The sequence below is a fragment of the Pseudomonas sp. LB3P14 genome (assembly GCF_054898045.1).
The window spans coordinates 7,086,559-7,201,374 of the sequence record NZ_CM142714.1 but is presented as its reverse complement, the minus strand read 5'-3'; the positions used below and the strand labels follow the sequence as shown (position 1 = coordinate 7,201,374).

Here is a 114,816-nt window from a genome sequence, read left to right as displayed (position 1 = left end):
TCAGGCGGTTGACCAGGTTGAACTGCTGGAAGATGTAACCGATGTCGGCGCGCAAGCGACGAACCTTACCGTTCAGCCGCCCGGACGCCTGCACCTCCCGCCCCAGCACCTTGACGCTGCCGCCGTTGTTGCGATCGCAACAGGCCAGGCCCGCGAGGTGCCGCAGCAAGGTGGATTTGCCGGAGCCGGAAGCGCCAATCAGCGCGACCATCTCACCGGTTGCGATGGTGAGTTCGAGGTCGACCAGCGCGGTTTTGCGCGCAAAGGTCTTGTTCAGATGATCGACATGGATAGCTGCGTTCATGGGCTTCTCTGTCTGGTTGAACAGCCGTCCCTGGCCGCTTTGAAGTTCAACCGACTTTAGGCACTGGCTGTGTCAGCCCTATGACTTGCACAAGTCGCTGGAATAACTATTTGATGAAGGTTTTGTGAAAGGTTGAGCAGGTGGGGTTACCGCTGAACCTGTGGGAGCGAGCCTGCTCGCGAAAGCGGTGTGTCGGGCAACATAGGTTTTGATGGGGGACATATCCGTTTCTGCGGTAACGGCGGCTGACGGTTTCGCTTTTACAGCGAGTCACTTTCGAAAAGCGCGAAAGTAACCAAAGCGCTTCTACCCCTTTCGTTCGGCCCTTCGCCTAGGCTCAGGGTGCCCTCGCTCCGGTCCTGCTCCGTGGGCCCGCCGCCATCGGCCATCCATGGCCGGGGGCGGCTAACCCGGCATCCATGCCGGGTTGCCCACTGCGCAGAACCTCCACTCGGCCTCTCGATGGGGCGGTGCGTCAAGATCAAAAGCTGCAGGCGAGCTAACGCTCGGCCTGTTGAGTGGTGAGAAGCAAAAGATGTACGCCGATCCACTGTGGGAGCGAGCCTGCTCGCGAAGCTGTTGATCTCGCTGTTGCTGTTGCTGTTGCCGTAGCCGTTGCTTTGCTTTTGATCTTGATCTGCCCCGTCGGGAGGCCGAGTGGAGGTTCTGCGTAGTGGGCACCGCGGCAAGGATGCCGCGGTAGCCGCCCCCGGCCATGGATGGCCGATGGCGGCGGGCCCACGGAGCAGGACCGGAGCGAGGGCATGCCGAGCCTAGGCAAGGCACCGTACGTCAGGGGCAAGAGCGTTTGGTTACTTGGCGCTTTTCCAAGTGACCCGCTGTAAAAGCGGAACCAATAGCAGCCGTAACAGCAGCAACGGATATGTACACCATCAAAAAACTCGCCACCTGACCCACAGCCTTCGCGAGCAGGCTCGCTCCCACAAGGTTCAGTGGTGGTCCCGTCTCTTTTTCTGCGCCCAAAAAAAAGGCGACCCCGAAAGTCGCCTTTTGCGTTACTGCCCGAATTGCCGTCCCAACCCACCCGGCACGCCATGGATGTCCGTGTCTTCCCATGGCCCGTTCGGACTGATCGACCGGCTCCAGCCGTTATCCCAGCGATAGTAAGTACGCTGGCGATAAAAGGTGTTGGTCTGGTCATCCAGCACATAAACACCGAGCTTCGGGTCCCAATGGCTGTTGCCACCTGGTGGCGGCGCGAAGCTGGCGGAGGTACGTGGCAGCGGTTTGGCGGGCTTGGCCGGAATGCTCGGTTTGCCCGGCGTGGGTGCCGTAGACGGCGTGGGTCTGGGCTGCGAGGGTGGGATCGGCGGCAGCGACGTCGGCTCGGGTCGCTGGACCGCACAAGCGCTTAACCCCAAAACCAGACTGAGCAGGGTGATGCGAGCGATGACGGTCATGGTGGCGTGTCCTATTTATCCGGGCTGTCGATGGTCAATTGTTGCGGCGCGGTGGTGCTGCTGGCCAGAGGCTGGCTGCGACCGATCCATTCGCCGGCAGTCGGTTGGCCGGCGCGGGAGATGCGCGCAACCAGTTGGACTTCAGGGAAGTTCGACAGTTTCAACTGCGGCATCATTGCATCGGCGTCGCCCAGCTCGACGGTCGCTGGCAAGTCGGCCACGGTCAGGCGCTTGGCGGCCAGTGGTGCCGGTGGGCCTGAGGTGGCGCGGGCGAAGATGAATACGCTGTCGCCTGGCTGGACCTTGGCTTTCAGCTCTGGCGCCAGATCCACACGCACCTTGAGCAGCGCCGCAACCTTGGCGGCTGGCGGCTGTGCAACTTTGCCGCCGTTGGCTTCGAGTTTTTCGGTAGCCCGAGTGATGCCACCTTGCAGCGCGGCGCGGGAATTGTCTTCTGGCGGCAGTTGCACCAGCAGGCGATTCCAGTAGTCGATGGCGTCCTGATAACGCTGGCTTTCAAAGGCAGCAATACCGAGCAAGCCAAGGCTGGTGACTTCTTTCGGATCAACTTTCAGGGCTTCATCGGTCAGGGCCTGAACCTTGTCCGACCACTTCTTGCCGTCGGCGAAGTACTGGGCCTGAGCCCATTGGCCCAACAGTTCCGGCTGACGACCGGCCAGGTTCACCGTGCGCTCGAAGATCTTCGCCGCATCGCCAGCACGGTCCTGGGCCATGTAAGTACGACCCAGGAAGTACAAGCCCTCGGCCGAATCCGGTTGAGCGGCGACCGCGCGCTCCAGGCGTCGGGTCATCTCTTCCATCGACTGTGGCGCCTGGGCGAATTCGCGGGTCAGTTCGACCTTGTCGCTGGCGCCAAAATGCAGGTACAGGCCAAGACCCAGCACCGGTACCAGAATCGCCGCCAGCAAGGGCAACGGTTTGCCCAGACGGGACACGCGCGGCGCCTCGACGCCTTCGGTGTCGGCGAGCAATTCACGGGCCGCTTCGGCGCGGCCGGTGTCCATTTGCGCGGCATCGAGAACGCCCTCTTCCTGCTGAGTCTGCAACTCGGCCACGCGCTCCTGATAAAGCGCGACGTTCAGGGCAGTACGATCCTCTTCAAGCTGGGCGCGACGGCCACGCAGAACGGGGATCAGCAGAAAACTCAGGGCAACCAGAAGTAGCAGACCTGCAGCGAGCCAGAAATCAATCATTCTTGGTTTTTATCCAACAGGTGGTCGAGGCGCTCGCGCTCCTCGGCAGAAAGCTCATCCTTGGTGTCAGTGCGTTGCACGCGACGACGGCGGACGATCACGGCGATGATCACAAAACCGCCCAGCAGCAGGCCGGCAGGGCCGAACCAGAGCACAGCAGTCTTGGCGTTCAGAGCAGGTTTGTAGCGGACGAAATCACCGTAGCGGTCGACCATGAAGTCGATGATCTGTTGATTGTCCTTGCCCTCGCCGAGCATGCGAAAAATCTCTTTGCGCAGGTCGGCGGCGATCGGTGCGTTGGAATCGGCGATGTCCTGATTCTGACACTTGGGGCAACGCAGCTCTTTGGTCAGCTCGCGAAAACGCTCACGGTCACTTTCTTTGGCGAACTCGTAGGTGTCGATGGCCGCGTGTGCCACGCCGGCCATGCTCAAACCCAATACCGCGGCGGCTATCCAGCGCTTCATGGCTTGGCCTCATCGACCAGCGCCTGATACTTGGCCGCCAGTTTTTCGCGCCAGACCTGTTCGTCGATCACGCCAACGAACTTGTCGCGGATGATGCCCTTGGCATCAATAAAGAAGGTTTCCGGAGCACCATAAACGCCAAGGTTCAGGCCCAGAGTGCCCTCATCGTCACGGATGTCCAACTGGTACGGATTGTGGAATTCCACCAGCCACTTCAAGGCGTCAGCGTTAACGTCCTTGTAATTGATGCCGTAGATCACCACGCCCTTCTCGGCCAGCTTGTTCAACACCGGGTGCTCGACCCGGCAGGAAATGCACCAGGTGCCCCAGACATTGACCAGCGCTGGCTTACCCAGAATGTCGGCCTTGGTCAGGGTCTTGTCGCCCTGCACGGCCGGCAGGGAAAACTCCGGGAATGGCTTGTCGATCATCGCCGAGGGCAACTCGGCCGGGTCCAGGTACAGACCGCGGTAAAGGAAAACAGCCACCACCAGAAAAATCACCAGAGGCAACAGCATCAACCAACGTCTCATGCCGTGGCTCCCGTCATGCCCAGTGCTTCACGCACACGGCTTTTCACCTTGACCCGGTAACGGCGATCCAGCGCCGCCAGCAACCCGCCCAAACCAGTGAGCAGACCACCGAACCAGATCCAGCGCACGAACGGTTTGACGTGGACGCGAACGGCCCAGGCGCCATCGCCCAACGGTTCGCCAAGTGCGACGTAGAGGTCACGGGTGAAACCGGCGTCGATCCCGGCTTCGGTCATCACCGAGTTCTGCACGGTGTAGAGGCGTTTTTCCGGGTGCAGCACGCTGACTTCCTTGCCGTCGCGGATCACCCGTACGGTGCCCTTGTCGGAGGTGAAGTTCGGGCCTTCGAAGTGCTTGGCGCCTTCGAATACGAAGTGATAACCGGCCAGGTCCATGGACTCGCCCGGCGCCAGGCGCAAGTCGCGCTCGGCACTGTTCTGGCTCGACAACACGACACCGAGGGCACACACGGCGATGCCGAGGTGAGCGACCTGCATGCCCCAATAACTGCGGGTCAGGGTCGGCAGGCCTTTGATCAGGCCTTTGTGGCGAGTCTTGTCGAAGATGTCACGCACGCCGGCCAGCAACACCCAGGCCGCGAGCATGAAGGTCGCGATCACCGCCCAGTTGAAATCGCCGTAAGCGACGCCAGCCACCACCGCCAGCGCGGCGCTGCCGAGCAACACCGGGGTCAGCATGTTGAACAGCCATTTGACCGGGGTGTCCTTCCAGCGCACCAGCATTCCGACCGCCATCACCACCATCAGCAATGCCATCAACGGAATGAACAGCGCGTTGAAGTACGGCGGGCCGACCGACAGCTTGGCGCCGGTCATCGCATCGAGAATCAGCGGATACAACGTTCCCAGCAGGATCATCGAAGCCGCCACCACCAGCACCAGGTTGTTACCCAGCAGCAGGGTTTCCCGGGACCAGAGGCTGAAGCCGACGTGGCTCTTCACCACTGGCGCGCGCAGGGCGAACAGCGTCAGCGAACCACCGACCACAAACAGCAGGAAGATCAGGATGAACACGCCGCGCTCAGGGTCGGACGCAAACGCGTGAACCGACGTCAGCACGCCGGAACGCACGAGGAAGGTCCCCAGCAAGCTTAACGAGAACGCTGCGATGGCCAGCAACACGGTCCAGCTCTTGAACACGCCACGTTTTTCCGTGACCGCCAACGAGTGAATCAGCGCCGTGCCCACCAGCCATGGCATGAAGGAGGCGTTTTCCACCGGATCCCAGAACCACCAGCCACCCCAGCCGAGTTCGTAGTAGGCCCACCACGAACCGAGGGTGATACCGATGCCGAGGAAGGCCCAGGCGACGATGGTCCACGGACGGGACCAGCGCGCCCAAGCGGCATCAAGACGACCGCCCAGCAGTGCCGCAATGGCGAAGGCGAATGCCACCGAGAAACCGACGTAACCCATGTAAAGCATCGGCGGGTGAACGATCAGACCGATGTCTTGTAGCAACGGATTAAGGTCGGCGCCATCGCTGGGCACTTGCGGCAGGATGCGCTTGAACGGGTTGGACGTGAGGATCAGGAACAGCAGGAAACCGGTGCTGATCATGCCCATCACCGCCAGCACGCGAGCGAGCATCACTTGCGGCAATTGTCGGGAGAACACCGATACCGCGAAGGTCCAGCCGCCGAGGATCAACGCCCAGAGCAGCAACGACCCTTCGTGAGCGCCCCACACCGCGCTGAACTTGTAGTACCACGGCAAGGCGCTGTTGGAGTTACTGGCGACGTAGGCGACGGAGAAATCGTCGGCCATGAAGGCGTAAGTCAGGCAACCGAAGGCGAACAGCAGAAACGCGAACTGCCCCCAGGCGGCCGGTTGGGCCAGGCTCATCCACAAGCGGTCACCGCGCCAGGCGCCGAGCAACGGCACGATGGCCTGAACCAGCGCGAAACACAGCGCCAGAATCATGGCCAGATGGCCGAGTTCAGGAATATAGAGTCCGGACGTCATCGATCAACCCTCCTTCGCGGGCGTTGGGGCAGATTGACCGCTGTCTTTCAAAGCCTTGGTCACTTCCGGCGGCATGTACTTTTCATCGTGCTTGGCCAGCACTTCGTCGGCCACCACCACGCCCTCGGTGTTGAGCTTGCCCAGGGCAACAATGCCCTGCCCTTCGCGGAACAGGTCCGGAAGGATGCCGCGGTAGCTGATGGTCACGGATTTGTTGAAGTCGGTGACGATGAATTTCACGTCCAGCGAATCGCCGGAACGTTGCAGCGAACCTTTTTCGACCATGCCGCCCGCGCGGATACGTGTGTCTTGCGGGGCTTCGCCGTTGGCGATCTGGGTCGGGGTGTAAAACAGATTGATGTTCTGCTGCAGGGCGCTCAGGGCCAGGCCGACAGCAGCGCCGACACCGACCAGGATCGCGAGAATGATGGTAAGACGCTTTTTGCGCAGCGGATTCACTTGCCGTTCTCCCGGCGCAGACGACGCGCCTCTTGTTGCAGATACCGCTTGCGGGCCAGGATCGGCGCCGCCACGTTGAGGGCCAGCACCGCCAGGCAGATGCCATAGGCTGACCAGACATACAGGGCATGATGGCCCATGGCGAGGAAGTCGCCAAATGAAGCAAAACTCATCGCGCGGCCTCCAGACTGTTCTGCACTTCGGCCTTGACCCAACTGGCGCGGGCTTCGCGCTTGAGCACTTCAAGGCGCATGCGCAGAAGCAGCACCGCGCCAAAGAAACAGTAGAAACCCAGCACCGTCAGCAGCAGTGGCAGCCACATTTCGGCCGGCATCGCCGGTTTTTCGGTGAGGGTGAACGTCGCGCCCTGGTGCAGGGTGTTCCACCACTCCACCGAGTATTTGATGATCGGGATATTGATCACGCCGACAATCGCCAATACCGCACAGGCCTTGGCGGCACTGTCACGATTGCTGATGGCGTTGCCCAGCGCAATGAGACCGAAGTACAGAAACAGCAGAATAAGCATGGACGTTAGTCGTGCATCCCAGACCCACCACGAACCCCAGGTCGGTTTGCCCCAGATCGCCCCGGTGACCAGCGCCACGGCGGTCATCCAGGCACCGATGGGCGCCGCGCATTGCAGGGCGACGTCGGCCAGCTTCATCTTCCACACCAGCCCGACGATGCCGCACACGGCCAGCATCACGTAGCAGGACTGCGCCAGCATGGCAGCTGGAACGTGGATATAGATGATGCGAAAGCTGTTGCCTTGCTGGTAGTCCGGCGGCGCGAAGGCCAGGCCCCACACTACGCCAACGCCAATCAGCAGCAACGCCGCGACGCTCAGCCACGGCAGCAGTTTGCCACTGATGCCGTAAAACCATTTGGGCGAGCCGAGCTTATGAAACCAAGTCCAGTTCATTACTGTTTCCATCACGGTTGCTGCTCGTGTCACGAGCAGTCAGGGTCTGCTTTTCTTTAAAAGAAGTGGTTAAAAAACAACCAGACCTCATTATTATTCGCCGACGCTGATCTTCAGGCCAGCAGCTATTGCAAAAGGTGTCAGGGTTATCGCAAGGGCGGTCAGGCTACCAAGCCACAGGAGATAACCGGTCGCCGGCATGCCTTGCAATGCCGCCTGCAAGGCGCCACTGCCGAGAATCAACACCGGGATGTACAACGGCAGAATCAGCAGCGCCAGCAACAGGCCGCCGCGCTTCAATCCCACCGTCAGGGCCGCGCCCACCGCACCGAGCAGGCTCAGCACCGGTGTACCCAGCAATAAAGAAAGCAGCAACACCGGCAGACAGGCGGTTGGTAAACCGAGCATCAATGCCAACAGTGGAGCGAGCAAAACCAGTGCCAAGCCAGAGAAGGCCCAGTGTGCCAGTACCTTGGCCAAAACCAGAAGAGGCAGGGGGTGCGACGAAAGGACCCACTGTTCAAGCGATCCGTCTTCGAAATCACTGCGGAAAAGCCCGTCCAGCGAGAGCAAAACCGATAAAAGCGCTGCCACCCAGACCAGTCCCGGAGACAAGGTTTGCAACAATTGAGACTCGGGGCCGACCGCCAACGGGAACAGGGAAACGACGATCGCGAAGAATACAAGCGGATTGGCCAGTTCCGCAGGACGGCGGAACAGCAAACGGGCCTCACGGGCGACCAACAGGCCGAAAACACTCATACGGCCCAGTTCCCCAGATCAATGTCGCGATAGCCTGCCGGCATCCGGGTCAGCGTGTGATGGGTGGTCAGAATGACCATACCGCCGCGCTCGCAGTGCGCAGCCAGGTGTTCTTCAAGTTGCGCCACGCCTTGTTTATCGAGCGCGGTGAACGGCTCATCGAGGATCCACAGCGGCGGGCTTTCCAGGTACAACCGCGCCAACGCTACCCGGCGTTGCTGCCCGGCAGACAGCGTGTGGCAGGGAACATCCTCGAAACCGCGCAATCCGACGGCAGTCAGCGCTTGCCAGATCGCCTCATGGGAGGCCGGTTGATGCAGGGCGCAAAGCCAGCTCAGATTCTCTTCCGGCGTCAGCAGATCCTTGATCCCGGCGGCATGGCCAATCCACAGCAGGTTGCGCGCCAGTTCAAAGCGTTGCTCGTTCAGTGGCCGGCCATTGAGCAACACTTGACCGGCGGTCGGCTGCATCAGGCCGCAAAGCAGACGTAAAAGGCTGGTCTTGCCGCTGCCGTTGGGGCCGCTGATTTGCAACATTTCGCCACTGGCCAGTCTCAATTCGAGATTTTCGAAGAGCAGCCGAAGGTCTCGCTCACAAGCAAGGGCAACGGTTTGCAGGACTGGACTGGTCAAGAGATAACGGGCCTTTACGGTTCAAGTCGGCAGCGGAGCGGCCGCTAAAGAGATGCAGGATAAATGCATTGACGGCCCGTTCTAAGGAGCCAGATCAAGCTTTTGCAAATGTTTTCAGCGCTCTGGTTGCAACGGGGCCGCATTATACATGCCATGCCTTCCTCTCAAGAGGGCAATTTCCTCAGGTTGTGACCGCGTATGACAGGCGAAATGAACATCCTCCCGCTTCCGCAGACCACTTCCGCGACTTCGCGGCCGCTGGTGGTGAGCGGCGATTTACTCAAGCTGCTGACGCCAATGGAGGGCCTGATCACTGCCGGTCAGACCGCCAAGGCCGAAGTGCTGTCGCTCAAGCAGGCGGATCAGACCTTTCAACTGTTGCTCAAGGTCACTCTCGACAGCGGCCGTCAGACCACGGTCCAGGCCACCAGCACCCAACCGCTGCCTCAGGGCACCAGCCTGGCGATCACCCAGCCGTCGGCGGGTAATCTGGCCGTCACCGTGCAACAGGCCATCGCCTCCAGCGTTGCCACCCTCACCCGTATCGACACCGCGCAACTGCCCGTTGGCACCCTGCTGCAAGGCAAAGTGCTGACCTCCCAGGTGTTGCCACAGGTGCCGGGGCAGCCGACGGTGTTTCGCTCGATGGTGAGCTTGCTCAACACTGCGTTGAGCGGCAGCACCCTGAGTATCGACAGCCCGACGCCGCTGCGCATCGGCACCTTGCTCAGCGCGTTGGTGCAGGACACTCAGACGCTGAAGTTCGTGCCGTTGAGCAGTCGCCAGGAGCAATTGGCGGTGAGCCATCAACTGGCCAGCCAACAGAGCCGCCAGGGTTCGCTGGATGGCCTGCTCAAACTCCTGCAAAACCTGCCGTCTTCGAATCAGACGTCCAGTGATCTGCGCGCGGCCGTCGACACGTTGTTCGCCGGCCTGCCCGATGTTCAACAACTCAGCACGCCAAAGGGGCTGGCCCAGGCACTGGCCAATAGCGGGCTGTTCCTTGAAGCCAAACTGCTCAGCGGTCAGAACCCGACGCTGGCCCCGGACATGAAAGGCGATCTGCTCAAGCTGATCGCACAATTGACGCCAGGCCTGCCGGCCAACACCAATCTCAACGCGATCATTGCCGCCAACACACTGGCCCAAGCCATGCCGAACTTCGTGCGCAGTGCCCTCGGCATGCTCGGTCAGGTCAGCGCCAAACCGCAGCCCACCAGCTTCCCGCTGCCCGAGCGCCTGCTACAAAGCATGGACGGCGAAGGCGATCTCGAGCACTTGCTGCGTTTGGCCGCAGCGGCAGTTTCGCGCCTGCAAAGCCATCAACTGTCGAGCCTGGAACAGACCGGCCTCACTGACGACGGTCGGCTGATGAGCACCTGGCAGCTGGAAATCCCGATGCGCAATCTGCAGGACATCGTGCCGTTGCAAGTCAAGTTCCAGCGCGAAGAAGCCCCCGAGAAAGAACAACCAAAAGAACGCAATGAAGAACGTCCCCCGAAACAACAACTCTGGCGGGTCGAGTTAGCGTTTGATATGGAGCCTTTAGGCCCGCTGCAGATTCAGGCGCAACTGATCAAAGGCAGCTTGTCCAGCCAGCTCTGGGCCGAACGGCCTTACACCGCCAGCCTGATCGAAAGCAATCTGGCCGGACTGCGCGAACGCTTGCTGGCGTCCGGCCTGAATGTCGGCGATCTGGATTGCCATCTCGGCACACCCCCCCAAGGCCCTCAAACCCGTCTCGAACAACGCTGGGTCGACGAAACCGCATGAATAACCCCAACACCCCGCGCCAGGCCATTGCCCTCAAATACGACGGCAGCCACGCCCCTACCCTCACGGCCAAAGGTGACGAAGCACTGGCCGAAGCCATTCTGAAGATTGCCCGCGATTATGAAGTACCCATCTACGAAAACGCCGAGCTGGTGAGACTGCTGGCGCGGATGGAATTGGGGGAGAGTATTCCGGAGGAGTTGTATCGCACGATTGCCGAGATTATTGCGTTTGCGTGGAATTTGAAGGGTAGGTTTCCTGAGGGGCAGGATCCGGATGCGCCGATGGTAGAGAAAGACATCACCGATCGCGGCGACGACTACTGATCATTCCCACGCTCTGCGTGGGAATGCAGCCCGTGACGCTCCGCGTCACATTCAACAGCGGAACGCGGAGCGTCCCAAGAGGCATTCCCACGCAGACGGTTCGACGCCTCGACGTGGGAACGATCTTTGGTAGGCGTCAGTCCTTGTCCAACTTGCTCATCAACTCCGCCGCCGTCACGCTATCGGACTTGAAAAAGCACAAAAGCCTTAGACTGCGACCCACAATCAAACCATTGATAAGGCCAGCCCCCAGTGCTGACCATGCCACTACCGATACTTCATTGGCCAGTTCCGGGTGCATGGCCGCTTGGTAACCGCTGTAGTAACGCCAGGCAAAAAAACACCAATAAACAACTAGTACTTTGACCGAGCCACCCAGCACCAAATGATCGCCATCGCGTTCGACGTCTTGGTACGAATAGAAACGCAGTGCCACAAGCCACCCGGCAAATAATCCCAACGCGTAAACTGAAAACGGAATTGCAATGCCCTGCGAGAACTTTAAGGACGCCAGCGAAATGGCGACGAATATCATCGGCGTTATCTGCAACGACCTTTTCGATTCATGATTTTTAAAGCACGCAATGGCGCCGTAATACGTCACTACAAAAAAAACTGCATAAACCCATAGTGGTGTTCCGAGCAAAATATCGAGCATAAAAAGCCTTGGAATAAGAATTTGCTTTCGACTGCGGACGGGCAAATCCAATCGATGATGAGTGGTTACACAGTTCAAGTTAGCGACGAGGGACAACTCTCGCAAGTCGGCGGAATCCGGAAAAGTTGTAGGCAGCGGACTAAGACAGGATTTGAGGGGATGAAGGATGGGGCGAACGCAGGGATGACTACTGGGGGTTTGAGGACGCAATCGCGAGCAGGGTACTGATCGTTCCCACGCTCTGCGTGGGAACGATCTCAGTTCTTATGCAACTTACGCATCAACTCCGCCTCAGCCTGGGTCAACCCGCAGGACTGAGTCAGTTCATCAACACTCGCGCCCATCCCGACCAGTCGCGCCGCCTGGGCAAACGACAAGCTCGACGGATCGCGCTGTTCCAGCTGAGCCAGTTTGTCCGGTAACGGACCGACCACCGCGCGCAGTTCGTGCAGGTCTTCACCCATTCGCACGTTGCCGCTCTGGTAGTCCTCGACACGCCGGGCCAGGTCCTTGATGCGCTGATCGCGTAGCGCATCGCCCTGGGCCTGTTGCGCAGCGATCAGTCGTTGGCCTCGTATGTACGCCAGAAACATCGCCAGCGTGCCTGCCCAAAAGAGGAACAGGACAATGACCGCCACCTCAAGAATCAATCAGATGTTCTCCAGGTCCGACCATTCTTCTTCGCTCATCATCTTGTCCAGCTCGACCAGAATCAGCAGTTCGTTGTTCTTGTTGCACACGCCTTGAATGAACTTGGCGGATTCTTCGTTACCGACGTTCGGCGCGGTTTCGATTTCCGACTGACGCAGGTAAACCACTTCGGCCACGCTGTCGACCATGATCCCGACCACTTGCTTGTCGGCTTCGATGATGACGATACGGGTGTTGTCGCTGATCTCGGCATTCATCAGGCCGAAGCGCTGACGGGTGTCGATGACGGTGACCACGTTACCGCGCAGGTTGATGATGCCCAGCACGTAGCTCGGGGCACCCGGGACCGGGGCGATTTCGGTGTAGCGCAGGACTTCCTGAACGCGCATCACGTTGATGCCGTAAGTTTCATTGTCCAGCTTGAAGGTCACCCATTGCAGGATCGGATCTTCGGAACCCTTTGCAGACGACGCCTTATCATTCATACCCTGACCCCTCGAAAAACCGCCCTAGCGGTGTATGTTCTGTGCGACGGCAGTCACTGCCGTCACGTGTTTTTATGTCGGTTTGTGCGCTGGTTTAACGCTACCCATGTGCTTTGCCCCGCCGCTGGCGATCAACTCGGCCAGTGCGGAAACATCGAGCAACGCACACATGTGTTCAATCACAGTGCCCGCCAGCCATGGCCGTTGACCACGGTGGCTGCGCCATTTGATTTCGTTCGGGTCCAGGCGCAACGAACGGCTGACCTGATGCACCGCCAGCCCCCACTCGTAGCCCTGAACCGAAATAACGTATTGCAGGCCCTGACGGAAATCGTCGCGGTAGCGGTCAGGCATGACCCAACGCGCGGTGTCCAATACCTTCAGGTTGCCGGCCTGGCTCGGCAGAATCCCGAGGAACCATTCCGGCTGACCGAACAGCGGCGTCAGCTCGTGACCGGCCAACGAATAAATCGAGCCCAGGCACACCAGCGGTACCGCCAGGGTCAGCCCGGCGACGTCGAACAACAGGCATTCGAACGGTTCGGCGGCCCAGGACGGGCGACCATCGGTTTCCACCGGTGGCGGCGTGTTGCTCGGCGGCAAGTGGACTTCGACCACCGGCGGCACCAGGGCTTGCAGCAGCGGTGCGATAGTCGATACAGGCGCCAGAACCGGTGCCGGTGCTTCTTCGATCACAACAGGTGCTTTCATCACCGGTGCTACCACTGGCGCTACTGTCGGCGCGGCGACCACGGCGGGTTTCTGCGCATCACGAGCCTGCTCTTCAAGCACCGCCGCCTGGAATTCGTCCAGAGCAGCTTCAACCTCCACAACCTCGGGCAACGCCTCGATTTGCGGCGGCAACTCTTCGGTCGCCTCCATCAGCAAGCTGTCCAGATAAGACTGGAGCGCGAGTTGCGGGCGCGAGGTGATTTTTACCGGGCGGTTCATCTCACGCCACCTGCGGGACAAGTTGTGCTGCCAGCAAATGCTTGAGCAGTGCGCGGTAGGCGAGAACCCCACGGCTTTTGCCGTCGAATTGCGAAGGCGTCACGCCGGCCCGGCTCGCATCACGCAAGCGGGTGTCGACGGGGATGTAGCCCTGCCAGATTTCTTCCGGGTACTTGTCGCGCAACACCCGCAGAGTGCCGAGGGAAGCCTGCGTGCGGCGGTCGAACAGGGTCGGCACGATGCTGAAGGGCAACGCCTGTTTGCGTGAACGATTGATCATCGCCAGGGTGTTGACCATGCGCTCCAGGCCTTTGACCGCCAAGTGCTCGGTCTGCACCGGAATCACCAATTGCTGGCTCGCCGCCAAGGCATTGACCATCAGCAAACCGAGCAACGGCGGGCTGTCGATCACGGCGTAATCGAAGTCCTGCCAAAGTTGCGCCAGGCTCTTGGCAATCACCAGGCCCAAGCCACTCTGACCCGGCGACTGGCGCTCGAGGGTCGCGAGTGCGGTGCTCGATGGCAGGAGGGAAATACGCTCGTGGCTGGTGGGCAATAACAACTGACCGGGCAAGCCTTGCGGCACACTGCCCTTGTGCAGGAACAGGTCGTAGCTGCTGTGTTCCAGGCTGTCGGGGTCGTAACCGAAGTAGCTGGTCATGGAGCCGTGAGGATCGAGATCGACCACGACCACGCGCTTGCCCGCCTCGGCCAGTAAACCGGCTAAAGCGATAGAGGAAGTGGTTTTACCGACACCACCCTTTTGATTGGCGACTGCCCAGACTCTCATTCGGATTGTTCCTCCCGGTCGAAATGGTCGACCGAGAAATAGCTCAACGTATTAATGCGGGTGACGGAGAATTGACGGCGCTCTCTCGTCCCGGCGACTTGACCGGGGTCGGTGCAGTTTGTGTGCCAGCACGCTTCAACGCGGCATCCGGATGCGCATTGGCCGTTCCGGTACCGGTGAGACTGCGGCGTACATCGAGATTTCGTGACACCACCAGCACGACCCGACGGTTACGCGCCCGACCCTCGGCAGTCGCGTTGTTGGCCACTGGCTGGAACTCGCCGTAACCCACCGACGCCAGACGACCAGGGTTCACCCCCTGCATCGCCAGCATGCGCACGATGCTCGCCGAACGGGCCGAGGACAGCTCCCAGTTGGTCGGGTATTGCGCGGTGCGGATCGGTTGATCGTCAGTGAAGCCTTCAACATGAATCGGGTTGTCGAACGGCTTCAGAATCGCGGCGACCTTGTCGATGATGTTGAACGCGATGTCACTGGGCATGGCGTCGCCACTGCCGAACAACAGGCTGGAGTTGAGTTCGATCTCGACCCACAGCTCATTGCCGCGCACGGTCATCTGATTGGAGCTGATCAGGTCGCCGAACGCGGCGCTGATATCGTCGGCGATGCTTTTGAGCGGATCGTTGGCCGCTTGGGCGATGCCGGCGTCGATCTGCTCGCTGTCTTTTACCAGCGGCTTGGCCGGGGTGACGGTCTTCGGTCGCTCGTCGCCGATCGGGATTGGCTTGAGGGCTCGGTCGGAGTCGGTAAAGACCCCGATCAACGCTTCGGAAATGACCTTGTACTTGCCTTCGTTGATCGAAGAGATCGAGTACATCACCACGAAGAAAGCGAACAGCAAGGTGATGAAGTCGGCGTACGAAACCAGCCAACGCTCATGGTTTACATGTTCTTCAGGTTGGCGACGACGTGCCATAGTCCATTACCCCCATCAGTCCATGAAGCCCTGAAGCTTCAACTCAATAGAGCGAGGGTTTTCACCTTCGGCGATCGACAGAATGCCTTCCAACAACATTTCGCGATAACGCGACTGCCGCAAAGCGACGGACTTGAGTTTGGCGGCAATCGGCAGCAGCACCAGGTTGGCACTGGCCACGCCGTAGATGGTTGCGACGAAGGCCACGGCAATGCCGCTACCCAGTTGCGATGGATCGGCCAGGTTGCCCATCACGTGGATCAAGCCCATCACCGCACCGATGATGCCGATGGTCGGCGCGTAGCCGCCCATGCTTTCGAAGACTTTGGCGGCTTCGATGTCGCGGCTTTCCTGGGTGTAGAAATCCACTTCCAGGATGCTGCGAATCGCTTCCGGCTCCGCGCCGTCCACCAGCAGTTGCAGGCCTTTGCGGGAGTAGTTGTCGGGTTCGGCGTCGGCCACCCCTTCCAGGCCGAGCAGGCCTTCCTTGCGTGCGATCAGGCTCCAGTTGACGACGCGATCGACGCCACCGGCCAGATCCACGCGAGGTGGAAACAGGATCCAGGCCAGAATCTGCATGGCGCGTTTGAAAGCGCTCATCGGCGCCTGCAGCAGCGCCGCACCGATGGTCCCACCGAGTACGATCAACGCCGCCGGGCCGTTGGCCAGCGCGCCGAGGTGACCGCCTTCAAGGTAGTTGCCGCCAATGATGGCGACAAACGCCATGATGATCCCGATAAGGCTTAAAACATCCATCAGATACAAGCCTCGACCAGATGCTTGCCAATATCGTCCAGGCCGTACACCGCGTCGGCGAGTTCGGCTTTGACGATGGCCATTGGCATGCCGTAGATCACGCAGCTGGCTTCATCCTGAGCCCAGATCGAGCTGCCGCCCTGCTTGAGCAGACGCGCGCCTTCACGACCATCGGCACCCATGCCGGTCAGCACGACCGCCAGAACTTTGTCACCGTAAGACTTGGCCGCGGAACCGAAGGTGATGTCCACGCACGGCTTGTAGTTCAGACGTTCGTCGCCCGGGAGGATTTTCACCGCGCCACGGCCGTCGATCATCATTTGCTTGCCACCCGGCGCCAGCAACGCCAGGCCCGGACGCAGGATGTCGCCATCCTCGGCTTCCTTGACGCTGATGCGGCAGAGCTTGTCCAGACGTTCGGCGAAGGCCTTGGTGAAGGCGGCCGGCATGTGCTGGATCAATACGATGGGTGCGGGGAAGTTGGCCGGCAATTGGGTCAGAACCCGCTGCAAGGCAACCGGGCCGCCAGTGGACGTACCGATGGCGACCAGTTTGTAGGCTTTGCGTTTCGGCGTTGGCGACGACGAGGCTGGCGCGTGGGTACGCGTCGGAATCGGAGCCGGTGCCGGACGCGCAGGCGCGCTGCTGCCGTAGCTGCTGACGCTGGCAGGTGCAGGCGTCGGGGCGGGTGCGGCGACAGGTGCCGGAGCGCTGTAGGTGTTGGCGCGACGGTTACTGCGCGAGATGCTGAGAATCTTCTCGCACAGCAGTTGCTTGACCTTCTCCGGGTTACGGGAGATGTCTTCGAAATTCTTCGGCAGGAAATCCACCGCGCCGGCGTCCAGCGCGTCGAGAGTTACCCGAGCGCCTTCGTGGGTCAGCGAGGAGAACATCAACACCGGGGTCGGGCAGCGCTGCATGATGTGCCGCACCGCCGTGATGCCATCCATCATCGGCATCTCGTAGTCCATGGTGATCACGTCTGGCTTGAGGGCCAGCGCCTGATCAATCGCCTCTTTTCCGTTGGTCGCCGTGCCGACGACCTGGATATTGGGATCCGTTGAAAGAATTTCCGAGACGCGGCGGCGGAAAAACCCCGAATCGTCCACCACCAGGACTTTAACTGCCATAAACACTCCGTTAGACGGAGCGAGGCTCAGTCGCCCCGCCCCACCAGAATCAAATACGCCGTGCGGCGTAACGCTTGAGCATGCTGGGTACATCGAGAATCAGCGCAATGCGGCCGTCACCGGTGATGGTGGCGCCGGACATGCCCGGGGTTCCCTGAAGCATTTTGCCCAATGGCTTGATGACCACCTCTTCCTGGCCCACCAGTTGATCGACGACAAAGCCGATCCGCTGCGTGCCCACCGAAAGGATCACCACATGGCCCTCGCGCTGCTCTTCGTGAGCGGCGGAGCTGACCAGCCAGCGTTTGAGGTAGAACAATGGCAGTGCCTTGTCCCGCACGATCACCACTTCCTGGCCGTCCACCACGTTGGTGCGCGACAGGTCGAGGTGGAAAATCTCGTTGACGTTCACCAGCGGGAACGCAAACGCCTGGTTGCCGAGCATGACCATCAGCGTCGGCATGATCGCCAGGGTCAACGGGACCTTGATGACGATCTTCGAGCCCTGGCCCTTGGTCGAGTAGATGTTGATCGAACCGTTGAGCTGGGAAATCTTGGTTTTCACCACGTCCATGCCCACGCCACGACCCGATACGTCAGAGATCTCGGTTTTGGTCGAGAACCCTGGCGCAAAAATCAGGTTGTAGCACTCGGTGTCGCTCAAGCGATCCGCCGCGTCCTTGTCCATCACACCGCGTTTTACCGCGATGGAGCGCAGGACGTTCGGGTCCATGCCTTTGCCGTCATCGGAGATCGACAGCAGGATGTGGTCGCCTTCCTGTTCCGCCGCGAGGATGACCTTGCCGCCGCGGGACTTGCCCGACGCTTCGCGTTCTTCCGGCGACTCGATGCCGTGGTCGACCGCGTTGCGTACCAAGTGGACCAGCGGGTCGGCCAGGGCCTCGACGAGGTTCTTGTCGAGATCGGTTTCTTCGCCGACCAACTCCAGGTTGATTTCTTTCTTGAGCTGGCGAGCCAGGTCGCGAACCAGACGCGGGAAGCGCCCGAAGACTTTCTTGATCGGTTGCATCCGGGTCTTCATGACCGCGGTTTGCAGGTCGGCCGTGACCACGTCGAGGTTCGACACGGCTTTGGACATGGCTTCGTCGCCGCTGTTGAGGCCCAGACGGACCAAGCGGTTACGCACCAGTACCAACTCGCCGACCATGTTCATGATTTCGTCGAGACGCGCGGTATCGACCCGCACGGTGGTCTCGGCTTCGCTGGCCGGTTTTTCCGCCGGTGGCGCGGCCGGGGCACGAGCCGGAGCCGGTGCAGCAGCAACAGGCTTCGGCGCTTCGGCTTTAGGCTCGGGCGCTTTGGCGACGGGTTTCAGTGCAACAGCCTTGGCAACTGGCGCCGCAACCGAAGCGCTGGCACCCGACGCGGTGCCGACTTCAGTGAACTTGCCTTTGCCGTGCAATTCGTCGAGCAGCGATTCGAACTCATGATCGGAGATCAGATCGCTGCCAGCCGCTTTAGCGATTGGCGCAGCCGGGACAGGAGCCGCAGCAATGGCCGATTCCAGCGCATCAACGGCAAAGTTGCCCTTGCCGTGCAACTGATCGAGCAGTGCTTCGAACTCGTCGTCGGTGATATCGGAGCTGTCGCCTGCCGCTTTCGGGGCAGCCGGTGCGGCTGGCGCCGGGGCTACCGCATCGACGGCGAACTGGCCTTTGCCGTGCAACTGATCGAGCAACGACTCGAACTCGGCATCGGTGATTTCGTCGCTGGCAGCGGCATTACTCGCTGGCAACGGAGCAGCCGCCGGGGCCTCGGCCTGCGCCTTGACGGCGTTCAGCGAGTCCAGCAATTGCTCGAATTCGTTATCGGTGATGTCGCCCGTCTCGCTGTCAGCAGCCGGTGTTTGGACCACGTCGGCAACCGGTGCGGCTTCTTCAGTTTGCGGCTCGGCCAGACGGGCCAGAGCTGCCAGCAATTCAGGCGTGGCAGCCGTGATCGGGCTGCGCTCGCGGACTTCGGTGAACATGCTGTTCACCGCATCCAGCGCTTCAAGAACCACGTCCATCAATTCCGAGTCGACGCGACGTTCACCCTTGCGCAGGATGTCGAACACGTTCTCGGCGATGTGACAGCACTCCACCAGCTCGTTGAGCTGGAGGAAGCCGGCGCCCCCTTTTACAGTGTGAAAACCGCGAAAAATTGCATTGAGCAAGTCCGCATCATCGGGTCGGCTTTCAAGCTCGACCAGCTGTTCGGACAGTTGCTCTAGAATCTCGCCGGCCTCAACCAGGAAATCCTGAAGGATCTCTTCATCGGCGCCGAAGCTCATTAAGGGGGTGCTCCTGAGGTCTAAAAACCTAAAAAACCTAAAATGCTAAAACTCTAAAATCCTAGGCTGGATAACAAATCGTCCACATCGTCCTGACCGGACACAACGTCTTCTCTTTTATCGGCATGAATCTGCGGACCTTCACCCTGAGAGAGATGTTTTTGCGGATCTTTTTCAGCCAGCATCGCTTCACGGTCATGTTCGATGCCCGCAAAGCGGTCCACCTGACTGGCCATAAGCACGAGCTTGAGCAGGTTGCTTTCAACTTCGGTGACCAATTGGGTCACACGCTTGATCACCTGACCGGTGAGGTCCTGGTAATCCTGAGCGAGCAGAATGTCGTTGAGGTTGCTCGACACCACGCGATTGTCTTCGCTGCTGCGTGTCAGGAAACCGTCGACTCGCCGGGCCAGTTCGCGGAACTCTTCAGCCCCGACTTCGCGACGCATGAACCGTCCCCAGTCGGTGCTCAAGGCCTGGGCTTCATTGCTCAGGCCGTTGACCAGCGGCGTGGCGTTTTCCACCAGGTCCATGGTGCGGTTGGCCGCGGCCTCGGTCAGCTTGACCACATAGCCCAGACGCTCGGTGGCGTCCGTGATCTGTGACACCTCCTCGGCTTGCGGCATGTTCGGGTCAATCTGGAAATTGACGATCGCACTGTGCAGCTCGCGAGTGAGCTTGCCCACTTCCTGATACAGGCCGCGGTCACGGGTCTGGTTGAGCTCATGGATCAGTTGCACGGCGTCGCCGAACTTGCCCTTTTCAAGGCTTTCGACCAGTTCGACAGCGTGTTTTTTCAGGGTCGACTCGAAATCGCCCTGTGAAGATTCGATATGCTCCATAGCTTCCCCGTGGCGCAGTTTCTCAACCGATGCGTTCGAAAATCTTTTCGATTTTTTCTTTCAACGCCTGGGCCGTGAAGGGTTTGACCACATAGCCGTTAACACCGGCCTGGGCCGCTTCGATGATCTGCTCGCGCTTGGCTTCAGCGGTCACCATCAGCACCGGCAGGTGCTTGAGCTTTTCATCGGCGCGCACGTGGCGCAGCAGATCGATACCGGTCATGCCAGGCATGTTCCAGTCCGTTACCAGAAAGTCGATGCTCCCGCTGTTGAGCACCGGAATGGCAGTAGTGCCATCATCGGCCTCGACCGTGTTGGTGAACCCAAGGTCACGCAACAGGTTTTTTATGATCCGCCGCATCGTTGAGAAGTCATCAACGATGAGGATTTTCATGTTCTTGTCCAATTCGACCTCCAAGCAGTCTTAAACGCGCCCAGCACCTGGACACGCCATTTCAATCAATCCGGCAAAGCACTCAATGACTGTCTGGAGCACAACAGATCGGGACTCGTGCGGTTCAACACCCCACCAGCCGCGTTCGCAGTGTCCCCACACTGCCTTCAGCGCGCTCGCCACTCCCCCAAACGCCCCCGCAAACGGGCCGCGCACTGGCTGTGTAACTGGCTGACCCGAGATTCGCTGACCCCCAGGACTTCACCGATTTCCTTGAGATTCAACTCTTCGTCGTAGTACAGCGCCAACACCAGTCGCTCACGCTCCGGCAAATTGGCAATCGCGTCCGCCAGCGCCCTCTGGAAGCGTTCATCTTCCAGATCGCGCGACGGCTCGAGATGAGCACTGGCGCCATCCTCGTGCAGCCCTTCGTGTTCGCCGTCCTGCAACAGATCGTCGAAACTGAATAACCGGCTGCCCAGGGTGTCGTTCAAAATCCCGTAATAATCGTCGAGACTCAATTGGAGTTCGGCCGCAACCTCGTGATCTTTAGCGTCACGGCCGGTTTTAGCTTCAATCGAGCGAATGGCGTCGCTGACCATCCGGGTATTGCGGTGGACCGAACGTGGCGCCCAGTCCCCCTTGCGTACTTCATCGAGCATCGCGCCGCGGATTCGAATGCCCGCGTACGTCTCGAAACTCGCGCCTTTGCTGGCGTCGTATTTGGTCGACACTTCAAGCAGGCCGATCATCCCGGCCTGAATCAGGTCTTCGACCTGGACACTGGCCGGCAGACGCGCCAGCAAGTGGTAGGCAATGCGTTTAACCAGTGGCGCGTAACGCTCGATCAGCTCGTACTGCGCGTCACGTGCCGACTTCTTGTAGAGGTTGTAGCCGCTGGCTGTCATAACACCGGTCCTGCGGTCTGTTGCACGAGGCGCTCGACGAAAAACTCCAGGTGCCCACGCGGGTTGGCAGGCAGCGGCCAGGTATCGACCTTCTGTGCAATGGCCTTGAACGCCAGGGAGCACTTGGAACGCGGGAAGGCTTCATAAACGGCGCGCTGCTTCTGCACGGCCTTACGCACGCTTTCGTCGTAAGGCACCGCGCCGACGTATTGTAAGGCGACGTCGAGGAAGCGGTCCGTGACCTTGGTCAACTTGGCGAACAGGTTGCGACCTTCTTGCGGGCTCTGGGCCATGTTGGCCAGGACGCGGAAGCGGTTCATGCCGTAATCGCGGTTGAGTAGTTTGATCAGTGCGTAGGCATCAGTGATCGAGGTCGGTTCATCACAGACCACCAGCAAGACTTCTTGCGCTGCGCGAACGAAACTGACGACCGACTCACCAATGCCCGCAGCGGTGTCGATCACCAATACGTCGAGGTTATCGCCAATATCGCTGAACGCCTGGATCAGGCCGGCGTGTTGGGCCGGGCTCAGATGAACCATGCTTTGAGTGCCGGACGCGGCCGGGACGATGCGAATGCCGCCTGGGCCCTGCAACAGTACGTCGCGCAGCTCACAGCGGCCTTCGATCACGTCGGCCAACGTACGTTTGGGTGTCAGTCCCAGCAGGACGTCGACGTTCGCCAGCCCCAGATCGGCGTCCAGCAGCATGACGCGCCGGCCGAGCTCTGCTAGAGCCAGGGACAAGTTCACTGACACGTTAGTCTTCCCGACGCCACCTTTGCCGCCGGTCACCGCGATCACCTGTACGGGATGCATGCTGCCCATGAATTTTCTTTACCTTGTCTTACTTGACGGAGGCCACATTACTGGCTGCGCGTTCACAAAATGAACAATGCATGGCAGACCATCGATGTAGGTACAAAAACTGTTCATTAATACCTCAGCCGACCTGCTTGGTCGGGCTGTGGTAAATATCAGCGAACATGTCAGCCATGGCTTCTTCGCTGGGTTCTTCTTGCATTTGCACGCTTACGGCGCGACTGACCAACTGATGACGACGCGGCAGATGTAAATCATCCGGAATCCGCGGGCCATCGGTGAGGTAGGCCACCGGCAATTCGTGACTGATGGCCAGGCTCAACACCTCGCCCAGACTTGCCGTTTCATCCAGTTTAGTCAGGATGCAGCCAGCGAGGCCGCAGCGTTTGTAACTGTGATAAGCGGCAGTTAGAACCTGTTTCTGGCTGGTGGTTGCCAACACCAGATAATTCTTCGATTTGATCCCACGACCGGCCAGGCTTTCGAGCTGCATGCGCAGTGCCGGATCGCTGGCCTGAAGGCCCGCGGTATCGATCAGCACCACGCGTTTGCGCAGCAAAGGTTCCAGCGCCTGCACCAGTGACTGACCCGGGTCGACGTGAGTCACCGACACATTGAGGATCCGGCCAAGGGTCTTGAGCTGCTCCTGAGCACCAATACGGTAGCTGTCCATGCTCACCAACGCGATATTTTGCGCACCGTATTTGAGCACGTAGCGGGCGGCGAGCTTGGCCAGCGTGGTGGTCTTGCCCATGCCGGCAGGGCCGACCATGGCAATCACACCGCCCTCTTCCAGCGGCTCGATTTCCGGTGTGGCGATCATCCGCGCCAGGTGCGCCAGCAACATACGCCAGGCCTGACGAGGCTCTTCAATATCGGTAATCAGCGCCAGCAAATCGCGCGACAACGGGCCAGACAGGCCGATGCGTTGCAGGCGGCGCCAAAGATTGGCCTGGGCCGGACGGCTGCCTTGCAGCTGATTCCAGGCCAGGGAACCAAGTTGCACTTCCATCAGTTCGCGCAAACTGTTGAGTTCGAAACGCATCGAGTCGAACGCCCGCGGGTCCACACCACCGGAGGCTGGCGCAGCAGCCGGTGCAGGACGACGGGGTTCAGCGTAGGTCGGTTCGATCAGCGGCTCGGCGGCGGTCAGTGGCAGGCCGGCGAACAACTGGCGATTGGTGCTCTTGTCGCTCTCGCCTTCGCCGCGCAGGCTCAGTTCGGCCTGGGCGGTAACGATCCGCGACTGGGTCTTGCGCAGCTCGTCTTCGAGTTCCATGTTCGGAACGCGCGGGGCCAGCGCCGACAACTTGTAATCCAGGGCAGCTGTCAATTCGACACCACCGGCGATCCGGCGGTTGCCAATGATGGCGGCATCAGCGCCCAGCTCATCACGAACCAGTTTCATGGCCTGACGCATATCGGCGGCGAAAAAACGCTTAACTTGCATAAACCACTACCTCAGCCGTTGGGCCCTACTGTCGCAACGATGGTCACTTGCTTGTTGTCAGGAATTTCCTGATACGCCAACACGTGCAAACCCGGGACTGCCAATCGGCCGAATCGCGACAGCATCGCGCGAACCGGACCGGCTACCAGCAGAATCACCGGTTGACCTTGCATTTCTTGACGCTGCGCCGCATCGATCAACGAGCGTTGCAGCTTCTCAGCCATGCTTGGCTCCAGCAGAACGCCCTCTTCCGAGCCTTGTCCTGCCTTCTGAAGACTATTGAGCAATATTTGTTCCAACCTTGGCTCCAGGGTGATCACTGGTAGCTCGGAGTCAGTGCCTACAATGCTTTGGACGATTGCGCGGGATACGCCGACGCGCACGGCGGCCACCAGCGCGGCAGTATCTTGACTCTTGGCGGCATTGTTGGCGATGGCCTCGGCAATGCTGCGAATGTCCCGTACTGGCACCTGTTCGGCCAGCAAAGCCTGCAAGACTTTGAGCAGCTGCGACAGAGAGACCACACCAGGGACCAGCTCCTCAGCCAGTTTTGGCGAGCTTTTGGCCAGCAATTGCATGAGTTGCTGCACTTCTTCGTGACCGATCAACTCGCTCGAGTGCTTGTACAAAATCTGGTTCAAGTGGGTTGCCACTACTGTACTGGCATCGACCACGGTGTAACCGAGGGATTGCGCCTGGGCACGCTGGCTGATTTCAATCCAGACCGCCTCCAGACCGAAAGCCGGATCTCTGGCGGTAATACCATTGAGCGTCCCATAGACCTGCCCTGGGTTAATCGCCAGCTCGCGGTCCGGGTAAATCTCCGCTTCGGCCAGGATCACCCCCATCAAGGTCAGGCGATAGGCACTCGGCGCCAGGTCAAGGTTGTCACGGATATGCACGGTCGGCATCAGGAAGCCCAGATCCTGCGACAGCTTCTTGCGCACACCTTTGATACGCGCCAGCAACTGACCACCCTGGTTGCGGTCCACCAGCGGAATCAGCCGGTACCCGACTTCCAGGCCGATCATGTCGATCGGGGTCACGTCGTCCCAGCCCAGTTCCTTGGTTTCCTGGGCGCGGGCCGGGGATGGCAGCAGCTCTTGCTGACGCTTGACCTCTTGCAGGGCCTGCACCTTGACCACGCTCTGCTTCTTCCAGAACAGGTAAGCACCGCCGGCCGCCAGGGCTGCCATGCTGAGAAAGGAGAAGTGCGGCATGCCGGGCACCAGGCCCATCACCGCCATCAGGCCTGCCGCGACGGCCAACGCTTTTGGCGAGGCGAACATCTGGCGGCCGATCTGCTTGCCCATGTCTTCCGAGCCGGACGCACGGGTCACCATGATCGCTGCAGCGGTGGACAACAGCAGTGATGGCAATTGCGCCACCAAACCGTCACCGATGGTCAACAGCGCGTAAACCTTGCCGGCGTCGCCGAAGCTCATGCCGTGCTGGAAAATGCCGACGGCCATGCCACCGATCAGGTTGATGAACAGAATCAGCAGGCCGGCAATGGCGTCACCGCGAACGAACTTGCTGGCACCGTCCATGGAACCGTAGAACTCGGCTTCCTGGGCCACTTCCATCCGGCGCAATTTCGCCTGGTTTTGATCGATCAGGCCGGCGTTCAGGTCGGCGTCGATCGCCATTTGTTTACCGGGCATAGCATCGAGGGTGAAGCGCGCGCTCACCTCGGAAATCCGCCCGGCACCCTTGGTCACCACGACGAAGTTGATGATCATCAAAATCGCGAAAACCACGATACCGACCACGTAGTTACCGCCGATCACCACCTCACCGAAGGCCTGGATCACCTTGCCGGCGGCGGCATGGCCTTCCTGACCGTGGAGCATCACCACCCGCGTGGACGCCACGTTCAGCGCCAGCCGCATCAGCGTTGCCACCAGCAGAATCGTCGGGAACACCGCGAAATCCAGCGGCCGCAAAGCGTAGACGCACACCAGCAGCACGACGATGGACAAGGCAATGTTGAAGGTGAAAAACACGTCCAGCAGGAACGGCGGCACCGGCAACATCATCATCGCCAGCATGACCAGCAGCAACAGCGGCACACCCAGATTGCCCCGACTTAAGTCGGCAACGTTTGTGCGAGCACTGTTGAGTAACTGAGAGCGATCCACCGGTTTTCCCCGTTCCTTTAAAGCAAACTTTTGACGCCTGAAGCAGGCGCAAAGCGGCTACTGCAAGAAGCCTTCCAACTTTTGCCGGGGATTGAAATAGAGGTTGTGGTGGATGCTCAAGTGTCGAGTACGACGAAGACTCGCCTCCTGCAGGAGAACTCCCGAGAGGCGAGGTCTTTGCAATCACATTGCAATCAGAATTTGCTTCGAGGTGATAGGGCCGAAAGTGAGGGCGCTGTTATCCAGGTAGGGCGTCCTCTTGAACACGCTGCCACCTCCCACATCGACCAAGGCTTCCTCAGCCTGCATGACCACCACTTTGGTTTCAGGCGAAACGGTGGTGTTTTTCAGCTCGCCTTGCATCAGATTCAACGCCCACTCGAACCAGATGAACGGCAGATCACTGATCCCAATCGGAGGATCCCCCGGCCCCAATCGAAAGTATTGCCTGACAGTCATTTGCAAGTCGTTGTTGACCAAATTAAAAGAGGGCTTTCCATAACGCCGCTCCAACGACCCACCACCGCTCGACCATTGATCCATGTAAAAAATGGGATCGGTGAACACATCGAATAACGATGGGTTATCGCCGATATTGCCTGCGGCCCCAAAGAAATAATTGTAGGAATAGTGATACGCAGACCCGTTGAACTCGGGCCGGACCGCGTTGGTCGGACCTTGCAGATAATTCGGGATAAAGAGATTGGCCATCACCACGAAGTTGACAAAGTCCAGCTTTAGCTCCCAGGTCGCCTCATAGAAGATGGCCCGCTGGGCAACATCCCGTTCCAGTTTTCCTGAAACAAACTTCATCTCCATACCCGGCAGATGTTTGTAAACGCGCGTCGTCATGATTATCCCTCTAGCCTGAGTGAATGGCTCATCTCCCACTGCGCCCGCGGTACGCGAACATTCAACGGCATGAGCTCCGGACCTATGGGGCGCTAGAGGACAACGGTTGTCTACTGTCAGAACTAACAGGTAGGGAGCGCTTTCGGTCGGAGGGTGTCACTCCACTTCCAGGTGACGAATCAGGAATCGCGCCGCAAATCCTTCGAATTCTTGTCTCATTCGCAGGTTGGCCGACCCCGGCAAAGCTTTGTGCGATATATCGAATCACTATACCCACTATAAGCAAAATATCTAAAGGACTGTCATATGTGACAGGTGACAGGCATGCACTTCAGTAGAAAGATCCAAGCCAAGATTGGATATTTCAGCTGGAGTCAAACAAATGAAAACCTGGACAAGTTCAACGCACACTGTCTACTCCTTACAACCGCCCACTTGGTTAACGAACGCCGGCCTGTCAAAAGGAATAAATCACGATAAACAGTCCCTAGGCGTTATCGTTGAAGCAGGAACCGATATCCGAATAAAGCATGGCGGCACATCAAGCGATTCTCCAGCGGCCCTTGTGCTACTGAATAACGACAGAGAGACAGAAGCCATTCAAAGCATCACTGAGAAATTTACCGAGCTCACCGTCGCACACACATCAGTTCCATTTATAAACACACCGTATAAAGAAGACCCTTTAAACATCGAGATTACAGTGGAATACAGCCGTTCTCCGTTATCACTACCCACCTATCAAACAAACACAGACACCGCCACTTTTTTTAAACTTTGGGACGACGAGAAATCTGCGTTCGCCTTGATCACATCACAGTATGTCGACATATTAGTCCCTCAAAAAGACAAGGCACACCTTAAAGAACTCCACCAAAGCACAGGATTGGCCTCCCTAATAAATTACTATAAGAACATTTTCGAGATTTTCAACACACTGGCTGGATTATCATTTTCAGCCGACCAACCAACAGATCAGAACATACCTAACCGATTTTTCATGAAAGCCGATAAAAACGGACCCGGATCCGCCTATTACAGGTCATCCCATATTGGAATAACAGCAGACTCAGTAGCCTACTTTCTAGCCCCGTTCCCTCAGAGATGGGGAACCATTCATGAAATAGGCCATGGTCACGAAGGACTATTTATGCTCAATAGCGAGATCCCGCTATTTGAGAGCTGGAACAACGTCTATGCACATCTCTATCAGGTAGAGGCGCTAGGCGATGACATTTTAAATGGCTCGCTATACCAGGGCAAACCGGAAGCTCTTTTTGACCTTACCGAGAAAACTTTTGAAGAAAACCAGCCAATCATTTACTGGGGCGCAGGCCTGATCTTTTATTATCTCATCCTGATTATGAATAAATCTGGGCCTGAGGCCCTCACCGAATTCAACAAAGCCTACAGAATACTCTGCAACAAACTTGACTCCACACCTGAAGATATTTCATTCATCGACTTATTAGCAGAAGCCTGTGAGAACACATCCCACATAGACATTGCAGCCTTCCTGAGATTCGGACACGTAAAATTTTCAAGGATCAAAAACGTTCTAAGCAGGTACAGCAACCGAAAACCTGTTTACCCTCTATACAAACTGATCCCAAAAGAGAAAATTGACGACATACAAAAACAATTGAACCTCATTAGTCGACTCGACCTTGTAGACACCCGTGCATTAAAAATAACGGGACTCACGGGAACAATTGAACTGATCTTGGATAAAATTTTGTTTCAAGCCTTTTCCAACCAAGACTTCCTGCTCAAGCACGGCAGCAACCTATCTACAATTATGAACATCACTTCAGAAAGAGTTTTAATAACAGATATCCCAATTGGAATCTACTCACTACAAGCCCCTTCAGCCAACAATGGCAAACCACACATTTTGACTCACTACATAGAAGTAAAGCCCGACACAACCAACACCATCAAAATCGAATATGAGTACTTATCCGGCATCAAACTGGCCTCCCAAAAAATCCATTTACATGGAATGCTCGGACAATTCGCGACCATTGACCTCGAATGCGGAAACTATAATATAACTGTCAACATTGGCACCACTATGCCTCACCGTTGGCTAACAGAGCTTTACGCCTCAATTATTATCAAAGACAGTCAGCAACAAATCATATTTCAGAAAGATATCCGTGGCGACAACACCACACCGTCCACTGATAAAATACCGGTCAACCCAGACTACACAATGGAGCTTTATCACCGCGAAACCATGCGCCCCAATAAAATAGTCCCAAAAAGCGACTTGGTACTACACTGGGAGAATACCAGCTACCTCACCATAACCCCACAAGGGCTTTACAATAAGGACCTCGATACACCCGTAGGCGAAAATCTCAAAAGCACAATCGAATACGTGGCGAATATCCTGAGGTCTGAACCCCACTCTCTCTTACATAGAAACCACTCATTAAAGGATGAGATCTACGCTGCCATCGACTCTTTCGACGACACGGAACGGGATCTCCTCCAGAAAAAATACAAAGACATTTACTTGACTCACCAAAACACCGAACCAACAATTGTCACAGCCTCTTCATTTACCTGGCACCAAGGCGCGCGAAACGGTGATATCGCAAAGATTGACATCAATCTAAAAACGGAAACCATCGACATCGAAGTTTTTGAAACCATTCCTGATAGCGATTTCACAGGCATCTATCTTGCGATTTGGATATACAATGAAACGGGCAACGTACTGTTCTGCCAAGAACTTTACGGAAACATTACCGCCGAACACACCTTAGTTCGCCTTCCTTTCAAAAAGAACTATGAAGTCAGTGTTTTTCATTGGGAACCGAAGAGATCTCCAATAATAAACATGGAAACAAGCGAGCAATATGAAGTCATGCAACGACATTGCGTACGCGCATTGACAGCAAACAGCTTACAAATATAGGCGAGCACTTATCAGGAATCGCGCCGCAAATCCGGCGGAATCGGCAGATCGCCCTTGAGCGGATCCGGGCGCTTGCCCTTGCCAGCGCGGTGTTGGCGGATCTGGTAGACGTAAGCGAGCACCTGGGCGACGGCAAGGTACAGCCCGCCAGGGATTTCCTGATCAAGTTCGGTGGAGTAGTAGATCGAACGTGCCAGCGCCGGCGACTCAAGCAGCAGCACTTCGTTGGCCACAGCGATTTCACGGATCTTCAAGGCCAGGAAATCGCTGCCCTTGGCGATCAGCATCGGCGCCCCGCCCTTGTCCGGATCGTACTTGAGCGCTACGGCGTAGTGGGTCGGGTTGGTGATGACCACATCGGCCTCGGGGATCGCCGCCATCATCCGGCGCTGGGACATGTCGCGCTGCAGCTGGCGAATCCGTTGTTTGACCTCCGGCCGCCCTTCCTGATCTTTATGCTCGTCGCGCACTTCCTGCTTGGTCATCAGCAGCTTCTTGTGGCTCTCCCAAAGCTGCACCGGCACGTCCACCGCGGCGATGATGATTAGCCCGCAGGCCATCCACAAGGTGCTCCAGCCGACCACTTGCACGCTGTGAATGATCGCCTGCTCCAGCGGTTCGTGTGCAATGCGCAACAGGTCGTCGATGTCGGCGGACAACACTGCCAGGGCCACGAACAACACGATCAGGAATTTCGCAAAGGCCTTGAGCAGTTCCACCAGGGCCTTGGTAGAGAACATCCGCTTGAGGCCGCTGAGGGGATTCATGCGGCTGAATTTAGGCGCCATGGCGCTGGCCGAGAACAGCCAGCCCCCCAGAGAAATCGGGCCTATTAACGCCGCCAGCACCAGGGAAATCATGATGGGCTGAATTGCCCACAAGGCAATCTGCCCGGAGTGCAACAGGTAGGTCGCCATCGAGCGCTGATCCAGAATCACTTCCCGTGACAGCGAGAAGTTCATGCGCATCAGCTCCATCAGGTCCTGAGCCAGGGCACCGCCGAAAATCAGCAGCGCGCTGGCACCGATGAGCATGATCGCCAGCGTATTGAGTTCCTTGGAGCGGGCAATCTCGCCCTTATCACGGGCGTCCTTCTTCTTTTTCTCCGTGGGGTCTTCTGTTTTGTCCTGACCGCTTTCGCTCTCGGCCATGGCTCAGCTCGCCCGTGCCAGTTCGCGTAAAAACTGCAGGGCCTCGGAGGCCAGCGGTTGATACTGATTGAGAATGTCCGCCATCCCGACCCAGACGATGAACAGCCCGAGCACCAGCGTCAGCGGGAAGCCGATGGAAAAGATGTTGAGTTGCGGCGCCGCCCGGGTCATCACCCCAAACGCAATGTTGACCACCAGCAACGCGGTGATCGCCGGCAGCACCAGCAGCAGTGCAGCGCCAAGCACCCAGCCGAGCTTGCCGGCCAGCTCCCAGAAATGATTGACCATTAACCCGCTACCGACCGGCAATGTGGTGAAGCTTTCGGTGAGGACTTCGAAGACCACCAGGTGGCCGTTCATGGACAGAAACAACAGCGTCACCAGCATGGTGAAGAACTGCCCGATCACCGCCACAGACACACCGTTGGTAGGGTCGACCATAGACGCGAAGGCCATCCCCATCTGGACGGCGACAATTTGTCCCGCCACCACAAAAGCCTGAAAGAACAGCTGCAAGGAGAATCCCAGCACCGCGCCCACGAGAATCTGCTCGGCAATCAGCAGCAGGCCGCTCAAGTCCAATGCACTGACCGGTGGCATGGGGGGCAGACCGGGAGCGATGACCACGGTAATGGCCACCGCGAAATAGAGGCGGACCCGCCGGGGCACCAGCGTCGTACCGAACACCGGCATGACCATCAGCAACGACCCGACGCGGAACAGCGGCAACATGAACGTCGCCACCCAGGTACTGATCTGGGTATCGGTCAGCTGGAGCAGTGACATGGTTTAGCCGATGACCTGAGGAATGCTGCCGTACAACTGCAGGATGTATTCCATGAAGGTCTGCACCAACCAGGGGCCAGCGACGATCAGCGTCACCAGCATCACCAGCAGGCGCGGCAGGAAGCTCAGGGTCTGTTCGTTGATCTGGGTGGCGGCCTGGAACATCGCCACCAGCAGGCCCACGATCAAGCTCGGGATCACCAGCACAGCGACCATCATGGTGGTCAGCCAGAGCGCTTCCCGAAAGATGTCTACCGCCACTTCCGGCGTCATGGCGATACACCGCCGAAGCTGCTCGCCAGTGTGCCGATGATCAACGCCCAGCCATCCACCAACACGAACAGCATGATCTTGAACGGCAGAGAAATGATCAGCGGCGACAGCATCATCATCCCCATGGCCATCAGCACGCTCGCCACAACCATATCGATGATCAGGAACGGGATGAAGATCATGAAGCCAATCTGGAACGCGGTTTTCAGCTCGGACGTGACGAACGCCGGAACCAGAATGGTCAGCGGCGCCTGATCCGGCGACGCAATATCAGTGCGTTTGGACAAGCGCATGAACAACTCCAGATCGCTGCTGCGAGTCTGGGCGAGCATGAAATCCTTGATCGGCACCTGAGCCTTGGCCACGGCGTCTTGAGCGGTGAGTTTCTCCGCCAGATACGGCTGCAAGGCATCCTGATTCACCCGGTCAAACACGGGCGCCATGATGAACAGCGTCAGAAACAGCGCCATGCCGGTAAGGATCTGGTTAGACGGTGTCTGCTGCAGGCCCAGGGCCTGACGCAGGATCGAAAAGACGATGATGATCCGGGTGAAACTGGTCATCAGCATGACGAACGCCGGGATAAAACTCAGCGCGGTCATGATCAGCAGGATTTGCAGGCTGACCGAATATTCCTGAGCGCCGTTGGCATTGGTGCCCAGGGTGATCGCCGGGATCGATAACGGATCGGCGGCGAACGCCAGCGGCGCGACCAGCATCAGGGCCAGCGTCAAGACGATGCGCAACGCACCCATTACTTCTTATCCTTCTGATCCTTGCCCATCAGCTCCATCAGGCGCTGGGCAAACTCGGGGGTCGCTTTTTCAGTACCGCTGGGCACTTGCACCGGCTCTTTGAGCACATGCAACGCAGTGATGGTGCCGGGGCTCAAGCCAAGCAGAATCTGCTCGTTGCCGACCTGCACCAGCATCAGCCGGTCGCGAGGGCCAAGCGCGCGGGAACCGATCAGCTCGATCACCTGCCCTTTGCCGGCCGGCCCGGCCTGTTGCACCCGACGCAGCAACCAGGCGAGGAAGAAGATCAACCCCAGCACCAGCAGCAAACCGAACACCAACTGCGTCAATTGCCCGGCCACACCACTGCTGACCGCGGGCGCGGCGGCGGTGGCAGCCGTCGCCACCGGCTCGGCAGCCAGAACGCTGAACGGCAAGGCCAGCGCTAACCCCGGCAAGAATCCCAGAACCTTTTTCACTTAGCGCAGCTTCTTGATGCGTTCGCTTGGGCTGATCACGTCGGTCAGGCGGATGCCGAACTTCTCGTTGACCACCACCACCTCACCGTGAGCGATGAGCGTGCCGTTGACCAGCACGTCCAGCGGTTCACCGGCCAGACGATCGAGCTCGATGACCGAACCCTGGTTAAGTTGCAGCAGGTTACGGATGTTGATGTCGGTGCTGCCGACTTCCATGGAAATCGATACCGGGATATCGAGGATCACGTCCAGGTTCGGACCGTCCAGGGTGACTGGATTGTTGTTTTTCGGCACGCTGCCGAATTCTTCCATCGGCAGACGGTTGGACGGCGAACTGGCGGCGTCGGCGGCCAGCAAGGCGTCGATGTCGTCCTGCCCGGCATCGCCGGTTTCTTCCAGGGCAGCAGCCCATTCATCAGCCAGCGCCTGGTCGTCCAGGGTATTCATATTGTCAGCCATCAATTTGTCCTCGGCGGGCAACCATTCAATGAGAAGCCGTCAGTTAAAAGCGAATGTGTACGAGCGCCAATCAACGGCGCTCGATCGGCTCGATCACTTGCAACGCTAGGTTGCCTTTGTGCGAGCCCATCTTGACCTTGAACGCAGGCACGCCGTTGGCGCGCATGATCATCTCTTCCGGCATCTCGACCGGGATTATGTCCCCCGGCTGCATGTGCAAAATGTCCCGCAGGCGCAACTGACGACGGGCAACCGTGGCACCGATCGGTACGTCAACGTCCAGCACGTCCTGGCGCAAGGCATTGACCCAGCGCTCGTCCTGATCGTCGAGGTCCGACTGGAAGCCGGCGTCGAGCATTTCGCGTACTGGTTCGATCATCGAGTACGGCATGGTCACGTGCAGGTCGCCGCCGCCGCCATCGAGTTCGATGTGGAACGTCGACACCACAACGGCTTCGCTCGGACCGACGATGTTGGCCATGGCCGGGTTCACTTCCGAGTTGATGTACTCGAAGTTCACTTCCATGATCGCCTGCCAGGCTTCCTTCAAATCGACGAAGGCCTGCTCCAGCACCATGCGCACCACTCGCAGTTCGGTCGGAGTGAATTCACGCCCTTCGATCTTTGCGTGGCGGCCATCGCCGCCGAAGAAGTTGTCCACCAGCTTGAACACCAGTTTGGCGTCGAGGATGAACAACGCGGTGCCGCGCAACGGTTTGATCTTGACCAGGTTGAGGCTGGTCGGCACGTACAGCGAATGCACGTATTCGCCGAACTTCATCACCTGCACGCCACCGACGGCAACGTCCGCCGAGCGGCGCAGCATGTTGAACATGCTGATGCGGGTGTAGCGGGCGAAACGCTCGTTGATCATTTCCAGGGTCGGCATGCGTCCACGGACGATGCGATCCTGGCTGGTCAGGTCGTAGCTTTTGACGCTGCCGGGTTCGGCAGCGGTATCGGTCTGCACCAGACCATCGTCGACGCCATGCAACAGCGCATCGATCTCATCCTGGGACAGCAGGTCCTGCACGGCCATGTCGTGTTCCTACTGCAGTACGAAATTAGTGAAAAGCAACTGTTCGATGACCACTTTGCCGAGTTCTTTCTGCGCCACTTCCTGGACGCTGGCCGTGGCTTTCTGACGCAACATTTCCTGGCCGACCGGCGACGCCAGGGTGGCGAAGTCCTGGCCGGAGAACAGCATGACCAGGTTATTGCGGATGACGGGCATGTGGACTTTAAGCGCTTCCAGATCGGCCTGATTGCGACCCTGCATGGTGATGCTCACCTGCATGTAGCGCTGACGACCGTTCTGGTTGTAGTTGGCCACAAAGGCCGGAGCCATAGGCTCGAAAATCGCTGGCTGCTTGCCGACCGGGGTGGTTTCGACCGCTGCGGCAGGCTTGCTCTGGGCGCTGTGCATGAAGAACCAGGTCGCCCCCACAGACAAACCAATCGCCAGCAGCAGGGCCACCACAATCACAATGATCAGCTTGAGTTTGCCTTTGGTTGCGGGGTCTTTTACTGCTGCTTCGCTCTTCGCCATGCCAATAATCCGTCACTATTCGGGTTTTCACAGTCGCACGGCAAGGCAAGAGCAAGTGTTATGCCAGAAGTGTCGGGAGGCAGGGGGCGGCGGATTGATCGTTCCCACGCTCTGCGTGGGAATGCAGCCCGTGACGCTCCGCGTCACATGCAAGAGCGGACGCGGAGCGTCCATTGAGGCATTCCCACGCAGACGGTTCGACGCCTCGACGTGGGAACGATCGGAGAGAAATCAGGCGTAGTAGTCGACTGCGCTGGAGCCAATCACGCTGGTGGTGCTGGCCGCAACTTCGGCAACGCTAACCGGAAGCTCTTCGTCCACGGAATCGAGACGACCACCGCTGGCGTTGGTGCGCCCGCCCTGGCCTTGGCCCTGTTGTGCCTGATCCTGTCCCTGACCCTGCCAACCACGGGACTGGTCGGACACGTTGACGTCGACCTGGCCCATACCCTGCTGCGCAAACATGTCACGCAAGCGATGCATTTGCCCATCCAGCGCTTCGCGAACGCCTGGATGGGCGCTCATGAAAGTCACTTGAGTCTGCTGATCCGGAACCATGTTCACCCGAATGTCCAGGCGCCCCAGTTCGGCCGGTTGCAACTGGATGTCGGCCGCCTTGAGATTGGCACTGGACAGGTACATGACCCGGTTCACCACTTCTTCGGTCCAGCCGTTCTGGTGCATGGCGATCGGCTGGTTCACCGGCACGGCATTGGCGGTTTTCGGTGTGGCCGCCTGGGTCAGCGCTGCCAGACGGTTGGCAAAGTCGTCGACCCGGGTATCGCTGCTCGCGGACTTCAGGTCCTTGAGACCGTCATCGATAAGACCGCTGAAGGCCTTGTCGCCGCCCTGGCCGGTGCTGTCCTTGTCGGCTTGCACGTCGAGCATGCTCGCCATGCCCGCGGCAAAGTTCTGCGCCGAGGTCGACTCGCCGTCGGCCTGAGCCTGGGCCGAGGTCGGTGCCGCTTTGGGCTGAGCCTGACTGGAAGCGGAAACGTGCCCGCTCTGCTCCATGGCCATGCGCACGGCTGGCAGCGCGTCGAGGGGATCGGCTTCGGGGTCGAAATCGGTGTCAGTGGTTGCGGCGCTAAGGGTCGCCGCTGTAACGGCCGCAGCGATCGGCGCTTCGACCTGCGCGGCGGCTACCACTGGCGGAGTCGTCGGCACTGGCGCTGTCGGCTGGACTGCCTGCATCAATGCAGGATCGAGAGCCGGGTCAACAGGCGCGGCATCGGCGACCGCCGTTTCAGCAGGATCCGGGGCTTCATCGCTGGCAGCCTTGTCGTCAGCCGGCGCCGGTTTATCGGCGGGCAAGGATTTGCCGCTATCGGCAACCGCCGGTTCCGGGGCGGCAGACTTGTCGCTGTCGACGTCCTTTTTGCCGGGGCTGTCCGGCGTTTTATCGCGTATTGGCTTGGCCGATCCATCACCCACCGCAGAGGGTTTGTTCCGGGCTTGATTGGCGTAGACCTGAGCGAAGCTGGACGCCTTGTCCCCAGGCACAGCGGCCAGCGCCGGTGTATTGGCGCAAGCGACTTGAGTCTTGGCCTGCGCGGCGGCCTGAAGCAGCATAGTGGGGGTAACGGGCATGGAACGGTCTCCGCTGCACTGGGATCGTAGGTACAGTTGACGGAGATTAATGCAAGGGTCGCGCCAGTTTTGAGTGACAGGCGCTAAATGCGCCGGACGGTTGTCTCAGTCCGCAAGAGAACGCTGGCGCTCGGCTTCATAGAGCGGTCGAACAATGGCGAATTCGCCAGCAATTTCGCCCACCAGTTTTTCAATTCCGGCGAGGCTTTTTTGCTTGGCAAGTTGTTCCAGCTCATTGCACAACTCAGCTAGGCGAATGGCGCCCATATTGCTGCTACTGCCTTTGAAACTATGGGCAGCATTCATGAGGAGCGCGGCATCTTCGGCGTTTCGCAAGGTGCACAAACGCTCTTCGGAATCGGCGATGAACGTATCCAGCAACATCGGATACTCATCCTCCATGACCTCTTGCAACGCGTTCAGCACGTCGCGGTCCAGGTGTGTGTCAGCCACTTGCTCACTCCTTGATCAAGAATGCGTGGATTATGCCAGAGCCTCCCAGAAAAATTCCACGCGGGCACTTCGACCATTGTCGGACCAACTCGCATTGTGGCCCAGTTGACGGATCAGACTGACGCCACGTCCCGACAGACGGACACCATCGACGGGCCGCTCCATCACCCGCGCGACATCGAAACCCTTGCCACTGTCTTCGACCCGAACCGTCAGGCAGCCGCCCTCGCCCCTCGGGACAACCTGCAAATGCACCCGCACGAAGCCGTCCTGCAAATCGTCCAGGCGCGTTTTGCGCTGTTGATAATAACGGGTAAAACCCGAGGCATCGCGTTTGAGCGCCGAATCCAGCCCCAGCACGCCATGCTCCAGGGCATTGGAATACAGTTCGGCCAAAACACTGTAGAGCGCCCCGCTCTGAGCCCGCAGACCGTGGACCTCAAGCAGCAATTGCAGAAGATACGGCAATGGATTGAAACGTCTGAGCGTGGCGGCGCGAAACTCGAAACTCACTGACCAGTCCAGCGGGCAGGACTGGCCGCTGTCGGAATACACCAGCGCCGGCGGGTTCAGTTGCGCGGCGTCCAGCAGACTGACTTCGACCATGCTCACGTCATCGCGGGCCTCGCCGCGAAAGTCCCGCAACGCCTGCTCGATCTCTTCGAACAACTCATCAGGCTGACGATTGGCCGCAAACACCTGCTGCAATCGCTCCACACCAAACAACTGTTCGTTGGCATCGCAGGTATCGATCACCCCATCGGACAACAGGAAAACCCGATCCCCGACCGCCATCGGAAACACCTCGGTGCGGTCATTAAACGATTGCGGGCTCAGTACGCCGAGCGGCAAATGCCGAGCCGTCAGCGCCGTGCGCTCACCACTGGCGATGCTGTGCAGGTAGCCGTCCGGCATCCCGCCGTTCCAGACCTCCACCGAGCGCCGCTGAAAACTCAGGCACAGCAGGGTTGCACAACAGAACATGTCCACCGGCAGGATGCGCTTGAGCTTGGCATTCATCTCGCGCAAGGTTTCGGACAGGCCGTAACCCTTGGCAGTCATGCCGTAAAAGACTTCGGCCAGGGGCATCGCACCGACCGCGGCCGGCAAACCATGGCCGGTGAAATCGCCGAGTAGCACGTGCATGTCGCCGGTCGGGGTAAACGCGGCCAGCAGCAGGTCGCCGTTGAACAGCGCATAAGGCGATTGCAGGTAGCGGATATTGGGTGCATTCAGGCAGCCGGAGTGGGCCACCTTATCGAACACGGCCTTGGCCACCCGCTGCTCGTTGAGCAGGTAGTCGTGGTGTCTGGCGATCTGATCGCGCTGCTGCAACACCGTGGCCTGCAACCGCCGCAAGCGATCCATCGCCTTGATCTTGGCGGCGAGGATCACTTGGTTGTAGGGCTTTGCCAGAAAGTCGTCGCCCCCAGCCTCCAGACAGCGGGCCAGCGCTTCGCTTTCGGTCAGCGAGGTGAGGAAGATGATCGGCACCAGGGTTTCCCCGGCCAATACCTTGATCTGTCGCGCAGCCTCGAAACCGTCCATCACTGGCATCATGGCGTCCATGAGTACCAGTTGCGGTCGCTGTTGGCGAAACGCTTCAACGGCTTCGGCACCATTGGCGGCCGTCTGCACCTCATGGCCCTGGCGACGGACGATGGTCGACAGCAGCATGCGATCGGCCGCGCTGTCTTCGGCGATCAGGATCGTCAGCGGTTCGAACAAGGACTGCATGGCGGTCACGCCACGTCGAAGATTTGTTCGAAGTTGGAGATGGCGAGGATCTTGCGCACATCTGCATTAGCGTTGGTCAACGTAATCTCGGCACTCTCGCCACCGGCGTGATCACGCAATAGCAACAACATGCCGAGCGCTGAGCTGTCGAGGTAGGTGGCCTCTTTCAGGTTCACTTCGAAGGATTCGGGTTTTGGCTGAAGATTTTCGTAGGACTCGCGAAATTCCTGATGCTTGGCGAAATCGAATCGTCCCCTGATCGATATCGTCAGTTTTTGCCCATCTTGAGATACTTCTGTAACAACTGACATTGAACGGCTTCCTTGTCATTGGTGAACGTACGTGTAGAAGGTTTAGCACTTGGCGGGGGCCGGAGCAAGGCTGGAAAATTGTTGAGCACCGCTGATCAGTAAGGATCCTGACGAGGTAACCGCTGGGACAACTCATCCAGCAGCTTTTGCTCGCGCCGGTCTTCCAGCCGCTGCGCCTCATCCCTGTAGCGCAACACCAGTTTGCGCAAGCCTTCGACCCGAGCATAAGCCTGTTGCCAGGTTTCGCGCGCCTTGTTCAGATTGTTTTGATGCCATACGAGGCTTTGTCGCTGCTGGTCGATGGCAGTACCCAGTTGCGCAAGGAAGCCTTGATAACCCAGCAGCCATTGGCCCGACACGCCGCTGCTGCCGCGCACGATCCATTGCTCCTGATAATCGAGGCGAAAGGCTTCGAGGTCGGCGAGTTTGCTTTCTGCCAGACGGACCTGCCCCTGGAAGTGCCCCAGGCGCTGGACCGCGGTTTTCTCGACTTTTTCAGCCATTTCGACCACGGGGGCCAGGCGCGATGCTCGGCTCTGGACCATGGTCGGTTAGCCGCCAGCCGCGGGCGCGAAGATCGAGCCGAGATAGGCTTCGCTTTCGCCCAGACTGATGCTGTCGTTCAAACCCTGGCGCAGATATTTGACCAGCTGCGGTTGCAGGGCGATCGCCAGGTCGGTTTCCCGATCACCACCCGCGACGTAGGCGCCGACGCTGATCAAATCCCGACTCTGTTGAAAACGCGACCACAGCTGCTTGAAGTACTGGGCGCGAGTCATGTGCTCCGGCGATACCACCGACGGCATGACCCGGCTGATGGACGCTTCGATATCGATGGCCGGGTAATGACCTTCCTCGGCCAGGCGCCGGGACAGCACGATGTGTCCATCGAGCACGCCTCGCGCGGCGTCGGCAATCGGATCTTGCTGGTCATCGCCTTCGGACAATACGGTGTAGAACGCGGTGATCGAACCGCCGCCCTTCTCGGCATTACCGGCCCGCTCAACCAGTTTCGGCAGCTTGGCAAACACCGATGGCGGATAACCCTTGGTCGCCGGCGGCTCGCCGATGGCCAGGGCGATTTCTCGCTGGGCCTGGGCGAATCGGGTCAGGGAGTCCATGAGCAACAGGACGTTTTTGCCCTTGTCGCGGAAATACTCGGCGATTCGCGTGCAGTACATGGCAGCGCGCAGACGCATCAGCGGCGCATCGTCCGCCGGGGACGCCACGACGACAGAACGCTTGAGCCCTTCTTCACCGAGAATGTGCTCGATGAACTCTTTAACTTCACGACCCCGTTCACCGATCAGCCCGACGACGATGATGTCGGCCTCGGTAAAGCGAGTCATCATGCCCAGCAGCACACTCTTACCCACGCCAGTACCGGCGAACAGGCCCAGACGCTGGCCGCGACCAACCGTCAGCAAACCGTTGATGCTGCGAATACCCACGTCCAGCGGCTCGCTGATGGGTTCGCGCTTGAGCGGGTTGATGGTTGGGCCGTCCATCGGCACCCAATCTTCGGCTTTCATCCCGCCCTTGCCGTCCAGCGCGCGACCGGCGCCATCGAGCACCCGCCCGAGCATGCTCATGCCCATCGGCAAGCGACCGGTGTCCGCCAGCGGAACCACGCGGGCACCGGGAGCGATGCCGGCAACGCTGCCGACCGGCATCAGAAACACCTTGCTGCCGGAGAAGCCCATGACTTCGGCTTCGACCTGCACCGGGTGATAACTGTCGTCATTGATGACCATGCAGCGGCTGCCCATGGCGGCGCGCAAACCTTCGGCTTCGAGGGTCAGGCCGACCATGCGCAGCAAGCGGCCTTCAAGGATCGGTGCGCCGGCAAGCTCCGTGGCCTCGGCGTAACTGCCGAGGCGCTTGGCGAAGCTGGTGCGATCAAGGCGCATCGGGATCGTCCAGTTCGGGTTCGACCGGCGCGACTGCTGGCTTGTCGTTGATTGGCAGTTCCAGGCTCAGATCCGGCGCAGCCGGGTGCAAGGCCTGTTCGTGTAACTGATCGAACAGCTTGTCCATGACCCGCGCAACGCGGGTTTCGACCGTGGCGTCGATACGGCTGTGTTCAGTCTCGACCCGGCAACCGCCGGGCAACAACGCCTCGTCCTCGACGATGCGCCAGGTTTCTTCATGGCGCTCGCGCAGGGCTTTGACCTGTTCGAAATCTTGCGGATTGATGTACAGCCGCACATTGCCCACGCCCAGCGGCAAGAGCTTGAGGGCCTCGCGCATGACGTGTTCGATCTGCGTCGAGTCAATGGCCAGTTCGCGTTGAATCACCTGTTTGGTGATGTGCTGCACAAGGTCGACCAGGGACTTTTCGATCAGGGTGTCCTGTTCGGCAATGGGCTCGAACAGATGCCCCATCAGTTGCTCCAGCCCGGTAATCTTAGCGGCCAACGCGACTTCGGCTTCCTGACGGACCTTGAGCGTAGTGCTGTGAAAACCTTCTTTCTCGCCCGTGGCGAAGCCTTCGTTGTAGGCCTCCTGGCGAATGCTTTCGAGCTCTTCGAGGGTCAGTGGCTGGACTTCTTCCAGCGGCACTTCTTCCATTTCCGGCGGCTCGGGCTCAGGTTCAGGCTCGGGCTCCGGCACAAAAGGGTCGAAACTGGGCAGCGACCAGACGTCGAAGCCACCGACGTCCTTGGCACGGATCAGGTCGGTGTTGGACTCATCATGTTTGGACGACATAGTGACCTTAGATCATCTCTTCGCCGCCCTTCCCGCCGAGAACGATTTCTCCGGCTTCGGCCATACGGCGGGCAATGGTGAGGATTTCTTTCTGCGCGGTTTCCACGTCGCTGACGCGCACCGGGCCTTTGGCCTCGAGGTCGTCGCGCAACAGTTCGGCCGCCCGTTTGGACATGTTCTTGAAGATCTTCTCTTTGACGCCTTCGTCCGAACCTTTGAGGGCCAGCACCAGCACGTCGGAGGACACTTCGCGCAGCAGCGCCTGAATCCCGCGATCGTCGACATCGGACAGGTTGTTGAACACGAACATGAGGTCTTCGATCTGACCGGACAGGTCTTCGTCGACTTCGCGGATCGAGTCCATCAGCTGGCCTTCGATCGAGCTGTCGAGGAAGTTCATGATGTCTGCCGCACGCTTGATGCCACCCAGGGTGGTGCGCGAGGCATTCGAGTTGCCGGAGAACTGCTTCTCGAGAATCTGGTTGAGTTCTTTCAGGGCCGCCGGCTGCACAGTGTTCAGCGAGGAAACCCGCAGAATGATGTCCAGACGCACCTTATGGTCGAAGTTGCCGAGTACTTCACCGGCCTGGTCCGGATCGAGGTACGCCACGACGATCGCCTGGATCTGCGGGTGCTCGTAACGGATCACGTCGGCGACGGCGCGCGGTTCCATCCACTTCAGGCTGTCGAGGCCGCTGGTGTTGCCGCCCAGCAGAATGCGGTCGATCAGGCCGTTGGCCTTGTCTTCGCCCAGTGCCTGCGTGAGCATTTTGCGCACGTAGTCGTCGGAACCGACGCCGAGGCCAGTCTGGTCGCCGACGATGTCGACGAACTCGCTCATCACCTGCTCGACCTGCTCGCGGTGCACGTTACCCATCTGCGCCATGGCCACACCCACACGCTGGACCTCTTTGGGCCCCATGTGGCGCAGCACCTGGGCGGCGTCGGTTGAACCCAGGGACAGCAGCAGAATCGCGGCTTTGTCGACCTTGCTCAGTTTGGCGGCAACGGCTCGGTTATCACTCATCTGCGTTAATCCACTCTTTCACGACCTGGGCCACGCGACCCGGATCTTCTGCCACCAGACTCTTGATTGCGTTCAACTGTGCGTCATAGCCTTCGCTCGGGCTCGGCAGCAGGATGCTGGTCGGGCCACCGAGGCTGACGCGGTCGTTGGCCAGTTCGCCGTCCAGGCCGCCCATGCCACCGAGTTCTACGTCGCTGCCGAGGCCCAGTTGTTTGCCTTTGCCGCCATTGGTGATGTTGTTGAGCACCGGACGCAGCACACCGAACACCAGCACCAGGATGAACAAGACACCCAGCACTTGTTTGACGATGTCCCAGAACCATGGCTGGGAGTAGAACGCAATATCGGCAATCACTTCACCGCGCTCGGCGGAGAACGGCATGTTGATCACGCTGACGCTGTCGCCACGGCTGGCGTCGAAACCGACCGCGTCCTGTACCAGGCGAGTGAAACGCGCCAATTCGTCGGCACTCCACGGTGCACGGGTGGTTTCACCGTTGGCCGCGTTGATCTTGACCTGGTCATCCACCACCACAGACACCGACAGGCGATTCAAACGGCCCTGTTGTTGCTTGGTGTGGCTGATGGAGCGATCAAGCTCGAAGTTCTTGGTGGATTGTTGACGCTTGTCCGCCGGGTACGGTGCGAGCATGGGCTGGCCGGTGGCCGGGTCCATGATTTGCTGACCGTTGGCATCAATCAATGGCTGGCCTGGCTGCACCATGCCGGCCGACGCGGTAGCGCCACCGGTGGTTTGCGGCGCGGAGGCTGGCGCTGGTGGCTGGTTGCTCAAAGCACCCGGCACACCTTGCGGGCCATTGCTGGCGGTGCGTTGCTCATTGACCGACTGCTCGCTGCGCAAGGCCGGTTGATCCGGGTTGAACTGCTCGGAGGTCGACTCGACAGCACTGAAATCCACGTCGGCCGAGACTTCGGCTTTATAGCGATCGTTGCCCAGCACCGGCTGCAGAATGTTGTGCACGCGCTGAGTGAGCATGCTTTCCATGCGACGGCTGTAATCGAATTGTTTGCCGGCCATGGTCAGTTCGGAGTTTTCCGCCTGATCTGACAGCAGGTTGCCCTTCTGGTCGACGACAGTGATCTGGGATTTGCTGAGTTCGGGAACGCTGGTGGCCACCAGGTTAATGATCGCCAGCACCTGGCCAGGCTCCAGCGAGCGGCCGGAGTACAGTTCCACCAGAATCGAAGCGCTTGGCTTGCGCTCGTCGCGCACGAATACCGAGCTTTTCGGAATCGCCAGGTGCACGCGGGCACCCTTGACGTTGTTCAGGCTGGAGATGGTGCGGGCCAGTTCGCCTTCGAGACCGCGACGATAACGCGTCGCTTCCATGAACTGGCTGGTACCCAGGCCCTGGTCCTTGTCGAGGATTTCAAAACCGATGTTGCCGTCGCTGGGAGTGACACCAGCGCCCGCGAGTTTGATTCGCGCACGGGACAGGTCATCGGCCTTGACCAGCAAGGCACCGGAGTTTGGTTCAACGGTATAGGGAATATCGGCTGCAGCCAGCGTATCCATGACCTGCTTGGCGTCCATACCGGCAAGGCTGCCGTACAAAGGCCGGTAGTCCGGTTGCTGGGACCACAACACCACGGCGAAGCCAATCGCCACGCTCGCGGCCAGGCCGACCAACAGGCCCACCTGACGCAACATGGTCATCTCGGAGAGGTTTTCCAGGAAGGACAACCCGAACAGCGGCGGCTTGCCGTCTATTGGAGTGGCCTTGGCCGGAACATTATCGGCGACTGCTTCTGCCATGACTCAATTCGTCCTTAAACCGGCATCTGCATGATGTCTTGGTAAGCCTGAACCAGCTTGTTGCGTACTTGGGTCAACGCCTGAAAAGACACGCTGGCCTTCTGCGAGGAAATCATCACGTCCGTCAGGTCGACGCCGCTCTTGCCGATCTCGAAGGCACTGGCCAACTGATTGGACGCCTGCTGGGTGTCGTTCACTTTATTGACGGCCTGACCGAGCATGTCGGAAAAACTGCTGCCACCCAGTTCAGGGACGGCGGCAGTCGATTTCGGCGCGGACATGGCATCCATTTGCATGGAGCGCATGTCCAGCATCAATCGATTGAATTCAATACCTTGGCTCATGGTTTCTCTCTTTGACGAGCTACGTCTTTGGCGACGGCGACCCGCAATTTTTTGACACTCACTCGGCGGGTAGTGAGGTGTTAGCAACAAGGGTGCCAGCTCCGTGGCCGCTCTGAACAAAAGCCGTCACCGGCTTTGCATTGCTGACGAATCAGGTGGCGAACAAATAAGCTTCCACGTCCATTCCGGCATCACGCATCTGCGCCAGCTTGTAACGCAGGGTGCGCGGACTGATGCCCAAACGCTCGGCGGCCTCTTTGCGACGGCCGCGCTCGGAGCGCAAGGTGTCGATGATCATCTGGAATTCACGGCGACGCAGGTCATCACCCAGTGCCCCGGCCGACTCGGATTCGACCTCCACCGCTCGCACGGACGTCGGCGCCAAGGCTGGCAACGGCGCACAGGCGACCGGCCCGGCCAGACAGAAATCCTCAGGCTGTATCAAACCGCCCTGCTGCAGGATCAGCGCCCGCTGAATCGCGTTATCCAGCTCCCGCACATTACCCGGCCACGGATAACCGATCAGGCACGCCTGTGCCTCAGGCGACAGCCTTGCCGCGGCATGCTTCATTTTATTGACGTACTTGGCCAGCAGACGCTCTGCCAGCGGCAGGATGTCGGCGGTGCGCTCGCGCAGCGGACGCCAAGCCAGCGGAAACACCGACAGGCGATAGTAAAGGTCTTCACGGAAACGCCCCGCCGCCACTTCCCCTGCCAAGTCACGGTTGGTGGTCGCGACGACTCGAATGTCCAGCGTGATCGGCTTGCGCGCGCCGACCCGCTCGACTTCGCGCTCTTGCAACACGCGCAGCAACTTGGCCTGCAGGCCCAGGGGCATTTCGGAAATTTCGTCGAGCAAGATGGTCCCGCCATCAGCCTGTTCGAACTTGCCGGCCTGAGCCGCAATGGCGCCGGTGAACGAGCCCTTCTCATGACCGAACAGCGTGGCTTCAAGCATGTTGTCGGGGATGGCTGCGCAGTTGATCGCAATGAACGGCTGACTGGCACGATGGGAGTGCTGATGAATGTAACGCGCCAGCACTTCTTTACCGGTCCCGGACTCACCGGAGATCAACACTGTGGAATCACTGCGCGCCACTCGCGCAGCCAATTCCAGCAATTGCGCACTGGCCGGCTCGAACGCTACAGGCCCCTCGCCCTCGGTCGCGCCGAGGCTGCCCAGCGCATGACGCGCCACCAGATCGAGCAACGCCTTGGGTTCGAACGGTTTGACCAGGTAATCCGCCGCGCCCTGACGCATCGCATCGACTGCCCGCTCCACGGCGCCGTGAGCCGTCATCAGCAATACCGGCAGCTGCGGCTGACGAGCGCGCAACAATCCGAGCAGTTGATGGCCGTCCATGCCCGGCATGTTGACGTCACTCAGCACCAGGTTGAACGCCTCGGCAACGACCGCGGCCAGCGCTTCTTCCGCCGAGCCTACCGCCGTGTAATCGTGCCCCGCGAGCAGCAGCGTATCCGCCAGTGCTTCGCGTAGCGCGCGGTCGTCCTCGACCAGTAAAACCTTGATTGCCATGTCCTTCACTCCGCTCCCTGAGCGCTGTGCTTTTCACCAGAAAAAAGCGGCAGGACCACCTGCGCACACGTGCCGCGACCGAGCCTCGAGCGCAGTTGCAATTCTCCCTGATGGGCACGCGCCACTGCCTTGACCACGGTCAGGCCGAGGCCGGTACCGGTGGTTTTTGTGGTAAAGAAGGGTTCACCCAGGCGCGCCAGTACTTTCGGATCGATGCCGCTGCCGCTGTCGCTGACCGATACACGCAGGTTGTTGTCACGGGCATAGAGATGGACTTTCAAACGAACGTCGCCAGCACTGGCCTGGATGGCGTTCTCGATCAAGTTCAGGATCGCCCCGACCAGCGTGTCGCGATTGCACAGCAACTCGCCGCAATGACTGTCACATTGCCAGCGAATCGGCAGGTCCTGCACATGGGTCAGTGCGGCCGCCTGCAGCGACTGCATCAGCACCTTGGGCGTGACGCGATCGGTCAGCGGCAGCTCGCCACGAGCAAACACCAGCATGTCGCGAACCTGATGCTCCAGCTCATGCAAACGCTCTTTCAGGCGCCCGGCAAAACGTTGCTGGATCTCGACCGGCAATACCTGCTCAGTCAAATGACTGGCGTAGAGTAAGGCGGCGGATAAAGGTGTACGAATCTGATGAGCCAGCGAGGCGACCATTCGGCCGAGGGACGAGAGTCGTTCGTGGCGGGCCAGCTGATCTTGCAGATGACGGGTTTCAGTCAGGTCGTTGAGCAACACCAACTGGCCGGGCTCGGCATCCAGCGAGCGAGTGGAGATCGACAAGCGCCGACCGTCCTTGAGAGAGATTTCATGGCCGTCGTCTTCACGGGGCGCAAAGCAGCGGGCAATGACATGACGCCACAATTCGCCCTCGAGAGGCAGACCGAGCAGTTCGCAGGCAGCGGGGTTGGCTTCGCGCACGATGCCTTGTACGTCGATGACGATAACGCCGCCGGGCAACAGATCAAGAAGGTTTTGCAGCCGGTTGGCCAGGCGTTCTTTTTCCGCCAGCTCCTGCATGCGCTGAGCGCTGACGACCGCCAGCTCACCCTTGAGCTCGGTGACCCGAGCCTCAAGCATGCTGTAAGAGTCGGTCAATTGGCTCGACATCTGGTTGAACAGTGCAAACGCCTGCTCAAGGCCAAGCCGGCTCGCCTGCTCTACGGACGACGGTTGCCCCGAAGCGTCAGGGACAGGAGACATCTGGGCGGCTTGGGGCATCGTGCTCTCTCGCTTGGCTGACCGTCAGTTAAACGGAACGTTGCGAGGGATGTAGCAATACCCGTGCCTAAAAAAAACCGCCTATAAATGAAGGACTTGAAAAACAGGCGTCAATCATCTGCCTGTTCATCACCGTCACGACGGCTCATGCCGTACTTGCGCATCTTCTCCACCAGTGTGGTGCGACGAATTCGCAGCCGCTCTGCCGCACGCGCGACGATGCCATTGGCATCATCCAGCGCTTGCTGAATCAGCCCTTGTTCCAAACCACCGAGGTAGTCTTTCAGGTCCAGGCCTTCCGGCGGCAGCAGGGCGCCGGCAGAGAAATCCGGGGTATGACCGTTGATGGCCACCCGCTCTTCGAGATCGCTGCGCAGGCTGTCGACCAACTGCTCGTCTTCATCGTCGACGTAGCGGAATTTCTTCGGCAATTCGACCACGCCGATCACTCCGTACGGATGCATGATCGCCATGCGCTCCACCAGGTTGGCGAGTTCGCGAACGTTGCCCGGCCAACCGTGACGGCACAGCGACATGATCGCCGCGGAATTGAAACGGATCGAGCCACGCTTCTCGTGCTCCATGCGCGAGATCAACTCGTTCATCAGCAGTGGAATGTCTTCGACACGTTCGCGCAGTGGCGCCATCTCGATCGGGAACACGTTCAGGCGGTAGTACAAGTCTTCGCGGAAGGTGCCGATCTCGATCATGCTTTCGAGATTCTTGTGGGTCGCGGCGATGATGCGAACGTCGACGCTCTGGGTCTTGTTGCTGCCCACGCGCTCGAAGGTGCGCTCCTGCAACACGCGCAGCAACTTGACCTGCATTGGCAACGGCATGTCGCCGATTTCGTCGAGGAACAGGGTGCCGCCGTTGGCCAGTTCGAAACGTCCGGCACGGCTGGTGATTGCACCGGTGAACGCGCCCTTTTCGTGGCCGAACAGTTCGCTTTCCAGCAACTCGGCCGGGATCGCCCCGCAGTTGACCGGAACGAACGGCGCGTCACGACGCTTGGAGTGATAGTGCAGGTTGCGCGCGACCACTTCCTTACCGGTCCCGGACTCGCCGAGGATCAGTACGCTGGCGTCGGTGTCGGCGACTTGCTGCATCATCTGACGGACGTGTTGAATCGCCCGGCTGGTGCCGACAAGACTGCGGAAAAGATTGGGTTCGCGATGACGACCGCGCTCGCGGGCCTGGTCGTACATCTCGCGATAGACCTGGGCACGGTGCAGGGAGTCGAGCAATTTGCTGTAGCTGGGTGGCATTTCGAGGGTCGAAAGCACTCGGCGACGCTGGTCTTCTGGCAAGTCAACGGAAGAATTATCGCCCATTAACAAAACCGGAAGGAACTCATCCCAAGTTGAGAGTGTCTTTAACAAGCCCACAAGTGCACCAGGAGCATTGACCGTCCCGATGAGGACACAGATCACTTCACGACTTGATGACAATGAGCCGACAGCCTGCTGCCAGTCATGGCTCCCGCAGGGTAAATTTTCTTCGCCAAGAAAATTTAAAATCACCGCCAGGTCGCGGCGGCGGACGCTATCGTCATCAATCAGCAGAATTTTGGTTTCACGCCACATGCAATAGCAACTTCCCTAGTCAACTCAATGCCCAAAATGTTGGGGCAAGCTAAACGCTTGCAGGCAAGGTCATGCCTGAAGACGACTGAAATATGGAACCAGCCACTAGTTAAGTCAAAAAACCGTGCACAGTCAAATTTATGGCGCACTATGTTTGGATTAACCGGGGATTAACCAAACAGATGGTAAACCTTTGCCGCGTTCTGTGCTTGATGGATCTGCGACATCTCGTCAACTATCGCTTGCCTCTCCCCTGTCGCCGCCTCCAGAAGCTGTTTATACACCCCCAGCAACTCCTCAAGGTTGTCGCGCAATGCGGCCTCGTCCACCGAAGCTTCACTCAAGACGTCTTCCATGCAGGAACGGCAAGCCAGGTCCAATTCACCAATGGCTTCCCAGTTACGCTCAGCCAAAGCACCGATCAGGCCATCACGGGTTTGTTCGATTCGCTGCAATACAAGACTCATGGTGATCTCCTTAAAATTGCGGACCCGGCGCGGCGATAGCATCCCAACCGTCTTTGACGGTGCGAAGCAAATCAGCGACTTCGTCGAGAATCTTTGGATCTGTTTTGATGTTGGCCTCGGCCAGACGCTTCATCATGTAGGTGTAGAGATTGTCCAGCTCGCCCACCGATTCAGCCTGATTTTCCAGATCCAGACCTTCACGCAGACCGCCAATGATGCCGATGGCCTTGCCGATCAGAACGCCTTTATTGGCAATGTCCTTGCGTTCCATCGCGCCTTTGGCCTGCGCGATGCGATCCAGGCCACCTTCCATCAGCATCTGTACCAGACGATGAGGGCTGGCTTCGGAAGTTTGCGCCTGAGCGCCAATCCTCTGGTATTGGCGAAGGGCTAACATTGGATTCATGTTGTACCTCATCAAAATTCTGTAGTTCGTATAACCAGTGTATCGACGACGCGTCAAAAAACTTTAACCTGTTGGCGCCAACCCTCCCCTGTTGACCATGCGCTTGCCACCTAATCCCCCGCCTCAGAAGGAAAGTGGACCGCAGCACGCAGGAATAATCCATACGATACTACACAGCACATTAACGCCAGGCCAAAAAAGGCACCCCACATGAACGCCCTGTTACTGACAAACAGTATTGCCGGCACTGCACTGAACCATTGGCTCAGCGAACGCGAAAATGTCACGAAACTCGAACGCCCGATCAACGTCGACCGGTAGCTGTCTAAAAATAAACGCTATCAATCGCTTAACACAGCCCTCAACGAAAAAGCCCGGCAGCACTTTCAAGTGCTGCCGGGCTTTTTTTACGATGAACTCTTAAGAGTTTTTCTGTTGCGCCGTGATTGCCTCAAACATCGAGGTAATGTTGCTTGCAGTGGCTTTGAGCTTGCCCACCAGCGCATCCATGTCGTTATACTTTTTGGTCAGCACCGCGGTCAGAGTTTCAATCCGCCGATCGAGCGCAGCCTGTTGTTCGACCAAATTGGTTTTGGTCTTGTTCAGGTTTGTAATGCGCGTATCGAGAATTTCACCTGTCTGAGTGTAAGGGACAATGACCTTATCCATCCGCTCCAGCAAGCCATCGGTCCCGGTAAAGAGCGCCTGAACCTCACCGCCAAGACTCTTGTCATTCATCGCAGCAGTGAACTTGGTGCTATCGAAGTCCAATGCACCAGTCTTTTGGTTAGTGGTGATACCCAACTGCGAAAGTACTGTGAGCTTATCCCCTGCCCCGGCCTCAGTCAGCGGACCACGGATCGCCGCCAGGACGGAGCGAGGCAATGCATCCCCGGTCAACGCAGCGGCGACCGTATTTCCGTCACCATCGAGGGAGGTCTTTGTCAACGAGGTAATGCTGGTGACCACCGAGTTGTAGGCATCGACAAACTTCTGGATCGAGGCTTTCAAACCATCAGTGTTTGTCGCCACCGTTACCGTCGACGTGCCTTCCGCCAAAAGATTGAAGCTCAACCCCGAGACCGCATTGTCAATTGAGTTGCTCTTGCTGGTCATGCTCAGGCCGTCGACCGAGAATTTCGCATCGACTGCAGCGGCACCGATGCGCCCTGCGCCGGGAGGATCACCGGCCATTGCCTGCGCGCCGTCGATGGTCATAACCCCGGAAACGGAAATTTCAGACCCGCTCCCCGTCGCCGACGAGCCCAATACCAGTCGCGACCCATCTTCGTCAGTAATGACGTTGGCATTGATGCCATTGGCCTGGAGCTTGGTGTTGATCAGGTCACGAACCGACTGCAAGGTCGATCCATCCGGCACATCGATCTCGTAGTCAGTGCCATCTTGATTGATGGTCAGCTTACCAGCCGTAATCGCACTGGTCGTGCCGGAAAAAGCCTCACTGGCCACTTTCGCAGAAGTAGCAAGGTTCTCCACGTCAACGGCATAGCTACCCTTGACAGCGGAGTTATTGGAAGTTGCGGAAATGATCTTGGCATCAGAGGTCGTTGCCGCAAAACCCGAGAACTGCGGCGTTGTAGTACTGCCGAGGTTCTTCATTGCGGTCTGAAATGCGGCCAACACCGACTTCAAGCTGCCGACACCGGAAAGGCTCGATGTGGTGACTTTTGTCTGCCGGTCGATCTGGCCTTGCTTGGCGGACTTGTCAGCTTCGACCAAGGCCTTGACGATAGCACCGGTGTCCAGTCCTGAACCCAGCCCCGTGCCCGGTAGAATTATACTTGCCATGTGCATCTCCCTTCAGTTTGTCGCCAGCCGTTTGACATTTACCGCGTCGAAAAGAACGGCACAACACTTTTCATGCCAGCTATCAGGCCTCGGCGCTGAACAACAGGCTGCTCGCATCATTCAAGCTATTGGCCAACTTCAGGACTTCCTCGTTAGGGATCTGGCGTACCACTTCTCCGGAGTCACTGGCAATGACTTTAACAACGACTTTGCCGGAAGCCTCGTCAATAGAGAACTCCAGATTACGTTTGATCGACTGCACGAACTTTTCAATTTCCTGAACCGCTGCTTTCAGCGTGCCTTGCTCCGTTTCGTTGCCTTTGCTTCGATCCTCGATGACTGCGACTGGCGTTATAGCCGCCCGAGGCTTTTCCGTCATTTTTTCAATGACAGGTGTCACCGGTTTGGTAACAGGGTAAGACAAGTTCAGCTTGACGCTCATATCCATGTCCATCACCTCTTTAAAACAAAAAAGCGGGAGAGCACGACTAGCGCACACTCCCGCCAACATTCAACCGGCTATTACTGAAGCAGTTTCAGTACAGCGGAAGGCAGTTGGTTGGCTTGCGACAAGATCGCGGTGGAAGCCTGTTGCAGGGTCTGCTGCTTGGTGAGTTGAGCGGTTTCAGCAGCGAAGTCGGTATCTTGTACCCGACCCAGTGCAGCACTGGCGTTTTCATTGATGTTCTGCAGGTTGGAGATGGTGCTGGTCAAGCGGTTCTGCGCGGCACCCAAAGTCGAACGCACATCGTTGATCTGCTGCAATGCTGCGTCAACTTCATCAATCGAAGCTTTTGAATTGGTTACATCTGTAAGGTCTGAGGTGATGTTCAAACCTGCGGCGTCCAGTTTGGTGGCCCCAAGATCCAGCTGAATCACGTCATCGGTAGTTGTACCAGAGCCGACCTGAATATCAACTACACCAGTTGTACCAGCGGTGCCGTCGAGCAACGCAGTGCCGTTCAAGTTGGTGCTACCAGCGATACGGGTCAGTTCCTTAGCCATCGCCTGATACTCTTTGTCCAGAGCAGCGCGATCGGAAGTGGTGTTACTACCGTTAGCAGATTGCACGCCCAGCTCACGCATACGCTGCAGAATGTTGGTGGACTCTTGCAGAGCGCCTTCAGCAGTCTGAGCCATCGAAATACCGTCGTTTGCGTTTTTGATCGCCATGGTTTGGCCGCGAATCTGGCTGGTCATACGGGTAGCGATTTGCAGACCAGCAGCGTCGTCTTTGGCGCTGTTGATTTTCAGGCCGGAAGACAGGCGAGTCATCGAGGTGGACAGAGCATCGGAAGCGCGGTTCAGGTTCTTTTGAACGTTCAACGATGCAACGTTAGTGTTTACTGTTAAAGCCATGACGAATTCCTCGTTGGTTGGGTACTGCGGCTTCCGGCCCTGGCAACCGCCGGGTGTGGCCTAGAGAACCTTCGTAATAGTTATCGTCGCGTTGGCGGGTTGCTTTAGGTTTTTTTGAAAATATTTTGCCATCACACTGCCACCCCCTAGAAAAACAAGGGGTTAGTAGGGTCAGAAATAAAAATGGCGCCATGGATCTGCCGCCAATAAGGCCCCAACGACTGCCTGTATCACCCTCCGCCTGTTGGTGAGCGATTCAAACCGGCTCCCCGAGTAACTCCGGCAACTCGTATTGTAAAAAGTCGGCCAACCCCAACCAGTTCTGCGCCTCCTGACAACCGAGCATTTGCGTCAGCAGGTGTGCCCACGTCTGCTGCTCCGTTGGCGAAGCCTGGGCAAACACCGGCATTAACTGCTCGAACAACTCGACCATTAGCAACACCGCTTCCACATCCCGTCCCAAGCGAAACAGCTCGGCACACTGCCGCAGCCTGAGGTCAAATGATTCGCTCCGGCTCATTGCACAAACTCCGGATTAAAGGTCGTTCCGGTGATCATCGCGCCCTCTCGACTGCTGTTGAAGAAGTGCACCTGTGGGTGCCGTGCAATATGACGCTCCAACTCGCACAGATAGCTGCGAAAATTCAGCAATGTCCGGACTCGCTGCCCATGACCGTTGAGCACCCAATGAGTCGCCGTGGCGAACTGCGCACCGAGTTCACCGTCCAGCCAGCCGGCATGGGTCTTGTTCATCGGAAAGGCAAAGTCGGCACCGAACAGGGTGATCTGTCTGGCGCCCATTTTCACCGCCAGGTCTACTGCCGGGTGAATCACACTGCCGCCTGCATGGAGTCGCGCTCTAGGCACTTGCCGGCAGATTCGCTCATAGATCGGACTGGCGGAATATCCGACGTAGCGCGGTCCCTGCCACGCCCGCAATACCTGAGGGTCGGTCATCGGCATGTAGACCAGGCTAATGCCCTCCGTGCCTTCGGGCGGTAGATGCCGGGACGTGATCCGCTGATCGATGCTGACCACTACGTCCGGTTGGATGCCGTGCTCCAGCAAAGGCCGATAGGCCGTATCGACGCAGATAAACAAAGGACGCTGCGCCTGCTCGCCAATAGCCCGAAGCCGCTCGAAGTGCTGTTCCAGGCTCGGTCCGGTGGCGATGACAAAGACTTCCCGACCAACCTGAGTGGCAAAGAGCTCAGCGACATCAAGATCCGCTTTCACCAACTCAAGACTGGACGCCAACCGCTCGACAATCTCTGGATCGTCGGGGTCGAATTCACGATTGTTGAAGGTCAGCTGGGTTTCGCTGATCAACCGATCTCGGATCTTGGCATTGAAGTCATCGGCCAGCACCAACTCGGACGGCAAGGCAAAGAACGGCATATGAATTTCCGCCAGATCGCCGGCATACAATAGTTCAACCCGCGGATCGTTAAGCCACTGCTGTTGATCGAGCAGTTGCAGCACCAGAGCAAACACCGCTCCGTTGAGAATGTGCACATACAAACGTTCAAGTCCGGCGCGCTCCAGCAACTCCATTTGCAAGTCGCCAAGCCCGGTGCCGTAGACATGCACCACCGAGCTGTCGACCGGCAAGCTGTCGGCCTGAAGTCTGGCTTCGCGTGTGCGGTCATGGCGACTGGTCAGCTGAATGCCATTGATGCTCAGTGTCGAGCCCAAGCCTTCCGCCAGCTCAGCCTGCAACAGGTTTGTGTTCTCAACCAGCAAGCGCGCATACAGCACCGGCCAGCGGCGCTGTATGACTTCGACGTTGAGCTCAAAGAACTCGCTCATGGAGCCTCGCTTTTCATTCGGGCAAAAAAATAGCGCTCAAGGTTACACCTTGAACGCTTTTTTTGTGTCTGGCTTTCTTTGATTAGAGAGCCTGGGTCAAGGGCGATAAATGATCGCCGATCCCCAGGACAGCCCCACACCAAAACCGCTCAACGCAACGCGCTTCCAGTTAGAGTCCAGGACGTGTTTTTCCAACAACAGCGGAATGCTCGACGATACCGTGTTGCCGGTCTCGACCATGTCCTTGATGAACTTCTCCGGCTCGCCTTCGAAGCGTCGGGCGACCGCATCGACAATCGCCGCACTGCCCTGGTGGATGCAGAAGGCATCGATATCGTCAGCCGTCAGTTGCGAGTCAGCCAGCAGCTCATGCAAATGCGCCGGGACTTTGAGCAGCGCGAAGTTAAAGACCTGACGGCCGTTCATGTAGAACACGCCATCGGTGACCTTCAAATGCGGCGCACCGGAACCGTCGGTGCCGAACTTGGCCTTGCCCAGTTGCCATGGCGCGTCTTCGCCCATCCAGGTCGCGGTGGCGGCATCGCCAAACAGCATCGTGGTGTTGCGGTCTTCCGGATCGACGATCTTGGAGTACGGATCAGCCGTCACCAGCAAGCCGTTTTTCAGGCCCGTGGCTTCCATGAAGCCCTTGATCGCGTAGATGCCGTAGACATAGCCCGAACAGCCAAGGGAAATATCGAAGGCCGCCACGTTGGTCGACAGGCCCAGCTTGTCCTGAACGATGGCGGCGGTGTGCGGCAGGCCTTCTTCGTCGCCGTTCTGAGTGACAACGATCAGCACGTCGATGTCTTCACGTTTCAAATCGGGGTTGTTGGCGAACAGCGCGTTGGCTGCTTCGACACACAGGTCCGAAGTTTCCTGCCCGGCGTCTTTACGCGGCAGGAAGGCCGAACCGATTTTGCCCAGGATGAATTCTTCATCCTTTTCGAATTTTGCACCTTGTGCGTAATTGTCCACGCCGGCTACAGGAACGTAGCTCGCAATGCTTTTTATGCCAATCATTACGGCTTCCCAATAATAAACAGCCCAATACCACCGCTCGCAAGGATTCGAGGGGCGCCGACAAACAGAGAAAAATGCCGCCCCGAGGGAGCGACAGACGGGAAGAATAAAAGGCTATCACTGGGTCAAAAAGACACCAGGCGCCACCTCCCCGATTAATACAATACAGTGAAGATGCGCGTTATGACTCGCAGGTCACGCTATTTTGCCGAATCAGCCCCACAACAGGTTATTCGACCAACGACCAGTCCAGCGGCGTTCCGCGCTTGATCGCCTGGCGGGCGTGGCGCCCCAGAAGGCTTTCAGCGTGCTTAGGCGCCAGCCCCAGGCCAGGACGGATGGCCCGCAGATTCTCGGCTGTGAAGGGCTCACCGACGGCCATGTCCTGTGTTACGTACAGTGAACGGCGATACACCACGGACTTGCGCTCGGCTTCAGTCACGCCGTAATGCACATGGCCCATGGCTTGCCAGGCACGTTCGGTTTCGATCACCAGGCTGGCCAGCTCCGCAGGTTCCAGAGAGAAACTGGCATCCACACCACCCGCGGCACGGTCGAGGGTGAAATGTTTTTCCACCACCGTCGCCCCCAGTGCCACCGCGGCCACGGAAACGCCTACGCCCATGGAGTGATCGGAAAGGCCGACCTCGCAGCCGAACAATTCACGCAAATGAGGAATCGTCCGCACGTTGCTGTTGGCCGGCGTTGCAGGGTAAGTGCTGGTGCACTTGAGCAATACCAGATCCTTGCAACCCGCTTCACGGGCGGCGCGTACGGTTTCGTCGAGTTCGGCGATACTGGCCATGCCGGTAGAAATGATCAACGGCTTGCCGGTGGCGGCGACTCGCCGAATCAGTGGCAGGTCGGTGTTTTCGAAACTGGCGATCTTGTAGGCCGGTACGTCGAGGCTTTCGAGGAAGTCGACGGCGGTGTCATCGAACGGCGTGGAGAACGCGAGCATGCCCAGCTCTTGAGCTCGGGCAAAAATCGGTGCGTGCCATTCCCACGGCGTATGCGCTTTCTCGTACAACGAATACAACGAGGAGCCCGCCCAGAGGCTGTTCGGGTCCTTGATGAAGAACTCACCTTCGGACAGGTCCAGGGTCATGGTGTCAGCAGTGTAGGTTTGCAGCTTCAAGGCATGCGCGCCGGCCTTGGCCGCGGCTTCGACGATCTGCAGCGCCACGTCAAGGGACTGGTTATGGTTGCCACTCATCTCGGCAATGATGAACGGCGGCGCGTCAGCACCGATCAAGCGGTTGCCGATCTTGAAACTAGTCATTGCTGTGATCCTTCAATATGCGCGTGAACGCGCAAGCACTCTGAGTGAAACCTGCTTCTCGGAAAACCTTCAGCGACGGCTGATTGGTCGGCAACACCTGCGCGGTGATGGCAACCCGTTGCGGCCTGTGGGCGGTCACGAAGGCTTCGCCCCGCGCCGGCAGTGCCCTACCCCAGCCCAGGCCGAGTCGGCCAGCGCTGCCGCCACCCGCTGCGCACCACGGCCATCGACCAACTGCCGGGAACGTTCGGCCAGGCTCTGGCGCAAGCCATGATTGCCCGCGACAATACCGATGGCCTGGCGCAGTTGCTCGACGCTCACCTGCTCACGCGTCCCGAGGAACACATGGGCACCCGCGGTGGCCATGACCTCACCGTTGGCGTATTGATTGTTGGACACGGCAATGCAAATCGTCGGCAGCCCCATCGCGGCTCGCTCCCAACTGGTCCCGCCACCGGCGCCGACAAACAGGTCGGCCTCGGTCATCAACCGGTAAAAGTCGCTGACAAAACGCTGCAAGCGCCAGTTTGGACGATCGGCCGCCAATGCTTGCATCTCGTCCCAGGCTGGGTTGTCGGCACCGGCAACAAAATCGACTTCCAGCTCAGCGAAGTCCATCAGCGCCAGCATCGCGTGATGGGTCTGCATCGCTGCATCAAAACCGCCGAAATTCACCAGCACACGTCTGACCTGAGGCTTGATTTCAATCGCCGGGCAGCAGAACTCATCGCGTAGCATGGCGAAGCGTGGGCCGAGCAAGGTCTGGCAATCCGGCTTAAGCAACGAAGCGTAAGCCGCTGGCGTACCCGAGAGATTCTGGTTGAGCAGCAAATCGACGCTGTAGGTGCGCGTCGCCAGATCGTCCACCGCCGCGATCCGTGGCGCCCAGCGGCGGGCAGCGGTCTGCCACTGATGATCGAGGCCGTAGTGGTCGGTAATGATCCAGTCGAAGGCTGGATGGTGTTCCAGCGCTTGCCCTAACGCAGCAATATCCGCCTGCCACGGCAACATGGCTTCGATGGGCTGTTGCGGGTCTTCATCGGGATAACGATCCGGCAGCGCGAAGGTTTCAAAACCCTCGGCGGCGAGACTGTCGAGCCGATGGCCCGGCAGCCGGCGACAGGCAAACGCCACGTGCACGCCTTGCTGGCGCAAAACCCTGGCCAAGGTCAGGCAACGGGCAATATGGCCGCTGCCAATGGTCGGCGAGGCGTCGGCGCGTATCAGCACTCTCATTGCAACTCTCCGCCTGCTTTCAATGCCGCGTAGAGGTATTCGGCACGCTTCCAGTCTTCGAGGGTGTCGATGTCCTGCACCAGATAACGCGGCAGGATGACAGGCAGGCTCACCGGGGAAAACAGTACATCGCCGCGCAACCAGGCCTCGCTGCGCCCCCAGTAAAACTGGCCGGCGTCCTGAAAGGCTTCCGCCAGATCCTGGGAACGAGTATTGCGAAATTCCGGGTAGAGCGAGGTCAGGGCGCCGTGCTCGTCGAGGGTCAACGCACGCTGCACCGGGAAGCCAAAACCGGCCACGGAAAACGCGAACGACTTGTTCGGATGTTGCACCAGCAATTCATGTCCCTGACGCAGATACCGTGCTTGCAATAGCGGCGCGGTCGCGTAGATGCAACAGGCATAGTCGAACGCGGGGAGTTGATTCAAGGCATGAACGATGACCGCGGCGGTCCCGGTAAAATCATCGGCAAGCGCAACGGGTCGCATGAACGGCACCAGGGCTCCATTGGTCCGCGCGAGTTCGGCAATTTCCTCATCGTCGGTGCTGACAATCACCTGATCGAACAGGTTCGAAGCCAGCGCCATACGGATCGAACGGACGATCATCGGCACGCCGTCGAACGGTTTGAGGTTCTTGCGGGGTATCCGTTTGCTGCCGCCACGGGCGGGAATGATCGCAACACAACTCAAGAGTTACTACTCCTCAACGACCAAACGTCGCAGTTGTTCGACCACGTAGTCTTGTTGCTCATTGCTCAGCAAAGGAAACATCGGCAGGCTGATGGCCTCGGCGTAATAACGTTCGGCCTGCGGGAAGTCGCCCTCGGCAAACCCCAGATCACGATAGTACGGCTGCAAATGCACCGGTATATAGTGCAGGTTCACCCCGATCCCGGCCGCCCGCAACCTTTCGAACACCTGCCGATGGCTGAGGTTGATCCGATCTGGTTGCAACCGCACCACGTACAGATGCCACGCCGACTCGGCGTCTGGTTGCGCGCTGGGCAAGGTCAGCGGCAGGTACGCCAGCAATTGGTCATAACGCGCCGCCAGTTCACGACGACGCTCGATGAAGCCGTCGAGCTTGTTCAGTTGTGACAGACCGAGAGCCGCTTGAAGATCGGTGATCCGGTAATTGAAGCCCAGCTCCACTTGCTGGTAGTACCAGGGACCGTGGCTGGGTTCGGTCATCTGCTGCGGATCACGGGTCATGCCGTGGCTGCGCAGACGCTGCAAGCGCTCGGCCAATTCCGGGCGGTTGGTCAGGACCATGCCGCCCTCGGCACTGGTGATGATCTTCACCGGGTGAAAACTGAACACCGTCATCGCCGCAAACTCGCCGCAGCCCACCGGACGCCCGGCATAGGACGCGCCGACTGCGTGGGACGCATCCTCGATCACGGTGAAGCCATAACGTTCGGCCAGTTCGGCGATCATGCGCATGTCGCAGCTCTGGCCGGAAAATGCCACGGCCACCAGAACCTTCGGCAATGTGCCGTCGCGCTCAGCAGCTTCGAGCTTCGCCGCCAGGGTGTAGGCGTCGAGGTTCCAGGTCAGCGGATCGATGTCGACGAAGTCCACTTCGGCGCCGCAGTAGCGACCGCAGTTGGCCGAGGCCAGAAAGGTGTTCGGCGTGGTCCACAACCGGTCGCCCGGCCCGAGTCCGGCAGCGAGGCAGGCGATGTGCAACGCAGCGGTGGCATTGCACACCGCCACCGCGAAATCGGCCTGGCAACGCTCGGCCATGGTCTGTTCGAAACGCTCGATGGTCGGCCCTTGGGTCAGCCAGTCCGACTGCAACACGGCAACCACCGCATCGATGTCTGTCTGATCAAGGCTTTGCCGACCATAGGGAATCATGCCGACAGCTCCGCGTGCAGGTCAGCGATCTGGCCGACCGACAAGAAGTGCGGATTAGTGTCGGAGCGGTACTCGAAATCCTCGCTCACAGGCTTGCCCTGCTCGCCCAGTTTGTCGACAGCAAAATCCACGTCGACACTGGTGAAGCGGATCGACGGCTGAATCGTGTAGTGATCGGTAAACTCCAGGGTCATGCGCGCATCGTCCAGTGGGACCATCAGCTCATGGAGTTTTTCCCCCGGACGAATGCCGACGTTCTTGTGCGGCAAATGCTCAGCCATGCCCAACGCCAGATCGATGATGCGGATCGACGGGATCTTCGGCACGAAGACTTCACCACCGTGCATGCGGGCGAAGCTGTCGAGCACAAACTGCACACCGTGATCGAGGGTGATCCAGAAGCGAGTCATGCGCTCATCGGTGATCGGCAACTCTGTCGCGCCCTCGGCAATCAGCTTGCTGAAAAACGGCACCACCGAACCGCGCGACCCGGCCACGTTGCCGTAGCGGACCACGGAAAAACGGGTTTGCTGGTCCCCGGCAATATTGTTCGCGGCGACGAACAGCTTGTCCGAAAGCAGCTTGGTCGCGCCGTACAGATTGATCGGGCTGGCGGCCTTGTCGGTGGACAGCGCGACGACTTTCTTCACGCCGTTGTCGATGGCCGCGGCGATGATATTTTCCGCGCCGTTGACGTTGGTGCGGATGCATTCGGTGGGGTTGTATTCCGCCGCCGGCACTTGCTTCAGCGCTGCGGCGTGCACCACGTAATCGATGCCGCGCATGGCCTGACGCAAACGCTCGGCATCGCGCACATCTCCGATGAAGTAACGCATGCACGGCGCATTGAACGTTTGCTGCATCTCGTACTGCTTGAGCTCGTCGCGGGAGAACACCACCACCCGCTTCGGCTGATATTGCTCCAGCAGACGGCGGATGAAATTGCGCCCGAACGAACCGGTGCCACCGGAGATGAAAATCGATTTGCCGTTGAACATGCCGTGAGTCCTTGTACTGCTCAGCCAGGGCTATGCGAGCCGGTTATTTAAAGGTCGGGGCTTTGAACACGGCGAAAGCCCATTGGCGACGGGCACTGTCCAAGACACATTTCAGGTAAAGCCGCCTGCCAGTTTTCCCGGCTGGCGGCTATTCCAAAAACATCGCGTGCATTGCGCTAAAGTTCAGATTTTGTTGAATAAGCCCAATTGCGCAATTTTACTGAATGCCAATTGCGATGCTTGCAACATCGTTTGCTGCAGTGTCAGGCGCGTCATGACCTCCGCTGGATCGGAATCGCGAATCACCGACTGGGTCTGTTTGTTGGCCAGGCTGAAACTTTCGTTAGCCTCGCTTTGAGTGTCGAGAGCCGCGCCGCGTCCGCCCACTGAACTTAGCGCAATGGAGAGTTGCTCGGCACCGCTCGTCAAGTTGGAGATACCAGAACTCAGCGCAGCACTGAAACGCTGGGCAAGGACCGGATCATTGTCGATCGGTGCAAGTAACGCGGTACGCAACTGGCTGACGGTATCCAGAATGTTCTGTGTTTGATGGTTGTTGACTGCAATCACATATTGGTCACCCGCCTGTGGCGCGCCACTAAGAGTGAAATCGACACCCGCCGCCGTCGCGGTCGAACCCGCCAGACTACCTATGGAAACCGGTTTACTATCGGCCGTCATCGGCGACGCATAAAGTTCGTAATCGCTGGCGCTGGTGAACTTGAGGATGGCACCTCCCGCCGGAAAGCTGCCGTTGTAATCCACTGAGTTGCTGATGGTGCTGCCGGTGACCTGTGCTGCAGACGGATTACCAGGAGAGCGAGAGGCATTGAAGCTGTCCGGTTTGCTGATCAAGCTGAAGCTATGCCCGGCGATCGCCGCATCCGGGTCAGTATCACCGGCTTGCAGATTAATGTTCAAACGCAGATCGATCCCACGAAAATTGATGGATTGCGAGGTCGCGTCTTTGGAACTGAACACGCCATTCTGGCTGGCTTCAGATGTCACATCATTGCCTGACGCGTCAGTGATCTTCAATTGCGTGCTGCTCAGAAACTCGACCGAGTAAGGTTCGCCACTACGAAAGCGATTATTGTAGCCCGCACTTGAGGACACTAAACCATCAGACAATAGCACTCGCCCATCATTGACAGCTGGCGCGGTCAGGGTTGTCTGGCTCCGACTGGTGTTGATCGCCTGCTGGAAAACCTCCCAGCCGGTGCTGTTGGTGGCCATCGACATGGTGTCGCCAATAGGCAGATTTAGCGTGGTCTGATCACCGTTGTAGCTGTAGGTACCGTCGGAGTTGCGTGAAAACGGAGCCGTATCGCCCTTGGAACCGGCGAAGATGTACTTGCCGCTTTCATCCTTGGTATTCATCAAACTCAGCAGTTGCTCTTCGATCTGCCCCAATTCAGAGGCATTGGCTTGGCGATCAGCGTCGGTATAAGCGCCATTGCCTGCTCCAATCGCCAGCTCTCTTGCACGCTGCAGCACATTACCAATGCTGTTCATCACCGCCTCGGTCGTACCCAACGTCGCTTTGATGGTATTGGTGTTGGCCGCGTACTGATCAAGCATCGAAGCCTGCTGCCCCAATTGCAACAGACGCGAAGCACCCACCGGGTCATCAGCAGCGGTGTTCACGCGAACCAGGCTGCTGGCCTCTTCGCTGCTCTTGACCACGTTGGCGAAGTTCTTTTGATAATTGGCAGCCGAGGACTCGTAAAACTGGGCGGTAGAAATGCGCATGAGCTACGACTCCTTAAATACTGTTGATCAGTGTGCTGAAGATTTCCTGCGCAGCCTTGATGATCTGCGAAGAGGCGGTGTAGTACTGCTGATATTTGACCAGGTTGCCGGTTTCCTCATCGAGGTCGACACCCGAAAGCGAATCACGAGCCCCCTTGGCATTGGCCAGGATTGCGGTGGTCGCGGCGCTGTCGAGCTTGCCCTGGGCGGCTTTGGAGCCAACACCCTCGACCAGTTTGCCGTAGGCGTCGCTCAGGGAAATACCCTTGCTCGCCGAACCGGTATCCACGGTCTGTGCGGTCTGCAAACCGGCCAGCGTTGTACCGTTACGGTTATCCAGGCTGCCCGGTTGACTGAGCGAGACGTTGATCGCGGTGCCTTTGCCCGGTGAGCCGGCCACGGTCATGTCGAAGCTGACGGTGTATTGCGTGGCGGGTGCAGGCGGGATCGGCGCCCCACTGGCATCCTTGAGCGGGATACTCAGACTGAGAGTGTTGTTCTCGCCCGGCTTGATGGTGCCACTGCTGATAACCCCGCCCTTGGCATCCAGGAACTGGTAGGTCTGGCTGGTGCCGTCGGCGGAAACATCGCCAAACACGACCTTGGTCGGCGTGGAGTTTTTCAGGCCGTTCTGCATCGCGGTGGCGGTGGCCGCGTCGTAGATGTCGAACTTCGTGGTCAGGGTCGGCTGACCGCTGGCCGGAATCGACAGCGTGCCACTGCCGCCTGCTGCAATGGCCGCACTCAACGGTGCCGCGATGGCCAGACGTTTGGAGTCGGTCATCTCGGTCTTGATGTTGGTGGCCGCGTTGCGGGTCGGGGTGATCTTGAAGGTGTCGCCCGCGGCAGGGGTGCCACCGGTCAGCTTCAAGGAGAAACCGTCGATCACCGGCGCGGGTGTGGTCGTCGTGCTGAAGCTGCCCACAGACGTATTGTCCGGCAGGCGTTGCACGGTGTAGTCGGTGGCGCTGGTGAACGTCACCTTGTAATCGTTGATTGTCAGCTTGCCAGTGTCTTCGATGCTGACATCGAAATTGCCCGAACCGGCACTGTTACTGCCCGAAGCGATGCTGCGCTGAGCCATCTGCGCGGCACTGTTGATGCTGTTGAACAGGTTCGAACCGAAGTCACCGTTTTTGTCGATGCCCTGGGCCTGAATACTGTTCATCTGATCGGCAACGACCAACGCCACGCGGCCCAGTTCGTTCATGGCCGGGTCCAGCACGGTACTGCGATAGCGCAGCAGGCCGCCGATTTCGCCGCCGGTCATAATCGACGTGATATCGATGGTGCTCGAACCACGATTGAGCTGCAGCGATAACCGTCCCGGATCGTCTGTGCCCGGCACGACTTCAAGTTTGTTGACGGTGTTGCCCATGACCAGCGGCTGGCCGCTGCCCAAATAGATATCGACGTTACCTTCACGTTCGACGATCTGCGCGCCGGTAAAGGTCGAGAGCTGGCGTACGGTCTCGTTACGGGCGTCGAGCAGCTCGTTCGGCATGCCACCGGCGCTGGAAATCTCGGCAATCTTCTGGTTCAACTGCGCCACGGTGGTGGCGAGTTTGTTGACCTGATCGGCCATGTTCGTCAGGTTGCCGTTGATGTTCGCGTTCTGCGCGTTCAACTGGCTGGACACCGAATTGAAACGGTTGCTCAAGGCCTGGGCATCGCTGAGCAGCAACTGGCGCGAAGCGTCGTCGCCCGGTTTGGCGTTGACGTTCTGCACCGAGGCGAAGAACTTGGTCAGAGCGCCATTGAGGCCGGTGCCGCTGTCGGACAGCAAGGTATCAAGTGGCGTGACCTGACCCAGATAGGCTGCCGAATCGCTGTTGAGCGACGTGGTGGTCTGCAGTTGGGCGTCAAGGTAGCTGTTGTACACCCGGCGCACATCGGCCAGTGTCGTGCCGGTGCCGATGTAGACATTGCCGAACTGCTGAGAGGCTTTGGTGCCCTGCACGGTTTGCTGCCGCGAATAACCAGCGGTATCGGCGTTGGCGATGTTGTTACCCGTGGTCATCAACGACGTTTGGCCAGCAGCCAGACCCGACATCCCGATATTGAGCAAACTCATGGTTCAAACCTTATAGCTTATGCCTATAAAGGCGTAGTGGAGGCGCCCGCCGCAGCGTAGTTCTGGTAACTCGTCATCTGCTTGGCTATCTGCGAAATCTTGCTTGCGTAGTCCGGGTCGGTTGCGTAACCGGCCTTTTGTAACTCGCGTACAAACTGTTCTGGGTTATCGGCCGACTTCACGACATCTTGATAGCGATTGTTGGTTTGCAGCAGCGTCACAAGGTCATGGAAGCTGTCCTTGTAAGAGTCGTAGGAACGGAACTCAGCCGTCTCCTTGACCCTCTCGCCATTCCTGAATTCGCTGGTGATCGCTCGCGCCGAATTGCCCTTCCAATTGCTGCTGGCCTTGATGCCGAACAGGTTGTGGCTGCTGCTGCCATCCTGGGCGCGCATGACCGATTTGCCCCACCCGGTTTCCAGGGCGGCCTGCGCCACCAGGTAACGCGGATCGACACCAATGCGCTCGGCGGCCTCTTTGGCCATCGGCAGCATGGTGTTGACGAATTCGTCGGCGGAACTGAACGCCTTCTTCGCCGGTGCCAGGGGTATTTGCGCCATGGCACGCCCATAAACCTGCAGGCGCCCGCTGGATGTCGCATCCGTTTGCGAAGCCAGCCAATCACCGTTGTACAGGGGACCGGAACCGGTCTTGGTACTCTGCGGCATTTGGATGTTGTTCTGCGCCGCCGTGGCGGTCGCGGCGGTGGTCGATGCCGACGGCACCAGCCCTGCGAGCAAGCGGTCGGCCAGTTTCGGCGGCAGCGCCAGACGCCGCTGATTGATCAGCGCCATATCATTGTGATGAGCGCCCTCGCCCGCATTTGCCGGCGGCTTCACCGAGCGCGAAGCCCACAACGGACGCTCGCCATTGAGGCGCGACAGCGGCCCATTGGTGGCGACCGTACCGGCGGCAATCGGCGTTTCCACGGCGGCTTTCGCGGCCGCTTGCTTGGCGGCTGACGCGGCAGCGGCCTCGCCCGGGGCCAGTGTTTTATTCTTCGACATCTGACGCATCAGCACGTCGGCCAAGCCGATACCACCGCCCTCACGGGACATGGAAACGGCCAACTGCTGGTCGTACATTTCCTGGTATTGCTTGGCTGCCGGCGTATTGAGCGGATTGTCCTGGCCCAGCGTTTCAGTGGCCGAGCGCATGGACTTGAGCATTTCACCGAGGAACAGCGACTCGAATTCCTGCGCAACTTTGCGCATGTTCGCGTCACTGTCCTTGTCGCCGACCTTGAGCTGGTTCAGACGATTGAGGTCCGAATAGGAACCCGAGTCGCTACTGCTGACCAGACCGCTCTTGTGCATATCCATGGTTGCCGTCCTCAGATCACGATCAGGTCGGCTTGCAACGCGCCAGCCTGCTTCAGTGCCTCGAGGATGGCCATCAAGTCACCCGGTGCCGCGCCGACCTGGTTCACCGCACGCACGATTTCGTCGAGGGTGGTGCCCGGGCCGAACTTGAACATCGGCTTGGCTTCCTGCTGGGCGTTGACCCGCGAGCGCGGCACGACCGCCGTCTGACCATTGGACAGAGGGCCGGGCTGGCTGACGATCGGGTCTTCGGTGATGGTCACGGTCAAGCTGCCGTGGGTTACCGCGGCCGGGGAAACCTTGACGTTCTGGCCGATCACAATGGTGCCGGTACGGGAGTTGATGATGACTTTCGCCACCGCCTGACCCGGGTCGACTTCAAGGTTCTCGATGATCGACAAGTAGTCGACGCGCTGGCTCGGATCGAGTGGCGCGCTGACACGAATCGAGCCGCCGTCGATGGCCTGGGCAACGCCAGGGCCGAGCATGTTGTTGATCTTGTCGACGATACGCTTGGCCGTGGTGAAGTCCGAACGATTGAGATTCAGGGTCAGGCTGTTGCCCTGGTTGAAACCGCTCGGCACCGAACGCTCCACCGATGCACCGCCCGGGATACGACCGGCCGACGGAACGTTGACGGTGATCTTCGAACCATCGCGACCTTCGGCATCAAAACCGCCGACCACCAGATTGCCCTGAGCGACCGCGTAGACGTTGCCGTCGATACCCTTGAGCGGCGTCAGCAGCAAGGTGCCGCCGCGCAGGCTCTTGGAGTTACCGATGGACGATACAGTGATGTCGACCTGCTGACCCGGCTTGGCGAACGCCGGCAAATCAGCACTGATCGACACCGCCGCGACGTTCTTCAACTGCACGTTGCCCGAACCCGGCGGCACCTTGATGCCGAACTGCGAGAGCATGTTGTTGAACGTCTGCAGGGTGAACGGCGTCTGCGTCGTCTGGTCACCGGTGCCGTTAAGCCCGACCACCAGGCCGTAGCCGATCAATTGGTTGGAACGTACGCCGGAAATACTGGCGATGTCCTTCAGCCGCTCCGCTTGAGCGTTGAAGGCCGCGGACAGCAACAGGGTGGCCACCATGAGACTTTTGAAGTTCAACGTAGCCACCTAGAAAGGGAACAGCGGGCTGAGGAAGAAACGGTCGAACCAGCCTGGCTGACTCGCATCGGCAAACGCACCGGTGCCCGAATAGGTGATACGTGCATCGGCGACGCGGGTCGACGAAACGGTGTTATCGGTAGCGATGTCATCGGCGCGAACCAGACCGGCAATCCGTACGAGTTCATCACCGGAGTTAAGGGTCAGCCACTTCTCGCCGCGCACGGCGATGATGCCGTTGGGCAAGACGTCGGCGACCGTCACGGTAATCGAACCGGTCAGGCTGTTGCTCTGGCCGGATTTGCTCGCGCCGTTGGTGGCGCGGTCGCCGCTGTAAGCAGCGTCGAGGCTCAGACTGCCACTGCCTACCGGGTCACTGGTACTAAGGCCGCCACCGAATAGCGAAGACAGGCCGATACTGGTCTTGCTGGTTTTGTCGATCTGCGAGTTGGCACCCTTGCTGGCCTGGGTCTTCTCGTTCAGGGTGATGGTGATGATGTCACCGACCCGGAACGCCTTGCGGTCGCTGTACAGGTTCTGTTCGAAGCCAGCCTGATAAATCGAGCCGTTATTGGCGGCAGCCGGCAGCGGCGTGCGCGGCAACACCGGCGCGTAGTAAGGGTCATTGGGCTTGGGCGTCGGACCGACGCAGCCCGCGAGCGCGGCGATCCCACTCAGTGCCAGAACAGATACAAAGCGATTCATGACCCTACCTCACGGTGTTGCCGGCGACCTGATGGCCGCCTCATAGACTTGATTACAGATTCTGCGTTACGAACGAGAGCATCTGGTCGGCGGTGGAGATCACCTTGGAGTTCATCTCGTAAGCGCGCTGAGTGGTGATCATGTTGACCATCTCTTCAACGGTGCTGACGTTGGACGTTTCCAGGGTGTTCTGCAGCGTGGTGCCGAAACCGGCCAGGCCTGGGGTGCCGACTTGCGGCGCGCCGCTGGCAGCGGTTTCCAGGAACAGGTTGTTGCCCACGGCCTGCAAGCCGGCCGGGTTGATGAAGTCGGCGGTTTGCAGGTTGCCGATCACCTGGGACGCCGCGTTGCCGGCAACGGTGATGGACACGGTGCCGTCGCGACCGACCGTGAAGGTCTGGGCATCGTTGGGGATGACAATGGCCGGTTCCAGGGCGAAGCCGCTGGCGTTCACGATCTGACCGTTGGAGTCCAGGTGGAACGTACCGTCACGGGTATAGGACGTGGTGCCGTCCGGCTGCAGAATCTGGAAGAAACCGCGACCGTCGATGGCCATGTCCAACGGCTGCTCGGTGGTTTGCAGGCTGCCGGCGGTGAAGTTTTTCTGGGTGCCGACGATGCGCACACCGGTACCCAATTGCAGACCCGACGGCAGTTCACTGTCCTGGGTCGACTGGGCGCCTGGCTGGCGTTTGATCTGGTAGAGCAAGTCCTGGAACTCAGCGCGGTCACGTTTGAAACCCGTGGTCGACACGTTGGCCAGGTTGTTGGAAATGGTCGTCAGGTTGGTGTCCTGGGCGGACAGACCTGTTTTGGCAACCCATAGAGCCGGAAGCATTCGATTCTCCTCGTGCGCCTGTTTTACGGCGCGACGTTCTGATAATTAGCTGATCTGCAAGACCCGAGCCATGGCCTGGTCATCGTCTTTGGCGGTGTTCATCATCTTTATGTGCAGCTCGAACTGCTTGGCCAGGGCCAGCACCGAGGTCATTTCTTCCACGGCATTGACATTGCTCGACTCGAGAAAACCGGACACCAGCTTGACGTTGGCATCGGCTTGCGCCGGCTTGCCGTCCTTGGTGTGGATCGAACCGTCCAGGCCTTTGGTCATGTTCTTGAAATCAGGGTTGACCAGTTTGATGCGGTCGACTTCCGCCATCACGCGAGGACCTTCGCCCATCGCACGAATGCTGATGGTGCCGTCCTCGCCCACTTCGATTTGCTGCTCGGGCGGCACGGCAATCGGCCCGCCATTGCCCATCACCGGCATACCGTTGCCGGCCCGCAGCACGCCCAGGGCGTCAACGTTCAGGCTGCCGGTGCGTACGTAGCTTTCGCCGCCGTCAGGGTTCTGCACGGCGATCCATCCGCTGCCTTGCACCGCGACATCGAGATCGCGACCGGTTTGCACCAGCGCACCAGGGGAGAAGTCGGTGGCCGGACGCTCGGACAAGGCAAACGCACGCGCCGGAAAGCTGTCACCGAACACCGGCATCGAACGAGCCTGCTCCAGGTCTTTCTGGAAACCGTTGGTGGAGATGTTCGCCAGGTTGTTGGCATGAGCCTTCTGCGCCAGTGCATTCTGGCTGGCGCCGGTCATTGCCACATAAAGGTACTTGTCCACACTCTTTCCTCTGCATGCCGGACGTTTGCCGCCCACTGCTGTACTGCTGAGCCATAAGCAATTTGCAGACCAACTTTTTTCTGGCGGCACAGGGCCCGGCAAACAAAGGACTTGAGGGGTTTTGCGGGGAATGGGGAAATGTATCGAAGTCGAAAAACCGGCGGTGTTATGCCGCTTCGCGGCAACGCTCAGCTTCCGTCGCCTGATCGTTCCCACGCTCCGCGTGGGAATGCAGCCCGGGACGCTCCGCGTCCCAAGAGCGGACCCAGAGCGTCCATTGAGGCATTCCTTTGCTGCGCGTGGGAACGATCAGTCAGGTGTTGTCCTTGCCGACTTCATACTCACGCAACTTATTGGCAATGGTCGTATGCGAAACCCCCAACCGCTTCCCCAGTTGGCGACTACTTGGATGCTCCGAATACAAGCGCTCAAGCACCGCTTTCTCGAAGCGCCCGACAATTTCGTCCAGCCCGCCCTCGAGCGAGAAATCGCCAAGTGGCTGACGCACGCCGTAATCCGGCAGGCGAATATGTTCGGCCTTGACGGTCCCGCCCTCGCACAAGGAAACCGCTTGGAACAACACATTTTCCAATTGCCGGACATTACCCGGCCAGTGGTAATGACTGAGCCGCTCCATCGCCGCCGGCGCCAGTTTTGGCAGTGGGCAACCGATCTGCCGACTGGCCTGATCGAGGAAGTGCTCCACCAGCGGCGTCAAACCATCGAGGCATTCGCGCAGTGGCGGGATGTGCAGCGAAAGCACATTCAAACGGTGATACAAATCCTGGCGAAACTCACCGCGCGCGCACAACTCGGACAGGTCGACCTGCGTTGCACAGATCACCCGCACATCCAGATAAACCTCTTCATCGCTGCCCACACGACGGAAGCAACCGTCCTGCAGGAAGCGCAGCAATTTCACCTGTAAGCGCGGGCTCATTTCCCCGACGCCATCGAGAAACAGCGTACCGCCCGCCGTCAATTCCAGCAGCCCGAGCTTGCCTTCTGCCCGTGCCCCCTCGAAAGCACCGGGGCCGTAGCCGAACAGTTCCGTCTCAGCCATGGATTCCGGCAGACCGGCGCAGTTGAGCGCCATCAAGGGTGACTGCCCACGCGGACTTGCCAGATGGCAGGCGCGCGCCAACAACTCTTTACCGGTACCGGTTTCACCTTCTATCAATAGCGGCGCATCCAGCGGCGCCATGCGTCGGGCTTCGCGCACTACGGCGGCCATCACCTTCGAGCTTTGGAAAATGCTGTCGAAACCGCGCAGCTCCTGCTTGCGCACGTTATAGATGCGCTCACCGACCCGGTCGGCGCGGTGCAGAGTAAGTACCGCGCCGGCCATGGCTTCGCTGTCGTCATGCTCCGATTGCAGTGGCGCGATGTCAGCGAGAAACACGTCACCCTTAACCTTCACCCGCAAGCCGTTGATCCGCGACTTGTTGGCGCGCACCAGCTCCGGCAAGTCGAAATCTTCGGCGTAACGCGACAGCGGAATCCCCGGCACCTCATCCACCCGCACCCCGAGCAACTGCGCCGCTGCGCGGTTGGCCGCGACGATCGAGCCGCCCATGTCGATCGACAGCACCGGAAACTCCAGGGCGCCGAGCAAGGCATTGAGTTCCATGTGCCGACGCTCGCTAGGCATAAGACCTACACGCTTGACGCCAAAAACCCCGGCAATCGATTCGAATTTCGGACGTAACGCCTGGAACTGAATGTTGATCAGGTTCGGGCAATGCAGGTAGATGGCATTGCCATGCTCACCGCCGACCTCGCCGCGTGCGACGTTGATCCCGTATTCCACCAGCAGGTTGAGAATGTCGCGCAGGATGCCGATGCGATTCTGGCAGTGGACTTTGATACGCATATAAAGGCCCGAAACAGGAGTGATCGAGGGCCTGAGCCAGGAATTTTCTGCGCAGGCGCCAACTTAGTCGTCAAGATTATGTGACACCTGTGCGCTGTTTCAAACCCGGAAATCTCCATCCCTGCGCCACAGCGACCGATCCGTAACGAATACTTTACAAAAATCGACGAATTTTCCTACGCACAGCGCGACTCACGTGCTGCAACTCCGCATTTCTTGAGGTATTTCTAGGTCCATAGCAGGACATAACAAGAACGAAATCCCCTAGCAGGAGAGCAGCATGAAGCAGACGCAATACGTGGCTCGCGAGCCCGATGCGCAAGGTTTTATCGACTACCCCGCCGAAGAACACGCGGTGTGGAACACGCTGATCACTCGTCAACTGAAAGTGATCGAAGGGCGTGCGTGCCAGGAATACCTGGACGGTATCGAAAAACTCGGTCTGCCCCACGACCGCATCCCTCAACTCGGTGAGATCAACAAGGTCCTCGGTGAAACCACCGGGTGGCAGGTCGCCCGGGTACCCGCACTGATCCCCTTCCAGACCTTTTTCGAATTGCTCGCCAACAAGCAGTTCCCGGTAGCGACGTTTATTCGTACCCGCGAAGAGCTGGATTACCTGCAAGAGCCGGACATTTTCCACGAGATTTTTGGCCACTGTCCGCTGCTGACCAACCCTTGGTTTGCCGAATTTACCCACACCTACGGCAAACTTGGCCTACAGGCTTCCAAGGAAGAACGCGTGTATCTGGCGCGTCTGTACTGGATGACCATCGAGTTTGGTCTGGTCAACACGCCAGAAGGCCTGCGCATCTACGGCGGCGGCATTCTCTCCTCGCCGAAAGAAACCGTTTACTGCCTGTCGGACGAACCTGAGCATCAGGCTTTCGATCCGCTTGAATGCATGCGCACGCCGTACCGCATCGACATCCTGCAACCGCTGTACTTTGCCCTGCCGAACCTCAAGCGCCTGTTCGACCTCGCCCACGAAGACATCATGGGTATGGTCAAGCAAGGCATGCAGTTGGGTCTGCACGCACCGAAATTTCCGCCAAAACCAAAAGCTGCGTGATCCGTAGCTTTTAGAATCAAGTGAGCCTGTCAGGAACCGACGCTTTGGTTTAGCGTGGTGAATTGACGGCCGAATTCCAATAATTCGATTTCAGGAACCCATCATGTCCACATTGAACCAAGCCCACTGTGAAGCCTGCCAAGCCGGCGCGCCTCAGGTCAGCGACGAAGAACTGCCGGTACTGATCAAGCAGATTCCTGACTGGAACATTGAAGTACGCGACAGCGTGATGCAGCTGGAAAAAGTTTTCCTGTTCAAGAACTTCAAGCACGCGTTGGCGTTTACCAACGCTGTCGGTGAAATCTCCGAGGCCGAAGGTCACCACCCGGGCCTGCTCACCGAATGGGGCAAAGTCACCGTGACCTGGTGGAGCCACTCCATCAAAGGCCTGCATCGCAACGACTTCATCATGGCCGCGCGCACTGACGAAGTGGCCAAGGACGCCGAGGGCCGCAAATAATGCATTTCGACGCCATAGGTCGAGTACCCGGCGACCCGATTCTCGGCCTGATGGAGGCCTATGCGCAGGACCCAAACCCGCGCAAATTCGACCTCGGCGTGGGCGTCTATAAAGATGCCCAGGGCCTGACACCGATTCCCCAGTCCGTGAAGCTCGCCGAGCAACGTCTGGTGGATCGTCAGACCACCAAAACCTACATCGGTGGCCACGGCGGACCGGCGTTCAGCAAGGCCATCAACGAGCTTGTACTCGGCGCCGACTCCGCGCTGATCGCCGAACAACGGGCCGGCGCGACGCAAACGCCGGGCGGCACCGGCGCGCTGCGCTTGAGCGCCGACTTTATCGCCCAGTGCCTTCCCGGCCGTGGCGTGTGGCTGAGCAACCCGACCTGGCCGATTCACGAAACCATCTTCGCGGCGGCCGGGGTCAAGGTCAGTCATTACCCGTACGTCGGCAGCGATAACCGCCTCGACGTCGAAGCGATGCTCGCGGTACTCAAAGAAGCGCCGAAAGGCGATGTAGTGCTGCTGCACGCCTGCTGCCACAACCCGACCGGTTTCGATCTATCCCATGACGACTGGCGCCGGGTGCTGGAGGTGGTGCGCAGTCGCGACTTGTTGCCGCTGATTGACTTCGCCTACCAGGGCTTCGGCGATGGGTTGGAACAGGATGCATGGTCGACCCGCTTGTTCGCTGCCGCGTTGCCGGAAGTGCTGATCACCAGTTCTTGCTCGAAGAACTTCGGCCTGTACCGCGACCGCACAGGCGCGCTGATTGTCTGCGCGAAAACCGCTGACAAGTTAGTGGACATCCGCAGCCAACTGGCCAACATCGCCCGCAACTTGTGGTCGACACCGCCGGATCACGGCGCTGCGGTGGTGGCGACCATCCTCGGTGATCCAGAGCTGAAAAGCCTCTGGGCTGACGAAGTGGAAGCCATGCGTTTACGTATCGCTCAACTGCGCAGCGGTTTGGTTGAAGCGCTTGAACCTCATGGGTTGCGCGAGCGCTTTGCGCACATCGGCGTGCAGCGCGGAATGTTTTCCTACACCGGGTTGACGCCGGACCAGGTGAAGCAACTGCGTGATCATCACAGTGTTTACATGGTCAACTCAGGCCGGGCCAACGTGGCCGGGATTGATGCGACGCGTCTGGATCTGCTGGCCGAGGCAATCGCTGAAGTCTGTAAATAAACCCGCCGTCCACTGATCGTTCCCACGCTCCGCGTGGGAATGCCTCAACGGACGCTCCGCGTCCGGCTTTAAAGGGACGCAGAGCGTCCCGGGCTGCATTCCCACGCAGAGCGTGGGAACGATCATGCGTCTCCTGCCGACCTGTCTAGACAACCCCATCCGTCGCAACAATTGGATATAAAAGACTATTTGTCTTTTCTCCTGCTGTATCCTTCGCAGGCTTTTTTAAAAGCGCGGATCTACCAGATCTATCAACAGACTTTGCGAGGAGCGCGATATGCACGAGATCCCTAATCTCCCCTTCCCAAGCCTGCACGAAACTGAGCAGACGCCCACGCAACAAGCCGGAGCCCAACAGCCCGAGCCGAAAGAAGCCACTGAACGCCGCAAGGCCGACAGCGAAGACTGAAACACCTGCAATGCCAGACCGTGTGGAAAGCGCTAACATGCGCTTTCCACACCGCCTGAACCCCGAGTTCCACACCATGACCGATGAATTCAGCGAGACCCAAGCCAGCGTCCTGATCGGCACTGCCGAGAAGATGATCGAGATCTGGAATCGCCTGTCCCCCGAGAAACAAGCTGCGTTGCTCGCCCGTTTCGGCAGCGAAGAAAACGCCCTGGCCGCCTTGGTCACGACGCAACTGGTTGCCCCCGCCAAACCCGAATAACCCCGCCCGGCAAATAGTTTTACTTTTCCACGCCCCACGGCCGCTCGCGCCGCTCGCGCCGCTATCATAAGCAACCTATCTATCCTGCTTCCCCGTGGACCTTTTACCCATGTCTGAAAACCAGCGCCCCTTGGCGGTCACGCTGCAAGTCGTTTCCATCGTCCTGTTCACCTTCATCGGCTACCTGAATATCGGCATTCCCCTGGCCGTGTTGCCGGGCTACGTCCACAGCGATCTGGGCTTCGGTGCGGTGATCGCTGGTCTGGTGATCAGCGTGCAATACCTGGCCACCCTGCTCAGCCGTCCGTATGCCGGGAAAATCATCGACAACAAGGGCAGCAAACTCGCGGTGATGTACGGCCTCGCCGGTTGCGGTTTGAGCGGAGTGTTCATGCTGATTTCGGCCTGGACCCAGAGCCTGCCGACCTTGAGTCTGATCAGTCTGCTGATCGGCCGTCTGGTGCTCGGCAGCGCGGAAAGCCTGGTGGGCTCCGGCTCGATCGGCTGGGGCATCGGCCGGGTCGGCGCGGCGAACACTGCCAAGGTCATTTCCTGGAACGGCATCGCCAGTTATGGCGCCATCGCCATCGGTGCACCGTTGGGTGTGCTGCTGGTTAGTCAGCTGGGCTTGTGGAGCATGGGCGTGAGCATCGTGCTGCTGGCCGTCCTCGGCCTGGTGCTAGCCTGGCCGAAAACCGCCGCGCCGATCGTTGTCGGTGAACGCTTGCCGTTCATGCATGTGCTGGGGCGAGTGCTGCCACATGGTTGCGGTCTGGCGCTGGGCTCGATCGGCTTCGGCACCATCGCCACCTTCATCACCCTCTATTACGCCACTCAGCATTGGTCCAATGCGGTCCTTTGCTTGAGCCTGTTCGGTGCCAGTTTCATTGGTGCGCGGCTGCTGTTCGGCAACCTGATCAACCGCCTCGGCGGCTTTCGCGTGGCGATTGCCTGCCTGTCGGTGGAAACCCTCGGCTTGCTGCTGCTATGGCTGGCACCAGATGCTCATTGGGCACTGGCCGGTGCGGCGCTGAGCGGGTTCGGCTTCTCGCTGGTGTTCCCCGCGCTGGGTGTGGAAGCAGTCAACCTGGTGCCAGCCTCCAGCCGTGGTGCCGCGGTCGGGGCCTATTCGTTGTTCATCGACTTGTCGCTGGGGATCACCGGGCCGGTGGCGGGTGCGGTTGCGGCAGGCTTTGGCTTTGCCTCGATCTTCCTGTTCGCTGCACTCGCCGCTTTAAGCGGGCTGATGCTTAGCGTTTATCTGTACCGGCAAGCGCCAAAGTATCGCGAAGAAAGAGACGCGCGTTAGAAGTCGACCTTACCGCGTCCGGCCTTGATGCTGCCGCGTTTGGTCTTTGATTCCAGCCGACGCTTCTTCGAACCGAGGGTCGGTTTGGTCGGGCGACGTTTCTTTTCGACCTTGGTGGCACTGAGGATCAACTCGGTCAGCCGTTCCAGCGCATCGGCACGGTTGGCTTCCTGCGTGCGATATTGCTGGGCCTTGATGATCAACACCCCTTCGCTGGTGATGCGACTGTCACGCAACGCCAGCAACCGTTCCTTGTAGAACTCAGGCAAGGACGAGGCCGGAATATCGAAGCGCAGGTGCACGGCACTGGAGACCTTGTTGACGTTCTGCCCCCCCGCGCCCTGGGCACGAATGGCGGTCAACTCGATTTCGGCATCCGGCAGATGCACGTTGTTGGAAATCACCAGCATGGAAAAGCGTCCGTATTCAGAACGCGCAGGATACCGCGAATAGACTGCAGGAATGCGGCCCCTGTGGGAGCGTGGCTTGCCCGCGATGAACGATGACGCGGTATGCCTGATGAACCGCAGCGCCTGAATCGCGGGCAAGCCCCGCTCCCACAGGGGATTTGTGTAAATCCCGAAAATAACAAACCCGGCACATGGCCGGGTTTGTTGTGTCTGCGCGCTGAATTATTTCACTGCAGCCTGCAACGCGTGCTGGGCGCTGCGCTTGTTCTTGATGCCGTAACAAATCCACATGAACGCCACCCACACCGGAATCGCATACACCGAGATCTGGATACCCGGAATCAGCAGCATTACGCCGAGAATGAACACCACGAACGCCAGGCAGATGTAGTTCCCGTACGGGTACCACAGCGCCTTGAACAGTGGCGTTTGCTGGGTCTTGTCCATGTGCTGGCGGAACTTGAAGTGCGAGAAGCTGATCATCGCCCAGTTGATCACCAGAGTGGCCACCACCAGCGACATCAACAGTTCCAGCGCGTTTTGCGGGATCAGGTAGTTCAGCAGCACCGCGATCAGCGTCACCGCCGCCGAAGCAAGGATCGAACGCACCGGCACGCCGCGCTTGTCGATCTTCGACAAGGCTTTCGGCGCATCGCCCTGCTCGGCCATGCCCAGCAGCATGCGGCTGTTGCAGTAGGTGCCGCTGTTGTACACCGACAGCGCCGCGGTCAGGACCACAAAGTTGAGGATGTGCGCGGCGGTGTTGCTGCCGAGCATCGAGAACACCTGGACAAACGGGCTGCCGCTGTAGGAATCACCCGACGCGTTCAGGGTAGCCAACAGAGCGTCCCATGGCGTCAGCGACAGCAGGATAACCAGCGCACCGATATAGAAAATCAGGATCCGGTAGATCACTTGGTTAATGGCTTTCGGGATCACGGTTTTCGGCTTGTCGGCTTCCGCTGCAGTAAAACCGAGCATTTCCAGGCCGCCAAAGGAGAACATGATGATCGCCATGGCCATCACCAGACCGCTGACGCCATTCGGGAAGAAGCCGCCGTGGGCCCAGAGGTTGGTCACCGACGCTTGCGGGCCGCCGTGGCCGCTGACCAGCAGGTAGCTGCCCAGCGCGATCATGCCGACGATGGCCACGACCTTGATGATCGCGAACCAGAACTCGGCCTCACCGAAGACTTTCACGTTGGCCAGGTTGATCAGGTTGATCAGAACGAAAAAGCCGGCTGCCGATACCCAGGTCGGGATGTCCGGCGCCCAATAGTGGATGTATTTGCCGACCGCGGTCAGCTCCGACATGCCCACCAGAATGTACAGAATCCAGCAGTTCCAGCCCGACAGGAAACCGGCGAAACCACCCCAGTACTTATGGGCGAAGTGGCTGAAGGAACCGGCCACCGGCTCTTCGACGATCATTTCGCCGAGCTGGCGCATGATCATGAAAGCAATGAAGCCGCAGATGGCGTAGCCGAGGATCATCGACGGACCGGCGGATTTCAGGACGCCGGCCGAGCCGAGGAACAGCCCGGTACCGATCGCGCCACCGAGGGCGATCAGTTGAATATGGCGATTTTTCAGGCCGCGTTTCAGCTCGCCTGAATGCGAGTTTTGTCCACTCATGAAAAGGGTCTCACGTTCAGCGTATTTACAACGGTCATGCGTCACCTGTTTGTTTTTATCTGTGACGAAATCGAACCCGACACGCTCGTGACGCGGCGGAGTGAACAAGGCGGATAGCCTTGAGGTTTACGCAGATGCGCAGGAGGTCACAGTTAAAACGCGGCGCATTGTACACCTGTAACCCCCTGCTGCCAGACACCGCTGGATCAACGTGTCGTTTGCCGGGACTGCCTGTGTTCGCCTCGAGGGTCTCGAGCGGCTGCAAAAAATTGAGTCAGACCTTTGCAGGTCTTTGACGGGAGCGACGGAAAAATCGCCCCATGGGGAGGGATGGAGATGAGTCACGGCGTTCATTGCGCCTCCTTCTTGTTATGCACCTGCACGACAGGCATGAGGCGCATCTCACCCTTCAAGCGCGTCTGAAACAAGCGGGCCAGAGCCCTGCGAATGAGTTGATTGGCTATGGGGCGGAAGGTTTTCCTTACATTCGTTCCATAATCGTCAAACCAAGGGGTTTGAGGCTTGATTTCGTCAGCATTTCTTTACATGCCGTAACGTAAATTTTCCGAATCAGATCTGGCTGTAGGCTGACTGCAAATTGACGGTAGGACGTTTCCTTAAGAAAAGGCCGAGTTAGTTTTTTGTTTTTTATTAACAAAATGCTTCTTATAAAACAGAATAAAAAGTTCAAATAAATCTTATTTAATTATTTTTTTGCATTTCAAAAACCTCTGAACTAGGTTTCAGCGACTTGCCAAGCAGCATCGATTGGCAAGTTGTTCTTACTCAAAAGTCATCAAGGAGATTCACCATGCAAGCACTGGACAAAGACTTGGAAACTGAACTGCAGCTGGACGATTGGTTTGAAGCACCGACCCATGAAGCCGCCGTTGAAATGATGCAAGCCGACGCGGTTGTTCCGTTCGGCACGGCGATGTGGCCTTTGTAAGAAAGGCCCGGCAGGCATGATCCGGCCGGTTGTGCCTGCCACTTTTTCTCGGTTTGTCAGGGAGGACTACATGGATAAGCAACGCGCCATCTCGCATTTCCTTTACTACCTCGAACACCACCCTGCCCTTGCCGGAATCAACCCGGCGAAGGTTTTACTCGGCCACACGGCTGATTACGCGGCACACACCTGCGCCATCGCCGAACAGGCCGGTGACAGCCAGCGTTTCGGTTTCAGCACGATGCGACTGGATCTGGAACCCACGCAAGTGCTGGCCCAGGCGATAGCCGACAGCGATCTGTATATTTTCTTCTACGACTCTTCCACCCTGCCCAACCCACGCCCCGACGGCCCGGAATTTGTCCGCGCGCTGCAAGGCGTGATGGCCGAGAACTGGAAGAAGTCGCTGCTGTTCAAGGATTACGGCGATTACTTCTACGACACGTTCAGTGTCACCCCGCAGCGCATTGCCGGGTTGAATAGCCACTTGATCCAGCGCATGTCTCACGCCACCACGCTAAGTTTCAAAGATGATCATGGTTCATGGTTCGAAACACCGTTGAGCAGCATCAAGAAGTGGACCGACATTAACGGTGTCGGCAACTTCGACCTGGCGCCCGGTGAAATTGCCACGCACAGCGAAGCCATTAACGGGCGGGTCAAGTTCATGGGGACTTTTCTCAGCACTATTCCCTTTGCCCGCAAATACGGGGTGCTGGAGTCACCGCTGGAACTGTGGATCGAGAACTCGACCATCAGCAAAATCGCCACCGATGTGCCGGGGCTGGAACATGACTTCAACAAGTACCTGGAGGCCAACCCATCCAATCGGCGCATTGAGGAGTTGGGGATCGGCACCAATGAAGGCGTGAAGGCGCTGTATGCGCGCAATGCCGGGTTCGAGGAGCGCCATTGCGGTCTGCATCTTGGGCTGGGCGGTGGTGCGAAGGGAAGCCATCATCTGGACCTGATCTTTTCCAGTGGGGTGTTGGCGCTGGATGATGAGCCGGTGTTTGATGGGCGGTTTGTGTTCTAAACGATCGTTCCCACGCTCTGCGTGGGAACGCAGCCCGGGACGCTCCGCGTCCCTTCCGAAGCGGACGCGGAGCGTCCATTGATGCATTCCCACGCAGAGCGTGGGAACGATCAGCCAGACAAAAAAAAACGCCAACCCGAGGGTTGGCGTTTTTTTATGCGGCGCTTACCAATTACTCAGGCTTGCGACGACCGAAGCCCGGGCGCTGGCCCGAACCGGCTGGCGCACCACGGCGCTTGCCCGATGGCGCGTCCTTGTCGACCAGAACGATGCCTGGACGTTTCTTCGGCGCTGGCTTGGCCGGTCGCTTGGTATCAGAAGGACGGTCTGCCACTGGCGTACCGCGACCGGCTGGAGCACCGCGATCGCTACGACCGCCGCTTGGAGCACCGCGACCTTCGCCACGCTCAGTGCGACCGTTGGCCGGACGCGGCGTGCGTGGACCGCGCTCGCCATCCGCACGTGGGGCGGCGGGTTTGCGGGACGGACGATCGCCTTCGATCTGCGGCTCACGTGCTGGACGTGGGCCGGCAGCCGGAGCGCCAGCCGCCGGACGCAGCGTGCGCACACGCTCGGTCTTGCCGACCGGGCGGGACGATTTACGCTGCATACGCTCAAGCTTGTCTTTGCTCTTGGCGTTCATTTGCGGCATGGCCACTGGGGTCAGGCCGACTTCAGCACTCAGAATATCGACTTCGTACTGGCTCATTTCGCGCCAGCGACCCATCGGCAGGTCGGAGTTGAGGAACACCGGACCGAAACGCACGCGCTTCAGACGGCTGACCACCAGGCCCTGGGATTCCCACAGACGACGGACTTCGCGGTTGCGACCTTCCATCACCACGCAGTGGTACCAGTGGTTGAAACCTTCGCCACCTGGAGCTTGCTTGATGTCGGTGAACTTGGCCGGGCCGTCTTCGAGGACGACGCCTGCTTTCAGACGCTCGATCATCTCGTCATCGACTTCGCCACGGACACGCACCGCGTATTCACGGTCCATTTCGTAGGAAGGGTGCATCAGGCGGTTGGCCAGCTCACCGTCGGTGGTGAACATCAGCAAACCAGTGGTGTTGATGTCCAGACGACCGATGTTGATCCAGCGGCCTTCTTTCGGGCGCGGCATCTTGTCGAACACGGTCGGACGGCCTTCAGGGTCGTCACGGGTGCAGATTTCACCGTCGGGTTTGTTGTACATGATCACGCGGCGTACCGACTCGGCGGCTTCTTCGCGCTTGATCACCTTGCCATCAATGGTGATGGCGTCATGCAGGTCGACACGCAGGCCAAGGGTGGCGTCTTTGCCGTTGACCTTGATGCGGCCGTGGCTGATCCAGGCTTCTACGTCACGGCGCGAGCCGACGCCGATACGGGCGAGGACTTTCTGCAGTTTTTCGCCTGCTGGGCCGATTTCCTGGTCGTCTTTCTGGTCGTTGATACTCATCTGGGCACCTCCCGGTGTGGTCTGTTCAGGCCTGGCCTGAAGCGATATGAAACTGGGTACTTGGGCAAAGGGATCGCCGAAGGGTCGCGAATCATACGCTCATGGGAACGTTCGCGCATCAGAGACTAGCTGATCAATCGAGACTTACTTATTTTTCCGCCGACCGGTGGCACCCAGTTTGATCAGCCTGAGCGACGCTTCGGCGAGGACCGAGCTCATTTTTTCATTCCGCTCGTTCCCACGCTCCGCGTGGAAATGCATCCCGTGACGCTCTGCGTCACAGCGGACGCGGAGCGTCCGTGGCGGCATTCCCACGCAGAGCGCTCATCGTTCTACATAACTCTGTTTTCAAGTATTTTTGAAACTCGAAGAAATGGAGAACGAAGATTGAATTGGGCACAGGACGAAATGAAAACCGCCGACTTGGGTGATGGCCGTTTAAATGCCAGGCTCGCCAGCTTTTTAGGACGCCTAGCCGATCATCCCGGCAACAGCATCCCGACCGCTTGTCGAGGGCTGGCAGAAACCACGGCGGCTTATCGATTTCTTGATAATGAGAAAGTCACGTTCCAGAAGGTGTTGCGGCCCCATCAGGACGCGACCCTGCAACGGATGCAAAGCAGTCCCGTGGTGCTGTTGGCGCAAGACACGACCGAGATGGACAAATGGGTCAATCTCGGTCCCAAAGGGATGGGCACGATCAAGGCGCAGAAGAAGTTTTCTCGACGTCTGCACCCAACCATTGCCTTTACCCCCGAACGTATTTGTCTGGGCGTCGTCGATGCTCAGTGGTGGAGCCGCGATAAACCGAGCCCCCGCCATGAGCGCCGAGATAAAGGGATTGATGAGAAAGAGAGTCAGCGCTGGATTGACAGTTATCAAACCAGTTGCGCGATTCAGGGGCAGCTACCGCAGACCCTGGTGGTCAACCTCGCCGATGCTGAGGGCGATCTGTACGAATGGTTTGTTGATCATCAAGAGTTCAGTCCAGACACCCGGGCCCAATGGATCGTGCGGGCGGCTCAAGACAGGCGCTTGCTGGGGGCTGACAACGGGAAGTTGTGGTCGGCACTGGATCAGGCACCGTCCTTGGGAACACTCAAGGTTGAAGTCAAAGCTCGTCCCCAGCGCCCCGCCCGACTGGCTGATGTCACCTTGCGCGCGGCAACCGTGACCCTGCGTGCCCCCGACAGGCCGGGTTATAAATTGCCCAGCGTCTCGATCAATGCTGTGTTGGCCCGTGAAGAAAACGCCATAGACGGTGTTGAACCTCTGGAGTGGCTGCTGCTGACCAGTCTGCCGGTCACTAGCCTGGAGCAGGCGAGCACCGTGGTTGAGTGGTACGGGGTACGCTGGTCTATCGAAGTGTTTTTCAATGTGCTGAAGAATGGTTGTCAGGTCAGTCGATTGCAGCTGGAGACCGAGGAACGGTTGTTGCCCTGCATTGGTTTGTACCTGATCACGACCTGGCGTGTGCTGTACAGCCTGATGCTGGGACGTGCTTGTCCCGATCTAAGCTGCGAGATGGTGTTTGAGGCTTCGGAGTGGAAAGCAGCCTATATCGTGGTCAAACGGTGCCAACCGCCCACTGCGCCCCCTTCTTTAGGAGAAATGGTTTTACTGGTCACGAGCCTGGGAGGCTACTTGGGGCGTAAAAATGACGGACCTCCCGGCCCCAAGGCCATGTGGATAGGGATGCAACGAATACGTGAGTTTGTTATCGCATTAGACGCCCAGCGTGCGCTCATCGAGAGTTGTGTAGAACGATGAGCGCAGAGCGTGGGAACGATCAGTCAGGTTAATCGTCTTCGAATTCGCGGCGTTCGGCCTCGATCGCTTCGGCGAGGGCCTTGGCTTCGGCTTCTTCGTCGGTCAACTCGGGCTCGGGTTTCTGCTGTTCTAGCGCAGCGACGGCGGCCAGGAGTTTTTCGCGAGCTTCGGCGACGCCAAGCACATCGTCTTCCTGCTCTTCTTCGACCGTGGCTTCGGGCTCTACCTGAAGTTCAACTTCGATTTCAGGCTCAGGCTGATCCAGGCCTTCTTCTGTCTGAGTCACCGCTTCATCGCGCATCAGATCGTCAAAGTCGGTCTTGAGCCCCTCCTCCATGGTGTCCAGTTCCAGCAACAGGGTGTGGAAACTGGTTTCTTCCTTCGGCTCTTCCAGCTCGGCACTGGCGTCGGCCAACTCTTGCAGACCGGCAGGCACCGGCGCGTCGTCGAAATCGAGCACCGGATCAGGTTCAAGCTCGCGCAATTCAGCCAGCGGCGGCAAATCGTCGAGGTTTTTCAGGTTGAAATAATCAAGAAACGCCTTGGTGGTCGCAAACATCGCCGGCTTACCGGGCACGTCGCGGTAACCGACGATGCGAATCCACTCGCGCTCCAGCAAGGTTTTGACGATGTGACTGTTAACCGCCACGCCCCGCACGTCTTCAATTTCGCCCCGGGTGATCGGCTGGCGATAGGCGATCAGGGCCATGGTTTCGAGCATGGCGCGGGAATAACGCTGCGGGCGCTCTTCCCACAATCGTCCCACCCACGGCGAGAACTTTTCGCGGATCTGCAAGCGATACCCGGAGGCCACTTCCTTCAGCTCGAAGGCGCGGCCGTCGCAGGACTTGGCGAGAATCGACAGGGCTTTCTTGAAGACTGGCGGCTCTGGCCGCTCGCCCTCTTCGAAGAGTTCGAACAGGCGTTCAAGCGATTGCGGTTTTCCCGAGGCCAACAGAAAGGCTTCAAGCAGTGGCGCCAGCTCACGGGGTTCAGTCAGGTTCATGATTCAACTCGTTATTCGGCTCGGGCCCGGACATGGATCGCCGCGAACGGCTCATTCTGCACCAGCTCGACCAAGGATTCCTTGACCAGTTCGAGAATCGCCATAAAGGTCACCACCACCCCCAGACGCCCTTCTTCAGCGGTGAACAGCTCGACAAACGGCACGAAACCACCGCCCTTGAGCCGTTCCAGCACATCGCTCATGCGTTCGCGCGTGGACAGCGCCTCGCGGCTGACCTGGTGGCTTTCGAACATGTCGCCACGGCGCAGCACCTCTGCCATGGACAGCAGCAACTCTGACAGACGCACGTCCGGCAACAACTTGCGCGCCAGGGCTTGCGGGGCATCCAGCTTGGGCACCACCACATCGCGACCGACACGGCTCAGGCCATCGATGCCTTCGGCAGCGGCCTTGAAGCGTTCGTACTCTTGCAAGCGGCGGATCAGTTCGGCGCGAGGGTCGTCTTCTTCGGCCTCGATCGTTTCGGCACGCGGCAGCAACATCCGCGATTTGATCTCGGCCAGCATCGCGGCCATGACCAGGTACTCGGCGGCCAACTCCAGGCGCACCGACTGCATCAACTCGACATAGCCCATGTATTGCCGGGTGATTTCCGCCACCGGGATGTCGAGAATGTTGATGTTCTGTTTGCGGATCAGGTACAGCAGCAGGTCGAGGGGGCCTTCGAACGCTTCAAGGAAGACTTCCAATGCGTCCGGCGGAATGTACAGGTCCAGCGGCATTTCCATGACCGCCTGGCCATAGACCATGGCGAAGGGCAGCTCTTGCTGGGCTCCGGCCTGACTGTCGACAACGGGTTCTACTGCAGACATCTACGCCTCGGCCATGAACGGCGTAGGGTCGCCGCAACCGACACGGATCACTTCTGGCTCGCCGTCGGCGAGGTTGATCACGGTGGACGCCTTGATCCCGCCGAAACCGCCGTCGATGATCAGGTCAACCTGATGCTCGAGCAATTGACGCATTTCGTAAGGATCGGTCAACGGATCGGTGTCACCGGGCATGATCAGCGTCACGCTCATCAGCGGTTCGCCGAGTTCCTCCAGCAGCGCCAGGGCAATCGGATGGCTCGGCACGCGCAGGCCGATGGTGCGTTTTTTCGGATGCAACAACAGTCGCGGGACTTCGCGGGTGGCGTTGAGAATGAAGGTGTAAGGCCCCGGCAGGTGAGCTTTAAGCAGGCGGAAGGTGCCGGTGTCGATCTTGGCAAAGAGCCCCAATTGCGACAAGTCGCTGCAAATCAGCGCGAAGTTGTGCTTTTCGTCCAGCTGTCTCAACCGGCGCACACGCTCCACGGCATTCTTGTCACCGATCTGGCAACCAATGGCGTAGGAAGAGTCTGTGGGATAAATCACCACCCCGCCGTTGCGGATGATCTCGACAGCCTGTTTGATCAGGCGCGCTTGCGGGTTTTCCGGATGAATCTGGAAAAATTGACTCACATTCTCTACCTGTTCAGACGGCGGCAATAATTGGGTCATGTTTGAATCGACACCACAGTGGCGGCAGATCCTCCGGAAGCGGGCGGTATTCGCCGATCTCGGACCAGCCTCCAGGGCCATGAAAATCACTGCCGGCGCTGACCAGCAGACCGAATTCGCGGGCTAGAATTGCCAGGCTGCCCACTTGCTCGGCGGGCTGATGGCCATTGACCACTTCGATAGCGTGGCCCCCTGCTTGAATATAGTCGGCAATCAGGCGACGACGTTTGCTGCGAGTGAAATCGTAGTGCCACGGATGCGCCAGGCTGACCCAGGCCTTCGCGGCTCGCAGGGTTTCGACGGTGTCTTCCAGGGTCGGCCAGTGTTGCTTGACGTCCCCCAGTTTGCCGGCACCCAGCCATTTGCGGAACGCTTCGGCGCGATCCTTGACGAAACCTTCACGCACCATCCAGTCAGCGAAATGCGGGCGGGCCGGCGCGTTGCCGCTGTCGCCCAGTTCCTGCTGGATGGCCCGGGCACCTTCCAGCGCTCCTGGCATGCCTTTGAGCGCTAACTTGCGGCTAATTTCTTCGGACCGTAGCCAGCGGCCGTCGTGCAATCTTGCGATGGCCTCGACCAACGGCGCGGCGTTGACGTCGAAACCATAGCCCAACACGTGAATGGTCGCGCCGCCCCAGGTACAGGACAATTCGACGCCGTTGACCAGTTGCATCCCCAGCGCAGTCGCCGCGCTGCGGGCCTCATCGAGGCCCTCGAGGGTGTCGTGATCGGTCAAGGCCAGGACTCGCACGCCTTTCTCGAACGCTCGCGCAACCAGAACCGCAGGCGCCAGGGCGCCATCGGAGGCCGTGCTATGGCAGTGCAAATCAACATTCACGGGGATGTGTTACCTCAAATCAGCTGGCGCTATCGCGCGCCCATATGTTTGTTATTATGCCGCCACATCCTGCTTCTGGCTGCCACTGTGAAACAATTCATCGATTTCATCCCGCTTCTGCTGTTTTTCATCGTCTTCAAACTCGACCCACGGGTCGTCGACATCGCCGGTCATCAACTGACTGTAGGCGGTATTTACAGCGCCACCGCCATGCTGATCATCAGCTCCCTGGTGGTTTACGGCACGCTGTTCATCAAGCAGCGCAAGCTGGAGAAGAGCCAGTGGCTGACCCTCATCGCCTGCCTGGTCTTTGGTAGCCTGACCCTGGCGTTCCACAGCGAAACCTTCCTGAAATGGAAAGCCCCGGTAGTCAACTGGCTGTTCGCCCTGGCTTTCATCGGCAGCCACTTCATCGGTGACCAACTGCTGATCAAGCGCATCATGGGCCACGCGCTGACCCTGCCGGACCTGGTCTGGACTCGCCTGAACATCGCCTGGATCGGGTTTTTCCTGTTTTGCGGTGCCGCCAACCTGTTCGTCGCGTTCACGTTCCAGAGCTACTGGGTCGACTTCAAGGTCTTCGGCAGCCTGGGCATGACGTTGCTGTTCCTGGTCGGCCAGGGCATTTATTTGTCCCGCCACCTGCACGACGCCGATACCACAACGCCAAAAACCGAGGACTGACATGCTATACGCAATCATTGCCACAGACGTCGCCAACTCCCTGGAAGCCCGCCTGGCCGCACGGCCTGCACACCTTGAGCGTCTGCAAGTGCTCAAAGGCGAAGGTCGCATCGTTTTGGCCGGCCCACACCCGGCGGTCGACAGCAATGATCCGGGTGCTGCGGGTTTCACCGGCAGCCTGATCGTCGCCGAATTCGATTCCCTGAGCGCCGCACAGGCCTGGGCCGACGCTGATCCGTATATCGCCGCAGGCGTCTACGCCAACGTTTCGGTCAAGCCGTTCAAGCAAGTCCTGCCGTAATTTCCCCTGGCGCGATGAACCTTGTCGGTTCATCGCGCTCTCAATCGCTCATTATTCTCGTTTGCCTGCCGACAACTTGCCCAATACTCGTATTGGAATCAGGAGTGGCGATGCGCAAAGGTCCGTTGTGTCTGATGTTGGTGACGTTGTCGATTGTGGCCCCTGCTCACGGTGAAGAAAGCGCCGAGGGCGGTAATTCCACACCGCTGTCCCTGAGCGCCGGCAGCCAGATCACCGAGTTGCAACAGCGCTTGAAGGTAAGCGAGCAGCAACGAGAAGAACTGAGCAAACAACTGAAAAGTGCCGATGGCGAACGCGAAAGCGTTCAGCTGAGCCGGTTACGCCAGGAGAACCAGCGACTGAAGCTGCAACTCAAGGAAGCCCAGGCCAGCAGCCCGCTGCCGCGCTTGCTGACGGATCAGCAGCAGTGGTTCGTCATCGGGGCCGGAGTAGCGCTATTGGCGCTGCTCTGCGGTATCTTCGCCAGTGGTGCCACTAGAAAACGTAGGCAATGGCTAAATTGAGTGAGTCATGAGCGAGCTGTTATTAATTGATGATGACCAGGAGCTGTGTGAGCTCCTGAGCAGTTGGCTGAGCCAGGAAGGCTTTCACGTCCGTGCCTGCCACGACGGTCAGAGTGCACGCCGTGCGCTGGCCGAAACCTCCCCGGCCGCCGTCGTGCTGGACGTGATGCTGCCTGACGGCAGCGGCCTGGAGCTGCTCAAGCAATTGCGCAGCGATCACCCGGATTTGCCGGTGCTGATGCTCTCGGCCCGCGGCGAGCCGCTGGACCGCATCCTCGGCCTGGAACTTGGCGCCGACGATTACCTGGCCAAACCGTGCGATCCACGGGAACTGACAGCCCGCCTGCGCGCCGTGTTGCGCCGCAGTCATCCGGCGGCGGTGTCCAGCCAGATGGAACTGGGCGACCTGTGTTTCAGCCCGGTACGTGGCGTCGTCAGCATCGATGAACAGGAGTTCACTCTCACCGTTTCCGAAAGCCGTTTGCTCGAAGCCCTGCTCAAGCAACCCGGCGAGCCGCTGGACAAACAGGAACTCGCGCAAATCGCCCTCGGCCGCAAGCTGACGCTGTACGACCGCAGCCTGGACATGCACGTCAGCAACCTGCGCAAAAAGATCGGCCCGCACCCCGACGGTCGCCCGCGCATCGTGGCCCTGCGCAGCCGCGGCTACTACTACAGCCTGTAAGTTTTGTCAGGTCGGCGAGAAATCGTCTTTACCCAAGCTTTACGCTCCGCTGACCGCCGCTGACCTTGATCTCCGTAATCTGCACACATCCGGAACGTACCGGGAACGAGACAAGGAGATTCACCATGCGCAAGACTCTTATCGCTCTGATGTTCGCTGCCGCCCTGCCAACCGTTGCCATGGCCATGCCTGAAGGTGCCGGCCCGATGGGTGGCCCGATGGACGGCTCACGCCATGGCGGTCAGATGCACGGCATGCACGGCAAAGGCCCGTACAGCCAGCTGGACCTGAGCCGCGAACAGCGCGAGCAGATCCGCAAGATCATGGGCGAGCAGATGCACGAGCGTAAGCAAGTGGTCGACAAGTACCTGGAAAAACTTTCGCCAGCCGACCAGAAGGCCATGAAAGATGAAATGGCGGCCAACCACAAGAAAGCTGAAGCCGACGTGCGTGCCCTGCTGAAACCGGATCAACAGAAGCAATTCGACGAGATCCAGAAAAAACAGGCTGAGCGTCGCGTCGAATGGGCCGAGTTCAAGGCCTGGAAAGCGCAACAACCGCAAAAAGCGCAATAATGCGTTAACCCCGGACCCGACGGCTAACACCGTTGGGTCTGTCTCCACTCAGTTCATTGTGGGAGCGAGCCTGCTCGCGATGGCGTCCTTTCAGTCACGTTGATGTTGAATGTGCCGACGCTATCGCGAGCAGGTCGAATCGTCGCACCGTCGCTCCCACATTAATCTGTGTTTGTTTGAGGATTTTCTGTGCGCTCATTGTTCTGGCGTATCCTGGCCAGCTTCTGGCTGGCTATCGCTCTGGTTGCAGGGCTCTCCCTTCTGCTCGGGCACATGCTCAACCAGGACGCGTGGATTCTCAGTCGCCACCCGGGCCTCAACACCCTGGCCGAACAGTGGACGCAAACCTACGAGTCTCAGGGTGAAGAAGCGGCCCAGGACATTCTGGAACAGCGCAAGCGCCAGTATCACATCGACGTTCAAGTGCTCAACGAGAGCGGCGATCCGGTGGTGCGCGGCACCTTCCCACGCCGCGCGGCGGCCTTCGAAGCGCGGCAGAACAACGACGACCGTCGTCTGCCATGGCGTCGTCTGACTGATGAATTCACCAGCGCAAAAACCGGCGACACCTACCTGCTGATCTACCGCATCCCGCACCCGGAGCTGGACGCGTGGCACCGCGAAAGCCTGCTCTGGCCGTTGAGTGCGCTGGGCATTGCGCTGGTGGTGCTGACCTTGTTCAGTCTATTTGTCACGCTGTCGATCACCCGCCCGCTCAGCCGCTTGCGCGGCGCGGTGCATGACCTCGGACAAACCACCTACCAACAAAACAGCCTGGTAAAACTGGCCAACCGCCGCGATGAATTCGGCGTGCTGGCCAACGACTTCAACCGCATGGGCGCGCGCCTGCAAAGTTTGATCGGCAGTCAGCGGCAGTTGCTGCGGGATGTGTCCCACGAATTGCGCTCCCCCCTCGCCCGGCTGCGCATTGCGCTGGCACTGGCCGAACGGGCCAACCCTGAAGAACGAGAAAAACTCTGGCCACGCCTTACTCGTGAGTGCGACAGACTGGAAGCGCTGATCAGCGAAATCCTGGTACTGGCACGGGTCGATGCCGACAACGCCAGCGCCGAAGAAGTTGATCTCAATGCACTGCTCAACACCCTGCAAAAGGATGCTCAATTGGGTTCGCCCGAGCAGAACGTATGCCTTGAGGCCGAGCCGCAGCTGAACCTTAAGGGCTGGCCGACGATGATCGAACGCGCCGTGGACAACTTGCTGCGCAATGCCCAGCGGTTCAACCCGGTGGGGCAATCAATTGAAATGCAGGCGGTGCGTCAGGGTGAGCGCATTGTGGTCAGCGTGCGTGACCATGGACCGGGTGTAGAGGCTGCACATTTGAGCCAGTTGGGGGAGCCGTTCTATCGGGCGCCGGGGCAGACGGCGGCTGGGCATGGTTTGGGGTTGGCCATTGCGCGTCGTGCGGCGGAACGGCATGGCGGGAGCCTGGTGCTGGCGAATCATCCGCAAGGTGGGTTCATCGCCAGCCTTGAATTACCGTTGGTGCCTGGGGCTGTTGTACAACTTTGATCGTTCCCACGCTCCGCGTGGGAATGCAGCCCGTGACGCTCCGCGTCACAGTGGACGCGGAGCGTCCGTTGAGGCATTCCCACGCAGAGCGTGGGAACGATCCTTAACAGCCCGTTTCAGGCTTTACCGGGCCAGGCGCTGACGAATTCAGTGAGGTCTACCTTCTCCGCCACCCGCGGTTCCTTCTGCGGCGTACCCAGATAAAGAAACGCAATCACCTCTTCCCCTTCCGCAAGCCCCAACCCCTTGGCCACATGCGCCGAATACGCCAGCTCACCCGTGCGCCACACCGCGCCAATACCCTGCGCATAAGCCGCCAGCAAAATCCCGTGAGCCGCGCAACCCGCCGCCAGCAGTTGTTCGGACTTCGGATATTTGACGTGATCCTGCAACCGCGCGATCACCACAACCACCAGCGGCGCACGCAACGGGCCATTACGCGCCTTGTCCAGCGCGGCCTCGGACACTTCACTGTCTTGCAGCTTCGCCGCTTCGGCCAGCAACTCGCCCATTTGCTCACGCGCCGCACCTTCGACTGTCAGGAAGCGCCAAGGCTGCAAGTGACCATGGTCTGGCGCTCGCATCGCGGCGGCAAACAGCACTTCACGCTGTTCTGCGGTGGGGGCCGGTTCAATCAGTCGTGGAACGGAAACACGGTTGAGCAAAGCGTCGAGAGCCTGCATCGGCCACCTCCTGAAAAAAATGTGAAGCTATTCTAGGGCCTGCCATCAATTATTGCCTGCGCCGCCCAGGCAATAATTGATGGCAGGCCCTGCAACCACCTCGGGAGTGCCGGTTTACATAGCAGGCCCCGCAGGTAGAATGGCGCCCTTCCCTATTTCAGCCCGAGCGGACCTCATGGCGTTGCCGACCTTACGGACTATTGGTTTCATCATCGGCATCTTCCTGATCACGCTGGCCATCGCCATGGTCGTGCCCATGGCCACACTGGTGATTTTCGACCGCACCAGCGACCTGCCGTCGTTCCTCTGGGCGAGCATGATTACCTTTGTCGCCGGCCTCGCGCTGATCATCCCCGGTCGCCCCGAACACGTACACCTGCGTCCGCGAGACATGTACCTGCTGACCGTCAGCAGCTGGATGGTGGTGTGCATCTTCGCTGCGTTGCCGTTCCTGCTGACCCAGCACATCAGCTACACCGACTCGTTCTTCGAAAGCATGTCCGGCATCACCGCCACCGGGTCGACGGTGCTCACGGGCCTGGACACCATGTCCCCTGGCATCCTGATGTGGCGTTCGTTGTTGCACTGGATCGGCGGCATCGGCTTTATCGGCATGGCGGTAGCGATTCTGCCACTGCTGCGCATCGGTGGCATGCGGCTGTTTCAGACCGAGTCGTCGGACCGTTCCGAAAAAGTCATGCCCCGTTCGCACATGGTGGCGCGTTTGATCGTTGCGGCTTACGTCGGTATCACCATTTTCGGCAGCCTGGCGTTCTGGTGGGCCGGGATGAGCCTGTTCGATGCAATCAACCACGCGATGTCGGCGATTTCCACCGGCGGTTTCTCAACGTCCGACCAGTCTCTGGCCAAGTGGACGCAGCCGGCAGTGCATTGGGTGGCGATCGTCATCATGATCCTCGGCAGTCTGCCGTTCACCCTGTATGTAGCGACCTTGCGCGGGAACCGCAGGGCCCTTATCAAGGATCAGCAGGTTCAAGGTTTGCTTGGCATGCTGCTGGTGACCTGGCTGGTACTCGGCACCTGGTATTGGTGGACCACCCAGCTGCATTGGCTGGAAGCCCTGCGGCATGTGGCGCTGAACGTGACCTCGGTGGTCACGACCACAGGATTTGCGCTGGGCGACTACAGCCTCTGGGGCAATTTCTCGCTGATGCTGTTCTTCTATCTGGGTTTTATCGGCGGCTGTTCGGGCTCGACCGCTGGCGGGATCAAGATTTTTCGCTTCCAGGTTGCCTACATACTGCTCAAGGCCAACCTTAACCAATTGATTCACCCGCGCGCGGTGATCAAACAGAAGTACAACGGTCACCGTCTCGACGAAGAGATCGTGCGTTCGATTCTGACGTTTTCATTCTTCTTCGCCATCACCATCTGTGTGATCGCGCTGCTGTTGTCGCTGCTCGGCGTGGACTGGATGACCGCTCTTACCGGCGCGGCCAGCACGGTGTCTGGCGTCGGTCCCGGACTGGGCGAGACCATTGGCCCGGCGGGCAACTTCGCCACCCTGCCGGACGCCGCCAAGTGGATTCTCTCGTTCGGCATGCTGCTGGGCCGACTCGAGATCATTACGGTGTTTGTTCTGTGTATTCCGGCGTTCTGGCGTCACTGACAAGAGCAGGCGCTTCCATCAGTTTCAACCGGTATTCGCCGGGGGTGGCATCGAACCAGCGGCGGAAAGCACGGAAGAAGTTGCTCGGATCGGCGAACCCCAGCAGATAGGCAATTTCCAGCAGGGTCATAGTCGGCTGCGCCAGGTATTGCTCGGCCAGTTCACGCCGGGTGTCGTCGAGCAACGTCTGAAAACTCGTGCCTTCTTCCTGCAAGCGTCGCTGCAAGGTGCGTTGCGACAGGTGCAGCGTCTGCGCCACAGTATCGCGCTTGGGTTCGCCTTGGGGCAGCAAACGGCACAGCACCTGTCGCGCCTTGTGGGTCACGCGACTCTCGGAAAACCGCGCCAGGTATTCACCGGCAAACCGGTCATGCAACAGCGCCATCGCCTCGTTGGCGGTAGGCAGCGGTGCCTCCATGTCAGCGCGCTCGAAGATCAAGGCGTCATAAGGCGCGTTGAACACCAAAGGCGCATGAAAGGCTTGTTTATAGGGTTCGAGATCGACGGGCTGGTCGCCCTGCACCAGCACCTTGCGCGGTTGCAGAGTGCGCCCGGTCAACCAGCCGCACAGCGCCAGGGCACAGGCCAGTGACGCTTCGGCGCTCTGCCGGGTCGGTGGCAGGTGGTCGCCGTGGACTGTCAGAATCAGCGCATAACCCTCATCCAACAGCCGAAAACTCAGGTCGGCACTTTCGGCAATGATCCGCTGATAACGCACCAGACGCTGAAAGCCTTCGGCCAGGGTCTGGCTGGACATCAAGGCGTAGCCAGCCACATGGAAGGAGGCCGGTCGCACCACCTTGCCCATGTTTAGGCCGATCGCCGGGTTGCCGGACAGCTCAACCGCGCGCTGCCACAGTCGTGTCATGGAATCTTGCGGGAAGCGAGCATCCGGATCATCCAGCGCCGCGTAGTCGAGCCCCAGCTGCTTGAACAGAAGCCGGCAATCCAGCCCCTCCATCTCCAGTGCTTTGACAATCCCCATCGCCCAGCTTGCAGAAGTCGTTCGTTCGCTCATGTCGTCCACTTACATGATGAGCCGCATGCTACGGCCGATTTCCGAAGGATACTAAAGTGGCGCCTATTGTCACTGGCTTATGCAAATGATCTCTCTAGACTCAAATAGGCTACCCGCAGAACAACGTGCAGTCAGAACAATAACCACAGAGATCGCGGTCGTGGAAAACATCAAGCGTTTCAACAGCTTCGCTGAGTTCTACCCGTATTACCTCAGCGAACACAGCAACAGTACCTGCCGACAATTGCACTTTATCGGCACGACGCTGGTTATTTTCATTCTGGCCCTGACCATCGGCATAGGCGCCTGGTTGCTGTTGTTGGCGCTACCGCTAGCGGGTTACAGCTTCGCCTGGGCCGGACATTTCTTCTTCGAGAAGAATCGTCCTGCGACCTTTCAACATCCGTTTTACAGCCTGCTCGGCGATTTCGTCATGTACCGAGACATGATTCTGGGCCGCGTGCCGTTCTAGGCGCAGCCGCTATTTAGAGAGATAAGCAAAGAGAGATCAGCCGATGAATGCCAACGCCCGTTTCACCCACATGCAGGACGGCACGCAGGAAGACTGGGCGATTATCGCCGCAGACTTCAGTGCCTACGCGCGACAATTGCCGACACGGATTGTGGCGCACCTGAAATTACTGGAGGGTGATTTTGGCGGTTTCCCGGTAGATCGTCTGACCCATTCCCTGCAAACCGCCAGCCGTGCCTGGCGCGATGGCCGCGATGAAGAATACGTGGTCTGCGCGCTGCTTCATGACATTGGCGACACACTGGGTTCCTACAACCACCCGGACATCGCCGCAGCGATCCTCAAGCCGTTCGTCAGCGCCGAGAACCTGTGGATGGTCGAGCAACACGGGATTTTCCAGGGCTACTACTTCTTCCATCATTTGGGCATGGACCGGCATCTGCGCGAGCAATTCAGCGGGCATCCGCAGTATCAGCCGACCATTGAGTTTTGCGCCAAATACGATGCGGCGGCGTTTGATCCGGCGTATGACACACTGCCGCTGAGCTTCTTTGAACCGATGATGGAACGGTTGTTTGCGCAGCCGAAGCATTCGATTTACAAAGCGGCGATGGAAGAACATTCGCCAGCCTGATCTTTTTTTGGGACCGCTGGGCGGTCCATCGCGGGCAAGCCCGCTCCCACAGGGTCTCTGGCGTTCACAAATCTTGTGCTCACCTCGCTCACTGTGGGAGCGGGCTTGCCCGCGATGGGGCCGGCCAATACACCTGATTTTAAGCAGGCTCCGCGACTTTAATGGCTTTCAACTCCGCCTCACGCGCCTGGGCATCCGCCAATCGATACAACTCGATCGACCCGTCCCAATGCTCGATCAGCGCTGTGCACGACTCCACCCAATCCCCGCAATTAAGGTAATCCACCCCGCCGACCTTGCGAATTTCGGCATGGTGAATGTGCCCGCACACCACGCCGTGCAACTCGCGTTTGACGCATTCGTGAGCGATAGCTTCTTCGAAATCGCTGATGAAGCTGACCGCGGTTTTGACCTTGTGCTTGAGGTAGGCAGACAACGACCAGTAACCGTAGCCATAACGGGCGCGCCAATGGTTGAGCCAGCGGTTGAGGGTCAGGGTGAATTCGTAGGCCGAATCGCCGAGAAAGGCCAGCCAGCGGTGATACCGCGTGATCACATCGAACTGGTCGCCATGAATGACCAGCAGATGGCGGCCATCGGCGGTCACGTGCACGGCTTCATCCACCAATTGGATATTGCCCAGAATCAGCTTCGAATAGCGGCGCAGGAATTCGTCGTGGTTGCCGGTGACGTAGATCACCTCGGTGCCGCGCTTGCTCATGGTCAGCAAGCGACGGATCACATTCGTGTGCGCCTGAGGCCAGTACATGCCGCTTCGCAGCTTCCAGCCGTCGATGATGTCGCCGACCAGGTAGATCTTGTCCGCGTGGTAGCCCTTGAGAAACTTCGACAAGTGTTCGGCCTGGCAATCCCGGGTGCCCAGATGCACGTCGGAAATCCACAAGGTCCGCACACGTTGCTTACGACTGGGTTTGGCGAGCTCGGCGCTGGTCATGGGCAACCCTCTGCAAAAGTTTTTGCAACTTTGCGCCGGTCGGGTTAATTGCCCATGACAGTGGCGAGTCAGTCCTGTGACAGCGCCCCACGATTGCCCTCGGTGTAGACTGGCAGCCAAGCCCTGGAGACCTGCGATGAGACCGATCCTCACGCTACGCCAATACACTCATGACCTGATCGTCCACAGCCACGACCACGCGCAGCTGGTGTTCGGGCTGTCGGGTGCGCTGGATTTCGAGGTCGACGGGCGTGGCAGTCAGGTGGTTCAGCAGAGTTTCGTGGTGGTGCCGTCCGGTTTCCATCACGCCTGCGGTAGCGCCAATGGCAGCCGTTGCCTGGTGCTGGATGTGCCCAGCGACCAATGGGTCTCTCAGTCCCTTGGTGATCACGCCGAGGCCAGCCGTCGTTTGCTCGACAACGCCGGTCGCCTGCCGCTGGATGCCGGGCAAAGCCAATTGGTCAGTTGGTTGGCGGGCAGTCAGGTCAGCGATCCATTGATCGCGCAACAAGGCGCGGTGTTGCTGCTGGCCAGCCTCAACAACGCCAAACCCGAGATCGTCGGCGGTCGGCGCCTGCCTTATGCGGCGCTGAATGCGCACATCGATCAGTACGCAGCCTATCCACTTCAAGTCGCCGATCTGGCGCGCATCGCCGGTCTGTCCAGCGCTCGGTTGCATGCGCGGTTCGTTGCTGAATGCGGGCAGACGCCGATGGATTACATCCGCAGTCGACGTTTGCACATGGCCGTGGGCTTGTTGCGGGATTCCGCGCTGCCGATCGGCGAGATTGCCAGTCGGGTCGGTTACAGTTCGCAGAGCGCTTTCGCGGCAGCGGTATTGCGGGAGTTCGGTGTCTCACCCGGCAAATTGCGGCGCGAGGTTGGCGACAAAAGGCAATAGTTTGCCGACAGACACAACGGGGGTTATCACGGTTCAATGTAGGCGCTGCCGAAGGCTGCTCCTACCTCTTTGTTCGCTTGTTGTTAAGGATTGCAATGACTCCCCGTACCGCCCTTGGCGCCCTGCATATCGGCGCACTGATGTTCGGCTTGACCGGTGTGTTCGGCAAACTGGCTGCTGCCTCCCCCGCCATTATCGTTTTTGGTCGTGCCGCGTTCGCTGTGCTGGCGTTAGCCGTTTTTGCGCGGTTCGCCAGCAATACTCGCTGGCAGAAACTCGAGGCCGTGGACTGGCGCCGACTGTTGCTCAGCGGTTTGCTGCTGGCCGGGCACTGGGTGAGTTTTTTCATTGCGGTGAAGGTCGCAGGCGTGGCAATCGCGACCCTGGGTTTCGCCAGCTTCCCGGCGTTTACCGTGATCCTTGAAGGGTTGATCTTCCGCGAGCGAATTCGCGCCAACGAAATCCTGCTGGTAGTGCTGGTCAGTATCGGGCTGGTGCTGGTCACCCCTGATTTCGATCTGGCCAGCGGCGCCACGATAGGTCTGCTGTGGGCGGTGGGCTCAGGTTTGCTGTTCTCTCTGCTATCGCTGACCAACCGCGCCAGCTCCGGGCGAATCCCGGCAGTGCAGGCTGCGCTGTGTCAGAACGTGGTGGTCGCGTTGTGCCTGTTGCCGGTGGCGGCACCGCAGTTGAGCGAAGTGCGCGCCATCGACTGGCTGTGGATCGGTCTGCTCGGGGTGTTCTGCACCGGCGTCGCTCACAGTCTGTTTGTCGCCAGCCTGGCAGTGATCAAGGCGCGGACCGCGGCTGTGGTTTTCGCCCTGGAGCCGGTTTACGGCATCACCGTGGCCTGGCTGCTGTTTGATGAAAACCCGACACTGCGCATGCTGATCGGTGGCGCGTTGATCATCGTGGCGATCGTGGTCTCCAGCCGACTCTCGGGCGGCTCAAGCAAGAAGACCGTTGCGGCAGAAGCCGCCTCTCACTGAGTGCGGTCGTTGTGCCCCAGGTCGCGGTCCGGATCAATTTGATCGCGGACCCGCTGCTTCAGCACTTTGGCCTCCGGGAAACCGCCATCAGCCTTGCGCTCCCAGATCTGCACATCGTCACAGAAAATGTGAAACACCCCACCGGTGCCGGGCACCAACGACACTTTGCCGAGGTCGTCACCAAAGGTGCTGAGCAGTTCCTGGGCCAACCAGGCAGCACGCAACAGCCACTGGCATTGCGTGCAATAAGTGATGAAGATTTCCGGTTTTCGTGCAGTCATGATCGGCGAAACTCCTGAGCCAGAGGTCGCCGCTATGATAGCCCGGCAAGCAGGTTCCGGGCTGTCTGCTTAAGCGGCTCGCTTCCTTCCTTGAGCAACTCGTTGAGCAGTTCGATGGCGCTGTCCAGATCGCCGTCATCAATGCAGGTCTGGGCTTGTTCCAGTTTGCTGGCGCTGCTCGGCTCGGCCGGTTCCAGGTTCAGCGGCTCCAGCTCCAGCGACTGGCCGGAATCGCTGAACTCGTTGAGAAAGGTGTCATCCAGAGACTGCGAGTCAGGCTCGGCGACCCATTCAAGTTCGGGCTCGTCCAGCGTCGAGTCGTCAGGCACTTCAAATACCTCGGGCAAGACGTGCAGGTTCGAGATGAACGGCGACTCGACCGGCGCGGGTTCGCTCGATGGCTTCGCGGCGGACGGCGAGTGTTCAAAAGGACTGATCAGGTCCCAACTCGAATCCATCGACAGATCATCCAGGTTCAACTGGAACTCATCGTCGGGCACTGCGTCAGGTATCGAAGGCTTGGGGGGAGTGATTGTTGCGGCGACGGCCAACGGTACCGCTCTGCTCAGTTTCGGGTGTTGGGCGCGAATATTCTGAAGTTTTTGCAGGTCGTATCCGGCGTCACGCAGGTTGTTTTCCTGTGCTTCGTAGGCGGGTACGTCACCCTGTTGACCCAAGACTTCCAACAGCTCCACGGCCAGATCCGTGCGTTGTGGCTCCTTGAGCAGCGCCTCCCGCAACAAACCGGCCGCTTCGGAAAAACGGCCATAGGCCAGATAGATACCCACCCCTTCGAGCACATCGCCTGCGGGCGTCTCTTCACCCGATTCGGTTGCTGGTTGCACGACCGGTTCTGCAGCGCGATTGAGCACCGGCTCATGCCGTGAAGGCAAAACAGGTAAAGCGTCGGGCAATGCCTGAACCTGTTGTCGTTGGCGCCGAACGAACAGCCCCAGCAAAACCAAAGCCACCAGCGCCAGCAACCCGAAAATCAGCAGCCAATGAGTGGCCTCAGGCTCTTCAACAATGGTCGGCGCTGGAGCCACGACGACGGGTGCAACCGGATCCACCGACGCTTGTTTGATTTCCGACAATTGGGTTTGCAGTTCAGTCACCTGTTTCTTCTGACCGGCGACCTGCTCCTCCTGTGCCTGAATCTTGGCATTCAATGCATCGATGGTTGCTTGCAGCTGCTGGTTTTGCAGCACGCTGGCGGCCAGTTGTTCGGCAACCGGATCACTCACAGGCGTGGCAGGAGGTTGATCGACGCGAGGGACTGGCGGCTTTTTGCCCTGCGCCGCAGGTGGCTGCACAACGGCCGGCTCAACCGTCGGGAATCCAGAGGGCTGAACGTCGGTAACCGGTTCGTCAGTGACGGGAACAATCCCCGGTGAACCCGGCGGATCGATCAGCACCGTGTACTCGCGCAGCACCCGCCCGTTGGGCTGATTGAGCTGCACCAGGAAATTCAGGAAGGGTTCATTGACTGGCTTGTTGGAGCTCACGCGAATCAGGCTGCGGTTACCGCGCAGGATCGGTGTGAATTTCAGATTGTTGAGGAAGAACACCCGATCGACGCCGGCACGGCTGAATTCCTCAGGCGTCGCCAGACTGACCGAGAGCTCGCCCTCCTCCAGCCCCGCGGCATCCACCAGGGCGATGTCGGCGCGCAACGGCTGATTCAGTGCCGAATGCAGGGTGATATCACCCAGACCCAACGCGGGCGCCAATGCCGAGTAAGTGACAGCACCACCGACCAGAAGCAGCCTGGCGCAACACCGCAAAACCACGTGCCAACTCTCGAGCATGAGCATCCCTTAGATAATCAGAACCAACCCGTACGTGTTCGCACATCCGGTACGAACACGATATTGCCAAGTAGTTCTTTATAGTCTTCCCAACGGAGTATCTCAAAAGTCCGGCGCGCGGTTATGCCTCAAGATTTTTCCAGGTTGGTCAGAATGTGCCCGTGGACACGCATACAGACCTTCAAATCCGCCTCATCGACGCCTTCGAACAACTCGTGGCGCAGTTGCGTGGCAATGGTTTCAATTTGTTCGATCAAGGGACGCGCCGGGGCACAGAGGACGATTTTCTTGGCCCGGCGGTCTTCCAGCACCGATTGACGTTGCACCAGTCCCTGGCTTTCGAGGCTGTCGAGCAGTCGGGCCAGGGTCGGCCCCTCAACACCGACGCTTTGCGCCAGTTCACGTTGGGTCGGGGCATCGTCGAAACGGGCCAAGTGCAGCAGCACCAGCCAGCGTGCCTGGGACAGACCCAGGCCAGCCAGACGGCGGTCCAGTTCGGCACGCCAGCCGCGCGACATCTGGGCCAGTTGCATGCCAAAGCGGTGGGGTTCGGTTAACGGCATAAAACACTCATGATTAGACTGAAATAGAGAAAAACTAATTATTAGTCAGCTAAGCATGACCCTTGGCTCGAGGCAAGGCTTGCTCCGTACTGAATCGTTACATCTATGTGGCAGATCACTTAAACCTCGAATTCGGATTGCAGCGCCGCCCGCACACAGTACAAAACCCCTTCCGGCACGCGACCGGCGAACAGTGCGGCAATCTCCGACACGGGCGGCAATTCGCCCTCGCCGTCGAGGAACGCGTCCTGGACTTCGCCCATCAACTCTTCGGGCAGATCCAGCGCTTGCTCCAGCGACAACTGTTGCTTGCCAATCGCTTCGGCGAGCAGGGTGTAGACGTTCTTTTCCGAGCATTGCAGCTGACCGGCAATCTGCAACGGTGTCATGCCCGCTCGGGCCAGGGTGATCAGTTCGTGGCGCAGGTCGGCCACCACTTTCGGCGCCTCGACCTGGCCGCCAAGGACTTCGAGGAAGGCCTCGCCGTAACGCTCCAGTTTGCGCGCGCCAACGCCGCTGACCGTGGCCATTTCCGACAACGACGTCGGCTGGCTGCGGAGCATTTCCAGCAGCGTCGAATCGGGGAAGATGACGTACGGCGGCACGCCGTGCTCTTCGGCGAGTTTGCGGCGCAGGGCGCGCAGAGCTTCCCACTGTTCGCGTTCTTCGCCGCGAACCAGTTGGCTCGCCTGGCTCTTGCTGCTTTTGGCAGTGGTTTGCGGCTTGAGGTCGCGACGCAGTTCCAGGGTCACTTCGCCCTTGAGCAATGGCCGGCAAGTATCACTCAAGCGCAGGCCGCCGTAGCCTTCGAGGTCGATGTCGGCCAGACCTCGGGCAACAAGCTGTCGGAACAGAGAGCGCCATTCACTCTCCCCCATCGCCTTGCCAACACCGTAAACCGACAAATGCTGATGACCAAAGCTGCGGACCTTTTCGTTGTCCTTGCCCAGTAGCACATCCACCAAATGCCCGACGCCATAGCGCTGGCCGGTGCGGTAGATCGCCGAGAGCGCTTGACGGGCCGGCTCGGTGGCGTCCCAGGTCTGCACGCCATCGACGCAATTGTCGCAATGGCCACACGGCTCGGGCATGTCTTCGTCGAAATAGGCCAGCAGCGTCTGACGACGGCAGCGGGTTTCTTCGCAGAGCGAGAGCATGGCGTCGAGTTTGTGCTGCTCCAGACGCTTGTGGCGCTCGTCGCCTTCGGAGTTCTGCAACATCTGCTTGAGCATCACCACGTCTTGCAGGCCGTAAGCCATCCAGGCGTCTGCCGGAAGACCGTCACGGCCGCCGCGACCGGTTTCCTGGTAGTAAGCCTCAAGGGATTTTGGCAAGTCGAGGTGAGCGACAAAGCGCACGTTGGGCTTGTCGATGCCCATGCCGAACGCCACGGTGGCGACCATGATCAGGCCTTCCTCGTTGAGGAAGCGCTTCTGGTGGTGGGCCCGGGTATCGTTGGGCAGACCGGCGTGGTACGGCAGCGCCGGGAAGCCTTGTTCGCTGAGGAACACCGCCACTTCGTCGACTTTCTTGCGCGACAGGCAATAGACGATGCCGGCATCGCTGCGCCGCTCGGCGAGGAACGCCAGCAACTGCTTGCGCGGCTGCTCTTTGGGCACGATGCGATAGAAAATATTGGGGCGGTCGAAACTCGACAGGAAACGCTCGGCATCCTGAAGATGCAGGCGGTCGACGATTTCTTCCCGGGTACGCTTGTCGGCGGTCGCGGTCAGGGCGATACGCGGGACGTTGGGGAACAATTCCGCCAACTGGCCCAGTTGCAGATATTCGCGGCGGAAATCGTGGCCCCATTGGGACACGCAGTGGGCTTCGTCGATGGCGAACAGGGAAATCTCAAGACTTTGCAGAAAGGCCAGCATTCGTGGCTGAACCAGACGCTCGGGCGCGAGATAAAGCATTTTCACTTCACCGCGCTTGATCCGTGCCGCCAGATCGCGCTGCTGCTCGGCGCTGAGCGTGGAATTCAATGCAGCGGCAGCGACGCCCAGCTCCTCGAGGGTGGCAACCTGGTCGTCCATCAGTGCGATCAGCGGCGACACCACCACCGCCAGGCCTTCGCGCAACAGCGCCGGCACCTGAAAGCACAAGGACTTGCCGCCACCGGTAGGCATCAGCACCAGGGCGTCGCCGCCACTGGCCACGCGCTCAATGATTGCACCCTGACGGCCACGGAAACTGTCGTAGCCGAAGATGTCCTTGAGGACGCGTTGAGCCTGTTCGAGCATAGAAACTCCAAAAATCACAAAAACATCCCTGCAAGGCTGGTTCAGAACCACGAAGGCTGCACCGACAAATCGTAAGTGCGCATTGCATGACACTTCACATGTCAGCCGCGACGCCGGCAGGGCATCACAAAACGCGCGAGTATACCCGACCCCTGTCCGGCAAAGGGCGCCGCTGAGAAGACACACGAATGCCGATGCAACACAAAACCTGTGGGAGCGAGCTTGCTCGCGATAGCGGCAGACCAGTCAACATTGATATTGAATGTAACGCCGCCATCGCGAGCAAGCTCGCTCCCACAGGGATTGCGGTGTTTGCGAGGTCCCAGGGTTGCAAATATGCCGCGCGGCTGGCCTGAGTGCTCAAGAAGGCCTAGAATTCCCGCATCTGTTTAATTCCCAAGGTAGCCCTTTAATGTCCTTCGCTGAGCAATTAACCCGCCTGCAAGTCTTCCTCGACGCCGACGAACTGCATGACGAGGCGCTGGACTACGTGGCCGCCCACGGCTACCTCACTGCGCTGTCGATCTGTTCCGAAACCGTTCCCGACCGTGAATGGATCGACGCCCTCTTCGCCGAAGAGCCGCATTACGCCGACGACACCGAGCGTGAAGCGATTGAATCCACCCTGTTGGCCCTCAAGGCTCACATCGCACGCCAACTGGCGTCCGATGAAGAGTTCGAGCTGCCGTGCGACCTGGACCTGGGCGAGGAGCCGGACGATTCCGACCTGCGCGGCTGGTGCATCGGGTTCATGGAAGGCGTGTTCCTGCGCGAAGCGGCCTGGTTCGAAACCGCCGAAGACGAAGTCAGCGAAATGCTGCTGCCGATCATGGTCGGTTCGGGTCTGTTCGACGAACAGCCTGAGTTCGAAGACATCGCCAAAGACGCCAACCTGATGGACGACATGATCGTGCAGATCCCGGAAGCCCTGACCGCGCTGTACCTGCTGTGCCAGGCGCCAGACGAAAAACCGGCGATCCTCAAACCACGTCACCACTAAGGTTTTGCCTATGGACAACCCCATAGGCAACCGCTCCCTGATGTTGCGCTACGTGCTGCTGGCCATCGGCTGGCTGAGCGTAGCGCTGGGGGTGATCGGGATTTTCCTGCCTGTTTTGCCCACTACTCCCTTTCTTCTGCTGGCGGCGGCTTGCTTCGCCCGCAGTTCTCCGCGCTTCTATCATTGGCTGGTGGAGCATCCACGGCTTGGGCCGTGGGTTCGCGATTACCTGAGCGGCAACGGCATCCCGCTCAAGGGCAAGGTCTACGCGATCGGGCTGATGTGGGCGAGCATCCTGTTCTCGTGCTATCTGGTGCCCCTGCCGTGGGCGCGGGGGTTCATGTTGACCAGTGCGGTGCTGGTAACGGTGTATATCCTGCGGCAGAAAACCCTTCGTAAATCTTGATATTCACGTATACCGTTCGTCGCAAAACGACCCTCACCTGTCAGATTTGACAGTAGCCAACCCATCGCTTTCAGCCCTTAAATCACTCCGTCGCCCGCCCCCTCGACCGGAGTGTTTGCCATGCTGATTCAACCCCCAAAAAACATGTCCACCTTGGCTCTGATCGAACCGGAAGTCCCTGACCGTACCGTGCCGGAACTGCCTTCCGGCGAGTGGGGCATCAATAAGGCAGCAGCACAAGGCGTATTCCCGGACAAGGGGTTGCAAGTACACAATGCCCCTTGGAGCATCATGGGCATCGGCGACAAGATCGAGCAGTTGCTCAACGGCAATGTGGTTGATCAAGACCTCATCGATGAAGCCACCAAGGTCGGCCAGCGCGTAACCATGTTTGTCGCCCCCCGCCATCTTCAAACAGGCTCCTACACCCTGTCTTACCGGGTCACTCGATTCAATCAACAGCCCGAAACCCAAACGCCGCCGCTCAAGCTCTACGTCAAACTCGACATTCCCGCCGGTCAGGACACGGATCCCGGTAACGGACATTCCGGGCTGTACATGTACATCGAGCCGGAAATCGTTAATGGGGGCGTGGACAAGGACAACGCAGAAGACGGCGTACCCATTGTTATCCGGGCCGAATCCGGCAACGGCGCGCCCTACGAAAATGCGGCGGTAGGCGATCTAATCATTCTGAGCTGGGGTGGTGTGTTTGTCATATACGGACCGCTGACTGCTGAACAAATCAGCGACCCGGCTAATAACCCGATCACGATCCTGGTGGACAAAGCCACAATCGAGGAAGCAGGCGATAGCGATGACTCTGGATTGGCAGTCTCCTTTAAGGTGCGCGACCTCGTAAAAAATGATTCGGAAGACTGGTGCAAGGAAACACGGATCAGGGTTTCGACCCAAACCGATCTCAGGTCCGCTCCTATCGCTAAGGACGCGCTAAACAATGTCCTTAACCTTGATGATCTGGGTGACAAAGCCGTCACGGTTCAAGTGGCGGCCACTTCGCCTTCCTTCAAGCTGGGCGACATCATCAATTTGAATATGCGCGGTACCACATCAGATGGCGATTCGGTTGAGGTCGCTGGTAAACCAGCCCCTGTCGACAACTTGCCTCACGTCTACGAGATCGACCTGGAGAAATCGGATGTACGCAAACTGGTGAAAACCCAAGGGGTCTTTTCTTATCATTTGGATCGCATTGGCAGCGCCCCGTTGCGTTCCAAAGGCCAGTTCGTTCAGATTGAAGGCCAAGCCAAACAACTGGCCGCACCGATTGCTGACGATGCCGTGGGAGGTTCACTGCCCCCTGATCTCGCCAGCACCAGGATCCGGATTGCGCATGACTCGAGTATCAAAGTCGACATGGCCATCGAACTCAAATGGCTCGGCACCCGCCCCAATGGCAGCGTCCACGATCCGGAACTCCCATGGTACTTCCCGGACAGGTCCGAGGTAGCCGATCCAAAAGGTTTCGTCATAACCGTTGGAGGCGAACATCTCAAGACCATTGAGGGCGGACAGCTGGTTTTGTCGTACAAACTTCTGATCGACGACAATGGCGACATCATCGAGCTTGTCTCACGGTCGGCGTCGTCGCTGAACGTTGGCGATCCGAAGTTCGAACTGATCAAGCCTACTGTTGATGGCGAAAAGGATGGTGCACTGGAGCCCGAGGACCTGCCCAACGGCGTCAGCATACTGACCGCGCCCAGACCGACCGGCACCCCAAGCAAAGCCAAAGACGTGGTGACTTACTTTTGGGAGGGCAAGGTATCTGGCAAGACGCAAGACGAGGTAACGCTCAATGCTCTCTCGGCAAACAGGGATGTGAAATACAACCTCAACGCCAAGTTCGTCGCCGATCACATGGAGCCGAATCGCGGGACGAGTGTGACAGCCTGGTATCAGATCTGGCGTTTCGAGACAAATACGACCAGCCATTCGAACCCGCTGACGTTTGTCATCGGCGAAGCGCAACAGCAGCCGCTGGATCAGGCCGAAGTAGTGGAAGCCATCGACAATGTACTGGATCCGGCCGACGCGCCAAACGGCGCAACCGTCAGGATGCCTGCCAACCGCCCCGAAAACGTCAATGATAAATACCTCATGCAATGGCTCACTGAGGACGGCGAGACAGAACATAAAGACGAGAAAACCGTCAGTGAGGAAAACAAGGGGGAACCGGTCGAATGCAACATTCCCCGATCAATTGTTCTGGCAAGTCAGGGCAAATCAGTCACCGTCAGTTACGTGGTCGAGCCGGCCGAGGGTGGTGAATTTCCGGCCGAGGACTACGAACTGACCGTGAAAAAGCAGGCGCAGCCATTACTGGATCAGGCCGAAGTAGTGGAAGCCCTCGAAGGCGTACTGGATCCAGCCAACGCGCCAGACGGCGCAACCGTCAGGATTCCCGCCAACCGTCCCGAGAATGCCGGCGATCACTTTTACATGAAGTGGGCCACCACGGACGGTGTGACCGAGCACGAGGATGACAAATCCATCACCGGAAACATGAAGGGTAAGCCGGTCGAGTTCACGGTTCCCGTGGAAATCGTGCGGGCCAGCCTGAATAAAAACGTGATCGTCAGTTATCGCGTGGCTCTATTCGAGGGTGGCGACGACGCCGAGGGCGAGGATTACCCACTGAAAGTGGAGAAGCAGGAGTTCACGCTGCCCGACGCCACTTTCAAAGAAGCGACCGGCGCGCAAAAAGACCAGTTGAACCCTGACAATGTTTTCCCGGGGGGCGCAACTGTCGTCATTCCGGCGGAAGCGCAACTCAAGGAAGGGGACGTGGTCACTGCGACCGTCGATGGTCAAACCACTACCTATCACCCGCATACGGTAAGCAAGCTGGAAGAAGACACGGAACTGTCAGAGATCAAGGTCGCGCACGCCATTATCCTTGCCAATGACGGCAAAAGCATTGCGCTCAGCTACGAGGTCAAACGCAAGGCGGGGGGAACCGATGGCCCGTCCGGCTTGACGGAATACGACGTGCGCAAGGTAATCGGCAGCGGACTGCTGCGCGTTATGGGCGCCCGCTACAACCGCAGTACTTATCGAGAGTCCAGTTCCAGCCGCCTACTGAGCGCGTTCAATGCCATCACCAGCCAACCAGTACAGGCAGAGTGGAAATACGCCGACGAAAACACTTGGACAAAAGCAGCCACCTGGTCCGATACCGCCCCGCATAAACCTTTGCAAGTTCGTACAACCGACGATCAAGTCACCCTCAACAGGGTGAACATTTTTGGCAACGGTGTCGACACTACAATCACCGGTTCGGCGGCGTTTGTCGCACTTCGGGACAAGGACAATATGGTCGCTTGGGGTAACCCATTGTTTGGCGCCCGTATTCCTCCAACCTTTATTACCTTCGACGACATCATCTACATAGCTTGCTCAGGAAGCTCGTATGCGGTGATTCGCGCCAACAACACCACCGTGGCCTGGAGCGACACTGTAGGTCAGGGTGGCGACATGACCGGTATTGATCCGTTTGATTTCGTCCAGCTTGTCGGCAACGCCCTTGCGATCGCAGGCAGGAAAAAGGATGGAACAGTCCATGCCTGGGGCACCGCTGCCAGTGGTGCGACCCTTACCCCCGAGATTGAATCCTTGACCAATGTTGTCGAGGTGTTCTCTGCAGGGCAAGCCTTCGCAGTCCTTCTGGCAACCGGGGAGGTGAAGGCTTGGGGGGCCGGGGCTGAATTCGGCAGTGATGTACCTCCGGAAATCGCCAGTCTCAACGATATCAAGCGCGTCATGGGTAACGGTCACGCCTTCGCGGCACTCCGGAAAAACGGCACAGTGGTCGCCTGGGGCAGCACAACGCTTGGAGGTACCGTGTCTGACCCCGTCGCCTCCCTGACCGACATTAACGAGCTTGCCTGCGCCAATGCCCAGGCCTTTGCCGCCCTGCGCGATACCAAGGAAGTCGTTGCCTGGGGAGCCGATGCGTATGGCGGCACCGTTCCCACGGTGATCGCATCACTGACGGATATCATTTCAGTCGTCGCCACCTGGAATTCGCTCGCGGCGATACGCGCAAACGGCCATGTCGTCGCGTGGCCGGACACCAACCCTGCTGGCTTGGTGCCTGACGCCATCGCCGCCCGGAACGACATTGTTCAGCTGGCCGGCTCGTCCCACGCTTTCGCTGTCTTATTCAAAGACGGAACAGTGGAGGCGTGGGGCGACGCAACGGTCGGCGGTGATACTGCGCTGGTAGCCGATAAGCTGGTCAAGGTTGTGGCGCTTTACGACAACTCCCATGGTTTTGCAGCAATCACAAGCGATGGCGAAGTGGTGACGTGGGGCCATGCCGTTGGCGGTGGCGACAGCAGCCTCGTACAGGATCGACTCAAAGGCCAAGTGTCGTACCTCGCCACCCCGGCCTCCCGTGGCCGCGCGCTCAAAGCCAGCCGTTTGGCCAAATTGAATAATCCCTCCAAAACGCCTGTCTGAGGCTTCCCCTTCAGCCCTTCTGTGCGGCGCTCTCGTGAGAGCGCCGCGTGACAGCCTTTTCGAGGTAATTCCATGAACATCGCAAACAACACTCCGCTTGCGCCTTCGGTAGACGAAGCCCCCAACGACGTTCTGGATCCCGAGGTGATTCCGGCCACAGGCGCGACCGTAAGGATCGAACCCTACGACGACATGGCGTTCCGCGACCACGTGTACCTGTTCGTAGGGACGCACTACACCGATGATTTGCCGATCAGCTCGAGTGCAGTCGGCAAGGATGTCGTGTTCAAGGTGGCCGCCAAAGAGTTCGTCGCCGGTGCGGATGACATCCTGCCCATTCGATATGAAGTGCAGCTTTATCAGGGCATCCGTGAATCGTCGGACATTCTTGACCTGGTGCTGCAAGCCGGTTTCGACGCTGAAGCAACACTAGATCTGAGCGCCCAGAGCTATGTCGTAGCATTCGAAAAGCCACCACTGACTTCTCCGTCGGCAGCCCGCATGACCCGTGAGGCAAAGTGGGGCAGCGCGCCCTACACCTACGAAAGCAGCGACCCGACGATTGCCAGTGTCGATGCGCAATCCGGCGAGGTCACCGCCCTGCGCAACGGCGTTTGTACGATCGAGGCGACTGACAGCCAGCGCCAGGCCCGCGAGTATCCACTGACCGTCGAGGGCATCCAGGAAGTGCATTTCCTGAGCGCCAGCGCGGACTGGCAAGGCATGGCCAGAGTGTGCGACGCGGCGAAACTGCAACCGATCACCCTCGCCCAGGCCAAACGCCTGTGGACCCTGTATTTCCTCGACACCGGCCCCGTCGCCCAGTACCTCGAATGGCTGAATTATGCGGTGTGGACCGCCGATGACCTGGGTGGCGGCACTGCGTGGACGTATGACCTCAACGGCTCATCGGTCAATGGCAATGCCACCGGCCAGGACACCACTTCGTTCTGGCAGGTAGTGGGCGTCTCTCAAGCCTGAATGATTGCGCAGAGACCTAAGGAGAGCGTCATGCAAAGCGGCACGTTGCGGATAAAAATTCTGTCTCTCGCGTTGTTGCTGTTCAGCAGTGTCGGCCAGGCTGCCACCGGCCCGGAAATCGCGCATTTGCTCAACCAGCGCTACCAGAGCACCTCGACCCAGTGTCCGGGTGCCAACCCGGCTTACTATTGCAACGGTGTGTTGCTGCGTGGCAGTGAGGGTGCAGGAGAGTTCTGGAAGCACAGTGCGCAATCCACCCAACTGGGCGCGGAAGGTTTCAACTATCTGCGCGTCGATCTCGACACCCGGACCCTGACGCAAAAATACGGTGCGGTGTTCAGCGATCAGTTCACCGCCATCGGGCTGGGCAAAGCGCTGGACGTACTCTGCGCTTATCCATTCGAGTTCCCGGTGCAAGGCACTCGGCCCGATTTGGGCTGTGGCTGGACGGCTGCGGTAAACAGCGCGCAGGACGTCAGTTCCTGCAATGCATTGGGGGTCACAGACGCAGACGGATGGCTGGCGCATTTTGCGCAGCAAGGCAACCAGCCCGTAGCGCAGTGTTCACTGAGCAGCCAGGACCCGCTGCAGTTCATGGCCAGCCTGATCGCGCATCAACGGCTCGATACCACCTGGTCAGCCAGACCCACGCTGCTGCAAATCAGAAACTGGGATGCTCAAACGCCTGCGCAACTGCCGCTGCAAGGGCTGTTCTATGACGTGACGCAGCCCGGCGCATTGCTGGGGGCGCAGAAAGATCAACGCGATTACTTCATTGCCACCCGCGACTGGCTGCCGATCCTGCGCATGGATCTGAGCCAGGCACCGGATAAGGTGTTTGGTTTTAGTCAGCAGGATCAGTTGTACATCGGCTATCAGGTAGCGGCGAAGTTGAATGCGCAGTCCATCGACAAGGCAACGACCTGCCGGGGGAACACTGCGTCTTTCAACTGCACCGGTGTTTTAATCCGTTCGACAGATGTCTCCACCGGGTTTCACTCCTGGAACCCCAGCCCGAGTTCCGTAAAGGGTAATGGCGTTTCGTTTACTTTCATCAGGGACGGCGCGCTGGTGACCCGGACGTACAAACCCCAAGGGTTCATTGTTCGCGAGTCCTTCGCACCGTCCGGCAAGCCACTGGCCGTTCGTTGCCTGTACCCCTTTGACGCCGGGACCTCCGGCTCGGCCGATATCTGTAGAACCCATGGCGGCCAGTGCGAGGAGCTTGGCATAACGACCAAAGAATTATGGATTCAGCATTACGCAGCCACTCCCACCCGAACCTGCGCATTTAACACCGATGCGCAGAACTTTCAATTGGCGACCACGGTACGGCCCGATGCCAATGATCCCTTGGGCTGGAATGAACTGATCATCGCGGCCTGGACCGAGGACAACCCGCAGCAACTTCCGCTGGAAGCGATAACTATCATCACCCCCTCCCACATCGCCGGTGACGGGGTGGCCGGCGCTCGATACATTCAACGCGATTACTTCCAGGTCACAGGCCGTTTCGTACCGATCGTGCGCGTGCTGTTTACGGCTGCACCGGGATCGGTTTTCAGTTATGACGTTAAGGACCAGGCTCTGGAAGACTCGACCACGCAGACGCTGGCCAACGTGATCCCATTCCTGCCCAACTCGATGCGTTCTGATTAGTGCAGAAAGGGTGCGCCCCAAACCCAACCGCTCGTCGAAAAACCCCCCTCACCTGTCAGTTCTGACAGTAGGCAAGCCCCCTCCCCTGAGGCCCAATAAAAAACCGCCTGAAATACTGGCCACGCTCGCGATCAGGAGTTTCGTCATGCCCTCCAACAGTCCCTTTCTGTTTCCTGCGCTCGACCACGAAAACAGTACGCTGGCCGTTTTGCGGCCCTTGCAGATCAGCGGCATGGTCAGGCCCATTGAAGAGGGCGACGGGGGGATCAATATCGCCGTGGTCTCTGAGAGTGCCGACGGTATTTTGTGCGTGATTCTGGCGTACCTCGACATGCAGGAGGGCGATAAACATGTCATCTATTGGGATAACAAAATTGTATTCAACAGAGAGGTAGAACCTGGGGAAGTCAACAAACCGCTGTTTTTTTATCTGCCGGCGGCGCTGTTCACACCCGGTTGGTTCGATTGCTATTACGAGTTGACACCCGTTGGCCAAACCACACCGGACGACCCGTCGGTACCGGCGCGGCTTTTTGTCAAACTCAACAGGCCCGGAGGGCGGGACAAAGCCCCACACCTGCCGGATGGACATTCCGAGCTGCACATCGCGCAACTGCCGCCAGAACTCATCGAACAGGGGATAGTCGATGCCGAGTGGGCCAAAAATGGGTTTGACGTAATCATCCCGCCTTATCCGGAAATCGCCCTGCGAGATACAGTGCTCGTGCGTTGGGGCAGCTTCACGCTGGCCCCCCTGCGCCTCACGCAGGAACAAGTGGACGGGCTGAAACAGATTGTGATCCACGTCGATCAAGACGCCGTTCTGGCCGGTGGCGACAGCGACAAACTGGAGGTGAAGTACGACATTCATGACAATGTCTGGAATTGGGCCGTGCGGCACTCACAACGAACCAATATCGCTGTCGACGTCGGCGCCTGGCGCCTCGCTGCACCGATCATCATGGAATCGATCAACGGCACCATCACGATCAAGGACTTGAACAAACAGGACGTCACGGTGCAGATCCATATCCAGGGCACCGACTTTGCTCTGGGCGATACGGTGAAGATGACCTGGATCGGCACGCCATTCACCGGTAAGCCACTGATTCGCACCGAGTTTAAAACGGTAGCGAACATTCCGAGCATCATGGAGTTCAAGGTGCCTTACGCGGATGTTCGCGCCATCGCCATGGGCCGGGCGGATGCCTCCTACGTTCTGACTAAAGTAGACGACAGTCCGCCGTTGTCCTCCAAGCGTCGGTTCGCTGATGTTGTGGGTGACGTTTTAATGTTGCCCGAACCGACGATTCGCGAGTTACTCGGCGACACACTCGAGTCTGACCTGGATTACGCAACCATGGACATCGAGTATCCGGGAATAGCCAGTGGCGATCTGGTCGTTTATCACTGGTTAGGTAAAACATTCAGTGGCCAGACTTATCTGCATGAAGATGACCACATCGTCAGCGACAACGAGGCCAAGGAAGGCGGCTTTACTGTTTACGTCGACAAAGAGCACATCAGCGTGCTCGATAAAGGCAGCCTCGACCTTTCTTACACCGTATCCAATGACGAGGTAGCGCTCTACGGAGTCAGTGAATCCGAACACTTGCTGGCCAAGGTGGAAAAAGTCACCGCCACGCTGCCGGTGCCCAGAGTGGAGGAAGCCGACCCGCCGGATGTGCTTGATCCTTCCAGAGTGTTCGACATCGTCCACGTGTTGATCGAATACCCCGGAACAAAAAAGGACGACATTCTGACGTACTACTGGCAGAGCATCAGCCCGATCGGCAGTACCAGCGACTGGGTGCCCATCACGTCACTGACCGCAGGCAAACCGCTGCGTTTCAGAGTGGCCGCGAAGTTTGTCACGATCAATATCGGGCAGTATGTCAAGGTGCGTTATTCGCTGAAGCACGCCGCTACAGGCTTATACAGTCACTCCGCCACTCTGGATCTGCTGATAGGGTCGCTGGTGGGGGAATTGCCTCCAGCGGAGGTCGAGCAAGCGCCGCAAGCAATACTTGATCCGATCGATGGGCTGAACGGAGTCGACGTCAAGGTCAGCTACGAAAACATGGATGCGGCCCTCGATATCATTCGCCTGAAATGGGTCGGAACCCCTGGCGCGGGCACCTCGCAGGATCTGGAACTGCCCGGGCACACCAGTGGCAGCGTGCGGTTTCATCTACCCGCAACGGTTGTGGGACCCAACATCAACAAAGAGGTGGATGTGAGTTACGTCGTGCGCCGCTATGGCTACGATACCGATTCG

At 58.9% G+C, this 114,816-nt stretch carries 111 protein-coding genes and 1 pseudogene (2 of these 112 cut by a window edge); 29 read left to right on the top strand and 83 right to left on the bottom strand.

Annotated elements, in window-relative coordinates; all coding sequences use genetic code 11:
* The 11 genes from phnC to ccmA form a co-directional block, all read right to left on the bottom strand.
* Positions 1-304, bottom strand: partial view of a phosphonate ABC transporter ATP-binding protein gene (gene phnC / locus ACYZT5_RS33080; RefSeq protein WP_462049027.1) — the 5' portion only. The gene continues 530 nt to the left of window position 1, outside the view; the window shows 304 of its 834 coding nt (coding positions 1-304); it begins with the start codon at positions 302-304; its stop codon lies beyond the left edge, outside the window.
* Between the two features lie 1,016 nt (positions 305-1,320).
* On the bottom strand, positions 1,321-1,725 hold the full coding sequence (locus tag ACYZT5_RS33075; RefSeq protein ID WP_462049026.1) for a hypothetical protein: 405 nt from the start codon (positions 1,723-1,725) through the stop codon (positions 1,321-1,323).
* Positions 1,726-1,736: 11 nt separating this feature from the next.
* Positions 1,737-2,939, bottom strand: a complete 1,203-nt coding sequence (ccmI, locus tag ACYZT5_RS33070) for a c-type cytochrome biogenesis protein CcmI (protein ID WP_462049025.1) — start codon at positions 2,937-2,939, stop codon at positions 1,737-1,739.
* A complete protein-coding gene (locus ACYZT5_RS33065) occupies positions 2,936-3,406 on the bottom strand; it encodes a cytochrome c-type biogenesis protein (RefSeq protein WP_462049024.1) in 471 nt (156 codons plus the stop codon). Before ACYZT5_RS33065 ends, ccmI begins: the two co-directional genes overlap by 4 nt.
* Positions 3,403-3,939, bottom strand: a complete 537-nt coding sequence (locus tag ACYZT5_RS33060) for a DsbE family thiol:disulfide interchange protein (protein ID WP_462049023.1) — start codon at positions 3,937-3,939, stop codon at positions 3,403-3,405. The genes ACYZT5_RS33065 and ACYZT5_RS33060 overlap by 4 nt, the downstream gene beginning before the upstream one ends.
* Entirely contained in the window at positions 3,936-5,924 is a 1,989-nt protein-coding gene (locus ACYZT5_RS33055; RefSeq protein WP_462049022.1) for a heme lyase CcmF/NrfE family subunit, read from the bottom strand. Before ACYZT5_RS33055 ends, ACYZT5_RS33060 begins: the two co-directional genes overlap by 4 nt.
* A gap of 3 nt (positions 5,925-5,927) precedes the next feature.
* Positions 5,928-6,383: a cytochrome c maturation protein CcmE gene (ccmE, locus tag ACYZT5_RS33050; protein WP_462049021.1), complete on the bottom strand. Its 456-nt coding sequence runs from the start codon at positions 6,381-6,383 to the stop codon at positions 5,928-5,930.
* A complete protein-coding gene (gene ccmD / locus ACYZT5_RS33045; RefSeq protein WP_008145547.1) occupies positions 6,380-6,556 on the bottom strand; it encodes a heme exporter protein CcmD in 177 nt (58 codons plus the stop codon). The genes ccmE and ccmD overlap by 4 nt, the downstream gene beginning before the upstream one ends.
* The gene (locus ACYZT5_RS33040) at positions 6,553-7,308 is read right to left on the bottom strand and encodes a heme ABC transporter permease (RefSeq protein ID WP_007946756.1); all 756 of its coding nucleotides are present in this window, start codon (positions 7,306-7,308) and stop codon (positions 6,553-6,555) included. Before ACYZT5_RS33040 ends, ccmD begins: the two co-directional genes overlap by 4 nt.
* A gap of 93 nt (positions 7,309-7,401) precedes the next feature.
* Positions 7,402-8,070 (bottom strand): heme exporter protein CcmB, encoded by a 669-nt coding sequence (gene ccmB / locus ACYZT5_RS33035; RefSeq protein WP_090188533.1) that lies wholly within the window; start codon positions 8,068-8,070, stop codon positions 7,402-7,404.
* Entirely contained in the window at positions 8,067-8,702 is a 636-nt protein-coding gene (ccmA, locus tag ACYZT5_RS33030) for a cytochrome c biogenesis heme-transporting ATPase CcmA (protein ID WP_462049020.1), read from the bottom strand. Before ccmA ends, ccmB begins: the two co-directional genes overlap by 4 nt.
* A 198-nt stretch (positions 8,703-8,900) precedes the next feature.
* Between ccmA and fliK the strand changes: the two genes are divergently transcribed.
* Positions 8,901-10,475, top strand: coding sequence for a flagellar hook-length control protein FliK (gene fliK, locus ACYZT5_RS33025; protein WP_462049019.1), 1,575 nt, complete (start codon positions 8,901-8,903; stop codon positions 10,473-10,475).
* A complete protein-coding gene (locus ACYZT5_RS33020; protein ID WP_462049018.1) occupies positions 10,472-10,801 on the top strand; it encodes an EscU/YscU/HrcU family type III secretion system export apparatus switch protein in 330 nt (109 codons plus the stop codon). Before fliK ends, ACYZT5_RS33020 begins: the two co-directional genes overlap by 4 nt.
* A gap of 136 nt (positions 10,802-10,937) precedes the next feature.
* Here the strand turns inward: ACYZT5_RS33020 and ACYZT5_RS33015 are convergent, their stop codons facing one another.
* The 16 genes from ACYZT5_RS33015 to ACYZT5_RS32940 form a co-directional block, all read right to left on the bottom strand.
* The gene (locus ACYZT5_RS33015; RefSeq protein WP_462049017.1) at positions 10,938-11,459 is read right to left on the bottom strand and encodes a hypothetical protein; all 522 of its coding nucleotides are present in this window, start codon (positions 11,457-11,459) and stop codon (positions 10,938-10,940) included.
* Between the two features lie 257 nt (positions 11,460-11,716).
* Positions 11,717-12,109: a DUF2802 domain-containing protein gene (locus tag ACYZT5_RS33010; RefSeq protein WP_462049016.1), complete on the bottom strand. Its 393-nt coding sequence runs from the start codon at positions 12,107-12,109 to the stop codon at positions 11,717-11,719.
* On the bottom strand, positions 12,110-12,595 hold the full coding sequence (locus ACYZT5_RS33005) for a chemotaxis protein CheW (protein WP_131061597.1): 486 nt from the start codon (positions 12,593-12,595) through the stop codon (positions 12,110-12,112).
* Between the two features lie 72 nt (positions 12,596-12,667).
* A complete protein-coding gene (locus tag ACYZT5_RS33000) occupies positions 12,668-13,546 on the bottom strand; it encodes a CheW domain-containing protein (RefSeq protein ID WP_462049015.1) in 879 nt (292 codons plus the stop codon).
* A gap of 1 nt (position 13,547) precedes the next feature.
* Positions 13,548-14,336 carry a ParA family protein gene (locus ACYZT5_RS32995; RefSeq protein WP_282377508.1) on the bottom strand — a complete coding sequence of 263 codons (789 nt, stop codon included), beginning with the start codon at positions 14,334-14,336 and terminating at the stop codon, positions 13,548-13,550.
* Positions 14,337-14,379: 43 nt separating this feature from the next.
* On the bottom strand, positions 14,380-15,273 hold the full coding sequence (gene motD / locus ACYZT5_RS32990) for a flagellar motor protein MotD (protein WP_462049014.1): 894 nt from the start codon (positions 15,271-15,273) through the stop codon (positions 14,380-14,382).
* Between the two features lie 15 nt (positions 15,274-15,288).
* The gene (locus ACYZT5_RS32985; RefSeq protein ID WP_462049013.1) at positions 15,289-16,029 is read right to left on the bottom strand and encodes a flagellar motor protein; all 741 of its coding nucleotides are present in this window, start codon (positions 16,027-16,029) and stop codon (positions 15,289-15,291) included.
* On the bottom strand, positions 16,029-17,159 hold the full coding sequence (locus tag ACYZT5_RS32980) for a protein-glutamate methylesterase/protein-glutamine glutaminase (protein ID WP_462049012.1): 1,131 nt from the start codon (positions 17,157-17,159) through the stop codon (positions 16,029-16,031). Before ACYZT5_RS32980 ends, ACYZT5_RS32985 begins: the two co-directional genes overlap by 1 nt.
* Before the next feature lie 49 nt (positions 17,160-17,208).
* Positions 17,209-19,452, bottom strand: coding sequence for a chemotaxis protein CheA (locus ACYZT5_RS32975; protein WP_462049011.1), 2,244 nt, complete (start codon positions 19,450-19,452; stop codon positions 17,209-17,211).
* 53 nt (positions 19,453-19,505) lie between these two features.
* On the bottom strand, positions 19,506-20,294 hold the full coding sequence (locus ACYZT5_RS32970) for a protein phosphatase CheZ (protein WP_462049010.1): 789 nt from the start codon (positions 20,292-20,294) through the stop codon (positions 19,506-19,508).
* Positions 20,295-20,316: 22 nt separating this feature from the next.
* Positions 20,317-20,688: a chemotaxis response regulator CheY gene (locus ACYZT5_RS32965; protein ID WP_003183998.1), complete on the bottom strand. Its 372-nt coding sequence runs from the start codon at positions 20,686-20,688 to the stop codon at positions 20,317-20,319.
* A 167-nt stretch (positions 20,689-20,855) separates the two neighbouring features.
* The gene (gene fliA / locus ACYZT5_RS32960) at positions 20,856-21,596 is read right to left on the bottom strand and encodes an RNA polymerase sigma factor FliA (RefSeq protein ID WP_462049009.1); all 741 of its coding nucleotides are present in this window, start codon (positions 21,594-21,596) and stop codon (positions 20,856-20,858) included.
* Positions 21,593-22,423: a flagellar synthesis regulator FleN gene (gene fleN / locus ACYZT5_RS32955; protein ID WP_007975361.1), complete on the bottom strand. Its 831-nt coding sequence runs from the start codon at positions 22,421-22,423 to the stop codon at positions 21,593-21,595. The genes fliA and fleN overlap by 4 nt, the downstream gene beginning before the upstream one ends.
* A 115-nt stretch (positions 22,424-22,538) precedes the next feature.
* Positions 22,539-23,867 carry a flagellar biosynthesis protein FlhF gene (gene flhF, locus ACYZT5_RS32950; protein WP_461973484.1) on the bottom strand — a complete coding sequence of 443 codons (1,329 nt, stop codon included), beginning with the start codon at positions 23,865-23,867 and terminating at the stop codon, positions 22,539-22,541.
* Positions 23,868-23,878: 11 nt separating this feature from the next.
* Positions 23,879-26,008 carry a flagellar biosynthesis protein FlhA gene (flhA, locus tag ACYZT5_RS32945; protein WP_462049008.1) on the bottom strand — a complete coding sequence of 710 codons (2,130 nt, stop codon included), beginning with the start codon at positions 26,006-26,008 and terminating at the stop codon, positions 23,879-23,881.
* A 183-nt stretch (positions 26,009-26,191) separates the two neighbouring features.
* Positions 26,192-26,860, bottom strand: coding sequence for a hypothetical protein (locus ACYZT5_RS32940; protein ID WP_462049007.1), 669 nt, complete (start codon positions 26,858-26,860; stop codon positions 26,192-26,194).
* Between the two features lie 382 nt (positions 26,861-27,242).
* On the opposite strand from ACYZT5_RS32940, the gene ACYZT5_RS32935 reads away from it, so the two are divergent.
* Positions 27,243-29,786, top strand: a complete 2,544-nt coding sequence (locus ACYZT5_RS32935; protein ID WP_462049006.1) for a putative mucin/carbohydrate-binding domain-containing protein — start codon at positions 27,243-27,245, stop codon at positions 29,784-29,786.
* Positions 29,787-29,797: 11 nt separating this feature from the next.
* Here the strand turns inward: ACYZT5_RS32935 and flhB are convergent, their stop codons facing one another.
* The 42 genes and pseudogenes from flhB to ACYZT5_RS32725 form a co-directional block, all read right to left on the bottom strand.
* On the bottom strand, positions 29,798-30,937 hold the full coding sequence (gene flhB / locus ACYZT5_RS32930) for a flagellar biosynthesis protein FlhB (RefSeq protein WP_462049005.1): 1,140 nt from the start codon (positions 30,935-30,937) through the stop codon (positions 29,798-29,800).
* A gap of 3 nt (positions 30,938-30,940) precedes the next feature.
* Positions 30,941-31,723: a flagellar biosynthetic protein FliR gene (gene fliR / locus ACYZT5_RS32925; protein WP_462049004.1), complete on the bottom strand. Its 783-nt coding sequence runs from the start codon at positions 31,721-31,723 to the stop codon at positions 30,941-30,943.
* 3 nt (positions 31,724-31,726) lie between these two features.
* Positions 31,727-31,996, bottom strand: coding sequence for a flagellar biosynthesis protein FliQ (gene fliQ / locus ACYZT5_RS32920; RefSeq protein ID WP_462049003.1), 270 nt, complete (start codon positions 31,994-31,996; stop codon positions 31,727-31,729).
* Positions 31,993-32,751, bottom strand: coding sequence for a flagellar type III secretion system pore protein FliP (gene fliP, locus ACYZT5_RS32915; protein ID WP_462049002.1), 759 nt, complete (start codon positions 32,749-32,751; stop codon positions 31,993-31,995). Before fliP ends, fliQ begins: the two co-directional genes overlap by 4 nt.
* The gene (gene fliO / locus ACYZT5_RS32910; protein ID WP_462049001.1) at positions 32,751-33,209 is read right to left on the bottom strand and encodes a flagellar biosynthetic protein FliO; all 459 of its coding nucleotides are present in this window, start codon (positions 33,207-33,209) and stop codon (positions 32,751-32,753) included. The genes fliP and fliO overlap by 1 nt, the downstream gene beginning before the upstream one ends.
* Positions 33,210-33,668 (bottom strand): flagellar motor switch protein FliN, encoded by a 459-nt coding sequence (gene fliN / locus ACYZT5_RS32905; RefSeq protein WP_462049000.1) that lies wholly within the window; start codon positions 33,666-33,668, stop codon positions 33,210-33,212.
* Positions 33,669-33,738: 70 nt separating this feature from the next.
* A complete protein-coding gene (gene fliM / locus ACYZT5_RS32900) occupies positions 33,739-34,707 on the bottom strand; it encodes a flagellar motor switch protein FliM (RefSeq protein ID WP_462048999.1) in 969 nt (322 codons plus the stop codon).
* 9 nt (positions 34,708-34,716) lie between these two features.
* Positions 34,717-35,217, bottom strand: a complete 501-nt coding sequence (fliL, locus tag ACYZT5_RS32895) for a flagellar basal body-associated protein FliL (protein WP_462048998.1) — start codon at positions 35,215-35,217, stop codon at positions 34,717-34,719.
* A gap of 231 nt (positions 35,218-35,448) precedes the next feature.
* Positions 35,449-36,807, bottom strand: coding sequence for a flagellar hook-length control protein FliK (locus ACYZT5_RS32890; protein WP_462048997.1), 1,359 nt, complete (start codon positions 36,805-36,807; stop codon positions 35,449-35,451).
* 105 nt (positions 36,808-36,912) lie between these two features.
* Entirely contained in the window at positions 36,913-37,260 is a 348-nt protein-coding gene (locus ACYZT5_RS32885; RefSeq protein WP_462048996.1) for an Hpt domain-containing protein, read from the bottom strand.
* 30 nt (positions 37,261-37,290) lie between these two features.
* Entirely contained in the window at positions 37,291-38,997 is a 1,707-nt protein-coding gene (locus tag ACYZT5_RS32880; RefSeq protein WP_462048995.1) for an ATP-binding SpoIIE family protein phosphatase, read from the bottom strand.
* A 5-nt stretch (positions 38,998-39,002) separates the two neighbouring features.
* The gene (locus ACYZT5_RS32875; RefSeq protein WP_462048994.1) at positions 39,003-39,308 is read right to left on the bottom strand and encodes an STAS domain-containing protein; all 306 of its coding nucleotides are present in this window, start codon (positions 39,306-39,308) and stop codon (positions 39,003-39,005) included.
* A 95-nt stretch (positions 39,309-39,403) separates the two neighbouring features.
* Entirely contained in the window at positions 39,404-39,853 is a 450-nt protein-coding gene (fliJ, locus tag ACYZT5_RS32870) for a flagellar export protein FliJ (protein WP_462048993.1), read from the bottom strand.
* 6 nt (positions 39,854-39,859) lie between these two features.
* Positions 39,860-41,218: a flagellar protein export ATPase FliI gene (gene fliI / locus ACYZT5_RS32865; RefSeq protein WP_462048992.1), complete on the bottom strand. Its 1,359-nt coding sequence runs from the start codon at positions 41,216-41,218 to the stop codon at positions 39,860-39,862.
* Positions 41,208-42,017 (bottom strand): flagellar assembly protein FliH, encoded by an 810-nt coding sequence (gene fliH / locus ACYZT5_RS32860; RefSeq protein ID WP_462048991.1) that lies wholly within the window; start codon positions 42,015-42,017, stop codon positions 41,208-41,210. Before fliH ends, fliI begins: the two co-directional genes overlap by 11 nt.
* Before the next feature lie 7 nt (positions 42,018-42,024).
* A complete protein-coding gene (gene fliG, locus ACYZT5_RS32855) occupies positions 42,025-43,044 on the bottom strand; it encodes a flagellar motor switch protein FliG (protein ID WP_462048990.1) in 1,020 nt (339 codons plus the stop codon).
* Positions 43,037-44,821 carry a flagellar basal-body MS-ring/collar protein FliF gene (gene fliF / locus ACYZT5_RS32850; protein WP_462048989.1) on the bottom strand — a complete coding sequence of 595 codons (1,785 nt, stop codon included), beginning with the start codon at positions 44,819-44,821 and terminating at the stop codon, positions 43,037-43,039. Before fliF ends, fliG begins: the two co-directional genes overlap by 8 nt.
* Before the next feature lie 14 nt (positions 44,822-44,835).
* Complete coding sequence (gene fliE / locus ACYZT5_RS32845) at positions 44,836-45,165, bottom strand: flagellar hook-basal body complex protein FliE (protein WP_008072611.1); 330 nt, start codon at positions 45,163-45,165, stop codon at positions 44,836-44,838.
* Positions 45,166-45,316: 151 nt separating this feature from the next.
* The gene (locus ACYZT5_RS32840; RefSeq protein WP_462048988.1) at positions 45,317-46,702 is read right to left on the bottom strand and encodes a sigma-54-dependent transcriptional regulator; all 1,386 of its coding nucleotides are present in this window, start codon (positions 46,700-46,702) and stop codon (positions 45,317-45,319) included.
* Between the two features lie 5 nt (positions 46,703-46,707).
* Positions 46,708-47,931, bottom strand: coding sequence for a sensor histidine kinase (locus tag ACYZT5_RS32835; RefSeq protein ID WP_462048987.1), 1,224 nt, complete (start codon positions 47,929-47,931; stop codon positions 46,708-46,710).
* A 110-nt stretch (positions 47,932-48,041) separates the two neighbouring features.
* Complete coding sequence (locus ACYZT5_RS32830) at positions 48,042-49,517, bottom strand: sigma-54 dependent transcriptional regulator (protein WP_462048986.1); 1,476 nt, start codon at positions 49,515-49,517, stop codon at positions 48,042-48,044.
* 170 nt (positions 49,518-49,687) lie between these two features.
* A complete protein-coding gene (locus tag ACYZT5_RS32825) occupies positions 49,688-49,984 on the bottom strand; it encodes a flagellar protein FliT (protein ID WP_462048985.1) in 297 nt (98 codons plus the stop codon).
* 10 nt (positions 49,985-49,994) lie between these two features.
* Positions 49,995-50,390, bottom strand: coding sequence for a flagellar export chaperone FliS (fliS, locus tag ACYZT5_RS32820; RefSeq protein WP_462048984.1), 396 nt, complete (start codon positions 50,388-50,390; stop codon positions 49,995-49,997).
* Positions 50,391-50,810: 420 nt separating this feature from the next.
* Entirely contained in the window at positions 50,811-52,199 is a 1,389-nt protein-coding gene (fliD, locus tag ACYZT5_RS32815; protein WP_462048983.1) for a flagellar filament capping protein FliD, read from the bottom strand.
* 82 nt (positions 52,200-52,281) lie between these two features.
* Positions 52,282-52,647, bottom strand: a complete 366-nt coding sequence (locus ACYZT5_RS32810; RefSeq protein WP_462048982.1) for a flagellar protein FlaG — start codon at positions 52,645-52,647, stop codon at positions 52,282-52,284.
* A gap of 74 nt (positions 52,648-52,721) precedes the next feature.
* Positions 52,722-53,558: a flagellin domain-containing protein gene (locus tag ACYZT5_RS32805; protein WP_462048981.1), complete on the bottom strand. Its 837-nt coding sequence runs from the start codon at positions 53,556-53,558 to the stop codon at positions 52,722-52,724.
* A 256-nt stretch (positions 53,559-53,814) separates the two neighbouring features.
* The gene (locus ACYZT5_RS32800) at positions 53,815-54,078 is read right to left on the bottom strand and encodes a hypothetical protein (RefSeq protein WP_462048980.1); all 264 of its coding nucleotides are present in this window, start codon (positions 54,076-54,078) and stop codon (positions 53,815-53,817) included.
* Positions 54,075-55,367: a motility associated factor glycosyltransferase family protein gene (locus tag ACYZT5_RS32795; protein ID WP_462048979.1), complete on the bottom strand. Its 1,293-nt coding sequence runs from the start codon at positions 55,365-55,367 to the stop codon at positions 54,075-54,077. Before ACYZT5_RS32795 ends, ACYZT5_RS32800 begins: the two co-directional genes overlap by 4 nt.
* Positions 55,368-55,463: 96 nt before the next feature.
* A complete protein-coding gene (locus ACYZT5_RS32790) occupies positions 55,464-56,390 on the bottom strand; it encodes a ketoacyl-ACP synthase III (RefSeq protein ID WP_462048978.1) in 927 nt (308 codons plus the stop codon).
* 229 nt (positions 56,391-56,619) lie between these two features.
* Complete coding sequence (pseI, locus tag ACYZT5_RS32785; protein WP_462048977.1) at positions 56,620-57,672, bottom strand: pseudaminic acid synthase; 1,053 nt, start codon at positions 57,670-57,672, stop codon at positions 56,620-56,622.
* Positions 57,665-58,908 (bottom strand): annotated as a pseudogene (gene pseG, locus ACYZT5_RS32780) (UDP-2,4-diacetamido-2,4,6-trideoxy-beta-L-altropyranose hydrolase). Before pseG ends, pseI begins: the two are co-directional and overlap by 8 nt.
* Complete coding sequence (pseF, locus tag ACYZT5_RS32775) at positions 58,905-59,600, bottom strand: pseudaminic acid cytidylyltransferase (protein WP_462048976.1); 696 nt, start codon at positions 59,598-59,600, stop codon at positions 58,905-58,907. Before pseF ends, pseG begins: the two are co-directional and overlap by 4 nt.
* A 6-nt stretch (positions 59,601-59,606) precedes the next feature.
* Positions 59,607-60,770 carry a UDP-4-amino-4,6-dideoxy-N-acetyl-beta-L-altrosamine transaminase gene (pseC, locus tag ACYZT5_RS32770; RefSeq protein WP_462048975.1) on the bottom strand — a complete coding sequence of 388 codons (1,164 nt, stop codon included), beginning with the start codon at positions 60,768-60,770 and terminating at the stop codon, positions 59,607-59,609.
* Positions 60,767-61,768: a UDP-N-acetylglucosamine 4,6-dehydratase (inverting) gene (gene pseB, locus ACYZT5_RS32765; RefSeq protein ID WP_462048973.1), complete on the bottom strand. Its 1,002-nt coding sequence runs from the start codon at positions 61,766-61,768 to the stop codon at positions 60,767-60,769. Before pseB ends, pseC begins: the two co-directional genes overlap by 4 nt.
* A gap of 183 nt (positions 61,769-61,951) precedes the next feature.
* Positions 61,952-63,520, bottom strand: coding sequence for a flagellar hook-associated protein 3 (locus tag ACYZT5_RS32760; protein WP_462048972.1), 1,569 nt, complete (start codon positions 63,518-63,520; stop codon positions 61,952-61,954).
* A gap of 13 nt (positions 63,521-63,533) precedes the next feature.
* A complete protein-coding gene (gene flgK / locus ACYZT5_RS32755; protein ID WP_462048971.1) occupies positions 63,534-65,594 on the bottom strand; it encodes a flagellar hook-associated protein FlgK in 2,061 nt (686 codons plus the stop codon).
* Between the two features lie 23 nt (positions 65,595-65,617).
* Positions 65,618-66,916, bottom strand: a complete 1,299-nt coding sequence (gene flgJ, locus ACYZT5_RS32750) for a flagellar assembly peptidoglycan hydrolase FlgJ (protein ID WP_462048970.1) — start codon at positions 66,914-66,916, stop codon at positions 65,618-65,620.
* 11 nt (positions 66,917-66,927) lie between these two features.
* A complete protein-coding gene (locus ACYZT5_RS32745; protein ID WP_462052346.1) occupies positions 66,928-68,016 on the bottom strand; it encodes a flagellar basal body P-ring protein FlgI in 1,089 nt (362 codons plus the stop codon).
* Positions 68,017-68,043: 27 nt separating this feature from the next.
* Positions 68,044-68,739: a flagellar basal body L-ring protein FlgH gene (flgH, locus tag ACYZT5_RS32740; protein WP_462048969.1), complete on the bottom strand. Its 696-nt coding sequence runs from the start codon at positions 68,737-68,739 to the stop codon at positions 68,044-68,046.
* Positions 68,740-68,791: 52 nt separating this feature from the next.
* A complete protein-coding gene (flgG, locus tag ACYZT5_RS32735; RefSeq protein ID WP_007920118.1) occupies positions 68,792-69,577 on the bottom strand; it encodes a flagellar basal-body rod protein FlgG in 786 nt (261 codons plus the stop codon).
* Positions 69,578-69,622: 45 nt separating this feature from the next.
* Positions 69,623-70,363: a flagellar basal body rod protein FlgF gene (locus ACYZT5_RS32730; RefSeq protein WP_462048968.1), complete on the bottom strand. Its 741-nt coding sequence runs from the start codon at positions 70,361-70,363 to the stop codon at positions 69,623-69,625.
* Positions 70,364-70,676: 313 nt separating this feature from the next.
* Entirely contained in the window at positions 70,677-72,236 is a 1,560-nt protein-coding gene (locus ACYZT5_RS32725) for a sigma-54-dependent transcriptional regulator (RefSeq protein ID WP_415759623.1), read from the bottom strand.
* A 280-nt stretch (positions 72,237-72,516) separates the two neighbouring features.
* Here ACYZT5_RS32725 and phhA point away from each other — a divergent pair, with 280 nt between their 5' ends.
* The 6 genes from phhA (at position 72,517) to ACYZT5_RS32695 (ending at position 76,941) form a co-directional block, all read left to right on the top strand.
* Complete coding sequence (phhA, locus tag ACYZT5_RS32720) at positions 72,517-73,308, top strand: phenylalanine 4-monooxygenase (protein WP_449642425.1); 792 nt, start codon at positions 72,517-72,519, stop codon at positions 73,306-73,308.
* A 103-nt stretch (positions 73,309-73,411) separates the two neighbouring features.
* Positions 73,412-73,768 (top strand): 4a-hydroxytetrahydrobiopterin dehydratase, encoded by a 357-nt coding sequence (locus tag ACYZT5_RS32715; RefSeq protein WP_129442142.1) that lies wholly within the window; start codon positions 73,412-73,414, stop codon positions 73,766-73,768.
* Positions 73,768-74,961, top strand: coding sequence for an amino acid aminotransferase (locus tag ACYZT5_RS32710; RefSeq protein WP_462048967.1), 1,194 nt, complete (start codon positions 73,768-73,770; stop codon positions 74,959-74,961). The genes ACYZT5_RS32715 and ACYZT5_RS32710 overlap by 1 nt, the downstream gene beginning before the upstream one ends.
* Positions 74,962-75,238: 277 nt before the next feature.
* A complete protein-coding gene (locus ACYZT5_RS32705) occupies positions 75,239-75,370 on the top strand; it encodes a hypothetical protein (RefSeq protein WP_008156098.1) in 132 nt (43 codons plus the stop codon).
* A 76-nt stretch (positions 75,371-75,446) separates the two neighbouring features.
* Positions 75,447-75,632 carry a hypothetical protein gene (locus ACYZT5_RS32700; protein WP_462029911.1) on the top strand — a complete coding sequence of 62 codons (186 nt, stop codon included), beginning with the start codon at positions 75,447-75,449 and terminating at the stop codon, positions 75,630-75,632.
* 109 nt (positions 75,633-75,741) lie between these two features.
* Complete coding sequence (locus tag ACYZT5_RS32695; protein ID WP_462048966.1) at positions 75,742-76,941, top strand: MFS transporter; 1,200 nt, start codon at positions 75,742-75,744, stop codon at positions 76,939-76,941.
* On the opposite strand, the gene arfB is transcribed toward ACYZT5_RS32695, so the two are convergent.
* Together arfB and ACYZT5_RS32685 are read right to left on the bottom strand one after the other, a co-directional pair.
* The gene (gene arfB / locus ACYZT5_RS32690; protein WP_008010994.1) at positions 76,938-77,351 is read right to left on the bottom strand and encodes an alternative ribosome rescue aminoacyl-tRNA hydrolase ArfB; all 414 of its coding nucleotides are present in this window, start codon (positions 77,349-77,351) and stop codon (positions 76,938-76,940) included. The two genes, ACYZT5_RS32695 and arfB, sit on opposite strands and share 4 nt — an antisense overlap.
* Positions 77,352-77,573: 222 nt before the next feature.
* Positions 77,574-78,986, bottom strand: a complete 1,413-nt coding sequence (locus ACYZT5_RS32685; RefSeq protein WP_462048965.1) for an amino acid permease — start codon at positions 78,984-78,986, stop codon at positions 77,574-77,576.
* 811 nt (positions 78,987-79,797) lie between these two features.
* On the opposite strand from ACYZT5_RS32685, the gene ACYZT5_RS32680 reads away from it, so the two are divergent.
* Entirely contained in the window at positions 79,798-79,935 is a 138-nt protein-coding gene (locus ACYZT5_RS32680; RefSeq protein ID WP_170219177.1) for a hypothetical protein, read from the top strand.
* A gap of 70 nt (positions 79,936-80,005) precedes the next feature.
* Complete coding sequence (locus ACYZT5_RS32675; protein ID WP_462048964.1) at positions 80,006-80,971, top strand: M29 family metallopeptidase; 966 nt, start codon at positions 80,006-80,008, stop codon at positions 80,969-80,971.
* A gap of 172 nt (positions 80,972-81,143) precedes the next feature.
* Here ACYZT5_RS32675 and rluB read toward each other — a convergent pair whose 3' ends face one another.
* Positions 81,144-82,412 carry a 23S rRNA pseudouridine(2605) synthase RluB gene (rluB, locus tag ACYZT5_RS32670; RefSeq protein WP_462048963.1) on the bottom strand — a complete coding sequence of 423 codons (1,269 nt, stop codon included), beginning with the start codon at positions 82,410-82,412 and terminating at the stop codon, positions 81,144-81,146.
* Positions 82,413-82,820: 408 nt separating this feature from the next.
* Here rluB and ACYZT5_RS32665 point away from each other — a divergent pair, with 408 nt between their 5' ends.
* Positions 82,821-84,182 (top strand): IS4 family transposase, encoded by a 1,362-nt coding sequence (locus ACYZT5_RS32665; RefSeq protein ID WP_462047420.1) that lies wholly within the window; start codon positions 82,821-82,823, stop codon positions 84,180-84,182.
* Positions 84,183-84,210: 28 nt separating this feature from the next.
* Here ACYZT5_RS32665 and scpB read toward each other — a convergent pair whose 3' ends face one another.
* The 4 genes from scpB to ACYZT5_RS32645 form a co-directional block, all read right to left on the bottom strand.
* On the bottom strand, positions 84,211-85,188 hold the full coding sequence (gene scpB / locus ACYZT5_RS32660; protein ID WP_462048962.1) for an SMC-Scp complex subunit ScpB: 978 nt from the start codon (positions 85,186-85,188) through the stop codon (positions 84,211-84,213).
* A gap of 11 nt (positions 85,189-85,199) precedes the next feature.
* On the bottom strand, positions 85,200-85,898 hold the full coding sequence (locus tag ACYZT5_RS32655; RefSeq protein WP_282380816.1) for a segregation and condensation protein A: 699 nt from the start codon (positions 85,896-85,898) through the stop codon (positions 85,200-85,202).
* 123 nt (positions 85,899-86,021) lie between these two features.
* Complete coding sequence (locus ACYZT5_RS32650) at positions 86,022-86,651, bottom strand: L-threonylcarbamoyladenylate synthase (RefSeq protein WP_031318536.1); 630 nt, start codon at positions 86,649-86,651, stop codon at positions 86,022-86,024.
* A gap of 13 nt (positions 86,652-86,664) precedes the next feature.
* Entirely contained in the window at positions 86,665-87,528 is an 864-nt protein-coding gene (locus tag ACYZT5_RS32645; protein ID WP_149632172.1) for a PHP domain-containing protein, read from the bottom strand.
* Between the two features lie 87 nt (positions 87,529-87,615).
* Between ACYZT5_RS32645 and ACYZT5_RS32640 the strand changes: the two genes are divergently transcribed.
* The 6 genes from ACYZT5_RS32640 to ACYZT5_RS32615 all read left to right on the top strand — a co-directional run bounded on the left by ACYZT5_RS32640 (position 87,616) and on the right by ACYZT5_RS32615 (position 91,827).
* Positions 87,616-88,212: a septation protein A gene (locus ACYZT5_RS32640; protein WP_462048961.1), complete on the top strand. Its 597-nt coding sequence runs from the start codon at positions 87,616-87,618 to the stop codon at positions 88,210-88,212.
* Between the two features lies 1 nt (position 88,213).
* On the top strand, positions 88,214-88,513 hold the full coding sequence (locus ACYZT5_RS32635; RefSeq protein ID WP_008156126.1) for a YciI family protein: 300 nt from the start codon (positions 88,214-88,216) through the stop codon (positions 88,511-88,513).
* Between the two features lie 110 nt (positions 88,514-88,623).
* Complete coding sequence (locus ACYZT5_RS32630; RefSeq protein WP_462048960.1) at positions 88,624-89,037, top strand: translation initiation factor 2; 414 nt, start codon at positions 88,624-88,626, stop codon at positions 89,035-89,037.
* Between the two features lie 7 nt (positions 89,038-89,044).
* Positions 89,045-89,722 carry a response regulator transcription factor gene (locus ACYZT5_RS32625; protein ID WP_462048959.1) on the top strand — a complete coding sequence of 226 codons (678 nt, stop codon included), beginning with the start codon at positions 89,045-89,047 and terminating at the stop codon, positions 89,720-89,722.
* Positions 89,723-89,847: 125 nt separating this feature from the next.
* On the top strand, positions 89,848-90,297 hold the full coding sequence (locus ACYZT5_RS32620; protein WP_462048958.1) for a Spy/CpxP family protein refolding chaperone: 450 nt from the start codon (positions 89,848-89,850) through the stop codon (positions 90,295-90,297).
* A 189-nt stretch (positions 90,298-90,486) separates the two neighbouring features.
* On the top strand, positions 90,487-91,827 hold the full coding sequence (locus ACYZT5_RS32615; RefSeq protein WP_462048957.1) for a sensor histidine kinase: 1,341 nt from the start codon (positions 90,487-90,489) through the stop codon (positions 91,825-91,827).
* Positions 91,828-91,943: 116 nt separating this feature from the next.
* On the opposite strand, the gene ACYZT5_RS32610 is transcribed toward ACYZT5_RS32615, so the two are convergent.
* Complete coding sequence (locus tag ACYZT5_RS32610) at positions 91,944-92,510, bottom strand: NAD(P)H nitroreductase (RefSeq protein WP_462048956.1); 567 nt, start codon at positions 92,508-92,510, stop codon at positions 91,944-91,946.
* A 175-nt stretch (positions 92,511-92,685) separates the two neighbouring features.
* On the opposite strand from ACYZT5_RS32610, the gene ACYZT5_RS32605 reads away from it, so the two are divergent.
* Positions 92,686-94,140 carry a TrkH family potassium uptake protein gene (locus tag ACYZT5_RS32605; protein ID WP_462048955.1) on the top strand — a complete coding sequence of 485 codons (1,455 nt, stop codon included), beginning with the start codon at positions 92,686-92,688 and terminating at the stop codon, positions 94,138-94,140.
* Here ACYZT5_RS32605 and ACYZT5_RS32600 read toward each other — a convergent pair.
* Positions 94,097-95,158 (bottom strand): AraC family transcriptional regulator, encoded by a 1,062-nt coding sequence (locus ACYZT5_RS32600; RefSeq protein ID WP_462048954.1) that lies wholly within the window; start codon positions 95,156-95,158, stop codon positions 94,097-94,099. The genes ACYZT5_RS32605 and ACYZT5_RS32600 overlap by 44 nt on opposite strands.
* Before the next feature lie 160 nt (positions 95,159-95,318).
* Between ACYZT5_RS32600 and ACYZT5_RS32595 the strand changes: the two genes are divergently transcribed.
* Both ACYZT5_RS32595 and ACYZT5_RS32590 read left to right on the top strand, forming a co-directional pair.
* Positions 95,319-95,630 carry an Mpo1-like protein gene (locus tag ACYZT5_RS32595; protein WP_462048953.1) on the top strand — a complete coding sequence of 104 codons (312 nt, stop codon included), beginning with the start codon at positions 95,319-95,321 and terminating at the stop codon, positions 95,628-95,630.
* 43 nt (positions 95,631-95,673) lie between these two features.
* Positions 95,674-96,264, top strand: coding sequence for an HD domain-containing protein (locus ACYZT5_RS32590; RefSeq protein ID WP_462048952.1), 591 nt, complete (start codon positions 95,674-95,676; stop codon positions 96,262-96,264).
* 139 nt (positions 96,265-96,403) lie between these two features.
* Here ACYZT5_RS32590 and ACYZT5_RS32585 read toward each other — a convergent pair whose 3' ends face one another.
* Positions 96,404-97,219 carry a UDP-2,3-diacylglucosamine diphosphatase gene (locus tag ACYZT5_RS32585; RefSeq protein WP_462048951.1) on the bottom strand — a complete coding sequence of 272 codons (816 nt, stop codon included), beginning with the start codon at positions 97,217-97,219 and terminating at the stop codon, positions 96,404-96,406.
* Between the two features lie 136 nt (positions 97,220-97,355).
* Between ACYZT5_RS32585 and ACYZT5_RS32580 the strand changes: the two genes are divergently transcribed.
* Entirely contained in the window at positions 97,356-98,120 is a 765-nt protein-coding gene (locus tag ACYZT5_RS32580) for a helix-turn-helix transcriptional regulator (protein WP_462048950.1), read from the top strand.
* Between the two features lie 95 nt (positions 98,121-98,215).
* The gene (locus tag ACYZT5_RS32575) at positions 98,216-99,109 is read left to right on the top strand and encodes a DMT family transporter (RefSeq protein WP_462048949.1); all 894 of its coding nucleotides are present in this window, start codon (positions 98,216-98,218) and stop codon (positions 99,107-99,109) included.
* Here ACYZT5_RS32575 and ACYZT5_RS32570 read toward each other — a convergent pair.
* The 4 genes from ACYZT5_RS32570 to recQ all read right to left on the bottom strand — a co-directional run bounded on the left by ACYZT5_RS32570 (position 99,103) and on the right by recQ (position 104,007).
* Positions 99,103-99,390, bottom strand: coding sequence for an Rdx family protein (locus ACYZT5_RS32570; RefSeq protein WP_462048948.1), 288 nt, complete (start codon positions 99,388-99,390; stop codon positions 99,103-99,105). The two genes, ACYZT5_RS32575 and ACYZT5_RS32570, sit on opposite strands and share 7 nt — an antisense overlap.
* Before the next feature lie 32 nt (positions 99,391-99,422).
* A complete protein-coding gene (locus ACYZT5_RS32565; protein ID WP_462048947.1) occupies positions 99,423-101,198 on the bottom strand; it encodes a FimV/HubP family polar landmark protein in 1,776 nt (591 codons plus the stop codon).
* Between the two features lie 128 nt (positions 101,199-101,326).
* Entirely contained in the window at positions 101,327-101,761 is a 435-nt protein-coding gene (locus ACYZT5_RS32560; protein ID WP_462048946.1) for a MarR family transcriptional regulator, read from the bottom strand.
* 119 nt (positions 101,762-101,880) lie between these two features.
* Positions 101,881-104,007 carry a DNA helicase RecQ gene (gene recQ, locus ACYZT5_RS32555; RefSeq protein ID WP_462048945.1) on the bottom strand — a complete coding sequence of 709 codons (2,127 nt, stop codon included), beginning with the start codon at positions 104,005-104,007 and terminating at the stop codon, positions 101,881-101,883.
* Between the two features lie 412 nt (positions 104,008-104,419).
* On the opposite strand from recQ, the gene ACYZT5_RS32550 reads away from it, so the two are divergent.
* The 6 genes from ACYZT5_RS32550 to ACYZT5_RS32525 all read left to right on the top strand — a co-directional run.
* Positions 104,420-105,007, top strand: a complete 588-nt coding sequence (locus tag ACYZT5_RS32550; protein WP_008156162.1) for a UPF0149 family protein — start codon at positions 104,420-104,422, stop codon at positions 105,005-105,007.
* Between the two features lie 10 nt (positions 105,008-105,017).
* Positions 105,018-105,413, top strand: coding sequence for a YbaN family protein (locus ACYZT5_RS32545; RefSeq protein ID WP_462048944.1), 396 nt, complete (start codon positions 105,018-105,020; stop codon positions 105,411-105,413).
* Positions 105,414-105,533: 120 nt separating this feature from the next.
* Positions 105,534-109,898 carry an RCC1 domain-containing protein gene (locus ACYZT5_RS32540; protein WP_462048943.1) on the top strand — a complete coding sequence of 1,455 codons (4,365 nt, stop codon included), beginning with the start codon at positions 105,534-105,536 and terminating at the stop codon, positions 109,896-109,898.
* Between the two features lie 72 nt (positions 109,899-109,970).
* Positions 109,971-110,879, top strand: coding sequence for an Ig-like domain-containing protein (locus ACYZT5_RS32535; RefSeq protein ID WP_462048942.1), 909 nt, complete (start codon positions 109,971-109,973; stop codon positions 110,877-110,879).
* A gap of 30 nt (positions 110,880-110,909) precedes the next feature.
* Positions 110,910-112,538 carry a hypothetical protein gene (locus ACYZT5_RS32530; protein ID WP_462048941.1) on the top strand — a complete coding sequence of 543 codons (1,629 nt, stop codon included), beginning with the start codon at positions 110,910-110,912 and terminating at the stop codon, positions 112,536-112,538.
* A 145-nt stretch (positions 112,539-112,683) separates the two neighbouring features.
* Positions 112,684-114,816: the start of a hypothetical protein gene (locus ACYZT5_RS32525; protein WP_462048940.1), read on the top strand. It continues 2,382 nt past the right edge of the window; the window shows 2,133 of its 4,515 coding nt (coding positions 1-2,133); its start codon is at positions 112,684-112,686; its stop codon lies off the right edge, out of view.

Coding starts and splice junctions, on each gene's coding strand:
- arfB (WP_008010994.1), bottom strand. CDS start 77,351: ATGCTGGTGATTTCCAACAACGTGCATCTGCCGGATGCCGAAATCGAG.
- ACYZT5_RS32550 (WP_008156162.1), top strand. CDS start 104,420: ATGTCCTTCGCTGAGCAATTAACCCGCCTGCAAGTCTTCCTCGACGCC.
- ACYZT5_RS32585 (WP_462048951.1), bottom strand. CDS start 97,219: ATGACCAGCGCCGAGCTCGCCAAACCCAGTCGTAAGCAACGTGTGCGG.
- ACYZT5_RS32970 (WP_462049010.1), bottom strand. CDS start 20,294: ATGGAGCATATCGAATCTTCACAGGGCGATTTCGAGTCGACCCTGAAA.
- recQ (WP_462048945.1), bottom strand. CDS start 104,007: ATGCTCGAACAGGCTCAACGCGTCCTCAAGGACATCTTCGGCTACGAC.
- pseC (WP_462048975.1), bottom strand. CDS start 60,770: ATGATTCCCTATGGTCGGCAAAGCCTTGATCAGACAGACATCGATGCG.
- ACYZT5_RS32830 (WP_462048986.1), bottom strand. CDS start 49,517: ATGTGGCGTGAAACCAAAATTCTGCTGATTGATGACGATAGCGTCCGC.
- ACYZT5_RS32710 (WP_462048967.1), top strand. CDS start 73,768: ATGCATTTCGACGCCATAGGTCGAGTACCCGGCGACCCGATTCTCGGC.
- ACYZT5_RS32695 (WP_462048966.1), top strand. CDS start 75,742: ATGTCTGAAAACCAGCGCCCCTTGGCGGTCACGCTGCAAGTCGTTTCC.
- ACYZT5_RS32965 (WP_003183998.1), bottom strand. CDS start 20,688: ATGAAAATCCTCATCGTTGATGACTTCTCAACGATGCGGCGGATCATA.
- ccmI (WP_462049025.1), bottom strand. CDS start 2,939: ATGATTGATTTCTGGCTCGCTGCAGGTCTGCTACTTCTGGTTGCCCTG.
- ACYZT5_RS32535 (WP_462048942.1), top strand. CDS start 109,971: ATGAACATCGCAAACAACACTCCGCTTGCGCCTTCGGTAGACGAAGCC.
- fliF (WP_462048989.1), bottom strand. CDS start 44,821: ATGGCAGAAGCAGTCGCCGATAATGTTCCGGCCAAGGCCACTCCAATA.
- ACYZT5_RS32600 (WP_462048954.1), bottom strand. CDS start 95,158: ATGAGCGAACGAACGACTTCTGCAAGCTGGGCGATGGGGATTGTCAAA.
- ACYZT5_RS32575 (WP_462048949.1), top strand. CDS start 98,216: ATGACTCCCCGTACCGCCCTTGGCGCCCTGCATATCGGCGCACTGATG.
- ACYZT5_RS32825 (WP_462048985.1), bottom strand. CDS start 49,984: ATGAGTCTTGTATTGCAGCGAATCGAACAAACCCGTGATGGCCTGATC.
- fliI (WP_462048992.1), bottom strand. CDS start 41,218: ATGCGCCTTGATCGCACCAGCTTCGCCAAGCGCCTCGGCAGTTACGCC.
- ACYZT5_RS32790 (WP_462048978.1), bottom strand. CDS start 56,390: ATGATTGGCATAAAAAGCATTGCGAGCTACGTTCCTGTAGCCGGCGTG.
- fliH (WP_462048991.1), bottom strand. CDS start 42,017: ATGTCGTCCAAACATGATGAGTCCAACACCGACCTGATCCGTGCCAAG.
- ACYZT5_RS33000 (WP_462049015.1), bottom strand. CDS start 13,546: ATGAACCGCCCGGTAAAAATCACCTCGCGCCCGCAACTCGCGCTCCAG.
- fliG (WP_462048990.1), bottom strand. CDS start 43,044: ATGAGTGATAACCGAGCCGTTGCCGCCAAACTGAGCAAGGTCGACAAA.
- ACYZT5_RS32635 (WP_008156126.1), top strand. CDS start 88,214: ATGCTATACGCAATCATTGCCACAGACGTCGCCAACTCCCTGGAAGCC.
- ACYZT5_RS32880 (WP_462048995.1), bottom strand. CDS start 38,997: ATGCAGTCCTTGTTCGAACCGCTGACGATCCTGATCGCCGAAGACAGC.
- ACYZT5_RS32725 (WP_415759623.1), bottom strand. CDS start 72,236: ATGCGTATCAAAGTCCACTGCCAGAATCGCATCGGCATCCTGCGCGAC.
- fliE (WP_008072611.1), bottom strand. CDS start 45,165: ATGAGCCAAGGTATTGAATTCAATCGATTGATGCTGGACATGCGCTCC.
- ACYZT5_RS32760 (WP_462048972.1), bottom strand. CDS start 63,520: ATGCGCATTTCTACCGCCCAGTTTTACGAGTCCTCGGCTGCCAATTAT.
- flhF (WP_461973484.1), bottom strand. CDS start 23,867: ATGCAAGTTAAGCGTTTTTTCGCCGCCGATATGCGTCAGGCCATGAAA.
- ACYZT5_RS32745 (WP_462052346.1), bottom strand. CDS start 68,016: ATGGTGGCCACCCTGTTGCTGTCCGCGGCCTTCAACGCTCAAGCGGAG.
- pseI (WP_462048977.1), bottom strand. CDS start 57,672: ATGACTAGTTTCAAGATCGGCAACCGCTTGATCGGTGCTGACGCGCCG.
- fliR (WP_462049004.1), bottom strand. CDS start 31,723: ATGTCACTGCTCCAGCTGACCGATACCCAGATCAGTACCTGGGTGGCG.
- fliK (WP_462049019.1), top strand. CDS start 8,901: ATGACAGGCGAAATGAACATCCTCCCGCTTCCGCAGACCACTTCCGCG.
- ACYZT5_RS32630 (WP_462048960.1), top strand. CDS start 88,624: ATGCGCAAAGGTCCGTTGTGTCTGATGTTGGTGACGTTGTCGATTGTG.
- ACYZT5_RS33005 (WP_131061597.1), bottom strand. CDS start 12,595: ATGAATGATAAGGCGTCGTCTGCAAAGGGTTCCGAAGATCCGATCCTG.
- fliQ (WP_462049003.1), bottom strand. CDS start 31,996: ATGACGCCGGAAGTGGCGGTAGACATCTTTCGGGAAGCGCTCTGGCTG.
- fliD (WP_462048983.1), bottom strand. CDS start 52,199: ATGGCAAGTATAATTCTACCGGGCACGGGGCTGGGTTCAGGACTGGAC.
- motD (WP_462049014.1), bottom strand. CDS start 15,273: ATGGCACGTCGTCGCCAACCTGAAGAACATGTAAACCATGAGCGTTGG.
- flgK (WP_462048971.1), bottom strand. CDS start 65,594: ATGAGTTTGCTCAATATCGGGATGTCGGGTCTGGCTGCTGGCCAAACG.
- phhA (WP_449642425.1), top strand. CDS start 72,517: ATGAAGCAGACGCAATACGTGGCTCGCGAGCCCGATGCGCAAGGTTTT.
- flgJ (WP_462048970.1), bottom strand. CDS start 66,916: ATGGATATGCACAAGAGCGGTCTGGTCAGCAGTAGCGACTCGGGTTCC.
- ACYZT5_RS33055 (WP_462049022.1), bottom strand. CDS start 5,924: ATGACGTCCGGACTCTATATTCCTGAACTCGGCCATCTGGCCATGATT.
- ACYZT5_RS32835 (WP_462048987.1), bottom strand. CDS start 47,931: ATGCCCCAAGCCGCCCAGATGTCTCCTGTCCCTGACGCTTCGGGGCAA.
- ACYZT5_RS33040 (WP_007946756.1), bottom strand. CDS start 7,308: ATGAACTGGACTTGGTTTCATAAGCTCGGCTCGCCCAAATGGTTTTAC.
- ACYZT5_RS32810 (WP_462048982.1), bottom strand. CDS start 52,647: ATGGATATGAGCGTCAAGCTGAACTTGTCTTACCCTGTTACCAAACCG.
- ACYZT5_RS32560 (WP_462048946.1), bottom strand. CDS start 101,761: ATGCCGTTAACCGAACCCCACCGCTTTGGCATGCAACTGGCCCAGATG.
- ACYZT5_RS32675 (WP_462048964.1), top strand. CDS start 80,006: ATGGATAAGCAACGCGCCATCTCGCATTTCCTTTACTACCTCGAACAC.
- fliP (WP_462049002.1), bottom strand. CDS start 32,751: ATGGGTGCGTTGCGCATCGTCTTGACGCTGGCCCTGATGCTGGTCGCG.
- ACYZT5_RS33065 (WP_462049024.1), bottom strand. CDS start 3,406: ATGAAGCGCTGGATAGCCGCCGCGGTATTGGGTTTGAGCATGGCCGGC.
- ACYZT5_RS32680 (WP_170219177.1), top strand. CDS start 79,798: ATGCAAGCACTGGACAAAGACTTGGAAACTGAACTGCAGCTGGACGAT.
- ACYZT5_RS32980 (WP_462049012.1), bottom strand. CDS start 17,159: ATGGCAGTTAAAGTCCTGGTGGTGGACGATTCGGGGTTTTTCCGCCGC.
- fliL (WP_462048998.1), bottom strand. CDS start 35,217: ATGGCGAAGAGCGAAGCAGCAGTAAAAGACCCCGCAACCAAAGGCAAA.
- ACYZT5_RS32620 (WP_462048958.1), top strand. CDS start 89,848: ATGCGCAAGACTCTTATCGCTCTGATGTTCGCTGCCGCCCTGCCAACC.
- ACYZT5_RS32995 (WP_282377508.1), bottom strand. CDS start 14,336: ATGAGAGTCTGGGCAGTCGCCAATCAAAAGGGTGGTGTCGGTAAAACC.
- ACYZT5_RS32610 (WP_462048956.1), bottom strand. CDS start 92,510: ATGCAGGCTCTCGACGCTTTGCTCAACCGTGTTTCCGTTCCACGACTG.
- ACYZT5_RS33060 (WP_462049023.1), bottom strand. CDS start 3,939: ATGAGACGTTGGTTGATGCTGTTGCCTCTGGTGATTTTTCTGGTGGTG.
- ACYZT5_RS32800 (WP_462048980.1), bottom strand. CDS start 54,078: ATGAGCCGGAGCGAATCATTTGACCTCAGGCTGCGGCAGTGTGCCGAG.
- ACYZT5_RS32985 (WP_462049013.1), bottom strand. CDS start 16,029: ATGGATGTTTTAAGCCTTATCGGGATCATCATGGCGTTTGTCGCCATC.
- ccmD (WP_008145547.1), bottom strand. CDS start 6,556: ATGAGTTTTGCTTCATTTGGCGACTTCCTCGCCATGGGCCATCATGCC.
- ACYZT5_RS32935 (WP_462049006.1), top strand. CDS start 27,243: ATGAAAACCTGGACAAGTTCAACGCACACTGTCTACTCCTTACAACCG.
- ACYZT5_RS32665 (WP_462047420.1), top strand. CDS start 82,821: ATGAAAACCGCCGACTTGGGTGATGGCCGTTTAAATGCCAGGCTCGCC.
- ACYZT5_RS32805 (WP_462048981.1), bottom strand. CDS start 53,558: ATGGCTTTAACAGTAAACACTAACGTTGCATCGTTGAACGTTCAAAAG.
- ACYZT5_RS32565 (WP_462048947.1), bottom strand. CDS start 101,198: ATGCTCGAGAGTTGGCACGTGGTTTTGCGGTGTTGCGCCAGGCTGCTT.
- ccmB (WP_090188533.1), bottom strand. CDS start 8,070: ATGAGTGTTTTCGGCCTGTTGGTCGCCCGTGAGGCCCGTTTGCTGTTC.
- ACYZT5_RS32605 (WP_462048955.1), top strand. CDS start 92,686: ATGGCGTTGCCGACCTTACGGACTATTGGTTTCATCATCGGCATCTTC.
- fleN (WP_007975361.1), bottom strand. CDS start 22,423: ATGGGCAGCATGCATCCCGTACAGGTGATCGCGGTGACCGGCGGCAAA.
- ACYZT5_RS32715 (WP_129442142.1), top strand. CDS start 73,412: ATGTCCACATTGAACCAAGCCCACTGTGAAGCCTGCCAAGCCGGCGCG.
- ACYZT5_RS33015 (WP_462049017.1), bottom strand. CDS start 11,459: ATGCTCGATATTTTGCTCGGAACACCACTATGGGTTTATGCAGTTTTT.
- flhB (WP_462049005.1), bottom strand. CDS start 30,937: ATGGCCGAGAGCGAAAGCGGTCAGGACAAAACAGAAGACCCCACGGAG.
- fliN (WP_462049000.1), bottom strand. CDS start 33,668: ATGGCTGACAATATGAATACCCTGGACGACCAGGCGCTGGCTGATGAA.
- ACYZT5_RS32545 (WP_462048944.1), top strand. CDS start 105,018: ATGGACAACCCCATAGGCAACCGCTCCCTGATGTTGCGCTACGTGCTG.
- fliJ (WP_462048993.1), bottom strand. CDS start 39,853: ATGGTCCAGAGCCGAGCATCGCGCCTGGCCCCCGTGGTCGAAATGGCT.
- flgG (WP_007920118.1), bottom strand. CDS start 69,577: ATGCTTCCGGCTCTATGGGTTGCCAAAACAGGTCTGTCCGCCCAGGAC.
- flgH (WP_462048969.1), bottom strand. CDS start 68,739: ATGAATCGCTTTGTATCTGTTCTGGCACTGAGTGGGATCGCCGCGCTC.
- ACYZT5_RS32590 (WP_462048952.1), top strand. CDS start 95,674: ATGAATGCCAACGCCCGTTTCACCCACATGCAGGACGGCACGCAGGAA.
- ACYZT5_RS32580 (WP_462048950.1), top strand. CDS start 97,356: ATGAGACCGATCCTCACGCTACGCCAATACACTCATGACCTGATCGTC.
- ACYZT5_RS33020 (WP_462049018.1), top strand. CDS start 10,472: ATGAATAACCCCAACACCCCGCGCCAGGCCATTGCCCTCAAATACGAC.
- ACYZT5_RS32840 (WP_462048988.1), bottom strand. CDS start 46,702: ATGGCAATCAAGGTTTTACTGGTCGAGGACGACCGCGCGCTACGCGAA.
- pseB (WP_462048973.1), bottom strand. CDS start 61,768: ATGTTCAACGGCAAATCGATTTTCATCTCCGGTGGCACCGGTTCGTTC.
- ACYZT5_RS32625 (WP_462048959.1), top strand. CDS start 89,045: ATGAGCGAGCTGTTATTAATTGATGATGACCAGGAGCTGTGTGAGCTC.
- ACYZT5_RS32940 (WP_462049007.1), bottom strand. CDS start 26,860: ATGACGACGCGCGTTTACAAACATCTGCCGGGTATGGAGATGAAGTTT.
- rluB (WP_462048963.1), bottom strand. CDS start 82,412: ATGAGTATCAACGACCAGAAAGACGACCAGGAAATCGGCCCAGCAGGC.
- ACYZT5_RS32685 (WP_462048965.1), bottom strand. CDS start 78,986: ATGAGTGGACAAAACTCGCATTCAGGCGAGCTGAAACGCGGCCTGAAA.
- fliS (WP_462048984.1), bottom strand. CDS start 50,390: ATGAATCCAATGTTAGCCCTTCGCCAATACCAGAGGATTGGCGCTCAG.
- scpB (WP_462048962.1), bottom strand. CDS start 85,188: ATGAACCTGACTGAACCCCGTGAGCTGGCGCCACTGCTTGAAGCCTTT.
- ACYZT5_RS32705 (WP_008156098.1), top strand. CDS start 75,239: ATGCACGAGATCCCTAATCTCCCCTTCCCAAGCCTGCACGAAACTGAG.
- ACYZT5_RS32890 (WP_462048997.1), bottom strand. CDS start 36,807: ATGCCCGTTACCCCCACTATGCTGCTTCAGGCCGCCGCGCAGGCCAAG.
- ACYZT5_RS32570 (WP_462048948.1), bottom strand. CDS start 99,390: ATGACTGCACGAAAACCGGAAATCTTCATCACTTATTGCACGCAATGC.
- ACYZT5_RS32795 (WP_462048979.1), bottom strand. CDS start 55,367: ATGAGCGAGTTCTTTGAGCTCAACGTCGAAGTCATACAGCGCCGCTGG.
- ACYZT5_RS32975 (WP_462049011.1), bottom strand. CDS start 19,452: ATGAGCTTCGGCGCCGATGAAGAGATCCTTCAGGATTTCCTGGTTGAG.
- fliM (WP_462048999.1), bottom strand. CDS start 34,707: ATGGCCGTGCAGGACCTGCTGTCCCAGGATGAGATCGATGCGCTGTTG.
- ACYZT5_RS32700 (WP_462029911.1), top strand. CDS start 75,447: ATGACCGATGAATTCAGCGAGACCCAAGCCAGCGTCCTGATCGGCACT.
- fliA (WP_462049009.1), bottom strand. CDS start 21,596: ATGACAGCCAGCGGCTACAACCTCTACAAGAAGTCGGCACGTGACGCG.
- ACYZT5_RS32540 (WP_462048943.1), top strand. CDS start 105,534: ATGCTGATTCAACCCCCAAAAAACATGTCCACCTTGGCTCTGATCGAA.
- ACYZT5_RS33075 (WP_462049026.1), bottom strand. CDS start 1,725: ATGACCGTCATCGCTCGCATCACCCTGCTCAGTCTGGTTTTGGGGTTA.
- ACYZT5_RS32875 (WP_462048994.1), bottom strand. CDS start 39,308: ATGTCAGTTGTTACAGAAGTATCTCAAGATGGGCAAAAACTGACGATA.
- ACYZT5_RS32530 (WP_462048941.1), top strand. CDS start 110,910: ATGCAAAGCGGCACGTTGCGGATAAAAATTCTGTCTCTCGCGTTGTTG.